The sequence below is a fragment of the Streptomyces ochraceiscleroticus genome (assembly GCF_000720485.1).
Taxonomy (GTDB): domain Bacteria; phylum Actinomycetota; class Actinomycetes; order Streptomycetales; family Streptomycetaceae; genus Streptomyces; species Streptomyces ochraceiscleroticus.
Map to the genome: position 1 here is coordinate 115,344 of NZ_JOAX01000006.1, position 111,651 is coordinate 226,994.

General features: G+C 72.1%; 105 protein-coding genes and 1 pseudogene (2 of these 106 running past the window's edge). 56 read left to right on the forward strand and 50 right to left on the reverse strand.

Annotated features, from left to right (window positions below):
* Positions 1–384: the 3' portion of an L-histidine N(alpha)-methyltransferase gene (gene egtD / locus IG84_RS0110390; RefSeq protein ID WP_031054190.1), read on the forward strand. Its footprint begins 579 nt before the window's first position; the window shows 384 of its 963 coding nt (coding positions 580–963); its start codon lies off the left edge, out of view; it ends in the stop codon at positions 382–384.
* Between the two features lie 47 nt (positions 385–431).
* On the opposite strand, the gene IG84_RS0110395 is transcribed toward egtD, so the two are convergent.
* Positions 432–1,709, reverse strand: coding sequence for a cytochrome P450 (locus IG84_RS0110395; protein ID WP_169749869.1), 1,278 nt, complete (start codon positions 1,707–1,709; stop codon positions 432–434).
* Between the two features lie 188 nt (positions 1,710–1,897).
* On the reverse strand, positions 1,898–2,284 hold the full coding sequence (locus IG84_RS41085; protein WP_157848852.1) for a hypothetical protein: 387 nt from the start codon (positions 2,282–2,284) through the stop codon (positions 1,898–1,900).
* Positions 2,285–2,403: 119 nt separating this feature from the next.
* Between IG84_RS41085 and IG84_RS0110405 the strand changes: the two genes are divergently transcribed.
* Entirely contained in the window at positions 2,404–3,168 is a 765-nt protein-coding gene (locus tag IG84_RS0110405) for a bestrophin-like domain (RefSeq protein ID WP_031054194.1), read from the forward strand.
* Between the two features lie 10 nt (positions 3,169–3,178).
* Here IG84_RS0110405 and IG84_RS0110410 read toward each other — a convergent pair whose 3' ends face one another.
* From IG84_RS0110410 to IG84_RS0110420, 3 genes are all read right to left on the reverse strand, one after another.
* Positions 3,179–3,682 carry a VOC family protein gene (locus tag IG84_RS0110410; RefSeq protein WP_031054197.1) on the reverse strand — a complete coding sequence of 168 codons (504 nt, stop codon included), beginning with the start codon at positions 3,680–3,682 and terminating at the stop codon, positions 3,179–3,181.
* 17 nt (positions 3,683–3,699) lie between these two features.
* A complete protein-coding gene (locus IG84_RS0110415; protein WP_031054200.1) occupies positions 3,700–4,248 on the reverse strand; it encodes a DoxX family protein in 549 nt (182 codons plus the stop codon).
* 116 nt (positions 4,249–4,364) lie between these two features.
* Complete coding sequence (locus tag IG84_RS0110420; RefSeq protein ID WP_031054202.1) at positions 4,365–5,414, reverse strand: phosphatidylinositol-specific phospholipase C domain-containing protein; 1,050 nt, start codon at positions 5,412–5,414, stop codon at positions 4,365–4,367.
* 132 nt (positions 5,415–5,546) lie between these two features.
* Here IG84_RS0110420 and IG84_RS0110425 point away from each other — a divergent pair, with 132 nt between their 5' ends.
* Entirely contained in the window at positions 5,547–6,056 is a 510-nt protein-coding gene (locus tag IG84_RS0110425; RefSeq protein ID WP_031054204.1) for a DUF2165 domain-containing protein, read from the forward strand.
* Between the two features lie 13 nt (positions 6,057–6,069).
* Here IG84_RS0110425 and IG84_RS0110430 read toward each other — a convergent pair whose 3' ends face one another.
* Both IG84_RS0110430 and IG84_RS0110435 read right to left on the reverse strand, forming a co-directional pair.
* Positions 6,070–7,266 (reverse strand): FAD-dependent monooxygenase, encoded by a 1,197-nt coding sequence (locus IG84_RS0110430; protein ID WP_031054206.1) that lies wholly within the window; start codon positions 7,264–7,266, stop codon positions 6,070–6,072.
* 234 nt (positions 7,267–7,500) lie between these two features.
* On the reverse strand, positions 7,501–10,668 hold the full coding sequence (locus IG84_RS0110435; RefSeq protein ID WP_031054209.1) for a cytochrome P450: 3,168 nt from the start codon (positions 10,666–10,668) through the stop codon (positions 7,501–7,503).
* Positions 10,669–10,856: 188 nt separating this feature from the next.
* Here IG84_RS0110435 and IG84_RS0110440 point away from each other — a divergent pair, with 188 nt between their 5' ends.
* The 10 genes from IG84_RS0110440 to IG84_RS0110485 all read left to right on the forward strand — a co-directional run bounded on the left by IG84_RS0110440 (position 10,857) and on the right by IG84_RS0110485 (position 23,479).
* Positions 10,857–11,522 (forward strand): PAS domain-containing protein, encoded by a 666-nt coding sequence (locus tag IG84_RS0110440; protein ID WP_051861586.1) that lies wholly within the window; start codon positions 10,857–10,859, stop codon positions 11,520–11,522.
* Positions 11,523–11,675: 153 nt separating this feature from the next.
* Positions 11,676–14,540 (forward strand): peroxidase family protein, encoded by a 2,865-nt coding sequence (locus IG84_RS0110445; protein WP_031054212.1) that lies wholly within the window; start codon positions 11,676–11,678, stop codon positions 14,538–14,540.
* Between the two features lie 255 nt (positions 14,541–14,795).
* On the forward strand, positions 14,796–15,830 hold the full coding sequence (locus IG84_RS0110450; protein WP_031054214.1) for a catalase family protein: 1,035 nt from the start codon (positions 14,796–14,798) through the stop codon (positions 15,828–15,830).
* Between the two features lie 65 nt (positions 15,831–15,895).
* Positions 15,896–16,285 (forward strand): hypothetical protein, encoded by a 390-nt coding sequence (locus tag IG84_RS0110455; RefSeq protein WP_031054216.1) that lies wholly within the window; start codon positions 15,896–15,898, stop codon positions 16,283–16,285.
* The gene (locus IG84_RS0110460) at positions 16,282–18,201 is read left to right on the forward strand and encodes a GMC family oxidoreductase (protein WP_037799845.1); all 1,920 of its coding nucleotides are present in this window, start codon (positions 16,282–16,284) and stop codon (positions 18,199–18,201) included. Before IG84_RS0110455 ends, IG84_RS0110460 begins: the two co-directional genes overlap by 4 nt.
* Before the next feature lie 21 nt (positions 18,202–18,222).
* Positions 18,223–20,094 (forward strand): peroxidase family protein, encoded by a 1,872-nt coding sequence (locus IG84_RS0110465; protein ID WP_051861587.1) that lies wholly within the window; start codon positions 18,223–18,225, stop codon positions 20,092–20,094.
* A gap of 32 nt (positions 20,095–20,126) precedes the next feature.
* Complete coding sequence (locus IG84_RS0110470) at positions 20,127–21,107, forward strand: patatin-like phospholipase family protein (RefSeq protein WP_037799848.1); 981 nt, start codon at positions 20,127–20,129, stop codon at positions 21,105–21,107.
* Positions 21,108–21,153: 46 nt separating this feature from the next.
* The gene (locus IG84_RS0110475) at positions 21,154–21,615 is read left to right on the forward strand and encodes a universal stress protein (RefSeq protein WP_031054227.1); all 462 of its coding nucleotides are present in this window, start codon (positions 21,154–21,156) and stop codon (positions 21,613–21,615) included.
* Between the two features lie 101 nt (positions 21,616–21,716).
* Positions 21,717–21,932 (forward strand): dodecin, encoded by a 216-nt coding sequence (locus IG84_RS0110480; RefSeq protein WP_031054228.1) that lies wholly within the window; start codon positions 21,717–21,719, stop codon positions 21,930–21,932.
* A gap of 95 nt (positions 21,933–22,027) precedes the next feature.
* Positions 22,028–23,479 (forward strand): amino acid permease, encoded by a 1,452-nt coding sequence (locus IG84_RS0110485; RefSeq protein WP_031054230.1) that lies wholly within the window; start codon positions 22,028–22,030, stop codon positions 23,477–23,479.
* Positions 23,480–23,567: 88 nt separating this feature from the next.
* On the opposite strand, the gene IG84_RS0110490 is transcribed toward IG84_RS0110485, so the two are convergent.
* The 6 genes from IG84_RS0110490 to IG84_RS0110515 form a co-directional block, all read right to left on the reverse strand.
* Positions 23,568–23,783, reverse strand: coding sequence for an EF-hand domain-containing protein (locus IG84_RS0110490; protein WP_031054233.1), 216 nt, complete (start codon positions 23,781–23,783; stop codon positions 23,568–23,570).
* A gap of 84 nt (positions 23,784–23,867) precedes the next feature.
* Entirely contained in the window at positions 23,868–26,351 is a 2,484-nt protein-coding gene (uvrA, locus tag IG84_RS0110495) for an excinuclease ABC subunit UvrA (RefSeq protein WP_107053852.1), read from the reverse strand.
* A gap of 61 nt (positions 26,352–26,412) precedes the next feature.
* Positions 26,413–27,651 (reverse strand): NAD(P)/FAD-dependent oxidoreductase, encoded by a 1,239-nt coding sequence (locus tag IG84_RS0110500; protein ID WP_031054237.1) that lies wholly within the window; start codon positions 27,649–27,651, stop codon positions 26,413–26,415.
* Positions 27,648–27,842, reverse strand: coding sequence for a ferredoxin (locus IG84_RS0110505; RefSeq protein WP_031054240.1), 195 nt, complete (start codon positions 27,840–27,842; stop codon positions 27,648–27,650). Before IG84_RS0110505 ends, IG84_RS0110500 begins: the two co-directional genes overlap by 4 nt.
* A 34-nt stretch (positions 27,843–27,876) precedes the next feature.
* Complete coding sequence (locus tag IG84_RS0110510; RefSeq protein ID WP_031054243.1) at positions 27,877–29,097, reverse strand: cytochrome P450; 1,221 nt, start codon at positions 29,095–29,097, stop codon at positions 27,877–27,879.
* A gap of 200 nt (positions 29,098–29,297) precedes the next feature.
* Positions 29,298–29,918, reverse strand: a complete 621-nt coding sequence (locus IG84_RS0110515) for a TetR/AcrR family transcriptional regulator (RefSeq protein ID WP_031054244.1) — start codon at positions 29,916–29,918, stop codon at positions 29,298–29,300.
* 109 nt (positions 29,919–30,027) lie between these two features.
* Between IG84_RS0110515 and IG84_RS0110520 the strand changes: the two genes are divergently transcribed.
* The gene (locus IG84_RS0110520; RefSeq protein WP_051861588.1) at positions 30,028–31,041 is read left to right on the forward strand and encodes an aminoglycoside phosphotransferase family protein; all 1,014 of its coding nucleotides are present in this window, start codon (positions 30,028–30,030) and stop codon (positions 31,039–31,041) included.
* Positions 31,042–31,078: 37 nt separating this feature from the next.
* On the opposite strand, the gene IG84_RS0110525 is transcribed toward IG84_RS0110520, so the two are convergent.
* The 3 genes from IG84_RS0110525 to IG84_RS0110535 all read right to left on the reverse strand — a co-directional run bounded on the left by IG84_RS0110525 (position 31,079) and on the right by IG84_RS0110535 (position 33,321).
* Positions 31,079–31,417, reverse strand: a complete 339-nt coding sequence (locus tag IG84_RS0110525; RefSeq protein ID WP_031054247.1) for a DUF1330 domain-containing protein — start codon at positions 31,415–31,417, stop codon at positions 31,079–31,081.
* A gap of 162 nt (positions 31,418–31,579) precedes the next feature.
* Positions 31,580–32,224: an FMN reductase gene (locus IG84_RS0110530; protein WP_031054249.1), complete on the reverse strand. Its 645-nt coding sequence runs from the start codon at positions 32,222–32,224 to the stop codon at positions 31,580–31,582.
* Complete coding sequence (locus IG84_RS0110535) at positions 32,221–33,321, reverse strand: LLM class flavin-dependent oxidoreductase (RefSeq protein WP_030253539.1); 1,101 nt, start codon at positions 33,319–33,321, stop codon at positions 32,221–32,223. The genes IG84_RS0110530 and IG84_RS0110535 overlap by 4 nt, the downstream gene beginning before the upstream one ends.
* Positions 33,322–33,550: 229 nt before the next feature.
* On the opposite strand from IG84_RS0110535, the gene IG84_RS0110540 reads away from it, so the two are divergent.
* Genes IG84_RS0110540 through IG84_RS0110550 form a run of 3 tightly spaced genes read left to right on the forward strand, consistent with a single transcriptional unit; the run spans position 33,551 to position 35,871 of the window.
* Complete coding sequence (locus tag IG84_RS0110540) at positions 33,551–34,336, forward strand: triose-phosphate isomerase family protein (RefSeq protein WP_063761777.1); 786 nt, start codon at positions 33,551–33,553, stop codon at positions 34,334–34,336.
* Between the two features lie 21 nt (positions 34,337–34,357).
* Positions 34,358–34,816: an RpiB/LacA/LacB family sugar-phosphate isomerase gene (locus IG84_RS0110545; RefSeq protein ID WP_031054253.1), complete on the forward strand. Its 459-nt coding sequence runs from the start codon at positions 34,358–34,360 to the stop codon at positions 34,814–34,816.
* 47 nt (positions 34,817–34,863) lie between these two features.
* Positions 34,864–35,871, forward strand: coding sequence for a zinc-dependent alcohol dehydrogenase family protein (locus tag IG84_RS0110550; protein WP_031054254.1), 1,008 nt, complete (start codon positions 34,864–34,866; stop codon positions 35,869–35,871).
* A gap of 16 nt (positions 35,872–35,887) precedes the next feature.
* Here IG84_RS0110550 and IG84_RS0110555 read toward each other — a convergent pair whose 3' ends face one another.
* Entirely contained in the window at positions 35,888–37,084 is a 1,197-nt protein-coding gene (locus IG84_RS0110555; RefSeq protein WP_051861589.1) for a glycoside hydrolase family 88 protein, read from the reverse strand.
* A gap of 269 nt (positions 37,085–37,353) precedes the next feature.
* Here IG84_RS0110555 and IG84_RS0110560 point away from each other — a divergent pair, with 269 nt between their 5' ends.
* A complete protein-coding gene (locus tag IG84_RS0110560) occupies positions 37,354–37,929 on the forward strand; it encodes a TIGR03086 family metal-binding protein (protein ID WP_031054258.1) in 576 nt (191 codons plus the stop codon).
* 84 nt (positions 37,930–38,013) lie between these two features.
* On the opposite strand, the gene IG84_RS38825 is transcribed toward IG84_RS0110560, so the two are convergent.
* On the reverse strand, positions 38,014–38,187 hold the full coding sequence (locus IG84_RS38825) for a hypothetical protein (protein ID WP_223735720.1): 174 nt from the start codon (positions 38,185–38,187) through the stop codon (positions 38,014–38,016).
* Positions 38,188–38,530: 343 nt separating this feature from the next.
* Between IG84_RS38825 and IG84_RS0110570 the strand changes: the two genes are divergently transcribed.
* Entirely contained in the window at positions 38,531–39,964 is a 1,434-nt protein-coding gene (locus IG84_RS0110570; RefSeq protein ID WP_031054261.1) for a lipase maturation factor family protein, read from the forward strand.
* Here the strand turns inward: IG84_RS0110570 and IG84_RS0110575 are convergent.
* The 3 genes from IG84_RS0110575 to IG84_RS0110590 all read right to left on the reverse strand — a co-directional run bounded on the left by IG84_RS0110575 (position 39,867) and on the right by IG84_RS0110590 (position 42,233).
* A complete protein-coding gene (locus tag IG84_RS0110575; protein WP_031054264.1) occupies positions 39,867–40,946 on the reverse strand; it encodes a tetratricopeptide repeat protein in 1,080 nt (359 codons plus the stop codon). The two genes, IG84_RS0110570 and IG84_RS0110575, sit on opposite strands and share 98 nt — an antisense overlap.
* Before the next feature lie 213 nt (positions 40,947–41,159).
* Positions 41,160–41,627: a hypothetical protein gene (locus IG84_RS0110580; protein ID WP_157848853.1), complete on the reverse strand. Its 468-nt coding sequence runs from the start codon at positions 41,625–41,627 to the stop codon at positions 41,160–41,162.
* A 201-nt stretch (positions 41,628–41,828) separates the two neighbouring features.
* A complete protein-coding gene (locus IG84_RS0110590; RefSeq protein WP_031054269.1) occupies positions 41,829–42,233 on the reverse strand; it encodes a hypothetical protein in 405 nt (134 codons plus the stop codon).
* Between the two features lie 661 nt (positions 42,234–42,894).
* Here IG84_RS0110590 and IG84_RS0110595 point away from each other — a divergent pair.
* Together IG84_RS0110595 and IG84_RS38830 are read left to right on the forward strand one after the other, a co-directional pair.
* Positions 42,895–43,656 (forward strand): GAF and ANTAR domain-containing protein, encoded by a 762-nt coding sequence (locus tag IG84_RS0110595; protein ID WP_157848854.1) that lies wholly within the window; start codon positions 42,895–42,897, stop codon positions 43,654–43,656.
* Positions 43,653–44,393: a GAF and ANTAR domain-containing protein gene (locus tag IG84_RS38830; RefSeq protein WP_051861591.1), complete on the forward strand. Its 741-nt coding sequence runs from the start codon at positions 43,653–43,655 to the stop codon at positions 44,391–44,393. Before IG84_RS0110595 ends, IG84_RS38830 begins: the two co-directional genes overlap by 4 nt.
* A 217-nt stretch (positions 44,394–44,610) precedes the next feature.
* On the opposite strand, the gene IG84_RS0110605 is transcribed toward IG84_RS38830, so the two are convergent.
* The 3 genes from IG84_RS0110605 to IG84_RS0110615 form a co-directional block, all read right to left on the reverse strand.
* Positions 44,611–46,110, reverse strand: a complete 1,500-nt coding sequence (locus IG84_RS0110605) for a DHA2 family efflux MFS transporter permease subunit (protein ID WP_031054275.1) — start codon at positions 46,108–46,110, stop codon at positions 44,611–44,613.
* 287 nt (positions 46,111–46,397) lie between these two features.
* Positions 46,398–47,183 (reverse strand): SDR family NAD(P)-dependent oxidoreductase, encoded by a 786-nt coding sequence (locus IG84_RS0110610; RefSeq protein WP_031054279.1) that lies wholly within the window; start codon positions 47,181–47,183, stop codon positions 46,398–46,400.
* Positions 47,180–48,637 carry an MFS transporter gene (locus tag IG84_RS0110615; protein ID WP_031054280.1) on the reverse strand — a complete coding sequence of 486 codons (1,458 nt, stop codon included), beginning with the start codon at positions 48,635–48,637 and terminating at the stop codon, positions 47,180–47,182. Before IG84_RS0110615 ends, IG84_RS0110610 begins: the two co-directional genes overlap by 4 nt.
* A 239-nt stretch (positions 48,638–48,876) precedes the next feature.
* On the opposite strand from IG84_RS0110615, the gene IG84_RS0110620 reads away from it, so the two are divergent.
* From IG84_RS0110620 to IG84_RS0110650, 7 genes are all read left to right on the forward strand, one after another.
* Positions 48,877–49,728: a helix-turn-helix domain-containing protein gene (locus IG84_RS0110620; protein ID WP_031054282.1), complete on the forward strand. Its 852-nt coding sequence runs from the start codon at positions 48,877–48,879 to the stop codon at positions 49,726–49,728.
* A gap of 65 nt (positions 49,729–49,793) precedes the next feature.
* Positions 49,794–50,261: a low molecular weight protein-tyrosine-phosphatase gene (locus IG84_RS0110625; RefSeq protein WP_031054285.1), complete on the forward strand. Its 468-nt coding sequence runs from the start codon at positions 49,794–49,796 to the stop codon at positions 50,259–50,261.
* Positions 50,258–51,157 (forward strand): fructosamine kinase family protein, encoded by a 900-nt coding sequence (locus IG84_RS0110630; RefSeq protein WP_031054287.1) that lies wholly within the window; start codon positions 50,258–50,260, stop codon positions 51,155–51,157. Before IG84_RS0110625 ends, IG84_RS0110630 begins: the two co-directional genes overlap by 4 nt.
* Before the next feature lie 303 nt (positions 51,158–51,460).
* Entirely contained in the window at positions 51,461–51,709 is a 249-nt protein-coding gene (locus IG84_RS0110635; RefSeq protein WP_030609187.1) for a hypothetical protein, read from the forward strand.
* 7 nt (positions 51,710–51,716) lie between these two features.
* Entirely contained in the window at positions 51,717–51,992 is a 276-nt protein-coding gene (locus IG84_RS0110640; RefSeq protein WP_031054290.1) for a hypothetical protein, read from the forward strand.
* A gap of 97 nt (positions 51,993–52,089) precedes the next feature.
* Positions 52,090–53,241 carry an ABC transporter substrate-binding protein gene (locus tag IG84_RS0110645; RefSeq protein WP_031054294.1) on the forward strand — a complete coding sequence of 384 codons (1,152 nt, stop codon included), beginning with the start codon at positions 52,090–52,092 and terminating at the stop codon, positions 53,239–53,241.
* A gap of 33 nt (positions 53,242–53,274) precedes the next feature.
* Complete coding sequence (locus tag IG84_RS0110650; RefSeq protein ID WP_031054296.1) at positions 53,275–54,171, forward strand: aminoglycoside phosphotransferase family protein; 897 nt, start codon at positions 53,275–53,277, stop codon at positions 54,169–54,171.
* 95 nt (positions 54,172–54,266) lie between these two features.
* On the opposite strand, the gene IG84_RS0110655 is transcribed toward IG84_RS0110650, so the two are convergent.
* On the reverse strand, positions 54,267–54,827 hold the full coding sequence (locus IG84_RS0110655) for a TetR/AcrR family transcriptional regulator (protein WP_031054300.1): 561 nt from the start codon (positions 54,825–54,827) through the stop codon (positions 54,267–54,269).
* A 114-nt stretch (positions 54,828–54,941) separates the two neighbouring features.
* On the opposite strand from IG84_RS0110655, the gene IG84_RS0110660 reads away from it, so the two are divergent.
* The 3 genes from IG84_RS0110660 (at position 54,942) to IG84_RS0110670 (ending at position 57,655) form a co-directional block, all read left to right on the forward strand.
* Positions 54,942–55,628, forward strand: coding sequence for an SDR family oxidoreductase (locus tag IG84_RS0110660; protein WP_031054302.1), 687 nt, complete (start codon positions 54,942–54,944; stop codon positions 55,626–55,628).
* A gap of 37 nt (positions 55,629–55,665) precedes the next feature.
* On the forward strand, positions 55,666–56,670 hold the full coding sequence (locus tag IG84_RS0110665) for an NADP-dependent oxidoreductase (RefSeq protein ID WP_031054303.1): 1,005 nt from the start codon (positions 55,666–55,668) through the stop codon (positions 56,668–56,670).
* A gap of 94 nt (positions 56,671–56,764) precedes the next feature.
* A complete protein-coding gene (locus IG84_RS0110670) occupies positions 56,765–57,655 on the forward strand; it encodes an alpha/beta fold hydrolase (protein ID WP_037799855.1) in 891 nt (296 codons plus the stop codon).
* 27 nt (positions 57,656–57,682) lie between these two features.
* Here IG84_RS0110670 and IG84_RS0110675 read toward each other — a convergent pair whose 3' ends face one another.
* Positions 57,683–58,501, reverse strand: a complete 819-nt coding sequence (locus IG84_RS0110675; protein WP_037799857.1) for a class I SAM-dependent methyltransferase — start codon at positions 58,499–58,501, stop codon at positions 57,683–57,685.
* 81 nt (positions 58,502–58,582) lie between these two features.
* On the opposite strand from IG84_RS0110675, the gene IG84_RS0110680 reads away from it, so the two are divergent.
* The 3 genes from IG84_RS0110680 to IG84_RS0110690 all read left to right on the forward strand — a co-directional run bounded on the left by IG84_RS0110680 (position 58,583) and on the right by IG84_RS0110690 (position 61,447).
* Positions 58,583–59,041 (forward strand): RrF2 family transcriptional regulator, encoded by a 459-nt coding sequence (locus IG84_RS0110680; protein WP_031054311.1) that lies wholly within the window; start codon positions 58,583–58,585, stop codon positions 59,039–59,041.
* Between the two features lie 139 nt (positions 59,042–59,180).
* Positions 59,181–60,143, forward strand: a complete 963-nt coding sequence (locus IG84_RS0110685; protein WP_031054313.1) for a sulfite exporter TauE/SafE family protein — start codon at positions 59,181–59,183, stop codon at positions 60,141–60,143.
* Entirely contained in the window at positions 60,140–61,447 is a 1,308-nt protein-coding gene (locus IG84_RS0110690) for an acyl-CoA dehydrogenase family protein (protein WP_245659299.1), read from the forward strand. The genes IG84_RS0110685 and IG84_RS0110690 overlap by 4 nt, the downstream gene beginning before the upstream one ends.
* Here the strand turns inward: IG84_RS0110690 and IG84_RS0110695 are convergent.
* From IG84_RS0110695 to IG84_RS0110705, 3 genes are all read right to left on the reverse strand, one after another.
* Complete coding sequence (locus IG84_RS0110695; RefSeq protein WP_031054319.1) at positions 61,419–62,072, reverse strand: phosphoribosyltransferase; 654 nt, start codon at positions 62,070–62,072, stop codon at positions 61,419–61,421. The genes IG84_RS0110690 and IG84_RS0110695 overlap by 29 nt on opposite strands.
* Positions 62,073–62,133: 61 nt before the next feature.
* Positions 62,134–63,486: an erythromycin esterase family protein gene (locus IG84_RS0110700; RefSeq protein ID WP_078648734.1), complete on the reverse strand. Its 1,353-nt coding sequence runs from the start codon at positions 63,484–63,486 to the stop codon at positions 62,134–62,136.
* Positions 63,483–64,157 (reverse strand): dienelactone hydrolase family protein, encoded by a 675-nt coding sequence (locus IG84_RS0110705; RefSeq protein WP_051861592.1) that lies wholly within the window; start codon positions 64,155–64,157, stop codon positions 63,483–63,485. The genes IG84_RS0110700 and IG84_RS0110705 overlap by 4 nt, the downstream gene beginning before the upstream one ends.
* Before the next feature lie 201 nt (positions 64,158–64,358).
* On the opposite strand from IG84_RS0110705, the gene IG84_RS0110710 reads away from it, so the two are divergent.
* Positions 64,359–65,567: a lactonase family protein gene (locus IG84_RS0110710; RefSeq protein WP_245659300.1), complete on the forward strand. Its 1,209-nt coding sequence runs from the start codon at positions 64,359–64,361 to the stop codon at positions 65,565–65,567.
* A gap of 73 nt (positions 65,568–65,640) precedes the next feature.
* Here the strand turns inward: IG84_RS0110710 and IG84_RS0110715 are convergent, their stop codons facing one another.
* The 4 genes from IG84_RS0110715 to IG84_RS0110730 all read right to left on the reverse strand — a co-directional run bounded on the left by IG84_RS0110715 (position 65,641) and on the right by IG84_RS0110730 (position 69,149).
* Positions 65,641–65,874, reverse strand: a complete 234-nt coding sequence (locus IG84_RS0110715; protein ID WP_031054330.1) for a hypothetical protein — start codon at positions 65,872–65,874, stop codon at positions 65,641–65,643.
* 128 nt (positions 65,875–66,002) lie between these two features.
* Positions 66,003–67,952, reverse strand: coding sequence for an ABC transporter permease (locus tag IG84_RS0110720; RefSeq protein ID WP_031054332.1), 1,950 nt, complete (start codon positions 67,950–67,952; stop codon positions 66,003–66,005).
* On the reverse strand, positions 67,949–68,737 hold the full coding sequence (modA, locus tag IG84_RS0110725) for a molybdate ABC transporter substrate-binding protein (RefSeq protein WP_031054334.1): 789 nt from the start codon (positions 68,735–68,737) through the stop codon (positions 67,949–67,951). Before modA ends, IG84_RS0110720 begins: the two co-directional genes overlap by 4 nt.
* A gap of 16 nt (positions 68,738–68,753) precedes the next feature.
* On the reverse strand, positions 68,754–69,149 hold the full coding sequence (locus tag IG84_RS0110730; protein WP_031054337.1) for a TOBE domain-containing protein: 396 nt from the start codon (positions 69,147–69,149) through the stop codon (positions 68,754–68,756).
* A gap of 270 nt (positions 69,150–69,419) precedes the next feature.
* Between IG84_RS0110730 and IG84_RS0110735 the strand changes: the two genes are divergently transcribed.
* Positions 69,420–70,265, forward strand: coding sequence for a triphosphoribosyl-dephospho-CoA synthase (locus IG84_RS0110735; protein ID WP_051861593.1), 846 nt, complete (start codon positions 69,420–69,422; stop codon positions 70,263–70,265).
* A gap of 84 nt (positions 70,266–70,349) precedes the next feature.
* Here IG84_RS0110735 and IG84_RS0110740 read toward each other — a convergent pair whose 3' ends face one another.
* Positions 70,350–71,087: a PaaX family transcriptional regulator C-terminal domain-containing protein gene (locus tag IG84_RS0110740; RefSeq protein WP_245659301.1), complete on the reverse strand. Its 738-nt coding sequence runs from the start codon at positions 71,085–71,087 to the stop codon at positions 70,350–70,352.
* A gap of 67 nt (positions 71,088–71,154) precedes the next feature.
* Here IG84_RS0110740 and IG84_RS0110745 point away from each other — a divergent pair, with 67 nt between their 5' ends.
* Positions 71,155–72,813 carry an acyl-CoA dehydrogenase family protein gene (locus IG84_RS0110745; RefSeq protein WP_031054344.1) on the forward strand — a complete coding sequence of 553 codons (1,659 nt, stop codon included), beginning with the start codon at positions 71,155–71,157 and terminating at the stop codon, positions 72,811–72,813.
* On the forward strand, positions 72,810–73,574 hold the full coding sequence (locus IG84_RS0110750) for a crotonase/enoyl-CoA hydratase family protein (protein WP_031054346.1): 765 nt from the start codon (positions 72,810–72,812) through the stop codon (positions 73,572–73,574). Before IG84_RS0110745 ends, IG84_RS0110750 begins: the two co-directional genes overlap by 4 nt.
* Positions 73,575–73,612: 38 nt before the next feature.
* On the opposite strand, the gene IG84_RS0110755 is transcribed toward IG84_RS0110750, so the two are convergent.
* Positions 73,613–74,092: a DUF3574 domain-containing protein gene (locus IG84_RS0110755; RefSeq protein WP_031054349.1), complete on the reverse strand. Its 480-nt coding sequence runs from the start codon at positions 74,090–74,092 to the stop codon at positions 73,613–73,615.
* Positions 74,093–74,388: 296 nt separating this feature from the next.
* Between IG84_RS0110755 and IG84_RS0110760 the strand changes: the two genes are divergently transcribed.
* Together IG84_RS0110760 and IG84_RS0110765 are read left to right on the forward strand one after the other, a co-directional pair.
* Positions 74,389–74,895, forward strand: coding sequence for a DUF1990 domain-containing protein (locus IG84_RS0110760; protein WP_031054351.1), 507 nt, complete (start codon positions 74,389–74,391; stop codon positions 74,893–74,895).
* 86 nt (positions 74,896–74,981) lie between these two features.
* Positions 74,982–76,220, forward strand: a complete 1,239-nt coding sequence (locus IG84_RS0110765; protein ID WP_031054354.1) for a metallophosphoesterase — start codon at positions 74,982–74,984, stop codon at positions 76,218–76,220.
* An 18-nt stretch (positions 76,221–76,238) separates the two neighbouring features.
* Here the strand turns inward: IG84_RS0110765 and IG84_RS0110770 are convergent, their stop codons facing one another.
* Positions 76,239–77,126 carry a universal stress protein gene (locus tag IG84_RS0110770; protein WP_031054356.1) on the reverse strand — a complete coding sequence of 296 codons (888 nt, stop codon included), beginning with the start codon at positions 77,124–77,126 and terminating at the stop codon, positions 76,239–76,241.
* A 170-nt stretch (positions 77,127–77,296) separates the two neighbouring features.
* Here IG84_RS0110770 and IG84_RS0110775 point away from each other — a divergent pair, with 170 nt between their 5' ends.
* Complete coding sequence (locus IG84_RS0110775; RefSeq protein ID WP_078648736.1) at positions 77,297–79,444, forward strand: SpoIIE family protein phosphatase; 2,148 nt, start codon at positions 77,297–77,299, stop codon at positions 79,442–79,444.
* Between the two features lie 18 nt (positions 79,445–79,462).
* On the opposite strand, the gene IG84_RS0110780 is transcribed toward IG84_RS0110775, so the two are convergent.
* The gene (locus IG84_RS0110780; RefSeq protein ID WP_031054361.1) at positions 79,463–80,860 is read right to left on the reverse strand and encodes an NADP-dependent succinic semialdehyde dehydrogenase; all 1,398 of its coding nucleotides are present in this window, start codon (positions 80,858–80,860) and stop codon (positions 79,463–79,465) included.
* A gap of 396 nt (positions 80,861–81,256) precedes the next feature.
* On the opposite strand from IG84_RS0110780, the gene IG84_RS0110785 reads away from it, so the two are divergent.
* Entirely contained in the window at positions 81,257–82,000 is a 744-nt protein-coding gene (locus IG84_RS0110785) for a L,D-transpeptidase family protein (protein WP_031054364.1), read from the forward strand.
* 56 nt (positions 82,001–82,056) lie between these two features.
* Here IG84_RS0110785 and IG84_RS0110790 read toward each other — a convergent pair whose 3' ends face one another.
* The gene (locus IG84_RS0110790; protein WP_037799916.1) at positions 82,057–83,331 is read right to left on the reverse strand and encodes an MFS transporter; all 1,275 of its coding nucleotides are present in this window, start codon (positions 83,329–83,331) and stop codon (positions 82,057–82,059) included.
* A gap of 91 nt (positions 83,332–83,422) precedes the next feature.
* Positions 83,423–85,117: pseudogene (locus IG84_RS0110795) on the reverse strand (SpoIIE family protein phosphatase); the annotation flags it as partial.
* Between the two features lie 206 nt (positions 85,118–85,323).
* On the opposite strand from IG84_RS0110795, the gene IG84_RS0110800 reads away from it, so the two are divergent.
* The 6 genes from IG84_RS0110800 to IG84_RS0110825 all read left to right on the forward strand — a co-directional run bounded on the left by IG84_RS0110800 (position 85,324) and on the right by IG84_RS0110825 (position 89,743).
* Positions 85,324–86,190: a TetR/AcrR family transcriptional regulator gene (locus IG84_RS0110800; RefSeq protein WP_031054370.1), complete on the forward strand. Its 867-nt coding sequence runs from the start codon at positions 85,324–85,326 to the stop codon at positions 86,188–86,190.
* 140 nt (positions 86,191–86,330) lie between these two features.
* Complete coding sequence (locus IG84_RS0110805) at positions 86,331–87,218, forward strand: beta-keto acid cleavage family enzyme (protein ID WP_031054372.1); 888 nt, start codon at positions 86,331–86,333, stop codon at positions 87,216–87,218.
* Positions 87,219–87,251: 33 nt separating this feature from the next.
* Positions 87,252–88,220, forward strand: a complete 969-nt coding sequence (locus IG84_RS0110810; protein WP_031054375.1) for a 3-hydroxyacyl-CoA dehydrogenase NAD-binding domain-containing protein — start codon at positions 87,252–87,254, stop codon at positions 88,218–88,220.
* Entirely contained in the window at positions 88,217–88,678 is a 462-nt protein-coding gene (locus tag IG84_RS0110815) for a thioesterase family protein (RefSeq protein WP_031054377.1), read from the forward strand. The genes IG84_RS0110810 and IG84_RS0110815 overlap by 4 nt, the downstream gene beginning before the upstream one ends.
* An 88-nt stretch (positions 88,679–88,766) precedes the next feature.
* Positions 88,767–89,099: a DUF427 domain-containing protein gene (locus IG84_RS0110820; RefSeq protein ID WP_031054380.1), complete on the forward strand. Its 333-nt coding sequence runs from the start codon at positions 88,767–88,769 to the stop codon at positions 89,097–89,099.
* Between the two features lie 155 nt (positions 89,100–89,254).
* A complete protein-coding gene (locus tag IG84_RS0110825; RefSeq protein WP_031054382.1) occupies positions 89,255–89,743 on the forward strand; it encodes a DUF309 domain-containing protein in 489 nt (162 codons plus the stop codon).
* On the opposite strand, the gene IG84_RS0110830 is transcribed toward IG84_RS0110825, so the two are convergent.
* The 8 genes from IG84_RS0110830 to IG84_RS0110865 form a co-directional block, all read right to left on the reverse strand.
* Positions 89,730–90,674, reverse strand: a complete 945-nt coding sequence (locus tag IG84_RS0110830; protein ID WP_078648739.1) for a D-alanyl-D-alanine carboxypeptidase family protein — start codon at positions 90,672–90,674, stop codon at positions 89,730–89,732. The genes IG84_RS0110825 and IG84_RS0110830 overlap by 14 nt on opposite strands.
* 172 nt (positions 90,675–90,846) lie before the next feature.
* Positions 90,847–92,091, reverse strand: coding sequence for a cytochrome P450 family protein (locus IG84_RS0110835; RefSeq protein ID WP_031054386.1), 1,245 nt, complete (start codon positions 92,089–92,091; stop codon positions 90,847–90,849).
* A gap of 150 nt (positions 92,092–92,241) precedes the next feature.
* Complete coding sequence (locus tag IG84_RS0110840) at positions 92,242–93,456, reverse strand: MAB_1171c family putative transporter (protein ID WP_031054388.1); 1,215 nt, start codon at positions 93,454–93,456, stop codon at positions 92,242–92,244.
* Positions 93,449–94,159 (reverse strand): hypothetical protein, encoded by a 711-nt coding sequence (locus IG84_RS0110845; RefSeq protein ID WP_051861595.1) that lies wholly within the window; start codon positions 94,157–94,159, stop codon positions 93,449–93,451. The genes IG84_RS0110840 and IG84_RS0110845 overlap by 8 nt, the downstream gene beginning before the upstream one ends.
* On the reverse strand, positions 94,146–94,637 hold the full coding sequence (locus IG84_RS0110850; RefSeq protein ID WP_037799860.1) for a helix-turn-helix domain-containing protein: 492 nt from the start codon (positions 94,635–94,637) through the stop codon (positions 94,146–94,148). The genes IG84_RS0110845 and IG84_RS0110850 overlap by 14 nt, the downstream gene beginning before the upstream one ends.
* A gap of 198 nt (positions 94,638–94,835) precedes the next feature.
* On the reverse strand, positions 94,836–96,185 hold the full coding sequence (locus IG84_RS0110855; protein WP_031054393.1) for an MFS transporter: 1,350 nt from the start codon (positions 96,183–96,185) through the stop codon (positions 94,836–94,838).
* A gap of 157 nt (positions 96,186–96,342) precedes the next feature.
* Entirely contained in the window at positions 96,343–97,563 is a 1,221-nt protein-coding gene (locus tag IG84_RS0110860) for an acetyl-CoA C-acetyltransferase (protein ID WP_031054394.1), read from the reverse strand.
* Positions 97,564–97,684: 121 nt separating this feature from the next.
* Positions 97,685–98,599, reverse strand: a complete 915-nt coding sequence (locus tag IG84_RS0110865) for a LysR family transcriptional regulator (RefSeq protein WP_031054395.1) — start codon at positions 98,597–98,599, stop codon at positions 97,685–97,687.
* A 151-nt stretch (positions 98,600–98,750) separates the two neighbouring features.
* Here IG84_RS0110865 and IG84_RS0110870 point away from each other — a divergent pair, with 151 nt between their 5' ends.
* The 6 genes from IG84_RS0110870 (at position 98,751) to IG84_RS0110895 (ending at position 105,883) form a co-directional block, all read left to right on the forward strand.
* Entirely contained in the window at positions 98,751–99,668 is a 918-nt protein-coding gene (locus tag IG84_RS0110870; protein ID WP_031054397.1) for a CoA transferase subunit A, read from the forward strand.
* 44 nt (positions 99,669–99,712) lie between these two features.
* A complete protein-coding gene (locus IG84_RS0110875; RefSeq protein ID WP_037799927.1) occupies positions 99,713–100,465 on the forward strand; it encodes a CoA-transferase subunit beta in 753 nt (250 codons plus the stop codon).
* A gap of 164 nt (positions 100,466–100,629) precedes the next feature.
* A complete protein-coding gene (locus IG84_RS0110880) occupies positions 100,630–102,174 on the forward strand; it encodes a 3-hydroxyacyl-CoA dehydrogenase (RefSeq protein ID WP_031054401.1) in 1,545 nt (514 codons plus the stop codon).
* Positions 102,175–103,198: 1,024 nt separating this feature from the next.
* A complete protein-coding gene (locus IG84_RS0110885; protein WP_051861606.1) occupies positions 103,199–103,993 on the forward strand; it encodes an ABC transporter ATP-binding protein in 795 nt (264 codons plus the stop codon).
* Positions 103,938–104,822, forward strand: a complete 885-nt coding sequence (locus IG84_RS0110890) for an ABC transporter permease (protein ID WP_078648740.1) — start codon at positions 103,938–103,940, stop codon at positions 104,820–104,822. Before IG84_RS0110885 ends, IG84_RS0110890 begins: the two co-directional genes overlap by 56 nt.
* A 26-nt stretch (positions 104,823–104,848) precedes the next feature.
* The gene (locus IG84_RS0110895; protein ID WP_078648741.1) at positions 104,849–105,883 is read left to right on the forward strand and encodes an ABC transporter substrate-binding protein; all 1,035 of its coding nucleotides are present in this window, start codon (positions 104,849–104,851) and stop codon (positions 105,881–105,883) included.
* Between the two features lie 55 nt (positions 105,884–105,938).
* Here IG84_RS0110895 and IG84_RS0110900 read toward each other — a convergent pair whose 3' ends face one another.
* Positions 105,939–107,894 (reverse strand): glycoside hydrolase family 84 protein, encoded by a 1,956-nt coding sequence (locus IG84_RS0110900; protein WP_031054410.1) that lies wholly within the window; start codon positions 107,892–107,894, stop codon positions 105,939–105,941.
* A gap of 305 nt (positions 107,895–108,199) precedes the next feature.
* Between IG84_RS0110900 and IG84_RS0110905 the strand changes: the two genes are divergently transcribed.
* Together IG84_RS0110905 and larC are read left to right on the forward strand one after the other, a co-directional pair.
* Complete coding sequence (locus IG84_RS0110905) at positions 108,200–108,760, forward strand: hypothetical protein (protein WP_031054412.1); 561 nt, start codon at positions 108,200–108,202, stop codon at positions 108,758–108,760.
* Between the two features lie 183 nt (positions 108,761–108,943).
* Positions 108,944–110,176, forward strand: coding sequence for a nickel pincer cofactor biosynthesis protein LarC (gene larC / locus IG84_RS0110910; RefSeq protein WP_031054414.1), 1,233 nt, complete (start codon positions 108,944–108,946; stop codon positions 110,174–110,176).
* A gap of 6 nt (positions 110,177–110,182) precedes the next feature.
* Here larC and larB read toward each other — a convergent pair whose 3' ends face one another.
* Both larB and larE read right to left on the reverse strand, forming a co-directional pair.
* A complete protein-coding gene (gene larB, locus IG84_RS0110915; protein WP_031054416.1) occupies positions 110,183–110,860 on the reverse strand; it encodes a nickel pincer cofactor biosynthesis protein LarB in 678 nt (225 codons plus the stop codon).
* Positions 110,853–111,651 carry the 3' portion of an ATP-dependent sacrificial sulfur transferase LarE gene (gene larE / locus IG84_RS0110920; protein ID WP_037799864.1) on the reverse strand. 74 nt of this gene lie beyond the right edge of the window, so only the last 799 of its 873 coding nucleotides appear in the window; its start codon lies beyond the right edge, outside the window; its stop codon occupies positions 110,853–110,855. Before larE ends, larB begins: the two co-directional genes overlap by 8 nt.

The window sequence follows — 111,651 nt, forward strand, 5'->3', positions numbered from 1 at the left end:
GTCAAGGACGAGGGGACGCTGCTGGCCGCGTACGACGACAGCCAGGGCGTCACGGCGGAGTTCAACAAGAACGTGCTCACCGTCATCAACCGCGAGCTGGCCGCCGACTTCGACCCGGCGCAGTTCGCGCACCGCGCGGTGTGGGACGCCGAGCGGGAGTGGATCGAGATGCGGCTGCGGTCCTTGAAGGAGCAGACCGTGAAGATCCCGGCGCTGGACCTCGCGGTGCACTTCGCGGCGGGCGAGGAGGTGCGCACGGAGGTCTCCGCGAAGTTCCGCAAGGAGGGCGTGCGCAGGGAACTCGGCGCCGCCGGGCTGGAGTTGCGCGACTGGTGGACGGACGGCACGGCCCGCTTCGCGCTGTCGCTCGCCGTACGGCGCTAGGGCATCCCGCGGGCACCGTGGGGCGCCAGTGCTGCCCGCAGGCGCTCTCAGGCCCGTACAGGCAGGTGCTTGAGCCCGTTCTGGAAGTTGGAGACGAGCCGGACCGGCTCCCCGGCGAGTTCGAGGCCGGGCAGCCGGTCCAGTACGTGCCGCAGCACGGCCCGCATCTGTACGCGGGCGAGGTGCGACCCGAGGCAGAAGTGCGGTCCGAAGCCGAAGCTGACGTGGTCGTTCGGACTGCGGGTGACGTCGAAGCGGTCGGGGTCGGCGAAGACCGTCTCGTCGCGGTTGGCGGAGGCGTGGTAAACCACGACCTTCTCGCCCGCCCGGATGCGCCGGCCGCCCAGCTCCACGTCGCGCACGGCGGTGCGCCGGAAGTCCATCACCGGCGGCCAGTAGCGCAGCATCTCCTCGACGGCCGCGGGAATCAACTCCCGTTCCCTCTGGAGCCGTTCGAACTGCTCCCGATGGCACAGCAGGCTGTGCAGCCCGCCCGGAATGCCGTTGCGCAGCGTTTCGTTCCCGGCCACCGCGAAGAGGAAGAACATGTTCTCGAACTCCTCACGGGTCAGGCCGCCCTCCCGCATGTGGGCCATCACCGTGCCGGGCCGCGGCTGTTCGGCGAGCGCGTGGGCGTACGCGAACATGTCGGCGAGCGCTTCACGGGAGCGCGGGTTCACCGGACGGCCGTCCGGACGGACGAGCGTACGCGGACGGCGGTCCAGCGCGGCCCGCCCCATGGGGCTGAGCGTCGCGGGGTCGGCGGTGCTCAACTCCGCGTACTCGCTGTCCTGGTAGCCGATGACGCGGCTCGACCAGTCGAAGAGCAGCCGCCGGTCCTCGTCCGGCACGCCCATCACGTGCGCCAGCGTCCAGACCGGCAGGTCGGCGGCGACCTCGACGAAGTCCGCCGCGCCCGCCTCGGCGACCTGCCCCACGAGCTCGGCGGCGCGCGCGTCGATGACGGCCTCCAACTCCCGTACGGCACGCGGGGTGAAGGCCGCGGCGACGACCTTGCGGATGCGGGAATGGTCCGGCGGGTCCTGGTTCAGCATCATCGCGCGGACGAACGCGAGGTCCCGAGCGCTGTCGGGGTCCCGGATCTGCGTCGCACCCGCGTACGAAGAGAACACCTCTGGGCTACGCAGGACATGCTTCACATCCGCATGCCGCAGCACCGCCCAGTACCCGGGACCGGCCGGCCAGCCGGCCACCGCCGGCTCCTCGATCCAGCAGACCGGGCTGGTCAGACGCAGTTCACGGAAGAGCGCGTAGGGGACGCCGGTAGCGTAGGTCTGGGGTGTGAACACCTCGGCAGCCGTCACGCACCCGACCGTACGGTAATCCCCACTATCAGGGGAATCACCCGTACGGGATGCTTGATCGCGCGCGGCGCTGCGCAGCCTCTCGGCGTGTATCGATCGCATCGCGCGGGACTGGCCCTGGCGGCCGCCGCGTTCGTGGCAGGGGTGGGCTGGGCGCCGTCGGCGGCCGCGCACGGCGACAACTGTTCCTACGCCGGGACGAAGCCGCCGGTGACGGCCCCGACCGGGGTACCGGGGTTGCCGGACGACTGGCACTGGCCCTGTACGTCGCCGACGCCCCGGCCGCCCACGCCGCCACCGCCCGCGCCGAAGCCGCCGCCTCCGAAGCCCGCACCGCCGCCACCGCCCGAGCCCGCGCCACCGGAGCCCGCGCCGGTCACCACCCCGCCCGCGCCGCCACCGCCCGCGCCGAAGCCGCCGCCCGCGCCGCGCCCGAAGCCGCCCCCGGAACCGCCGCCGACCTCCGAGGCGCCGAAGCCGAAGCCCTCGCCGTCCCTGACGCCCCGGTCGTACGCGGTCACCGGCCAGCAGGCGCGGGGCGGCCGCTCGCTGGTCACGACGATGCTGCTGATCATGGCCCCGGCCGTGCTGGCCGCCGCCGTGCTGCGCCCCCGCTCCTCCTCCGGATCCGGCGGCCGCCGTTCCTGACGCCCACCCCTGTTTCCTTATTTCGTACGTCCTCTTGGAGGTCTCCATGTCGGAATGGCTGGTGCTCGGCATCGCCATGGCCGCGGCCTGCGGTGTCGTGCTGCTCGTCACCGTCCTGAACCAGCGGCGGATCGACGAGGAGGAGGACGATCCGTCCGAGACGCCCGACGTCATCGAGTACATGACGATGATGATCGGGGTGGTCTACGCGATCGTGCTGGGCCTGGCCATCGCGGGCGTGTGGGAGTCCCGCAGCGCGGCGGAGGACACCGTCCGCACGGAGGCGCAGGCGCTGCACGAGGTGAGCGCGCGGGCGCGGGCGTATCCGGAGCCGGTGCGCGACCGTATCCGCACCGACGTCGAAGGCTATGTCTCGCACGTGGTGCACAAGGAGTGGCCGGTGATGACCGAAGAGGGCGAGCTGACGCCCACCGGGACCGCGCTGCTGGAGAAGGTGCGCGCCGACGTGACCGACTACCACCCGCGCAGCGACTACGAGAACCAGTCCTACCAGCCGCTGGTCGACCAGGTCGCGGTGGCGGACGGCGCGCGGGCCGCCCGCGGGCAGAGCGCGGGGGCGACGCTGCCGCCGGTGGTGTGGTTCGGCCTTCTCGCGGGCGCGGTGGTCACGGTCGGCCTGGTCTTCACGCTGCAGATCCGGCGATCAGGACGGGAACTGCTGATGGCGGGAGTCTTCACCGCCCTGATCGCCTTTCTGCTCTTCCTGGTGTGGGACTTCGACGATCCATGGCTGCGCAGTGTCGATGCGATCCAGCCCTTCAAGGATCTGCTGTCCTCGAGCGGGGGCTGAGACCCCGCGCTCAGGTGGCGGAGCCCGCGGCTGCCCCGGTCGCCAGGTCGGGGCCCCAGCGGCGGAGTGCGTCCTCCAGGTCGAGCGGAAGGACCTGGGCGCCGCCGTCCTCGGGGCCCGGCCAGTCCTCGCGCGGCACCCGCCACATCACCTCGAACTCGATGCCGTCCGGGTCCTTGGCGTACAGGGACTTGGAGACGAGGTGGTCGCTGGCGCCGACGAGCGCGCCGGCGGCCCGCAGCCGGGCGGCGGTGTCGGCAAGCTCGCCGAGGGTGCCGACCTCCCAGGCGAGGTGGTACAGGCCCGCCCGCCCGTGCTCGGGGCCCGGGGCTTGGTCGCCGAGGGCGAAAAGGCCGAGGTCGTGGTCGTTCAGGGTGTCCTCGGCGCGGAGGAACGCGGCCCGGCCGGGGATCTCGGTGTCCACGGTGAAGCCGAGGACGTCGGTGTAGAACGCGACGGAGCGCGACAGCTCACGTACGTAGAGGACCGCGTGGTTGAGGCGGCGTACGGACATGGGTACCTCCCTGGGGGTCACTTGCGCAGCAGCAGGACGGCGAAGGCGACGATCACGCCGAGGGCGACGGCAGCGACGCCGTAGGCCCCGCGCTCGCGGCGCAGGCCGGGCAGCAGGCGGTCGGCGGCCCAGCGGCCGGGCCCGGTGAGGGTGAGCGCGGCGGCGGCCACGGTGAGCAGCAGCTCGTACTCGACGCCCTTGGGCGCGAAGAAGCCGCCGCCCCACTTCACGGCCAGCGCGTTCACCATCGTGCCGAGGACGGCCGCGCCGGCGAGCGGGGTGAGCAGGCCGACGGCGAGGCCGAGGCCGCCGAGGGTCTCGGTGAGCCCGGCGACCACGGCCATCGCCTTCCCGGAGGGATAGCCGCTCATGGTGAAGAACTGGCCGGTGCCGTCCAGGCCGGGGCCGCCGAACCAGCCGAAGAGCTTCTGCGAGCCGTGCGCCGCCATGGTGAGGCCGACGGCGAGCCGCAGGAGCAGCAGGCCCAGGTCGTGGGCGGCGGTCGACGCGGTGCGCGCCGGCGCCACATCGCGGGAGGGGGCGATCGTGCCGGTGGGGGTGGTCATGCGACTGCTCTCTCCTGTGTCGGGCGGGACGTATGAGGAGTACTTGAAAGTTCAAGTCTCGACATCTCACCCTACACAGTGCTTGAAACCTGTACAACCACCCCCGGCGCCGCGTGTCAGCCGCGCGGCACCACCTCGCCCAGCACCTGCGGCAGCGGGTACCAGTCGGCGGTGAGCACGCTGGCGTGCGCCTTGGCCAGCAGCGCCACCCGGTCTCTGGCCTGCCGCTCGGTCGGCTCGGTGGCATCGATGGCCGGGGCCACGTTGTGCGCGTCGGTCATGATCACGAGGTAGTGCCGGGTGTCGTACCAGCCGGTGTCGATGCCGCCCGCGTACGCGGTGGCATCGCCGTCGAAGACCACGAACCAGGGGCGCAGCGCGGGGTCGGTGTAGCGGGAGCGGGGGTCGCCGGACTCGGCACCGTGCACGGCGGGGAAGGCGGTGGCGGCGGACAGCCGTCCGTCGCCCGCGAGGGTGCGCAGATGGGTGGCGTACTCGCGGTCGGTCCACAGCCGGTCGGCCGGGTTGCCCTCCTCGACCGTGCCCGGGATCAGCTCGATCAGGAACTTGCCGGCCAGCGCCGACCGCTCCGGCCAGCCGTCGGCGCGTACCGCCTCGTCCAGCGTCGCGTGGTCCCCGATCAGGTCGCCGGGCCCGAAGACCGCATCCCCCAGCCTGTCGCGCACCAGCGCGTCGAACTCGTCCGGGCCGCGGCCCCCTTTGTCGTTGAAGCCGTCCTTCAGCTCCATCTTCAGCAGTACGGGCCGGTGGCCCGGGTGCGCCTCGTGCCAGGCCCGCAGGTCGGCCAGGCACCCGCCGAGGTCCTGGTTGCGGGGCTTGGTGCGCAGCTCGGCGGGGGTGGCGGCGTTCTCGCAGTTGTTGTCGTTGCCGAGCGGATTGCCGTGCGAGACCCGCCAGGACTTGCCCAGCCCGTTGGTCCACACGTCCAGCTCGAGCAGGCCGGCGCCGGAGTCCAACGCGTCGGCGAAGTAGGGGTACTTCGCCTTCTCGTACGCGTTGTGCACGCCCACCGCTGTGGTCGTGTCGTACGTCGTGCCCGCCGCGGCCGGAGTCCCGGCGCCCGCCGGCCAGGCCACCACCCCCACCACCAACGCCGCTCCCGCCACACCCGCTGCCATGGCCCCCGTACGCCGCTGCCTGCCCATGTGCCCCTGCTTTCTCGTTGGTCAGTCGATCAGCGGGCAGCGTACGGGACTTGAGGGGCGGACAGGCCGTCCCGGTACCTCTACGATGTCGTCCTGTACACGACAGCGGCGGACTCTCCGGTGGAGGCTGACATGGCCGGCGGCAGACGAGCAGTGGCGGCATCCTCTCTCGCGGCGGGACTCCTCACGGGCACGGTCGCGCTGTACATGGCGCTCGTCGCCTTCGGCAACATCACCGACTTCGACACCAATCGCGCGTTCGTCCAGCACGTCCTGGCGATGGACACCACCTTCAAGGACCCCGACCTGATGTGGCGGGCCATCACCTCGCACCCGCTCCAGGACGCCGCCTACATCGCGATCATCGCCTGGGAGACGGCCGCCGCTGCCGTACTCGTCGTGGCCACCGCGCTGTGGGCGCTGCGCCGGGACCGGGCCCGGCGGCTCGCCACCCTCGGCCTCCTGATGGTCCTGCTGCTCTTCGGCGCCGGCTTCCTCGCGATCGGCGGCGAGTGGTTCGCGATGTGGCAGTCCAAGGACTGGAACGGCCTGGACGCGGCCACCCGCAACGTCCTGCTCGCGGGGATCGCCCTCCTCGTCGTCCAGCTCTCCCCGGCGGCGGGACGGTCCGCCACCGACTGACCGGCCGGCCGCGTCACCACTCGATCCGGTACGACGTCAGCCAGTTGGCGGCGCCGGCCTCGGTGCGGGCGACGCGGTGCGGGAGGACGGTGTCGCGGAAGACGCGGCGTACGGGACCCAACGCCGTGCGGCGGGCCATGTTGGCGCTGGCCTCCACGACCTTTTCCACGCGCTCGCGGCGGAGTTCCTCGTATGCGCGAAAGGCACGGCGGTTGTCGGACTGGTCGCGCAGCGACTTGGCCAGCACGATGGCGTCCTCGATGGCCATCGAGGCACCCTGTGCGGCGTTCGGTGCCGCGGCGTGCGCGGCGTCCCCGATGATGACCATGGTGTCGGTGTACCAGCGTGGAGTGGCGGCGATGTCATAGGAGTTGGAGCCGACGATGGTCTCGCCGGTGGACCGGATGATGTCGGCGGCCGGGGAGTTGTCCTCCTCGAAGAGCGCGCCGAGCCGGTGCCGCCACTGGTCGGCCGTGGAGGCGGCCAGATCGTCGCGGGAGAGCTCGGGCCCCGGCGCGTTGGCGAACCACCAGGTCTCGCCGTCGGGCGCGCGAGTGCACCCGAAGAACGCCTTCTTGCCGAAGATCATGCTGTACGTGCCGTGTTCGGGCGCGTTCTTCGCGTCCCGGGTGTAGCCGCAGACGGTGTTCTGGCCGGTGTACCGGGGGCGGGCCGCGGCCGGGTCGATGAGCTTGCGGGTGACGGAGTGGATGCCGTCGGCGCCGATCAGCAGGTCGCCCTCGGCGCGGGTGCCGTCGGAGAAGGTGGCGACGATCCGGCCGTTCTCCACGGTCTCAGCGGCCACCAGCCGCTTCCCGTGCTGGACGGCGATGCCGCGGCGGGTCGCCTCGTCGTGCAGGACCCGGTAGAGCGTGGCCCGGCGCAACGTGCGGGGCCCGGCACCGTCCGGCGCGCCGCCCTCGGCGTCCTGGTCCCCCGTCCCGGCCATCGGGCGCTCGCCCAGCCGCTTCCCGGTGCTGCTGAGGAACTCCACCCGACCGGCGGGGAAGGAGTTCTCGATGACGGGCCCGTCGGCGTCGATGACGCGCAGCGCCGACAGACCGTTCTCGAAGACGACGAGGAATGCCCCGACGTCGTCGGCGCCGCTCGCGTACGCCTCGTAGACCTCCGATTCGATGCCGGCTTTCTGCAGGGCCATCGCGGTCACCGCTCCCGCGATGCCACCGCCGATGATCAGGGCGTTGGTCATGACGCTCCAAGGTCGGACGGCCGGTCTCAAGGGGCGCCTGGCTGCGCCCCGGCGGATGCGGCGCCCGCGGGGCCTGTGCCCGAGGCGCCGCATCCGTCGCACGGGTCCACCTTGGCGTGCCGGGAGCCGGGGGGCCAGAGCGGGAACCGGCATGTCGTCCGCACGACCGTACTTGTCGTCGTACGGATGCCGGTCCCCGCCGTCGTCGGCCGCCCGCACGCCCCCGGAGGCCGGTCAACTCGCCGCGTACACATCCTCGATGTAGCGGCCCTCGGTGGTCAGCCCGGTGAGCCATGCCTCGGCCTCCTCGGCCGTGCCGCCGCCGTGGCGTACGTACAGCTCCCGGAAGGCCGCGCGGACGCCCGGTGCCATCCGGCTGCCGTCGCCGCAGACGTACACCCGGGCGCCCGACTCCAGCAGCCGCCAGACCTCCTCACCGTCGGCCTCGATGCGGTGCTGGACGAACCGGCGGCCGTCCTCGGGCCGTTCGCTGAAGGCGGGGCGTACGCCGACGGCGCCGGCCGCCTCCGCCGCGCGCAGCTCGTCGGCGTGCAGGAAGTCCGCGTCGGGCGCGTCGCAGCCGAAGAAGAGCAGGGCGGGGGCGAGCGGTCCGGCGGCCGCCGTGCGGTCGGCGACGGCGCCGCGGAAGGGCGCCAGGCCGGTGCCGGCCGCCACCATGATCACCGGGGTGCCGTCGGCCGGATCGATCCGGAAGGCGTCCCGGCAGGGCTGGACGCGAGCGAGCACCGTGTCACCGGCCTTCAGGGCGTGCAGATGGCTCGAACCGGTGCCGCCGGGCAGTAGCGAGACCATCAGGTCGGCGTGCCGGCCGTCCTTCGCCGGCGAGGACGAGACGGAGTAGTGCCGGGTCCGCATGGGCGGCAGCAGCTCCAGGACGACCGGCCAGGGCAGCGCGCCGCGCAGTGCCGGGTGCGCCTCGATCAGTTCCAGCGTCGTCCGGGTGTCGTCCTCGCCGGGCGCTTCGAGGGCCGCGCGCTCGGGCGGGCAGGGGTTGTGCGCGGCCAGCAGCGCGCGCTGTTCCGCGGTCGGCCGGGCGTTCAGCTCCAGGTGGTGGGTGAGGAGCGCGTGGACGCTCAGCGGGCGGTCGACGGGGAGCGCGTCGCGGCCCGCGCCCGGCTGGCGGATGCTGAGCACCGTCGCCGGGTCCACACCGAGCGCCTGCGCGGCGCGGGTGACCCGCTCGGGGCTGTTGGCGGGCAGCACGCTCAGGTGGTCGGCGGTGCGGTAGGTGACGCCCTCGGGGAGGGCGAGCCGCAGGAACCGCTTCTTGCGGGGGTAGTCCTCGGCGGTGAGGTCGTACGCCTCGGTCACGGTCATCGGGGTGAGGCCGTGGCGGGCGGCGAGCGCGTCCAGGGGGCCGCCGGTGATCTCGGTGACGGTGCACGCGCCCTCATCGGGCGCCGCGGTGGCGCCGATGCTCGCGGGGTCGCCGTACCGGGTCAGCAGCTCCGTACGGAGCGCGGCGGTGAAGTCCTTGACCGTGCCCGCCATGTCGCCGGAGGCGTCGGCCGCGGCGCGCGGCAGGAGCCGGTCGCCGCCGAGCTCCGCCAGCCGGTCGTCGAGGAGGGTGGGGACGCGCTGGTAGGTGGCGGCCCAGTTGCGGTCGCCGACACCGAGGACGGCGTAGGGAACGCCGTCGGCGGCGCCCTCGGGCGCGCCCTCCAGCCAGGCCGTGAAGGCGGCCGCATCGTCGGTCGGGCGGCCGTTGTAGGAGGCCGCCACGAGGATCACCGGGCGGTCCGTGGGCAGCGCGCCCGTGTAGGCGTCCAGCGGCGCGACCTCGGCGGCGCAGCCGAGCCCGGTCGCCTCGTCGGCCAGCCGCTCGGCGAAGTCCTTGCAGGTGCCGTAGTTGGTGCCGTGCAGGAGCAGCAGCCCGGTGCCCTGCCGTACCCGGGTGGGGAGCCCGTCGTCGGCGGCGGGCGCGTCGTCCGCGGTGCCGGTGCCGGGGAGCACGGTGAGCGCCGCTCGGTCGGCCACGCGGTCGGCGGCGGTGCGCTCGGCGAGCCGCACGGTGAAGCCGTCCGGCTTCAGCGTCAGCGTCTCCTTGACGGTCAGCGCGTAGTCGCCGTGGTCCTCGAAGCGGTAACGGTGCACCAGAAGGGCCAGCAGCATGGTCGCCTCGTGCAGCGCGAACTGCCGCCCGATGCAGGCGCGTTCACCGGTACCGAAGGGCTTGTACGCGTGCGGGGAACGGGCCGCCTCCGCCTCGGGTGCGAAGCGCGCCGGGTCGAACAGCTCGGGGTTGTCGCCCCAGACCGGGTCGCGGTGCAGCATCGGGGTGAGGACCGTGAAGATCTGCCCGGCCTCGACCGGGTACCGGCCGGCGAGCGTCGTGTCCTCCTTCGCCTGCCGGCTGAACGCGGCCGCGGTGGGCCACAGTCGCAGCGCCTCGTTCAGCACCTGCCGGGTGAAGGCCAGCTTCCCGATGTCCTCGAAGGACGGGTCGGGGTCGGCCGCGTCACCGAACAGCTCGTCGGCCTCGCGGCGCGCGATCCGCAGCGCGACCGGGTCCTTGAGCAGGTGGTAGAGGGCGAAGGAGAGCGCGCCGGAGGTGGTCTCGTGGCCGGCGATCAGGAAGGTGATGACCTGGTTGCGGATGTTGGCCGGGTCCAGGGTCGTGCCGTCCTCCGGGTGCGGCGCGCCGAGCATCAGGCCGAGCAGGTCGTCGGCGGAAGTGTCGCCGGAGGCGGTACGCGCGCTGATGACGTCGTCCACCACCGAGGCGAGGTAGTCGGCGTCCGCGCGGAACGCCTCGTCGCGCTCGGTGTAGTCGACGCCCGGCTTACGGGCCAGCCGCGTCATGCTCCACTCCAGGCAGCGCACCATCGCGTCCACGAAGGGGTGCGGCGTCTCGCGCCCGAAGGACTCGAAGTCGAAGCCGAATCCGGCGAGTCCGATGGTGTCCAGGGTCATCCGGGTCATGTCGTCCGGCACGTCCACGGACGCGCCCTCGGCGACCCGGTGGTCCCAGCTCGCCATCAGCCGGCGGGCGACCGCGAGCATGGCCGGGTGGTAAGTGCGCATCGAGCCCAGCGCGAAGGCGGGCATGAGGATGTCGTGCGCCTTGGCCCAGTTCGGCTCGTCGTTGTAGGCGGTGAAGAGCCCGTCGGCGGCGAACTCCCGTACGTTCTCCAGGGCCGGCCCGACGGCCTTCTCGAAGCGGGTCTCGTCGGCGAGCTCGGTCACCAGCTCCAGGGAGGTGACGAAGGTGGCGTCCCGGCCGTGCAGCCGTCGCCGGAAGATCGGGCCGTGCTCGCGCGCCAGGCCCATGGCCCGCTGGAGAGGGGTACGGGAGAGGCCGGCGGCCGTGATGTCCACCACGGGGATGCCGTCGTCGTCGAGGGTGACGGTGTCGGCGCTCTGAAGCTGCGTATCGCTCATGACTCCACAGTGACCGGCCCGGTGTGCCGCGCTCCCCGCGGTAACTGCATGATTGTGCAGTGATTTCTTGCGCGCGGGTCTTGCGGACCGGCGGAAGATGATCTTCGCGGTACGGGCGGCCCGCGCGGTCCGCCGGACGGAGCAGGACCGATGGACGTACGAGACGGAAGGACAGGTGTCACCGGCCGATGGGTGACGACCTCTTCGCGCATCCGGGCGTGCCGGGCCCGGCCGCCGCGCCCTGGCACAACTACTTCCTGATCCTGCTGGACCGGATGCCGCTGCCGGTCGCGGTGTGCCGCGCCGACGGCGAGATACTGATCGCCAATCCGGCGATGGCCGCGGTGTGGGGCACCACGCGCGGCCAGCTCCGCGGCCGCAACCTCCTGGACCACTTCAGCCCCCGGGCGATCTCGCAGGTCGGCCGGCTCGTCGAGGCCGTACGGATGGGCCGCCGCTCCCGCTACCCCGTCGAGGTCCGCTGGCGCGAGGGCGCGGACGGACCCGAGTACGAGGGCATGCTCACCCTTGATCCGGTCGGCGACCCCTCGGACGAGCCGCCCGCGCTGCTCGCCATCCTCCGCGTCCACGAGGACCGTCCGGCGCCGCCGCCCGCCGCCGAGGTCAGCCCCGTGGAGTCCCGCATCCTCGCCCTCGCCGCCGCCGGTGCCACCACGGCCGCCATCGGCAAGGACCTCGGCCTCACCGTCGACGGCGTCAACTATCACCTCACCCGCTTGACCCGCCGCTTCCGCGTCCCCAACCGCACCGCTCTGGTCGCCCGCGCCTACACCCTCGGCCTCCTCTCCCCCACGGCCTGGCCCCCGGCTCCGGCCGAGGAACGGGACACCTGAGAGCCCACGGGAAGCGGGTACGACGACCGCGGCGCCGGCCTCCCCTGCGGATGCCGGAGGCCGGGCGGAATCGGCGCGAATCGGACCGTGCCAGGGCGGAGCCCGGGCCGGTAGCGTCGGCCGCTCTTCTTCCCGTACGGAGGGTGCGGACCCATGGCCGACACCGTGAGTTACGTGCAGTACGAGACGTACGAAGGCGGCAGCCCAGAGGCGGAGCGGCTGCTCTTCGAGAAGCTGGCGCGCGAGCTGATGCGCGTGCAGTCGCGGAACAAAACGAGCAGCGGGGCGCCAGGTGTCCAGCGCGCCTTCCATGCGAAGGGCATCCTCGGCGTGGAGAACGCCAGGCTGCGCTTCAACGATGATCTGCCGCCCGCGCTGGCCCAGGGCTATGCCCAGCCGGGGGCCGAGTACCCCGCGCTGGTACGGCTGTCCAACGCCTACGGCATACCGGGCTCCGACGTCTCGCCCGACATCCGCGGCGTCGCCGTGCGGGTGGAGGTGTCGGCGGAGGAGACCCACGATCTGCTGGCGGCCAACTTCCCGGTGAGCCATGCGCGCAACGCCCGCGAGTTCGTGGCGTTCGCCAAGGCGTTGGCGGGCGCCAGGACACCCCTGCAGAAGGCGTTCGGGCTGCTGGTGAAGCTGCCGCTGGCGGTCGGCTGGTCCACCGCGACACGGATGCGGCGCAATGTGCAGGCCGCGACGCGGCACACGGTCGGCTCGCTGGCACGCGAGACGTACTGGAGCCGGGGCGCATGTCTGTGGGGCGACGCCGGGCCGGTGCGTTACCAGCTCCGGCCCACGCCCGGCGGCGCGCCCGCGCCCCGCCCGGACCGGCACGACCCCGACCACCTGCGGCACGAGCTGGCCGAGCGGCTGGCCGCCGCGGACGTCGAATTCGACCTGTGCGTACAGCGGTTCGTGGACGAGAAGCGCACGCCGATCGAGGACGGCGCCTCGGAGTGGCGGGAGTCGGACGCGCCCGTGATTCCGGTGGCGCGGCTGACGATCCCGCGCCAGGACCTCACCACCGCCGAGGCCGGCTCCGCGGCCCGCCGCATCGAAGAGCTGTCGTTCAACCCGTGGTACACCACGGAGGACTTCCGCCCGCTGGGCAATCTGAACCGGGCCAGGAAGGCCGCGTACCAGGCGAGCGCGGCACACCGCCTCGGCACCCGCTTCCGGACCGAGGAACCGCTGCGCAACACGGTGCTCGGGGTGCCGCTGCGGGCGGCGTTCACCAGGCTCAACCGATTCCTCCCCTGGCACCGGCTGCCCTTGGAGGCGGGCCTGCTCAACCTGGTCGTCCTGCGGCAGGTGCTGCGCCGCCGCAACCTCATCGACACCGAGCTGCCCGAGGCGCCGCCGAGGGCGGTACCCGTACCGGAGACGGTGGACGAACGCGCCCGCACGGCCCGCTCGTACGACGGTTCCCACACCGACCTGTCGGCGCCGCGGATGGGCGCGGCCGGCCGGGCGACCTTCGGGCGCAACCTCAAGCCGGTCTACCGCCCGGACCTCTTCGACACCCCGAACGCCGTCACCGTGGCCCGCGAGCTGCTGCACCGCCGCGCCTTCCAGCCCGCGACCTCGCTGAACGTCCTGGCCGCCGCCTGGATCCAGTTCCAGGTCCACGACTGGGTCAACCACCAGCGGTACTCCCTCGCCGAGCGATCGGTCGAGGTACCGCTGCCGCCCGGCAGCACCTGGTACAACACCCCCGGCGGCCCGGCCGAGAACGTCATGCGGATTGCCGACAACCGGGGCCTGGAGCGTTCGGGCAAGCCGCCCATCCTCTTCACCAACACCACCTCGCCCTGGTGGGACGGCTCGGAGGTCTACGGCGGTGACGAGAGCACCGCGCGCAGCCTGCGCGAGCCGGACGGCGCCAAGCTGCGCCTGGAGGACGGCCATCTGCCGATGGGCTCCAACGGCATCCCGCTGACCGGCTTCAACGAGAACTGGTGGCTGGGCCTGTCGGTCATCCACACCCTCTTCGCCCGCGAGCACAACGCGGTCTGCGACGCGCTGCACAGGGAATACCCGAAGATGACCGCGGAGCAGGTCTACCAGACCGCGCGGCTCATCGTCTCCGCGCTGATCGCGAAGATCCACACGGTGGAGTGGACGCCGTCGATCCTGGCGACCAAGGCCATCGACATCAGCCTGCACACCAACTGGGAGGGTCCGCCGAACAACTGGGTGCAGCGGCTGGGTCTGTGGCTGGTCGAGGCGAACTCCCTGCACGGCATCCCGAAGACCCTGCCCGACCACCACAACGTGCCGTTCTCGCTGACCGAGGACTTCGTCACCGTCTACCGGATGCACCCGCTGATCCCGGACGACTACGAGCTGCGCGAGCACCACTTCGGGCAGCGTCTGGAGGCCCTGTCCTTCAACGACCTGCAGGGCGGCGCGGCGGAGGGGCTGGCCCGCAAGACGGGCCTGACGGACTCGCTGTACTCGCTGGGCATCGCGCACCCGGGCGCGATCACCCTGCACAACTACCCGCGCGCGCTGACCCACTTCGAGCGGGACGGCGAGATCATCGACCTGTCGGTGGTGGACCTGGTACGGACGCGGCGGCGCGGCGTGCCGCGGTACAACGACTTCCGGGCCGGGCTGCACAAGCCGCGGCTGACGCGCTTCGAGGAGGTCACCACCGATCCGGACACGGCCGCGCTCCTGAAGGAGGTGTACCGGGACGTCGACGAGATCGACACCATGGTCGGGCTGTTCGCGGAGGCCCCGCCGCAGGGCTTCGGGTTCAGCGACACCGCCTTCCGGATCTTCATCCTGATGGCGAGCCGCCGCATCCAGTCCGACCGGTTCCTGACCGTCGACTTCCGCCCCGAGATCTACACGCCGCTGGGCATGGACTGGGTGGCGCGCAACGGGATGAACTCCGTCATCCTGCGGCACTGCCCGGAGCTGTCGGCGATGCTGCCGCGTGACGCCGGCGCCTTCGCGCCCTGGCGTCCGGTGCTCCCGATGCGCGGCACCGGCCCGGAGTCGTGAGTGTCCGCTCGCTGTGAAGGATCCCGGCCATGGGCGGCACGGCCGGGTGGGGCGGGCGGGAGGGAAGGCACCGTATCGCCCCTCGCCGGGCCGGGTGCACCCGCTCGCTCCCGGCGCTGACCTGCTCCGTTGCCGCCTCCGCCAGTTCGCGCCCGGCCCGTGGGCCGGGCGCGAAACGGGCCCGAAACTCGCGCTGCTGTCGTTCACGGCGCTCGGTAGCGTCGCCTTCCCCAGCAGGTACGGAGGGTGGGTTCGATGGCCGATCCCCTGCAGTACGAGCGCTACGAAGGCGGGAGTGCCGAGGCCGAGCGCCTGCTCTTCGAGCGGCTCCGGGCCGACATCGTGCGGGTGCAGCAGAAGAACCAGCAGGCGGCGGGCGCCGGCAGCCCGGCCCGGGTCTTCCACGCCAGTCCCGTGCTGGGACTGGACAACGCGCGGCTGCGCTTCCTCGACTCCCTGCCGGCCGGGCTGAGCGGCGGCTTCGCGCAGCCCGGTGCCGCTTACCCGGTCACCGTGCGACTGTCGAGTTCCACCGGAATTCCGCGGCCCGACGCGGCCCCCGATCTGCGCGGCGTGGCCCTGCGCATCCAGGCGGCGCAGGACCAGAGCCATGACCTGCTGATGCTCAACACACCGGCCTCGCACGCCGCCGACGCCCGGGAGTTCGTGGCCTTCGCCACGGTCATGGCGGGCGTCACGTCCACCGCGGCGGTGGCATCCCGGTTCCTGTTCGCCCTCCCGCGGGCCGTGGGCTGGTCCACCGCGAACCGGATGCGCCGCGTCCTCCAGGCCGCGACCGGCCGGAAGGTCGGCAGCCTGGCCCGGGAGACCTACTGGAGCCAGAGTCCGATCCTGTGGGCCGACGCCGGACCGGTCCGGTATCTCCTGCGCCCCCGGGACAGCGACACCGGTGTGCCCGCGCCCCGGCGGGACCGCTCCGACCCCCGCTATCTGCGGACCGAGCTGGCCCGGCGGCTGGCACAGGAGGACATCGTCTTCGAGCTGTGCCTCCAGTTGTTCGCGGACGAAGCGCGCACCCCCGTCGAGAACGCCTCGGTGGAGTGGCCAGAAGACATCGCTCCGCCGGTGCCGGTGGCCCTGCTGACCATCGAGCGGCAGGACATCGACAGCGAGGAGGCGCAGGCCGCCTCCCGCCGGATCGAGCAGCTCGCGTTCACGCCGTGGAACACCACGGACATGTTCCGTCCGCTCGGCAATCTCAACCGTTCCCGCAAGACGTTGTACGAGGCCAGCAGCGCGGCCCGGCTCGGCCGGCGCAGCTCCGTATGACGCGCGGCCGTCCATGACCGACCGACGCCACTGAAACCGACACCGCAAGTCGGGGGAAGCACATCATGGGAAAGACCAAGAAACCCGCACTCCGCCCGTACGCCCAGTACGCCCTGGCGTCCATCCGCCTGTTCAACGGTGCCACCGCGCTGGTGGCACCCACCGTGCTCATCCAGCGGCTGGAGGGCACGTCCCCGCCCCCGCCGGCCGCCGTCTACGCCTTCCGGCTCTTCGGGATCCGTACGGTACTGCTGGGCCTGCACATGTTCACCGACGACGGTGACAAACTGCGCGAAGGTCTGCGCGAGGGCCTTCTCATCCACGGCAGCGACACGATGACCGCGGCCCTGCTGGGCATCCGCGGCATGGTGCCGCCCCGTACCGCGGCCCTCATCACGGCGATCTCCGCGACCAACGTGGCCCTGTGCCTCCAGGCGTGGAAGCAGTCAAAATGACCGGCCCGGACGCCGCCCCCGAACCCGAGCGGGGCTTCGACTACATCATCGTCGGCGCCGGGGCCGGCGGTGCGCCGCTGGCGGCCAATCTCGCCCTCGCGGGCATGCGGGTGCTGCTGCTGGACGCGGGCGAGTCGCCGGACAACGACAACTATCAGGTGCCGGCCTTCCACGGGGACGCCTCCGAGGACCCCGCCCAGCGCTGGGACTACTTCGTCCAGCACTACGCCGACGAGGAGCGCCGGCAGCGCGACAGCAAGCTGGTGGCCGACAAGGGCATCCTGTATCCGCGGGCCGGCACGGTCGGCGGCTGCACCGCCCACCACGCGCTGATCACGGTGTACCCGTACAACCGTGACTGGGACGACATCGCCAAGGCCACCGGCGACTCCTCGTGGCGCAGCTCGGCGATGCGCCGCTACTTCGAGCGGCTGGAGCGCTGCGAGTACCGTCCCCGGCCCAAGGAACTGCCGCCGGTTCCGCTGCTCCGCTCGCTGCTGAAGCTGCTGCCGTTCGTCTCGGACCGGTACGTCAACAAGTCCCGGCACGGCTTCGACGGCTGGCTGCCCACCAACCTCGCCGACCCCGGACTGGTCATCCAGGACAAGCAACTGCTCAAGGTGCTGCTCTCCGCCGCCGAGGCGACCCTGGCCGACGCCTTCGGCCGCCCGCTGTCCCCCAAGGAGGGGCTGGGCGGGCTGGTCGACCCCAACGACTGGCGGCTGCAGCCCGATTCCCTCCAAGGGCTGTGGCAGATCCCGCTCTCCACCGCCCGGGGCCACCGCAGTGCCGCCCGTGAGCGCGTGCTGTCGGTGCAGGCGGCCCATCCCGACCGGCTGGTGATCCGCCAGAACGCCCTCGCGACCAGGATCGTCCTGGACGAGCACGGCACGGCCGCCGGCATCGACTACGTCCAGCAGCCGCACGCCTACCGCGCCGACCCGGCGGCCGACTCCGCCGCCGAGCTGCCCGTGACCCGCCGCGCGCTGGCCGGGCGTGAAGTCGTGCTGGCAGCAGGCGCGTTCAACACCCCGCAGCTCCTGATGCTCTCGGGCATCGGGCCGCGCGAGGAACTGGAGCGGCACCGCATCCCGGTGCGGGCCGACCGCCAGGGTGTCGGCGCCAACCTCCAGGACCGGTACGAGGTCGGGGTGGTCTCCCAGATGAACCGAGACTTCCCGGTCATCAAGGACTGCACCTTCCACGCCCCGCAGCCCGGCGTCGCACCGGACGCCTGTTACCGGGCGTGGCAGCGCGGCGAAGGTCTCTACACCACCAATGGCGCGGTGATCGGGATCATCCGCAAGTCGCGCCCCGAACTCGACCTCCCCGATCTCTTCGTCTTCGGCATCCCGGCCGACTTCCGCGGCTACTACCCGGGGTACTCCAAGGAAACGCTGCGCGAGAAGGACCGCTTCACCTGGGCGGTGCTCAAGAGCCGTACGCACAACAGCGGCGGGCGGGTGCGGCTGCGTTCCACCGATCCCCGTGACACGCCGCTGGTGAACTTCCACTACTTCTCGGAGGGGACGGACAAGGCGGGCGACGACCTCGAAGCGATGGTCGACGCCGTGGAGTTCGTCCGCTCCATGAACGGGCGCGCGGACGGCGTCATCCGCAGGGAGCTGTGGCCCGGCACCGACGTCGACTCCCGTGACGAGGTGCGGCGCTGGGTGCAGGACGAGGCATGGGGCCATCACGCCTCGTGCACCTGCAAGATGGGCCCGGCCGGGGACCCGTCGGCCGTCGTGGACAGCCGGTTCCGGGTGCACGGGGTGGACCGGCTGCGCATCGTGGACGCCTCGGTCTTCCCGCGCATCCCCGGATTCTTCGTCGTCACCCCGGTCTACATGATCAGCGAGAAGGCGAGCGAGGTGATCCTCGCCGACGCCGCCGACCTACCACCGATCCACTGAGCAGGCGAACAGGGGACAATCATGGCCACACAGGACGCGGACACCGGATCGTCGGGCTACCGCTCGACCCTGCCCTGGAAGATCATCACCTGGGCGGCGGAGTACATCGACCGCCGCATCGGCTGGGACCGACTGCCGGTCCCGCTCGGCCTGCTCAATGTGCTCGGCCTGCGGGTCTCGCTGCGCCGGCACAATCTGCAGGACACCTCGCAACTGCCGTCCGTGAACCTCCCCGAGGTGGAACCGCCGACGGAGAGCCACCGGATCAACCGCACCGCCGACGGCTCCTACAACGACCTGAAGAACCCGCGGATGGGCATGGCCGGTTCACGCTTCGGCCGCAACATCCCGCTCCACAAGATCGCCCCGAATACGCCCGAGGACGTCCTCGGCACGCCGGACCCCCGCGAGGTCAGCCGCACCCTGCTGACCCGTACCGAGTTCGTGCCCGCCACCGGAGCCAACTCGCTGCTGGCCGCCTGGCTGCAGTTCATGGTCCGCGACTGGCTCAGCCACGGCAAGAGCCCGACGGAGAACCCGTGGGAGGTCCCGCTGCTCGAGGGCGACACATGGCCCGAGCGGCCCATGTACATCATGCGGACGCCCGACGACCCCACCCGGGACCCGGCCGCGCCGCCCGAGACGCCGATGACCCACGTCAATGAGTTCTCCCACTGGTGGGACGGCTCGCAGATCTACGGCGCCAATGCCGAGCAGCAACGGCACCGCCGCACCGGCGAACTGGGCAAGCTGCACGTCGGCGACGACGAACAGCTCCCGTTCCCGGGCGCGCCGGGCGAGGACCCCGCGCGCGTCCCCGGGTTCTGGCTCGGACTGGCCATGATGCAGACGCTGTTCACACGCGAGCACAACGCGATCTGCGACCACCTCCACACCACGTACCCGGCCTGGGGCGACGAGGAGATCTTCCAGCGCGCGCGGCTGGTCAACGCGGCCCTGCTCGCCAAGATCCACACCGTGGAGTGGACCCCCGCCGTCATCAGCCACCCGACCACGGTCACCGCGCTGCACGCCAACTGGTGGGGCATCGCGGGTGAGCGGGTGAGCAACCTCTTCGGCAGGATCAGTGACAGCGAGATCATCAGCGGCATCCCCGGCAGCGAGACCGACCACTACGGCGTGCCGTACTCCCTGACGGAGGAGTTCGCCGCGGTCTACCGCATGCACCCGCTGATCCGCGACGAATGGCACTTCCGCGCGGCCGCCGACGACGGCACGCTGCGCGAGGCCAACTTCCGGGAGATCTCCGGGCCCGAGGCCCTCAAGGTCCTCGACACCATCCCGATGAGCGACCTCTTCTACAGCTTCGGCACGCTCACGCCGGGGCTGGTGACGCTCCACAACTTCCCGAAGTTCCTGCAGGAGTACGAGCGTCCGGACGGCCATCTGCAGGACCTGGCCGCGACCGACATCCTGCGCAACCGCGAGCTGGGCATTCCGCGCTACAACGAGTTCCGCCGACTGCTGCGGCTGAAGCCGGCGGCGAGCTTCGAGGACCTGACCGACAACAAGATGTGGGCCAGGGAGATCCGCAAGATCTACCGCGACGACATCGAGAAGGTCGACCTGATGGTCGGCATGTACGCCGAACGCCGGCCCGCGGGCTTCGCGTTCAGCGACACCGCCTTCCGGATCTTCATCCTCATGGCCTCGCGGCGGCTCAACAGCGACCGGTTCTTCACCGAGTACTACACCCCGGAGGTGTACTCGAAGGCCGGCATGAAGTGGATCGAGGACAACTCCTTCGGCACCGTACTGCTGCGCCACCACCCCGAGCTGCGCTCCTCGCTGTCCTTGGTGAAGAACCCCTTCGCCACGTGGAACATCACCGAGGGCGGCAAGCGGGCCCACAAGGAAGAGCAGACCACCTGACCCGGCGTGACCGAGAGGAGGCGAGGAGGAGCATGCCGAACAGAGCGGACCTGGTGCTGGAAGGCGGTGGAGTACGCGGCTTCGGCGCCGCGGGCGCGGTGATCCGGCTGCTGGAGGAGGGCTACACGTTCCCCCGGGTCGCCGGCACCTCGGTGGGCGCCATCGTGGCCGCCTTCACGGCCGCCGGGATGAGCGCCGGTCACCTCCGGGACCTCATCGAACGGCTCGACCTCCGCCGCATCCCGGACCGGTACCCGCCGCCCGTCCCCTTCCTGAGCGAGGGCCTGGCCCTGTGGACCCGGCGCGGCGCCTACCGGGGCGACTGGATCCACAACTTCATCGGCGAGGAACTGGCGGCCCTCGGCGTCGAGACGTTCGGGGACCTGCGGCGCGAGGACAGCGGGGCCGACCCGGCCACCTACCCGCAGCAGTCCTACAAGCTGGTGGTGATGGCGACCGATATCACCCACGGCCGCCTGCTGCGCCTGCCGTGGGACTACCACCGGTTCCATCTGCCGCCGGACGAACAGCTCGTGGCCGACGCGGTACGGGCGTCGCTGTCGATCCCGTTCTACTTCCGGCCCCGGACGCTCACCGACCGGGAGACCGGGGAGACGTCCGTGCTCGTCGACGGCGGGGTGCTCTCCAACTTCGCCATCGAGTGCTTCGACCGCACCGACGGGAAGGAGGCGCGCTGGCCGACCTTCGGCGTACGCATCATCCCCGACCTCCCCGAGAGCATCGGACAGCTCTTCCCGGTGCTGTCCCTCGTGATGTCGCCCCCGCTGCGGCTGCTCCAAGAAGTGGTGAGCACCGGGCTGGTGGGCCACGACCAGACCCACCTGGACCGGCCCGGTGTGCGGGACCGGTGCATGACCGTCGACTGTTCGGGGGTGTGCATCACCGACTTCACCCTGGGCAAGGAGGGGCGGAGCGCCCTGCTGGACATGGGCCTGCAGGCCGCCGACGACTTCCTGCTGGAGTGGCGCAAGCGCCATCCCGACGGCCCCTGACAGGGCCGAAGGATCGAACTGGGGCGCGGACGGATACCCTCCACCCGTGGAGGAGAAGACGCCCGCGCCCTTCGAGCGCGGTACGGACGGGCCCAAGGTCATCGTCGTCGGCATCGACGGCACGCAGTCGTCGTGGCGGGCCGCCTCGTACGCCGCCGGGCTGGCCCGCCGCCAGGGCTCGAAGCTGGTCCTGGTGTACGTCCAGCCGGTGCTGCCGGCCGGCGCCGCGCTGGGCGCCCCGGTCACGTACACCACGGACGAAATAGCGGAAGAGCTGATGGCGGAGATCCGCTCCGCGACGGAGCGCCTCGAGGGCATCTACAACCTGCGGTGGGAGTTCCACACCGTGCGCGGCGATCCGTACAACGCGATGCTCCAGATGGCGGACGAACTGAAGGCCGACGCGGTGGTGGTCGGCGCGTCGGAGTCCGCCGGGCACCGGATCATGGGCTCGGTCGCGGTACGGCTGGTCAAGGCGGGCCGCTGGCCGGTGACGGTCGTCCCCTGACCGCTCTCGGGAGGCGGGGTGCGGCGGCCCGGTGCACTGTGTGAGAAGGCCCGCCGCGCCAAGCGACACGCCGAACCGACACGCCGACGAGGGAGTCTGCCGTGACCGACCGGACCTACCGTGTGACCGAGATCGTGGGAACGTCCCACGAAAACGTGGACGCCGCCATCCGCAACGGCGTGCGGCGCGCGTCCCAGACGCTGCGCAACCTGGACTGGTTCGAAGTGACGCAGGTGCGCGGCCACATCGTGGACGGCGAGATCGAGCATTACCAGGTCGGCCTGAAGGTCGGCTTCCGGCTGGAGGACTCCGACTGATTCAGCGGAGCCGCCCGCAGTATGGGGAGTCGCCTTCCGTAAGCGTCCGATAAGGACGATGATGATCCGCCGTCGGACCGACGAGAGGACATCCCATGGGGCTGCGTGCGGGACAGGGCGTACTACGCCGCAAACCGATCGAAATGATCCAGGACACCGAGGGCGGCAAGGGCGAACAGCTCACCCGCTCGCTCGGCCTGTGGCAGCTGACCGCCATCGGTGTCGGCGGCATCATCGGCGCGGGCATCTTCACCCTCGCCGGCACCGTGGCGAACGGCAAGGCCGGTCCCGCGGTGCTGGTGTCGTTCCTCATCGCGGGCGTGGCGAGCGCGGCCGCCGCCTTCTCGTACGCGGAGTTCGCCGGGCTGATCCCGAAGGCGGGCTCCGCCTACACGTACGGGTACGCGGTCCTCGGTGAGCTGGTGGGCTGGTTCATCGGCTGGGACCTGCTGCTGGAGTACACCGCGATCGTCGCCGTCGTGGCGATCGGGATCTCCGGTTACTTCAGCTTCCTGCTGGGCGAGATGGGCGTCGATCTGCCCGCCTGGATGCTGGGGGCCCCGGGCACCGGCGACGGCCACCGCGTCGACCTCTTCGCCGCGGCCCTGTGCCTGCTGATCGCCTACCTCCTCACCCTCGGCATCAAGAACGCCGCGCGCTTCGAGACGATCGTCGTCGGCCTGAAGGTCCTGGTCGTCCTGGTCGTCATCGCCGTCGGCTTCTTCCACATCAACACGGGGAACTACTCGCCGTTCTTCCCCTTCGGGGCCAGCGGCGCGTTCACGGGCGCGGCCACGGTCTTCTTCGCGGTCTTCGGCTACGACGCGATGTCGACCGCGGCCGAGGAGTCCAAGGACGCCCAGCGCCACATGCCCAAGGCGATCCTGTACTCACTCCTGATCTCCATGGTCCTCTACGTCCTGGCCTGCCTGGTCCTGACCGGCATGCAGCACTACACGAAGATCGACCCGGAGAGCGGCTTCTCCACGGCGTTCAAGTCGGTCGGCCTCAGCAGCCTGGCGGACGTGATCGCGGTCGGCGCGATCATCGGCATCCTGACCGTCATGTTCACGTTCATGCTCGGCGTGACCCGCGTCTGGTTCTCCATGAGCCGCGACGGCCTCCTCCCCAAGTGGTTCGCCAAGACCCACCCCACCCGCCACGTCCCGACCCGGGTCACCTGGATCGTGGGCGTGGCCTCGGCCCTGATCGCGGGGTTCCTGCCCATCGCGGAGGCCGCCGAACTGACCAACATCGGCATCCTGCTGGCGTTCGTCGTGGTCTGCATCGCCGTCATCGTGCTCCGCTACAAGCGCCCCGACCTGCCCCGCACGTTCAAGTGCCCGGGCGTCCCGGTCGTTCCGGCCATAGGAGTGGTGTTCTCGATCTGGCTGATCACCTTCCTGGAGTGGCAGACCTGGGTCCGCTTCGCCGTGTGGTTCCTGATCGGCCTGGTCATCTACTTCGCGTACTCCTACCGCCGCTCCGACCTCGGCAGGGCGAACCGCGAGATCTCCGACCTGGAGGACCGCGAAGGGCGGCTCTGAGCGGGCGACAGGGCCCGGCCGAAGCAGAAACGTGCCCGCGCGCCGGAGGCTGTCCGGTGCGCGGGCGCGTTCGGGGGCCGTGTGGTGGTCAGGACTTCTGGAGGGCGGTCCAGAACTCGTCGAAGGACATCAGGCCGTCGCTGTCCGTGTCCTTGGCCTTGATGACGGCCTCGGCGACGGGGCCGGTGACGTAGGCGTCGCCCATCTCGGCCATCGCGTGCTTGAACTCCTCGGCCGTGACCTTGCCGTCGCCGTTCGCGTCGAACCGTGCGAATGTGGCCTTGGCCTGCTCGATGTCTGCCACGGGGTGCCCCCTTCATGCGGTGCTGTTGTGGTGTCGTTCGGGTAACCGACCCGGGTACATTAACCGACCGTCACCAAAGGCCGGTCATGGCCTTCCCCCGTCCTCGCCAAAGTCGGCCAGCGCCCGCGCCAGGTACGGCGCCGTGCGGCTGCCCCGCGCCGCCGCCACCTCGGCCGGCGGGCCGGACGCCACGATCCGGCCGCCGTCCGCGCCGCCGCCCGGCCCCAGGTCGATGACGTGGTCGGCGCCCGCGACCACGCCCATGTCGTGCTCCACGACGACCACCGTGTTCCCGGCGTCCACCAGCCCGTGGAGCTGGCGCAGCAGTACCTCGGTGTCGGCCGGGTGCAGCCCGGTGGTGGGCTCGTCCAGGAGGTACAGGGTGTGGCCGCGGCGGGTGCGCTGCAGTTCCGTGGCGAGCTTGATGCGCTGCGCCTCGCCGCCGGAGAGTTCCGTCGCGGGCTGCCCGAGCCGCAGGTACCCCAGGCCGACGTCCTGGAGTGTGCGCAGGCTGCGGGCGGCGGCGGGGACCTCGGCGAGGAAGTCCGCCGCGACGTCCACGGTCATCTCCAGTACCTCGCCGATGTTCCGGTCCCGGTAGGTGATCTCCAGGGTCTCGGAGTTGTAGCGGGCTCCGTGGCAGGCCGTGCAGGGCGCGTACGTACCGGGCAGGAAGAGCAGTTCGACGGCGACGAAGCCCTCGCCCTGGCAGGTCTCGCAGCGCCCGGCGGCGACGTTGAAGGAGAAGCGGCCCGCCTTGTATCCGCGGGCGCGCGCCTCGTCCGTGTCCGCGAAGACCTTCCGTACGGCGTCGAACAGGCCGGTGTAGGTGGCGAGGTTCGAGCGCGGGGTGCGGCCGATGGGCTTCTGGTCGACGCGGACGAGCCGGTCGACGGCGTCCAGGCCCTCGGCGGCCGCCAGTTCGGCCGTCGGGCGGGTCTCGTCGTCGTCCTCGGGGTCCGGGCCGCCCTGCCGCTCCCGTACGGCGTCCGCGAGTACCTGCGTGACCAGGGTGGACTTGCCCGACCCGGAGACGCCGGTGACGGCCGTGAACACGCCGAGCGGGAACTCCGCGTCCAGCCCCCGGAGATTGTGCAGCCGGATGCCCGACAGGCGCACGGTGCCCGAGGGCTTGCGCGGCTCGCGCGCACCGTCGCCGCCGGGCCCGTCGAAGAGGTAGCGGCGGGTGAGGGACTCCGCCACGTCCGCGAGGCCGTCGACCGGTCCGCTGTGCAGTACGCGTCCGCCGTGCTCCCCGGCGTGCGGCCCGACGTCCACGAGCCAGTCGGCCCGGCGGACGACGTCCATGTCGTGCTCGACGACGAAGAGGGAGTTGCCTGCCTCCTTGAGGCGGGCGAGGACGGTCAGCAGGTTTTCGGTGTCGGCCGGGTGCAGGCCCGCCGACGGCTCGTCCAGGACGTACACCACGCCGAAGAGGCCGGAGCGGAGCTGGGTGGCCAGGCGCAGCCGCTGGAGTTCGCCGGCGGAGAGGGTGGGCGAGGGCCGGTCCATGCTGAGGTAGCCGAGGCCCAGTTCGGTCAGCACCTCGATGCGGGCCACGAGGTCGCGCGCGAGAGTGCCCGCCACGCTCTCCTGGGCCGAACCGTCCGTACCGTCGCTACCGTCCGCGCCCTCGGCCGTCGGTCGCAGCAGCGCGGCGAGCGCCGCCAGCGGCATCCCGGCCAGCGCCGCGATGTCGTGTCCCGCGAACGTGACCGCGAGCGCCTCGGGCCGCAGCCGCCGCCCGTCGCACGCCGGGCACGCCTCGGACACCAGGAACTGTGCGACGCGCTTGCGCTGCGTCTCGCTCTGCGAGTCGGCGAAGGTGTGCAGCACGTAGTGACGGGCGCTCTGGTACTGGCCCTTGTACGGCCGCTGGATGCGTCCCGCCTCGCGTACCGGATGCACGGTGACGACCGGCCGTTCCTCGGTGAAGAGGATCCAGTCGCGGTCCTTCGCCGGCAGGTCGCGCCAGGGGCGGTCGATGTCGTGGCCGAGCGTGGCGACGATGTCGCGGAGGTTCTTGCCGAGCCAGGCGCCGGGCCAGGCGGCGATGGCGCCGTCGCGGATGGAGAGCGAGGGATCGGGGACGAGGGAGTCCTCGGTGACCCGGTGGACGCGGCCCAGCCCGTGGCACTCGGGGCACGCGCCCGCCGCCGTATTGGGCGAGAAGGCATCGGAGTCGAGGCGTCCGGTGCTGTCCGCCGGGTAGTCGCCCGCGCGCGAGAAGAGCATCCGCAGGCTGTTGGAGAGGGTGGTGACGGTGCCGACGGAGGAGCGGGAGGTGGGGGCCGAGCGGCGCTGCTCCAGGGCGACGGCCGGCGGCAGCCCGCTGATCTCCTCGACCTTGGGCGCGCCGACCTGGTGGATCAGCCGCCGGGCGTAGGGCGCGACCGATTCGAAGTAGCGGCGCTGCGCCTCGGCGTAGAGGGTGCCGAAGGCGAGCGAGGACTTGCCGCTGCCGGAGACGCCGGTGAAGACGCAGAAGGCGTCCCGCGGGATGGCCACGTCGACGGCGCGGAGGTTGTGCTCACGGGCGCCGCGCACCCGTACGTACGAGTCGGTCATGCCCTCCATGATCGGGGACACCGGCCGGCGGGTCGCTCCACGCCGGCCGGCGTCCCCCGTCTCACTCCGCGCCGACGGCCGCGAGCAGGCGCTGGTGCGCCTCCTCCCAGGGGCCGGGCGTGGCGATCACCGCGCGCAGCCCGCGGATCTGCCGGGGCGGCAGTCCGGCGGCGAGCACGCCGGTGGCCTGCCCGTCGCGGCCGTACAGCGCGGCCACCTGCCGCTGCTCCTTGTCCAGCAGCACCGTCTCGGCCCGGTCGGCGCCCGCGAGCACCCCGTACGCCTGGAGCTTCATGCCGTACTGGTCGGACCAGAAGTACGGGACCGGCGTGAACGGGCGGCGCTCGTCCTGCGAGACGCCCAGCTCCACGAGCAGGTTCTTGGCCGCGGCCATGGCCTGCTCGGTGGCGTTCATCCGGTGCTCGATCCGCAGGTGGCGACCGTGGCCCGGGTGGTACCAGCGGGCGACGTCACCGGCGGCGTAGACACCGGGCGCCGCGGCGCAGTACTCGTCGCAGCGCAGCCCGTCGGCGGTGTCCAGCGCCGCGTCGGCACGCAGCCAGTCCACGGCCGGCTCGGAGCCGATCGCGAGCAGGACGGTGTCGGCCTCGAGCGTGCCGCCGTCCGCCAGCCGTACTCCGGTGACGCGCCCGTTCGCCGTCTCCACGCCGTCCAGGCCGCCGGTGAGCTGCCGTACGCCGTGCCGCTCGTGCTCGGCGGCCAGCAGCGCGCCCACGCCGTCGCCGACGAGGCGGCCCATGGGCAGCGGGTCGCGGCCGACGAGCGTGACCTCGTGGCCGAGCTCGCGGGCCACCGCGGCGGCCTCGCAGCCCAGCACGCCGTTGCCGGCGACGACCAGCCGCCGCGGCGCGCCGGACAGCCAGGTCCGCAGCCCGAGCGCGTCGTCGAGCGTGCGCAGCGTGTGGACGCCGTCCAGGCGGGCCAGTCCCGGCAGGGTGCGGGCCCGGACGCCGGTGGCGACGATCACGCCATCGGTGGCCAGCCGGTCCCCGTCGTCCAGGGTCAGCGTGCGCGTCCCGGCGTCCAGCGCGGTGGCCTTGGTACCGAGCCGGACGTCCATGTTCAGCGCGTCGAGCTGTTCGGCCGTGCGCAGTCCCAGCTTGTCAGTCTCCCAGTCGCCGCTCAGCAGTTGCTTGGAGAGCGGCGGCCGGTCGTACGGCAGGTGCGGCTCGTCGCCGACGAGCGTCAGCTCGCCGCTCCAGCCGCCCCGGCGCAGCGCCTCGACGGCGGCGAGACCGGCCGCCGAGGCGCCGACGACGGCGATGCGTCCGACGGTCATGCGTCGACCTGGATGGCCGCGGCGGGGCAGATGGCGGCGGCCTCGTGGACCGCGGCGTGCTGCTCGGCGGGCGGCTGGGCGTCCAGCAGGACGACGATGCCGTCCTCGTCACGCTGGTCGAAGACCTCGGGCGCTACCAGGACGCACTGGCCGGCGGCGCAGCACTTGTCGACGTCGAGGGTGATGTTCATGGCTTCTTGCTCCTGTGGGGTGGTGGGGAGGTGATTACCAGGTGACCGGCAGCTCGTGGCAGCCGTAGATCGCCATGTCCGTGCGGAAGGGGATGTCCTCGATCGGGACGGCGGGCCGCATCGTCGGGAAGCGGCGCAGCAGGGTCCCGAGGACGACCTGCAGCTCGACGCGGGCCAGCGCCTGCCCGAGGCACTGGTGGATGCCGTAGCCGAACGCGACGTGGTGCTGGGCGTTGGGGCGGCAGACGTCGAGCGTGTCGGGGTCCTCGAAGGTCTCCGGGTCGCGGTTGGCGGACGGCACGGCGACCACGACGCCCTCGCCGGCGCGGATGAGCTGCCCGCCGATCTCGATGTCCTCGGTGGCGGCGCGGCGCGGGCCGTTGCGGATGATGCTGTGGAAGCGCAGCAGCTCCTCGACGGCGCCGCGGATCAGCGACGGGTCCTCACGGAGCTGCTGCGCGGTCCCCGGCTCGCCCATCATGCTCAGCGCGGAGAGGCCGATCATGTTGGCGGTGGTCTCGTGCCCGGCGACCAGCAGCAGCGCCGCGAAGCCGATGACGTCGTCGTGAGTGATCTCCCCGGCCTGCTGCTGCTCGACGATGAGGCGGCTGAGGATGTCGTCGCCCGGGTTCGCCTCCTTGGCGGTGACCAGGCAGTCCAGGTACGCGCGCAGCTCCTCGCGGGCGGCGTCGGCCTCCTCGCGGGGGATGGTGCGGGAGAGCAGCTTGCCGGTCAGGCCCTGGAAGACCGCGTGGTCCTCGTACGGGACGCCGAGCAGGACGCTGATGACGAGGGAGGGCACCGGGAGCGCGAGGGCCTCGACGAGGTCGACGGAGTCCGCGCCGTTCAGCTTGGCGGTCTGCATCGCGTCGCAGAGCTCGTCGGTGATCCGCTGGATCTCCGGGCGCAGCGCCTCGACCTTCTTGACCATGAACTCGCGGGTGACCATCCGGCGCAGCCGGGTGTGGTCCGGCGGGTCCATGCGGATGAAGCCGCGGTTCTGCTGGTTGGCGCCGCCGGTCATGCCGCTGAGCGGGTAGCCCGGGGTGGTGGTGTCGGAGCTGAAGCGGGTGTCGCCGAGGATCGCTCGGATGTCCGCGTACCGGGTGACGAGCCAGGCCCAGCTTCCGTCGGGCAGCGAGATCTTCTTGATCGGCTCCTCGATCCGCATCCGGCCGAGCTCAGCGGGCGGGTCGAACGGGCAGCCGGTGGGGGGTTCCACAGGCAGCGGGGCATGGGGGGAAGTGACGGTCATGTCGCTCCTAGAAGGCACGTACCGCAAGGACGTGCGCCGCGGTGGGGCTTCGCCTAACAACCGTAAACTTACATGTGTAATAGGCAGATAAACGAGCCGGGGGTGCCTGGGGAGCGAGATTAGGTGCTAATTACAACTCAAGGCCCCATTGAACGCCTCCGCACCGGGCGGACGTACAGCGGGGGCCGGACGACGCGGGGTCAGCGCTCCAGCAGCAGCTCGAGGATCTCGTCCACGAAGCGGTGCAGGCGTTCGGGGTTCTTCGCCGCGGGCAGGACCTGCCAGAGCATGACCCGGCCGTGCACCGCCGACCACAGGACGTACGGCGCCTCCTCCCGGGAGCCGCGCACCCGCCAGCCCGCCTCCTCGCACGCCGCCAGCGCGTCGTGCAGGCCGCGCACCAGCAGGCCGGCCGGGTGCTGCGCCAGCCGCTCGGGGCCGACCGGGGACTGCCGTGTCTCGTAGAGCAGGCGGTACTTCGCCGGATGATCGACGGCGTACGTGCAGTAGGCGCGCAGCCGGGCACGCAGCCGGGCCACCGGGTCCCCTTCCGGGACCAGCGCGCCGGCCGCCGCCATGTCCTCGACCAGCCGCTCGTAGCTGACCTGCATCGTCGCCCAGACCAGCTCGGTCTTGTCGGCGAAGTGCCGGTAGATGCTGGGCGCCGCGACGCCCGCCTCGCGGGCCACGGCGCGCAGCGACAGCGCGTCCTCGCTGCCGACCTGCTCCAGCAGCCGTTCCGTGGCGCTCAGCAGCTCCTCGCGCAGCCGGTCACCCTGGCCGCGCGGGTTCCTGGGCCGTGCGGCCGGGCTCTCCGTCATGCGCCGTACGCCTCTTTCTCGTCCTGGCGGGCACTCAACAATTTCATACCTCGCCCCGCACCCCACCGCGCGGCCACCGCACGGGCCCGGCAACCGCTACCGTGCGGCCATGCCCCAGCCCCTGGACACGGACGCCGAGGCCGCCCCCTGGCGGCCCGACCTCTTCCCGCCCGGCCTCCCCGTGGCCGGGACCGTGGCCGCGCACGCCTCCGGCCGGGCCTGGCTGGCCCGGCTGCCGCGGCTGGTCCGCGAGACCGCCGAACGGTGGGAGCTGCGCCTGTCGCCCCCGTTCCACGGCGGCAGCTGCTCCTGGGCGGCCCCGGTGCGGCTGCCCGACGGCGGCCCGGCCGTCCTGAAGGTGACCTGGCCGCACCGGGAGGCCGCGGGTGAGGCCGCCGCACTGCGCGCCTGGGGCGGCCACGGCGCGGTCCGGCTGCTCGCCCATGACCCGGCACGGCACGCGCTGCTCCTCGAACGCTGCGTACCGGGCACCACACTGCTCGACGCGGTACCGGAAGCCGGCCGGCACACCGCTCCCCCGGACACCGCCCTCTCCCCCGAAGAGGGGCTCGGCCGCGCCGCCGACGTACTGGACGCCCTGTGGCGCGCGCCCCGGCCCCCGGACGGCGAGCTGGAGAGCGTGGCGGCGGTCTGTGCCGAATGGTCGGACCAGGTGCGCGAACGCGCGGCCCGGCTCCGGCCGCCCTACGACCCCGGCCTGGTGGAACTCGGCGCGTCCCTGCTGCGCGAGCTGCCCGCGACCGCCCGCCGCGAGGTCGTCGTGCACGGCGACTTCAACCCCGGCAACGTGCTGGCCGCCGACGGCCCGCGCGGCTGGCTCGCCATCGACCCGAAGCCGATGACCGGCGACCCGGGATACGATCCCTGGCCCTTGCTGACCCAGCTCGACGACCCCTTCGAGCACGAGTCGCCGGGCGAGGTGCTCCGCTGCCGTCTGCGACTGCTCGCCGACCGGCTGGACGAGCAGCCTGAGCGCATGGCTGCCTGGGGCGTGGCCCGTTCCGTGGAGAGCGCCCTGTACGCCGCCGCGCACGACGATGTACCGGGCGGCGCCGAGGAATTGGCGGAAGCCAGGGTCCTCGCGGAGGTCGCCGGACTGTGAACCGCGTGCCACGCCGGCCGGCGCGCCGGCGCGGGTTCTAGACCGCCGCGCGTCGGGCGGCCGCCGTGTGGGCCGCCTCGTAGCCCGGCGGGACGCCCGGGACCAGGAGGATGTCCGCGTCGAGGTGGCGGGTGCGCAGCGGTATGAGCTCCTGATAGGCGGGCGAGTCGTACCAGGTGCGGGCGCTGTCCAGGTCCGGGAATTCGATGAGGACCAGGTGACCGGGCCAGGTGCCCTCGCGGACCTCAGCCTTGGCGCCGTGCACCAGGAAGCGGCCCCCGAAGGGGTCGAGCGTCTCCTGGATGCGTTCCATGTAGGACAGCACGTCCTCGTGCCGGCTCTCGCCCTTGATGTGACCCACGGCGTACGCGCTCATGACAGTCCCCTCTCCTTGCCCGAATGACCGGATGCCCGGATGCCCGAACGGGTGCCGGCCGCTCCGTGCGGCCCGCGCTGACCCGTACGTTTCCAGGCCCGGGTCAGCGCGTCGATGACCTCGGAGGTCATGGCGGACCTGCGGTGCGCCGTGCCGCGGCGGTCAGTTGGCCCGCAGCGCGGCCAGTTGTTCGGCGAAGGGCACGACGTCGAAGGCGTCGTCGGCCGGCTCGGCCGCGGGTGCCGTGGCCGCCCGCCCCAGGATCAGGGCGGCCAGCTCCCCCGCCGCCCGGTCGATGCGTTCCGTGAGCGCGCCGCCGGGGCCGCTGCCGCCCGTGCCCCAGTCCTCGGACGCGGCGTACACGGCGGTCGGGACGACCACCGCGCGCAGGTACGCGAAGAGGGGGCGCAGCGCGTGCTCCAGGGCGAGCGAGTGCCGGGCCGTGCCGCCGGTGGCCGCGATCAGCACGGGCTTGCCGGTCAGCGCGGTGTTGTCGATGACGTCGAAGAACGACTTGAACAGCCCGCTGTAGGAGGCGGTGAAGATGGGCGTGACGGCGATCAGGCCGTCCGATTCCGACACCGCCTCGATGGCCTCGGCCAGCGCGGGCGACGGGAAGCCGGTCACCATGTTGTGCGCGACGTCGGTGGCCAGGTCGCGCAGTTCGACGACGCGTACCTCCACCGCACGGCCCGGCTCGTCGGCCACCTGCTGACGGGTGGCCGCCGCCAGCCGGTCGGCCAGCAGGCGGGTGGACGACGGGACGCCCAGCCCCGCCGAGACGGCCACGATCTTCAGCGGCTTCATTCCGCCACCTCCTCCAGGGCCGCGGCGTCGCGCTCGGCGACGCGCGCCGCGTGCGTCGGCCCGTCCGGCACCTCGGCCGGGCGGTTCTTGGCGAACTCCTTGCGGAGCACGGGGACGACCTCTTCACCGAGCATGTCGAGCTGCTCCAGCACGGTCTTCAAGGGCAGGCCCGCGTGGTCCATCAGGAACAGCTGGCGCTGGTAGTCGCCGAAGTACTCGCGGAAGGCGAGGGTCTTCTCGATGACCTGCTGCGGGCTGCCGACGGTCAGCGGGGTCTGCTCGGTGAACTCCTCCAGGGAGGGGCCGTGCCCGTACACGGGCGCATTGTCGAAGTACGGGCGGAACTCGCGGACCGCGTCCTGGGAGTTCTTCCGCATGAACACCTGCCCGCCGAGGCCGACCATGGCCTGCTCGGGGGTGCCGTGCCCGTACTGCGCGTAACGGTGCCGGTAGAGCCGGATGAGCTGCTGGAAGTGGTGCTTGGGCCAGAAGATGTTGTTGGCGAAGAAGCCGTCACCGTAGTACGCGGCCTGTTCGGCGATCTCCGGGCTGCGGATCGAGCCGTGCCACACGAAGGGCGGCACGCCGTCCAGCGGGCGCGGGGTCGAGGTGAAGCCCTGCAGCGGCGTGCGGAACTTGCCCTCCCAGTCGACCACGTCCTCGCGCCACAGCTTGTGCAGCAGGGCGTAGTTCTCGATGGCGAGCGGGATGCCCTGGCGGATGTCCTGGCCGAACCAGGGGTAGACCGGGCCGGTGTTGCCGCGGCCCATCATCACGTCCACCCGGCCGTCGGCGATGTGCTGCAGCATCGCGAAGTCCTCGGCGATCTTCACCGGGTCGTTGGTGGTGATCAGCGTGGTGGACGTGGAGAGGATCAGCTTCTCCGTGCGCGCCGCGATATAGCCGAGCATGGTGGTCGGCGAGGACGGGACGAACGGCGGGTTGTGGTGCTCGCCGGTCGCGAAGACGTCCAGGCCCACTTCCTCGGCCTTGAGCGCGATGGCGAGCATCGCCTTGATCCGCTCGTGCTCGGTCGGCGTCCGGCCCGTCGTCGGGTCGGTGGTGACGTCTCCGACGGTGAAGATCCCGAACTGCATGGTGCCCGCCTCCGTGCGCTGCGTTGGTTGACTGCGCTGCGTTAGTTGAATAGTGAACTACACCGCCCAACCGTAGCGGGCTCGCGGCTATTCCGCACCTTCGCGCATTCTTCGCGCGCCACCCCGGCTATCAGTGGTACGACCCGGCCGAAATAACACCGATCTCGTGAAGTTCACGCCTTGACTTGTGAACTTCACAGGTGCTTTTGTTTTAAGCATCATGAATGACGTGATCCCTGACCGCCGCCCCGTGATCGGCGTCTCGCTGAAGCTGTACTTCGGTCTCGCCGAGACCCGGAAGTGGCTCGCGGACGTCGCCGCGCTGGCCGGTACCGCCGCGCTCGGCGCACGCGCCGTCGACCTGTTCGTCCTCCCCGCCTTCCCCGCCCTGGCCGACTCCCGCGAGCTGCTGGCCGGCACGGGCGTGGCGTTCGGCGCTCAGGACGTGCACTGGGCGGAGTCCGGCCCGTGGACCGGTGAGGTGTCCGCCGGGATGCTCGCCGAGGCCGGCGCCACGTACGTCGAGGTGGGGCACGCCGAGCGGCGCGCGCACTTCGGCGAGACGGACGACACCGTGCGCGCCAAGACCCGCGCCGCCACCGCCGCCGGGCTGGTCCCCGTCGTCTGCGCGGGCGAGCGGGACGGCACCGATCCCGGGGCGGCCGTCGAGGAGACCCTCACGCAGGTACGGGCGGCGCTCGCGGGCGCCGTGCCGGGCAGCGAGGTGATCATCGCGTACGAGCCGGTCTGGGCCATCGGCGCCGCCGATCCCGCCCCCGCCGATCACGTCCTCACGGTGGCCGCCGCGATCCGCGCCTGCCTGGACGAGCACGACGTACGCGGCCGCCTGATCTACGGCGGCACCGCCGGGCCCGGTACGTACGCCCGGCTCTCCACCGGACCCGTCGACGGCCTGTTCCTCGGCCGGCTCGCCCACGACACCGAGGGCCTGCGCCGTGTCCTCGACGAGATCGCCCCCGTCCGAACCGCCCTGAACCGCTCTGAACCGGCCTGACCGCTCCCAGGGAGAACACCCATGACGTACCGCATCGCCATCGGCTGCGACGACGCCGCCTTCGAGATGAAGGACGCGATCATCGCGCACCTCACCGAGCGCGGCTACCCGGTCACCGACCTGAGCGCCACCGCGGACGAGGACTACCCGGACGTGGCCGAGCGCGTCGCGCGCAGCGTCGCCCGCGGCGAGCACGAGCGCGCCGTCCTCGTGTGCGGCACCGGCATCGGCATGGCCATCGCCGCCAACAAGGTGCCCGGCATCCGCGCCGCGCAGATCCCGGACAGCTACAGCGCCGAGCGGGCCCGCAAGTCCAACGACGCGCAGATCGCCTGTTTCGGCAGCCGCACCATGGGCGTGCACGCCGCGCTGGTATGCCTGGACCACTGGCTGGTCTCCGACTTCGCGGGCGGCGGTTCGGCGCCCAAGGTGGAGAAGATCAAGCAAGTCGAGTCCCGCAACCGCGTCATCCCCGCCTGAACCGCCGCTCCCCCGCCCCGTCCCTCCCCCCGAAAGGTGTGAGCACCATGCGCGCAGTCGTCATCGAGGAACCGCACAAGCTCTCCGTGACCACCGTGCCGGACCCGGCGCCGGGCCACGGCGAGGTCGTCGTCAAGGTCACCGCCGCCGGGCTGTGCGGTACCGATGTGCACATGCTGGCGGGCGAGTTCGGGCCCACCCGGTACCCGGTGATCCCGGGGCACGAGTTCTCCGGCGAGATCGTCGCGGTGGGCGAGGGCGTCACCGCCTTCGCCGAGGGCGACAAGATCGCCGCCGACCCGGCGATCTACTGCGGCGCCTGCCACTTCTGTGCCATCGGCCGCGGCAACCTCTGCGAGCAGTGGGGCACGATCGGCATCACCGTGGACGGCGCCGCCGCCGAGTACGTGAAGGTACCGGCCCGCAACTGTTACCGGCTCCCCGAGACCGTGGAGCTGCGGCACGCCCCGCTCATCGAGCCGCTGTCGACGATCGTGCGCGGCTTCGACATCGTCGACCCCAAGCTCGGCGACAACTTCCTGATCTACGGCGCGGGCACCATGGGCCTGCTCTACATGCAGGTCGCCCAGCGCGCCGGGGCGGGCTCCGTCTCCGTCGTGGACATCAACGAGGACCGCCTCACGGTGGCGAAGAAGCTCGGCGCCGACCACGTCGCCACCAGCGCGGACGACCTGGAGCGGCGGCTGGGCTGGGAGGTCGTCACGGACTGCACGGGCAACATCAAGGCCATCGAGGACGGGCTGACCCGGCCGATCCGCGGCGGCACGTTCCAGCAGTTCGGCTGCGCGCCCGACCAGGAGCTGGCGAAGTTCTCGCCGTTCCGGATCTACAACGACGAGATCCGCATCGTCGGCTCGATGGCGATCCTGCACAGTTACGGGCGCGCCGTGGAGCTGCTCGGCAAGGGCGTCATCGACTCCGAGACGATGATCACCCACCAGTTCGCGCTGGACGAGTACGCCGAGGCCCTGGAGACCTTCAAGCGCGGCACGGGCCGCAAGCTGCAGATCGTCCCGGACAAGGCCCCGGCGTAACGGACGGCCGGGCCGCCTATGCGGCCAGTCCGGCCAGCTCGCAGCCCGCGTGCAGGAAGGCCCCCACGCCGAAGTCCGCGGTCGTGCCGGGGCCGACGGGCTGGCTGGACTCGGGGCGGTCGCCGACGCCTTGGACGTAGCCGAGGAAGCCGTCGGCGTGCACGGCCGTCCCGGTGAGGCCCTGCCAGGCGCGCGTCACGACCGGGAGGTACGGCGTGCGCGGCACGAGGCGGGCGCGCAGGGCGTAGGCGGTGGCGTACAGGAAGAAGGACGTGCCGCTGGTCTCCGGGCCCGGGAGGTGCGCGGGGTCGGCCAGGTTCACATTCCAGAACCCGTCGGCGCGCTGGACGGCGCGGAGTGCGGCCAGTTCCCGTACCAGGGTGGCGCGGTATTCGGGTATGTGCCGGGCGCCGGCGGGCAGGGTCTTGAGCGTCTTGACGTGGCCCCCGGCCACCCAGCCGTTGCCGCGCGACCACACGACGGGCTTGCCGTCCGGCGAGAGGATCCCGCCGGGCAGGAAGCGCTTGTCGCGGTACCAGAGGCCGGACTCCGGGTCGTACAGTCCGGGGCCGCCCTCCGCCGACTTCGTGTGCGTGTAGAGCGCGTACAGCTTGTCCCAGTAGGCGGGTTCGGCGCGCAGCCGACCTATTCGAGCGAACGGCGGCATCGCCATGTGCAGCGCGTCGTCCCACCACCAGTCGTCGTTCTTCTCCGGCCGGTCGGTGAAGACCATGCGGTGCAGCGAGTCCTCCAGAGCCGCGATCTTCCCCTGCTCGGGCTCCAGTTCGTACAGGTCGAGGTAGGTCTGCCCGGCGCAGTGGTCGTCGGCGTGCCGGGTGGTGACGCCGTTGTGCAGCGCGTAGCCGTGGCCTTCGGCCCAGCCGCGCGCGTACGCGAGATAGCGGGCGTCGCGGGTCAGCCGGTACAGGGCCATCAGGCCGCTGAAGAACGTGGCGCGGGCCCACTGGTTGTCGCCGGGGTCGGCGTGCGCGCCGATCCAGTGGTCGGCGACTCTGCGCAGTACGGCGGTGATCTCCGCCCGGGAGGGAAGCCCGCCGGCCGTGACACCGGCCGTCGCCGCGCGCGCCGCGGTGGCCGACAGCGCCGGTACGGCGGCGAGCGCGGCGCCGGCGGCGAGCGCGGCGCCGGCGGCGAGGACGCGCCGCCGGCCTACTGATCGTCCTGATCGTCCGAGATGCTCCAGGGGTGCCATGGCGTACGCCCTTTCCGCCGACGGAAGTCACGATGAAAGTCACGTATGTGAACATCGTTCACCGATGCGGCGCAAGAATGGCACGCCAACTCCCGTCTACGGAAGGGGAATTGCACGAAGCACACGGAGGGCCCAGAGGCGACCTCCAGATAGGCCGGTTCATAGCGCCTCACGACCGCGATCCGGTCACTCGGCGCGATTGCCGGGGGCGCGCAGCGGGCGCGCGTCGGAGGGCCGCCGCGGCGGCCCCGCTCCTATGCTGAGGAGGCATGAAGCCCAACGACATTCTGCGCCGGCACGGCGAGGCCATCGAGCTCTTCGGGGACCGCGTCCACGCCGTGGGCGACGACCAGTGGGACGCCGCGACACCGTGCACGAACTGGACGGTGCGCGACCTGGTGAACCACCTCACCGCCGAGCAGCTGTGGGTGCCGCGGCTGGTGCGGGACGGCGCCACCATCGAGGAGGTCGGCGAGGAGTTCAGCGGCGATGTGCTGGGTGAGGACCCGGTCGCGACCTGGGACCGTGCCGCGGTCGCGGCGGTCGCGGCGTTCAGCGAGCCCGGCGCCCTGGACCGGCAAGTCCATCTCTCGTACGGGCTGACCGGCGCGGCCGCGTACTGCAGTCAGATGACGATGGACGCGGTCGTGCACGCCTGGGACCTGTCACGGGCGGTCGGCGCGTCCGAGGAGCTGCCGGGAGAGCTGGTGACCACGGCGCTGCGGGAGGTCGAGCCGTACGCCAAGGAGCTGAGCGAATCGGGGCTCTTCGCCCCGCCGATCGAGCCGCCGCCGGGCGCCGACGACCAGACCCGGCTGCTCTGCCTGCTGGGCCGCCGTCCGTAGGCGACGGCCCGAAGAGATGCCGGCCGTAGGCAGCGGCCGGCAGGCAAAAACGTGCCGGCCGGGTCACCCGGCCGGCCGTACCCGTCAGTCGATGCCGCGGAAGATGTGCTGCTCAGCCGTGGATTCGTCGTCGCAGCCCGCCAGGTGGACCGGGGCGCAGCGGCTCCAGACCTCGAGGTTGCGCACCTCCCGGATACGCCCCTGGCGCTCGCCCTGCTTCGGTCGGGGCTGCTTGCTGATCGTCTGTTCCGGTGCCACCACGCACTCCTTAGCCAAAGGGATGAGGTACATGACGCGGTGGCGCCGTATGTCACAACCGGGAGTTCGGCCATGGTTCGTGGCGCATCCCGCGACGGGCCGAGGATGTCGGCATCTCCCAGACAGGTCGTCCGTCGCCCCCCAGCCTAACGACATGGGTTCCCCGCTGCGCGGTAATTACCGTCGATAGGGTTACAGGACGGAGAAACTGCCCCCGTACGGCCCGTTTCGGCCACTCCGGCGGCGTGTGGTTGCGCCCCGCCCGCACGCGTCCGGGGGCTGGGCGGGGACACGGGCGGCGGGTGCCGGGCGCCGGGCCTTCCGCGGTGCTACGGATAGGCGTGTGGAGTGGTTCCCGGCACCCGAGTACTGGCTGGGCCGGCTGGTCTTCCAGCGGGCCCTGGCCGCGCTGTACGTGATCGCGTTCGTGTCGGCGGCGCTGCAGTTCCGGGCGCTGATCGGGGAGCGCGGCATGACCCCGGTACCGGACTTCGTGCGGCGCGTGCCGTTCCGGGTGGCGCCGTCGGTCTTCCACTGGCGCTTCTCGGACCGCTTCTTCGCGGGCTGGGCGTGGGCGGGGGCGCTGCTGGCGGCGGCCGTCCTGGCGGGCGCCGCCGACGCCGTGCCGCTGTGGGCGTCGATGGTGTGGTGGGCCGCGCTGTGGGCGATGTACCTCTCGATCGTCAACGTCGGGCAGACCTGGTACGGCTTCGGGTGGGAGACGCTGCTCCTCGAAACGGGCGCGCTGGCGGTCTTCCTGGGAAACGCGCGCACCGCGCCGCCCGTCCTCGTCCTGTGGCTGCTGCGCTGGCTGCTGTTCCGGCTGGAGTTCGGCGCGGGGCTGATCAAGATGCGCGGCGACCCGTGCTGGCGCGACCTGACCTGCCTGTACTACCACCACGAGACGCAGCCCATGCCGGGCCCGCTGAGCTGGTTCTTCCACCACCTGCCACGGCCGCTGCACCGTGTCGAGACGGCCGCGAACCACGTGGCGCAGCTCCTCGCGCCCGTCCTCCTCTTCACCCCGCAGCCGATCGCCACCTGGGCGGCGCTGGCGATGATCGCCACCCAGCTCTGGCTGGTGCTCTCGGGCAATTTCGCCTGGCTGAACTGGGCGACGATCGTGATCGCGGTGTCCGTCGTGGACGCCTCGGCGGTCGGCCTCGGCGGCCTCGTCGGCCCGCCGGCGGACCTCGCCCCTCCCCCGCTCTGGTACGAGATCGTGGTCATCGCCGCGACCGCGGGGGTCCTGTACCTGAGCTACCGCCCGGCGCTCAACCTGCTCTCCCGCCGGCAGCGGATGAACACCTCGTTCGAGCCGCTGCACCTGGTCAACGCGTACGGCGCCTTCGGCTCCATCACCCGGATCCGGCACGAGGTGGTCATCGAGGGCACGACGGACGAGGTGATCACCGAGGACACGGAGTGGCGGGAGTACGACTTCAAGGGCAAGCCCGGCGACGTACGCCGCATGCCGCGCCCCTTCGCTCCGTACCACCTCCGCCTCGACTGGCTGATGTGGTTCGCGGCGCTGTCGCCGGGCTACGCGGGCCGCTGGTTCGGCCCGTTCCTGGAACGCCTCCTGGAGAACGACCGCGACACCCTGCGCCTGCTCCGCCGCAACCCCTTCCCCGACGCGCCGCCCCGGCACGTACGGGCCCTGTTCTACCGCTACCGCTTCACGACCTGGCGGGAACTGCGGGAGACCGGCGCGTGGTGGCACCGGGAGCCGGTACGGCAGTTCTTCCCGCCGACAGCTCTGCGCGAAAGGCCCTGACCATGTCGCGGGCGTGCCGCAGCCCGATCCGGGTGACCTCGCGCTCGACGTCGTCCAGCTCGGCGACCACCTCGTCGTACGGCCATCCCGTCCGCGCCCGGGACTTCACCAGCCCCAGCCGCGCGAGCGCGCTGCCGCGCGGCTCGGACATGGCCCGGAACTCCTCCAGCGCACCCCGGTAGACGGCCGCGGCCTCCTCGTACCGCCGCGCTCGGTACAGCACGTTCCCGCGCATCTTGTGGTTGTACGCCAGCGCCCCGGCGAGATCCAGCCCCCGGCACAGCGCCTCCCCCTTGCTGAGCAGCCGCAATGCCTCCGCCGTCTCCCCCAGCACGGACCGCACATCGGCGACGCCCCGCAACGACCACGCGAGCCCCCGCACGTCGTCGGCCCCCTCGGCGATCCGCACCGACTCCTCGAACAGCTCCAGCGCCTTCTCGTACTCCCCCTTGTTGCGGTGCATCTGCGCGATCCCCGACATCGCCCACACCATGTGCCGGGCCTCGCCGTGCGCCCTGGCCTGGGCCAGCAGCTCTTCGTGCAACTCGGCGACGGCCTCGTAGTCGCCCTGTATCCGGCCGGTCTCGGCGAGCCCGGCGAGCGCGTATCCGTGGGCGAGGCGGTCGCCGCCCTGCTCGGCGAACGCTACGGCGGCCGCGAGCAGCCGACGGGCGAGCGCGAGCCGCCCGCACTGGCGGGCGAGAGTACCGCCGCTCCACAGCGCCCACGCCATCCCGGCGGCGTCCTGCGCGGCCCGCGCACTGCGGTAACTGGCCCGCCAGGCGTCCTCCGCCTCTGCCACCCGCCCGAGCCGCCGCCCGGCCTCCGCCTCCGCGAGCGCGGCCCGCGCGGCGTCCCCCGGCGTCCCGGCCGCGCCCCGTGCTCTCCGCGCCGCGGCCAGCACATCCTCGTACGAGGAGTTGACACTCAACTCCGCCCCCAGCTCCCCCTGATACTCCGGAGCGAATGCCTTCCCGTACATCACGAGCCTCCCGGTCATGTCGGTCGTCCGGGCTCGACGCTATGCGGCCCGGACCCCGCCATTCGTCCCTCCACCTGCGGTTATCGAGATCCACCGGGGGATGTACGGGAGGCTGGACGATCACCTTGGAGATGTACGGGGAGTCCCCTAGGGGGCGGAGCCGGGAGGCCCTCCACCGAGCCGTCCGCATGAGCGACGCGGAGCTCGACCGGCTCAGCTGTCCGGTCGGTCAGCCTCGTTCCACCGCGGATACAGGCCGGTGAGACGGGTCGCCTGTACGCAGGCGTCGGCCAGGCCCGGTGCCGCGGTCTGCCAGATCTCGCTGGTGACGCCCTCGGTGGCGCCTGTGCCCCAGATCCCGGCGAGCAGCCGTGCCGCGCTCTGGTGACCTTGCTCGGTGAGCTGGACATCCTCACGTTCCGCGGCGATCCTCACTGCCTCCTGGGCCCGGTGCAGCAGTTCCGGGGTGAGGATGAGCTGGAGGTCCTGGGTCAACCCGGCCAGAACGGCGGTGAACACCAGCAGCATCCGCTGCGACTGCGCAGGATGCTGCTCATAGTTGTCACAGGACTGACAGACGAAGTCCTGAATCATGTTCAGGCGTTGGGCGAGCAGATCAGGAGGGAACAGGCCGCTGTCCTGTTGCTCACGTTCCTCATGAGGTTGGTGCTGGTCTGACATCGGTGGCTCTCACCGCCCCTGTGGTGCGCCGTGGGCCGAACGCGGTCCCAAGCCGACGGCTCGTGCCGTCCTACCCGTCGTGACCGTCCTTGGGGGTGCGAGGCGGACCACCGGCCGATGACAGGCGTCGACGCCGACGAGTAGGTCAACCACCGTTTCCCCGCACTCAGCTTACGGCTCTCCGCCGAGCGACGGCTCCGCTCAGGGCAACTGAACATCGAAGCGGATCAGCACCCCACCGCCCTCGTTGTCCCGGACCTCGACGGCATCGGCACGCGCCGAGAGCTGACGCAGCATCATGGCGCGCTTGGCGGTATCAGCCCCGTCGCTGCCGCCGTGCTCAGGAGGGGCCCGGGAAACGAACTCGCAGTCAGTGACGACCACTTGGCATCGGCTGCCTGCCACCGTGATGACGACGCGAAAGGCGGTGGCCCGGCTGCACGTGACCACATAACCGCCGGCAGCGTGCACATTCTCACGCAGGTCCCCGGATGCCGCGCTCCCCACACCCAGAACCCTCACCGCGGCGCCTGCCAGCCTGCCGGCCAGCAGCACACTGATCTGCGTACAGGGCAGAGTCAATGACCAGGAGAAGTCCACGGTCACTCACCGCGCCTCCCTCCACACCGGCTGTGTGGGCTTCCAGCATGACGCATCCAGCGCGACACCGTCACCCGCGCACGATCCCCGGGCACACCGGGGACGCGGCTGCGCTCACCGAGGCGTGGGCTACACCGTCGTGGTGGGCCGTACGTCCGCCTGGGCGTCAACCACCTGCCCAGCGGTTCACCCCCGAGCCCGTCCGGCTGTGCCGGCCAGGCGTCGACGACACTCGGCCACGGCCGACAACCGGCTATTGGTGGCTGGTGACGTCCCGCACACCGCTTGCACACCCACGTCTCCTTGATACCGATCGAGACGATCCACCCTCGCTCAACAGGGCTTATACCGTGTCCTATGCGGTGCGGCGGTAGCAGCGGAATCGCGATGGCGAGGCTTCCGCGGGCTCGACGCCGCCGGCGTCTGGGGGTGCCGTCGTCGGCCCGGCGGGCGGACGGATGTTACGTACGCCAGGTGGCTTACGGCAATGAGGGGGATGAAGCCGCATTTGGCGCATGATCTGTCCTACGATGAGGGGGTGGGACGGTTGTGCCCCAGTCGGGGCGCTGCCCAAGTCCTGCGGTAGCCCGGGCGGGCGCTTTCGGCTGCACGGCTGGTAGTGGGCGTTCAGGAGATCGGGGCATGGGATGCACCCGGTAAAAGGAACGTGCTTGTACCAGCCGCGTGGGCCGGGTCCCCGATGAGCGGGGTGCCGTCGTCGGATACGGAGCTGGTGGCCGTGCTGGTGGCCATGCTGACAGCAGGGGGAGGGCTGGCCGAGGTATCCGAGCACTGCCAGCGTGTGGTGCCGGATATCGATGCCGTGGGGCTGACCGTGGCGATACATCCCACGGCCGGGTCCCGGCTGACGGTCAGCACGCACGGCTGGCTCGCCGAACCGGGCGAAGCCCTGCAGTTCGACCTGGGCGAGGGTCCTTGTATCGAGACGCATGCGGAGCAGCGGCCGGTACTGGCGGAGGACCTGGAGGCGGATGGGCCCGCGCAGCACTGGCCCATATTCGCCGGGCAGGCGTGGGAGGCAGGCATCCGGGCGGTGTTCACCTTCCCGGTGCTGCTGCACGAACAGGTGGTGGCGGTGCTCTCGCTCTACCGCGCGACCGCAGGGGCGCTGTCGACGACCGGGGAACGGATGGCGGCAGCCTACGCGGCAGCGGCAGCGGTGCTGTTACTGCACGATGCCCACACCCTGATCGCCTCCGACCAGGACGACGAGGAGGAGGTGGCGCTCATCCCGCCGCCGCTCGCGGTGATTTCGCAGGCCGTCGGCTTCCTCGTCTCCCGCCTGGACCTGGATACGGATCAGGCCCTGGCCCGGCTGCGTGCGCACGCCTTCGTCGTACAGCGCCCGCTGGCCGAGGTGGCCGACGACCTCCTCCAACGGCGGCTCCCGGTGGAGGATCTGCCATGACCCCGGGTTCCCCCGCGCCAGGCGAACCACGGCAGCAGGCACTGGTCGACGCTCTGCTGGCGCTGACCAGCTCCAGCGACGTGCCGTTCGACCTGGATTCCCACGCCGCGTTGGTGCTGGAGCACGCCGCCTGCCTGGTGCCCCGCAGCGCTCTGAGTATGGAAATGCCCGATGCCTTCGGGGACCTGGAGACCGTGGCCGCTTCCTCGGCCGCCGCCGCCTCCTTCGCCGCCCATGCCGCTCACGCCAGCGGGCCCAGCACCGCCGCGTACACCAGCGGAGACGCCGTCTCCGTGACCGACCTGTCCGCTGCTGCCTCCGCCTGGCCCCAGCAGCGCTCGCCTGCCACCGATGCCGGCTTTCACGCCCTGTACGCCGCCCCGATGCGCCAGGGCCGCACCATCCGCGGTGTGCTGGTCTTCTACCGCAGCGACGCCAGCCCCTTCACCGCCACCGACTGCACCTACGCCCAGGCATTGGCCGACACCGCCGCCATCGCCCTGACCACCCACCAGACCGTCGCCCACCAGAAAATTCTGGTGGACCAACTGCAACGTGCCTTCGACACCCGCCTGATCATCGAGCAGGCCAAGGGCTTCCTCGCCGGCCACCTGAGCATCGACGCCGACGCCGCCTTCACCATCCTGCGCAACCACGCCCGCTCGCACAGCGCCAGAATCCGCGACCTGGCCCGGGAAGTCATGCAGACCCGCACGTGGCCCCCCAAGGACACATAGGCCGGGAGTTCCTGCAGCTCAGGGGCCTGCAGGAACCCGTGATACTCCGGAGCGAATGCCTTCCCGTACATCACGAGCCTCGTGGTCATGTCGGCCGTCCGGGCTCGACGCTATGCGGCCCGGACCCCGCCATTCGTCCCTCCACCTGCGGTTATCGAGATCCACCGGGGGATGAACGGGCGGTCGGACGATCACCTTGGAAATGTACGGGGAGCGCCTAGGGGGCGGACCCGGCCGTCGGCACCGGGTCGGCGGCCGGGGTGGGGTGCGGCGGGGCGGGGCGTGCCGTGCGGCTGATGAACAGCGAGGTGACGAAGGCGAGCACACCGATGACTCCGGCGACCATGAACGCCGTACGCAGGCCGCCGGCGTCGGGTGCGCCCGACGGGTCGGAGGTGCTCAGGGAGGCGACGGTGACGAAGACGGCCGTGCCGAACGCGCCCGCGACCTGCTGAAGCGTGGCGAGGATCGCGCTGCCGTGGGACTGGAGGTGACCGTCCAGCGCGCCCAGGGACTCGGTCATCAGCGGCGTCATCATCAGCCCGAGCCCGGCCATCAGCAGGATGTGGATGGCGATGACCGCGGCCAGCGGTGAACCGGCGCCGAGGAAGGTGAAGAGCCACAGCGAGACGGCCAGGGCCAGCGCGCCCGGTATCACCAGCGGGCGGGCGCCGAAGCGGTCGAACAGCCGGCCCACCGGACGGCCCAGCAGGCCGAGCAGGAGCCCGCCGGGGAGGACGGCCAGACCGCTGACGAACGTACTGGTACGCAGCACGGTCTGCAGGTACAGCGGCAGCATGATCGACCCGACGCCCAGCAGGCACATGAACAGCAGCGCTGACAGGACCAGCGCAACAGTGAAGGCACGGGTCCTGAACGGGCGCAGGTCGAGCAGGGCGCGGTCCGCGCGCTGCAGGCTGAGCTGGCGTGCGACGAACACGCCCAGCGACGCGAGGCCGACGACGATCGGGACCCACGGCGCGACCGCGTGCTCCGCACCGCCGGACTCGCCGACGGACGCCAGGCCGTAGAGGACGCCGCCGAAGCCGACGGCAGACAGCAGTACCGAGAGCAGGTCCAGCGGCACCTTCCGCGTCTCGCTGTCCAGGCGCATCCAGACCGCGCCCATGACGAGCGCGGCCACGGCGAGCGGCAGGACGATCCAGAACATCCAGCGCCAGCCCAGCGAGGCGAGCACCGCACCGCCCACCGTCGGCCCCACGGCGGGGGCGACCGCGATGACGATGCTGATCGTGCCCATCGTCGCGCCGCGCTTCTCGGGCGGTACGAGGCGCATCACCGAGGTCATGAGCAGCGGCAGCATGACGGCGGTGCCGCACGCCTGCACCACGCGCCCGGCCATCAGCACCCCGAACCCGGGCGCGAGGCCACTGACGAGCGTGCCGAGGGTGAACAGCGTCAGCGAGGCCAGGAAGACCTGGCGCGCGGTGAAGCGTTCGAGCAGGAAGCCGGTGATGGGGATGATCACGGCCATGGTCAGGAGAAAGCCGCTGGTCAGCCACTGCACTGTCGTGGTGGAGATCCCCAGGTCGACGGTGAGGTCGCGCAGGGCGACGCTCAGGATCGTCTCGTTGAGGATCATCACGAAGGCCGAGACGACCAGCACGGCTATGAGCACGGAAGCGCGCACGGGAGCGCGTGCGGGGGAACTGCCGGGCGGAGACTCCACGCCCCCGGCGTTCGCGGGTTCGATCATGGTCGGGCACACCTCACTGGAATTCGTGGCTCAGTCGTCGGGGGCGGGCGCGGGGGCCGGCGTTCAGCACAACCTCCGTCGCGACGGGATACTTCCGCTCACTGCGGTGGACCCGGAATTACGCGATGGCTGTCGCCGCCCTTTGCTTGCGGTCCCCCCTGAGCGTCACCTGCACGGTGTCCACAGCCCTGCCCCCGTTTTCGTCATCGCTCCGCCAGTCTATTGAAGTTCTGCGCCGGGTCGGCGCCGGTTTTCTGTGCCCTCGGGCGGAGCGGTGGTCACGCCGCCTAGACCGCGGTGAAGCCGCCGTCCGCGGCGACCACGGCTCCTGTGATGAAGCCGGCGCGTGGGGAAACGAGGAAGCACAGGACCTCGGCGATCTCCTCGGGCTGCGCCACCCGTCCCAGAGGCTGCGCGTCGGCGAAGGACGCCAGGTACGCACGGCTGTCGGTGCGGAACGTATCGAGGAAATCGGTCTCGATGACGCCCGCGGCAACGATGTTGGCGCGGATGCCCAGCGGTCCGCCCTCGACGGCGAGCACCTTGGTGAGCTGGGCCAGAGCGCCCTTCGACGCGCTGTAGGCGGCGCCTTCGGGCAGGGCGACGGTGCAGGTGTAGGAGCCGGTGCTGACGATGGCTCCGCCGCCCCGGGCCTTCATGGCCCGGAAGGCTTCACGGGCGAAGAAGAAGGAGCCGCGGGCGTTGACCGCCATCACGGCGTCCCAGTCCTCGGCGGTGGTGTCGGTGACGGGCTTGTTCAGGGTGCGTCCGGCGTTGTTCACGAGGATGTCCAGTCCGCCGAAGCTCTCGACGGCCGACCGCACCGCTCGGGCGGCGGTCTCCTCCTGTGCGATGTCGCCGGTCATCGCCAGGACGCCGGGGAACTCGTCCGGCAGGGTCCTGATGCCGGGGCGCAGGTCGACGGCGACGACACGGGCGCCGCGGGCGTGGAGGAGCGCCACGGCCTCCTTGCCCACGCCACGCGCGGCCCCGGTGACGAGGGCCACCTTTCCGGCGAACTCGGTGATCTCGGAGGCTGCGGCGGCCTCGGCGGCCGGAGTTACGGATGTCACGTTGCGTTCCTTTCGTCAGGGCGGCGCTGCCGGATGAGGAGCGTGGCGCTCAGGCCGGCGAGTACGGCGGCGACGATGACGCCGGTACCGGGGGCGTAGCCGGCGAGCGGATCACCGCCGCCGTTCGCCTGCTGCCCGGCTTCGACCACCGCGGTGACGACCGCGAGGACCACAGCGCCGCCGATCTGCATCGAGGTGTTGAGCAGGGCGCCGGCCAGACCTTGGTCCCGGTCGGGCACACCGGCGACCGCGCTCATGTTCAGGGCGGGAAAGGTCGCCGCGGTGCCGAGCCCGTTGAGGACCATGACGGGCAGGACGACGGAGAGGAAGGAGGCGTCGGGGCCGATGCGGAAGAACAACGCGTAGGACAGCGCCAGCAGCAGCATGCCGGCCGCGATCATCCGGTGGGCGCCGAACCGTGCCGCGAGGCGTCCCGCGAACGGTGCCAGCGCGCCGTTGACGAGGCCGAGGGGGACGAAGGCGCCGGCGGTCTGCAGCGGCGTCCAGTGCAGCACGTTCTGGAGGTACAGCGTGGCGAGGAACGCGAAGGACGTGTAGGCGCCCCACATCGCGAAGATGGTCAGATTGGTGCCCGCGGTCCTGCGCCGGGTCAGGAAGGACAGCGGTACCAGAGGGCGTTCGGACCTTGCCTCGATGCCGAGGAACAGGGCGAGGAGCAGAGCTGCCGCGGTGAACAGGATGACGGTACGGACGGATCCCCAGCCGTGTTCCGGCGCCTGCGCGATGGCGTAAACCAAGGTCACGAGGCCACCGGTCGCGGTGAGGGCGCCCGGCACATCGGTCTTCTCCCGCGCGGGGGACGGAGGATCCACGGGCAGGAGACGGCGTCCGGCGATGAGCGCCGCTATGGCGATGGGCACCGGCAGTGCGAAGACCAGCCGCCAGGACACCTCGGTGAGCACACCGCCGAGGACGAGGCCGCTGACGAAGCCACTGGCACCGGCGGTGGCGTACCAGCCCAGGGCGCGGCCACGCCGCGGTCCTTCCGGCCAGCCGGTGGTGATGAGGGAGAGCGCCGCCGGGGCGAGAAAGCCCGCGGCGACACCCTTGACCAGGCGTGCCGCGATCAGCAGGCCGCCGTTCGGGGCGATCGCACCCAGCACGCTCACCGCGGCGAACACGGCGACGGCGGCCATGAAGGTGCGCCGCCGGCCGAGCAGATCGGCTGCCCTGCCGCCCAGCAGCAGGAAGCCTCCGTAGCCGAGCGCGTAGGCGGACACGATCCACTGCAGGGAGGCCGACGTCATGCCCAGGTCGTGCTGGATGGCGGGCAGGGCCACACCCACGTCGGACAGGTCGATGGCGTCCATGAAATGCGCGGCGCACAGGACCAGCAGCGCCAGGGCACCGGGTGCGGTCGGCGCGTTCGGCAATGCGTCGGCGGCGGTGGAGGGATCATGCGTCGGATCAGGTGCATCGGTTCTCGGCGTCATCGTCATCGGGTTGCTTTCTGCTCGTACGTGTTCCGGCTTCCGGCACGTGGTCCGCGGTAGGTGTTCCGGCGGTACGTGTTCGGGCGGAGCTTCTCCGTTGGGCCGGCCCGCCGCCTGATCGGTGCGGTGCCGGCCCGCTCAGCCGAGTCTGCGCAGGTCAGCAGCGGTCAGCCAGGGTCCGCGCTGCCTGGGTGCGGCACACCCGGGCAGCGCGCCGAGCCACCGCCTAGCCTGGCCGCATGGACGACAACCACCTGGGAGACTTCCTGCGCGCACGCCGCGCCGGCCTGCAGCCGGAGGACGTCGGCATGGCGAGTTACGGGGCCCGCAGAGTCGCCGGACTGCGCCGTGAAGAGGTCGCCGTCCTGGCCGGAGTGAACGCCGACTACTACACCCGCCTGGAACAGGGGCGCGAGCGCAACCCCTCATCCCAGGTACTCGACGCGCTGAGCCGCGCGCTGCGCCTCGACGCGGATTCCCGGGCTCACCTGTACCGGCTGGCGGGGGTCGCACCGAGCGAGGGGACCTCCGTACACGCCGTCGAGCAAGTCAGTCCCGCGCTGCGGCAGTTGATGGACGGCTATCCGAACACCCCGGCGTTCGTCATGAACCGGACCCTGGACCTCCTCGCCGTCAACGCTCTTGCCGATGCCCTGTACGCCCCGTTCAGCCCGGCGGACAACCTGGCGCGCATGACCTTCCTCGACCCCGCGGGTCGGCACTTCTACGCGGACTGGGACCGGGCGGCCCAGGCCACCGTCGCCAACCTTCGTGCGGCAGCCGGGTTCGCACCGGACAACCCTCGGCTGCGCGAACTCGTCCGCACGCTCACCGAGCACAGCGCGGACTTCGCCCGCCTCTGGAACGCCCACACCGTGCGCGGCAAGACCCAGGACGCCAAGCACCTCCGCCATCCGGAGGTCGGTCCTCTGACGCTCACCTATCAGGCTTTCGACGTACGCGACGCCCCCGGCCAGCAGCTCGTCATCTACCACGCCGAGCCAGGAACCCCGAGCGCCCAGTCCCTCCATCTGCTCGGCTCCCTGCACGCCACCCAGCGTCGGCACGAAGCCCGTCCCCACACGCCCTAGCCCCCACCATGCCGTTGGTCGGCGGGGTGCGGCGGTGCCGCGGGCAGCGGCCGTACCCTGGTGCCGTGCACATCTGTTTCATCTGCAGCGGGAATATCTGCCGCTCGCCGTCGGCCGCGCTGGTGTTCAACGAGCAGCTGCGCCGGGCCGGACTGGACGGTGCGGTACGGGTCAGCAGCGCCGGCATCGGGCCCTGGCACGTCGGTGAGCCGATCGACGAGCGGGCCGGCGAGGTGCTGGACCGGCACGGCTACCCGACCGAGAACATCGCGGCCCAGGTCGGTGCCGAGCATCTGGACGCCGATCTGTTCGTGGCGATGGACCTCGGCCATGAAAAGGCGTTGCGCCGCCTGGTGACGGATCCGTCGCGTATCCGGCTGCTGCGGTCCTTCGACCCGCGAGCCGCCGGCGAGCGGGAAGTGCCCGACCCGTACTACGGCGGGCCGGAGGGCTTCGACGAGATGCTCGCCATGATCGAAGCCGCGACGCCCGGCCTGCTCGCCTGGGTGCGCGAGCGCCTGGACGAGGCATGACCGCGGGTCCGACGGACGCCGGTCCGACGGCCGGGGGTGACGAGGGCCCGGGGGCCGTGGCTGCCCGGCTCACCGGGCGGCCGGTGACCGGTGAACGGCGGTTGTCCTCCGCGCTTGCCGAGGTCACGCTCGACGGCGGGCGGACGGTGATGGTCAAGCGCGGCGACGACCCCGGCGCGGTACGGGCCGAGGCGGCCGGGCTGCGCTGGCTGGCCGACGCCGGCACGGTCCGTCTCCCGGCGGTGCACGGCCAGGACGGGCGCTGGCTCGTGATGGACCGCGTGGCGTCCGGCCGGCCGGGCGCGGCGGCCGCGGACCGCCTCGGCCGCGACCTGGCCGCCCTGCACACCGCAGGCGCGCCCGCGTTCGGCGCCCCGCCCCCCGGCGGGCCCCAGGACGCCACCATCGGACTGGCCCCGATGCGCAACGTCCCCGGCACCGACTGGCCGCGCTGGTACGGCGAGTACCGGGTACTGCCCTACCTGCGCCGCGCGGTCGACGACGGCACGGTGCGCCCCGCCGAGGCAGCCGTGATCGAGCAAGTGGTGGAGCGGCTGCCCGACCTGGCGGGCCCGGCCGAGCCGCCCGCCCGGCTCCACGGCGACCTGTGGAACGGCAACGTGCTGTGGGGCGCCGACGGCCACGCCTGGCTGATCGATCCGGCCGCGCACGGCGGACACCGCGAGACCGACCTGGCGATGCTCCACCTGTTCGGCTGCCCGCACTTGGACCGAGTACTGGACGGCTACCAGGACGCGGCGCCCCTCGCCGACGGCTGGGCGGACCGCATCGGCTTGCATCAGCTCTTCCCCCTGCTGGTGCACACGGTGCTCTTCGGCCGCGGCTACGCCGAGCAGGCACTCGCGGCATCCCGGGCAGCGCTGGCCACCACCTGACGGTTGAGCGTCCGCAGGAAATAGGACGCGTTCATCGGTCTCCGCAACGGCCTCCGCGGCGTCCCCCGCCCGTCATTCCGCGCCCCCTGGACCCGCGGCGACGAAACGTCCGTAAATCTGTGGACACTTTCCGGTCAACTGCCGGAAACGCCCTGCGATTTCCCGTAACACACTTATTCAGGATCTTCAGGGCGTCCGAATCCACCCGGTCCGACTCGACGCGACCTTGACGGCAAACAGAAAAGACCGGTACCCAGTTGGGCGAGAAGAAGAAAAAACCGAGAATCACGGGAGGCATTACCCATGGCCGGTCCTTTTCGGCTCGCCCCGCAGGAAGTACAGGCACACATCCCCACCTGGGCCTTCGGCAGGCAGACCAAGGTGATCGTCGACTGCAAGGCCGATGGAAACTTCGAGATGACGGCCGGCGGGTCCGCGACCGAGGTCAACGCGCTCAGGGTGGGACGAAATGAGTTCGAGCGCTCCTTCGGCGGCGTCGAATTAGCCGTCAAGAACCTGACCCTCGAAGACATCACGGTGACGACGGAATAGGCGCGCCATGCCTTGGACGTTCGACAAGAGCCGGATGGAAGTCAACGGCCAGCTCACCGCCTCCGAACAAGAGAAGTTCGACATATTCCAGAACGCGATCCAGAGCGAGGGACTCCACCCCGCCCAGGCAGCCGCGAGGGCCGGCGACACGAACTACAAGCGGTTGCAGGGCGATCAGTTCCAGATCCGCCTGAGTCAGGGCTCACGCGCCACATTCCTGGTCCTGGACGCCGGCGGAGGCAATGGAACGGTCGAGATGCTCCAACTCGCCGGCCATACGTAACAGGTAACAAGTAACAGCCAACAGGTCTTGAGAAACAGGACGAGACCTCGGCCCCTGCCCGGGTCCGGGCAGGGGCCCACACGGGGGAAGCCCACGCATGAAGACGCCACCGTCGTCACCCAGAGCCGATCGGACCGACGGACCGTCCGTCCGGATCGGCGCTCTCGTCCCGCTGACTCGGCCCGGCTGGGTCGAAGCGGGCCACCACCTGCTCGCCGGCCTCGAACTGGCTGTTCGCGAAGTCAATGACGCCGGCGGCATCGGCGGAAGACCACTCGAGCTGGTGGTCCGGGACACCGCGGCTGATCCGCAGAAGGCCGCGGCGGCCGTGGAGGAATTGGCTCGCCTGGGCGTGGCCGCCTTGGCGGGCGAGTATCACAGCGTCGTCGCTCGCGCCGCCGCCACCAGGGCCGACGCCCTCGGCCTGCCGTACCTCTGCTCGTCAGCGGTTCTCGACGCGCTCATCGAACAGCCGACGAATGGGGTCTCCCCTGCTCGAGCGGAGCCGAGAGCTCGGGGAAGGGTCGCACGCCTCTCCCCGCCGCAGTCCCGCGGCTGGCAGATTTACGCGGATTTCCTCCTCGGCGCGGGCCACAGCCACATCGCCGTAGCAACCCAGCCGAGTGTCTACTGGGCATCCGGGACCCGCATTCTGCGGGACTACTTCGCTGCACACGGCGGCACGGTCACCGAACTCGACATGAGCGCGCTCGCCCCCACGGCCGTGTGCGACGCACTCGTCGACACTCGCGCGACAGCCCTCCTTCTTCTGGTCGGCCACCCGGAGCCGGCCGTGCCGATCGTCAAAGCCGTCCGCCGCGACCAGCGCCTCGCCGGGATCCTGATGGGTGCTCCGGCCGGACAACCGGAATTCGCCGAATGGGCGGCGTCGCTGGGCGATGACGGCGCCGCGATTCCGTTCTTGCGCTATCTGCCCGAGCGCCTCACCCCACTCGGCGCACGCGTCGAAAAGGCCCTCCGTGAGCGACTGTCCGAGGCGCCCTCCTTCGTCGCCTTCGAGGGCTACGACACGGTCACCGTTCTCGCCGATGTACTGCGTTCGCACGGCGCGGACCGGGCGCGCATTGCTGAATCCTGGCCGCGCCTTTCCGTCGAAGGCACTCGCGGGCAGATCCAGTTCTCCCGCACGCCGGGCAGCAGCGTGTGGCAATGGGCTCGGCCCCCCATCCAAGTAGTTGACCGGGATCCGGCGGAACCCGATCGCTTTCGGATCCTCCACACCGGCTGAGAGAGCGATATCAGTGAATCCCGAGGGGGGCTCATGAGTGGCGGCGGGGTCGATGTCGGGCTCGTGCGTCGGCTGGTCGGCGCGCAGTTCCCGCGGTGGGCGGGGCTTGCCGTCCGGCCGGTGGATTCGGCGGGTACGTCCAATGCCATGTTCCGGCTCGGCGGGGACATGGTCGTGCGTCTGCCGCGCGCCGCGGGTTCCGCCGGCGATGTCGAGAAGGAACACCGGTGGCTGCCGCGGCTCGCCCCGCGACTGCCGGTGGCCGTTCCGGTACCGCTGGGTAAGGGAGTGCCCGGTGAGGGGTACCCCTGGCACTGGTCCGTTTACCGGTGGCTTCCGGGCCGCACCGAGTCCACTCCCGGGCTCGGCCTCGACCCCGGCCTCTTCGCCAAGGATCTGGCCGAGTTCGTCGGCGCATTGCGGCGGATCGATACCGTCGGCGGGCCGCCTTCCTCTCGCAGTGAGCCCTTGGCGGCGCGGGATGCCGCGACGCATGGTGATGTGGAAGGGCTGCGCGGCGTCATCGATACCGAGACGGCGGCCGCCGCATGGGAGGAGGCGCTGCGGGCTCCCGAGCCGACCGGGCTCGCGGTGTGGATCCACGCGGATCTGCAGCCGGGGAACGTCCTGGTCGAGGACGGACGGCTGAGCGCCGTCATCGACTTCGGCTGCCTGGGGCTGGGCGACGCGGCGGTCGACCTGATCGCGGCGTGGTACCTCCTGCCGGCGGACGCGCGGGCCGCCTTCCGTACCGCCGTGGGGGCCGACGACGCGGCGTGGGCGCGGGGGCGCGGCTGGGCGCTGTCGGTCGCCCTTGCCGAGCTGCGGTACTACCGGGGCACGAATCCGGTCATGGCGGCCATCGCCCGGCATGTCATCGAGGAGATCCTGACCGATCACGCGCGCCGACACGGTCACACCCGGCCCTGACCGATCACACACGCCGACACGGTGGCACCAGCGCTTAGCGCTCAGCGTTTCGCGTACACCCTCCCTGCGGCGTGCCGCCCCGCACCGCGTCTCGGTCAGTCGGTGGCCGTCAGTGCCTCGCGTGCGGTGGTGAGGATCTCCTCGGAGAGCGGGGAGCCCTTGGTGGCCCGGGACAGGACGAGTGCGCCGAGCATGGTGCACAGTCGGGTCATGCCGTCCTGGTCCTCGGTGGCGAGCCAGTCGGCGAAGTCGCCTACTCCCTGGGTATAGACGCGGCGGGCCTCATCGCCCGCGCCGGCGCGGGCGATGTCGGCGGCGAGTCCGGCGACGGGGCACCCGTCGGCCGGACTGTCGCGGTGCTCGGTGGAGAGGTAGGCGTCGATCACCGCCCGCTGAGCGGCGTCGCGCTGCCCGGCGTACTGATCGAGCCCGTCCCTGTGGTGCCGGGTGAGTTCGGCGAACGCGTGGGCGGTGGCTTCGTCGACGAGCTCCTCCTTGGAGGCGAACTGTTTGTAGAAGCCGCCGTGGGTCAGACCGGCCGCCTTCATGAGGTCGGCGACGCTGATCTGGGTCCCCTGTTCCCGGAGCAGCCGGGAGGCGGTTTCCACCACCCGCCGGCGGTTCTCCTGTGCCTGTGCCTGCGATACGCGGCCCATCGGTCACCCTCCCATTTGGATGTCGATCGGAATCTATTCTAGGGTAGAGTTTAGATGTTGCTCGACATCTATTGATGAACGGGCGGTCACCCCGCCCCCACATTGGGAGTGCTCATGGAGCTCAAGAACGCGGTCGCAGTGGTCACCGGCGCCAACCGAGGGCTCGGACGGCATCTGGCCGCCCAGCTCCTGGAGCGCGGAGCCAAGGTGTACGCGGCAGCCCGGCGCCCCGAGACGGTAGACCTTCCCGGTGCCATCCCGCTGCAGCTCGACGTGACGGACGCGCAGTCCATCCAGGCCGCGGCCCGCACCGCCTCCGACGCGACACTCCTGGTCAACAACGCGGGCATCTCCACCGGAACGCCGCTGATCGCGGGCAGCCCGGACGCGGTGCGCGGGGAGATGGAGGTGAACTTCTTCGGCCCGCTCGCCGTGACGCGGGCTTTCACCCCGGTCATCGAGTCCAACGGCGGCGGCGCCGTGCTCAACGTGCTGTCGGTCCTGTCCTGGCTGCACCCGGCCGGCCTCGGTTCCTACGCCGCGTCGAAGGCCGCGGCCTGGGCGCTGACCGACGCGGCCCGAGAAGAACTGGCGCCCCGCGGCATCACCGTGACGGCGCTGCACGTCGGATACATGGACACCGACATGGCCGCCGGCGTTCCCGCCGACCAGAAGGCCGACCCCGCCGAGGTCGCCGCCCAGGCCCTGTCCGGCATCGAGACGGGCCTGCCCGAGGTCCTCGCCGACGAGACCACCCGGTACGTGAAGCAGCAGCTCGCCGCCGCGCCGAGCGTGGCATGAAGCACCTGCCGCCCACGGACGAGACACGGAGAGCCCGATGAAGACCTTCCTGATCGAGAAGTACGGTGACCAGTCCGCGGTACGCGCCGCGCAGTCGCCCGATCCGCGACCGGGCCCCGAGGACGTCCTGGTCGAGATCCACGCGGCGAGCGTCAACCCACTGGACTTCAAGATCCGCGACGGCGCCTTCAAGCTGATCCTGCCTTACCGCCTCCCCCTCGTCCTGGGCAACGACCTCGCCGGCGTGGTGGTCCGGGTCGGCTCGGCCGTCACCCGGTTCGCGGTGGGTGACGAGGTCTACGCCCGGCCCGCCAAGGACCGGATCGGCACCTTCGCCGAACTCATCGCCGTCCACCAGCACGACCTGGCTCTCAAGCCGGCCACCCTCACCATGGCTGAGGCCGCCTCCCTCCCCCTGGTCGCCCTCACCTCATGGCAGGCGCTGGTCGAGAGGGCACAGGTCCAGCCGGGCCAGAAGGTCCTGATCCACGCGGGCTCCGGCGGGGTGGGCACCGTCGCCCTCCAGCTCGCCAGGCACCTGGGCGCGCAGGTGGCCACCACCGCGAGCGCGGCCAACGCCGAGCTGGTCAAGGAACTCGGTGCGGACGTCGTCATCGACTACCGCACGCAGGACTTCGAGGAGGTCCTGGACGGCTACGACGTCGTCCTGGACAGCCTCGGCGGCGAGACCCTTGAGAAATCCCTGCCGGTCCTCAAGCCCGGCGGCAAGGTCATCAGCATCGCCGGGCCGCCCGACGCGGACTTCGCCCGCGAGCTGGGCGTCAATCCAATTCTCCGCCAGGCCATGAACGCGCTGAGCTTCAAGACCCGGCGCCACGCCAAGCGCCAGGGCGTCACCTACTCCTTCCTGTTCATGAAGGCCGCAGGCGACCAGCTGCGCGAACTCACCCGGCTCGTCGACGCCGGAGAGATCCGCCCCGTCGTCGACCGCGTCTTCCCCTTCGACCGGACCCGTGAGGCCATGGAGTACGCCGAGAAGGGCCGGGCCAAGGCCGGCAAGGTCGTCATTGCGATGGTGTGAGGGCCGGCCCCCGCCCCACCACCGACAGGCCCCACGCAGCAAGAGGATCCCGCCCCCACCACCGTTGCCGTCGACACCCCCACAGGAACCGGTCATGAGCTCACCGCGCAGTTCCCCCAGCCCCACGCCCGCCCCGTCGTCGTACAAGGACGCGCCGACCCGTTCGGTGTCCGTGCGCGGCGTCGACTTCGTCCACCGGCAGCTCGGCCCGGAAAGCGACGGCGTACCGCTGGTCCTGCTCCACCACCTGGCCGCGGTCCTGGACAACTGGGATCCCCGCGTCGTCGACGGACTCGCCGCCCGGCGCCGGGTGATCGCCTTCGACAACCGCGGAGTGGGCGCGTCGGACGGCGCCACGCCCGACACCATCGAGGCGATGGCGCGCGACGCGGTGCTGTTCATCCGCGCCCTGGGCTTCGAGCGGGTCGACCTGCTCGGCCTGTCGATGGGCGGCTTCATCGCCCAGGTCATCGCGGCACAGGAACCGCAACTGGTGCGCAGGGTCGTCCTGGCGGGCACCGGCCCCGCCGGAGGCCCCGGCATCGACAAGGTCACCGCACTCACCCTTCGCGACATGCTGAAGGGATTCCTGAGCCGTAAGGACCCCAAGGAGTTCCTCTTCTTCACCGACACCGAACACGGCCGACGCGAAGCACGCGCCTTCGTGGAACGGCTGAAGGAGCGCACGGACGACCGCGACAAAGCCATCTCGCTGACGTCGTTCCGCGCCCAGCTCAAGGCCATCAAGCGATGGGGCCTGCAAGCGCCGGCCGACCTGTCCCGCATCCACCAGCCGGTCCTGGTGGCCAACGGCGAGAGCGACCGGATGGTGCCGAGCGAGAACACCCTCGACCTCGCCGCACGGCTGCCCCGGGGCGAGCTCGTCCCCCTCTACCCGGACGCCGGACACGGCGGGATCTTCCAGTACCACGACGCGTTCGTGGCCAGGGCCCTCGCATTCCTCGAAGCACCGCCCGACGCCTGACCGCCGAGGACTTACGACGCAGGCCACTCAGCCGCCGGGCTTCCGCCCCCACGCCGAGATGAGCGGTGCCATCGTCAGGTCGAGTTCGCCGGAGGCGATGTTCGCGAGGTGGGTCTCGATCTCCTCGTCGGTGGCGAGGCCCGCCTCGGTCAGGCGGTCGCGGAGCTGCCGTACGGTCGCGTCCTCCAGGGCGGTGCAGGCCGGCGAGGTGATCGGGAAGTACGCGTCGGCCTCGACCTCGGTGAGGCCCGACTCGCGCAGCAGCCGCGGCAGGGTGCGGCCGAACGCCAGGTCCGCACCGCGCCGGGCGAGCAGTTCGCGGGAGCCGCGCCGCAGGCGGTTGGCCAGCCGCTGCGCGGGCCCGTACTCGTCCAGGCAGCTCAGCGGCTGCAACGCCGGGTCGGCGTCCTCCAGTACGAGCCGGCCGCCCGGCCGCAGCGCGCGCACCATCGCTTCGAGGGCGGCCGCGCGCTCGGGTACGTGCACGAGGACCAGCCGGGCGTGCACCAGGTCGAACGGCCCGGCCGGCGGCTCCTCCGTCCCCACGTCGTGGCGGGCGACCTCGTAGGCGGCGTCCGCCGGCATCCAGGAGGTGTCGATGTCGGTGGCCAGTACGCGGCCGGCCGGCCCGGTCCGCTCGGCCAGCCAGGCCGGGATGCCGGGGCTGCCGGCCCCCACCTCCCAGCAGTGCCAGCCCTCGGCCACGCCCACGGCCGTCAGGTGCCGGAAGGTGACCGGGTCGAAGAGCTCGGACAGCGCGTCGAAGCGCTGCCCTGCCTCGGACTGCTGGTTGTCGAGGAGGTATCCCTCTTGGTGCCCGTCGTTGTGTCCGTCGTTGTGCGCCACTGGGTGATCGTAGGACGCGGGACGTCTGACACGGGGCCCGGGCCGTCCGGCGCGCCCCCGGCCGTGCGGGATAATGCGGGTATGCGCATCTCAGCCAGGGCGGACTACGCGGTACGGGCCGCACTGCAGCTCGCCGCATCCACCGACGACGGACCGCTGAAGGCCGAGGCCATCGCCGCCGCCCAGGAGATTCCGCACAAGTTCCTCGAAGGCATCCTGAACGACATGCGCCGCAGCGGGCTGGTCCGCAGCCAGCGCGGTGGCAACGGCGGTTACCGGCTGGCCAGGCCGGCCGAGGAGATCAGCATCGCGGAGGTGATCCGCGCGGTGGAGGGGCCGCTGGTGTCGGTGCGCGGCGTCCGGCCGCCGGAGCTGTCGTACACCGGGCCCGCCGAGTCGCTGCTGCCGCTCTGGGTCGCGCTGCGCGCCAACGTCCGCCAGATCCTGGACGGGGTCTCGCTGGCCGATGTCGCGTCGGCCCAACTCCCCCCGGAGGTCCTCGGGTTGACCGAGACTCCGGAGGCGTGGACGAATCCCTGAGAGATGCCTTCACACCTGCTTTTTCTCGTATAGCGAGACGCGTTAGTCCGCATCCCGAACAGCCCCTTGCTGTCAAACTCTTTCGCACCCAGTATTCCTATCAATCCAGTGGGAAACATAGGGAATCTGTGAGGTAGCCGTGCGTACGCTGATCCTGTTGGCCTTGGCCGGGCTCGGGGCCCAACTCGTGGACGGCAGCCTGGGCATGGCCTATGGCGTCACCTCCACCACCCTGCTGCTCGCCGTGGGCACCAACCCCGCGGCCGCGTCCGCCACCGTCCATCTCGCCGAGATCGGCACCACCCTCGCCTCGGGTGCGGCGCACTGGCGCTTCGGCAACGTCGACTGGCGGGTGGTGCTGAAGATCGGCATCCCCGGGGCCGTCGGCGCCTTCGCGGGCGCGACCTTCCTCTCCGCGCTCTCCACCGAGGTCGCGGAGCCGGTGATGGCGCTCGTCCTGCTGGGGCTCGGCCTGTACGTGCTGACCAGGTTCACCCTCTCCGGGCTGCCCACCGGCAACCTCGACAAGCCGCTGCGCAAGCGGTTCCTCTCCCCGCTCGGGCTGGTCGCGGGCTTCCTGGACGCCACCGGGGGCGGCGGCTGGGGGCCGGTCGGCACGCCGGCGATCCTGGCCAGCGGCCGCCTGGAACCCCGTAAGGTCATCGGCTCCATCGACACCAGCGAGTTCCTGGTGGCGGTCGCCGCGAGCGTCGGCTTCTTCGTCGGTCTCGGCTCCGAGGGCGTCAACTGGCTCTGGGCGGTGGCCCTGCTGGCCGGCGGGCTCATCGCCGCCCCGATCGCCGCCTGGCTGGTCCGCCACGTACCGCCGCGCATCCTCGGCTCGGCGGTCGGCGGGATCATCGTGCTCACCAACATCCGCACCCTGCTGCGGAGCGACTGGCTCGCCGCCGGGGACGCCGTCCAATGGACGGTCTACGGTCTGATCTACGCGCTGTGGGCGGCCGCCGTCGGGTACTCGTTCAAGGAGCACCGCCGCACCGCCTCGACCGCACCGCGGCCCGCGGCGGACGTGGCCGACGCGGCGGAAGCGGCGGAAGCGGCGGACGTCCGTCCCGCCGAGGCCGGTACGACGGGGCGGTGACCGACTCGATGACTCCGTACCCCGCGGCCCGGTACGCCGCTGGGCCGCCGCCGGTCACCGGGCAGCAGGACGGCGACGGGATCTGGCCGCGCGCCGTCCGGGAACTCGCCGATGACCTCGCCGTCGACGCGAGCGCCCGCGACCGGGCGGGCAAGCCGCCGTTCGAGGAGGTCTCCCGGCTGCGCGAGGCCGGCCTGCCGGGTTTCCTCGCGCCGCCCGGCCCGGAGGGGCGCGGCACCGACTGGGGTACCGCCTGCGCGGCCGTACGGGAGATCGCCGCGGCCGACAGTTCCCTCGCCGAACTCCTCGCCCGCCACTACGTGCTGTCCTGGGGCCCCCGGCTCTTCGGCGCGCCGGAGCACGCGGCCCGCGTCGAGTCCCGGGCGGCGCGCGAGCGCTGGCTCTGGGCCGGCAGCACCGAGGCGCCCGGCACGCCGGTTGGGGCAGGGCTGCTGCTCACGCCCGTCGGGAAGAAGGCGGGACGGAAGTACGTACTGAACGGTCAGCGTGCGCTCGCCGCGGGTGGGGGCGTCGCCGACCGGCTCCTGCTCTCCGCGGCGCATGCCGACAGTGGCGAGTCGGTGATCGTGGTCGTGGATCCGGTGTTCACCACCGTGTGTCCGGAGGCTCCCGAAGGGCGGCTCGGCCAGCGGCTCACCGGGGCGGCCACCGTGGGCCTCGAGGACGTGCCGGTGGCGGCCGCGCAGGTGCTCGGCACCGTCCCGGGGGACGAGTACACCGTCTCCCCCTACACCGCGCTCGCGCCGCTCGCCCTCCGCCTCATCCTGCTCCACGTCGGCCTGGGCAATGCCGAGGGCGCCCTGGCCGAGGCGCGGGACATCAGCCGGGTGGCACCCGGCGTCCATCCGTTCACCGACACCGGCAGCGGCGAGTACGCGACGGCGCCCGGCGAGGACCCCTATCTGCTGCTCGCTTACGGGGAGTTGGCGACCTCTGCGCACAGCGCGTCGTCCGTCGTCGGCCGCGCGACGGACGCGATGGCACAGGGTTTACTGGCGGGCTCCGGGCTCGGCCCCGACGAACGCGCGGAGATCGCCTTCCTCGTGGCCGCCGCCGAGGCCGTCGCCACCGAGTCGGCGCTGCACATCACCACGCGCGTCCTCGAACTCACCGCCGGGACCCAGGCCCCCTCCCCCGCGACCGACCCCGGCTTCGACCGCTTCTGGCGCAACGCCCGCGCCCTCACCACTCGTAGCTCCCCTGCCCACCGCCTCCGCGACATCGGCGCCCACTATCTCAACGGCGCACGCGATCTCATGTGGCCGCCCGCAGCGATTCGATGACATGCTCGTCGGAGACCTGGGTGAAGTCCTCGTACCACTCGCCGACCGCGCGGAAGTCCGGTGGCCTGCTCAGGCAGACGACGTCGTCGGCCTCCTGGCCCAGCGCTGCGGCCGTGGTCGGGGAGGCGACCGGTACGGCGAGGACGACGCGGGCGGGGCCGCGGCGGCGCAAGTTGCGCAGCGCGGCCGTGGCCGTCATGCCGGTGGCCAGGCCGTCGTCGACGAGGATCACCGTGCGGCCGGTGAGGACGAGTTCGGGGCGTTTGCCGCGGTAGAGGTCCTCGCGGCGGTGCAGTTCGGTGCGCTCGCGGGCGACGTCGGCGGCCAGCTCGTCCTCGGCCAGGCCGAGGAACTGCAGGGCACGGCGGTCGAAGACCGGGGGGTCCTCGCCGGCGAGGGCGCCGACGGCCAGTTCGGGCTGGCCCGGGGCGCCGATCTTGCGGGCGATGAAGACGTCCAGCGGCGCGCCCAGTTCGCGGGCGATCTCGGCGGCGACGGGCACCCCGCCGCGCGGCAGGGCCAGTACGAGGGGCCCGTCCGGCGCGTCGGGCCCCGCCGCCGTGAGGTGCTGCCGCAGCCGCTGCGCGAGCTGCCGGCCGGCGTCTCTTCGGTCCGTGAAGCGCATGGCTGTCTCCTTGGCCACGAAGGCGGTCGGGAAGGCGGTCGGAACGATGGATGGCGAGCGGTCATTGGCCGGTGGGCCAGGTTTCCTCCTCGCCCGTGTCGGCCGGGTGCTGCCGGGGCAGCGGCGTGAGCGCCCGGGTGGTGTCCAGGAAGAGGAACGCGTCGTACCGCTCGTCGAGCACGGTCGGGACGTAGTTGCCCCATTTCTCGCGCTCCGGGCGGTAGACGACGCCGATGGCCCGGTGGTCGCGCGGCATCCGCGTCCAGTGGCCGGGGCCCGCGGCCGGCTGTGCGCCGGGGGTGCCGGGCGACGGGGTCAGCAGGAAGAGCGCCGCGCCGCCGGGCAGGGCCCGGTGCAGCAGTTCCTCGGTGCTGCCGGGCCGGGCGGCCGGCACCTGCATGGTCTGCGGCGGGGCGCCCCAGCTCTCGCCCGCCGTCACCGTGCCCTCGTAGGACCCGAATCCGATGAGGACCACTCCGTCGGCCGCGTGCCGTTCGCGGACCAACTGCCCGACATTGACCAGCCCCGCCTCGGCCATGTCGGTGGCGCGGGCGTCCCCGACGTGTGTGTTGTGCTCCCACACCACCGCCTTGGCGTGCGGGCCGTGATGGTCCATCAGGCGGTCGAGGGTGTCCGCCATGTGGTGGTCGCGCACGTTCCAAGAGTCGGGTCCGCCGCGCACCATCGCCCGGTAGTACCGTTCCGCCCCGGCCAGTACCTCGGCGTTCTGCCGGGCCGCGAGGTCGGCCAGGCTCCCGTCGGTGGCCGTCGCCTGCTGCGCCCGTTCGCGGACCGCGACCAGCAGCCGGATCACCTCGGGCTCGCAGCCGCTGGGCACCAGGCGCGTGGCCAGCGCGTAGCTCTGCGGGTCCTCGTCGTACGGCTCGAAGCAGCGGTACGCCTCCAGGGCCTGATCCACCCGACCGGGGTCGTGCTCCCGCAGATGGTCCAGTACGGCCTCCAGGGACTCCCACAGGCTGTAGACGTCCAGTCCGTAAAAGCCGACGCGCCGGTCCGGGGGCAGCTCTTCGTTGTGGGCGTGCAGCCAGCGGGCGAAGCGGGCCACGTCGGTGTTGGCCCACATCCAGGCCGGCCAGCGGCGGAAGTCCGCCAGCGCGTCGGCCGGGTCGGCGGGCGCGCCGGGCGCTCCGGTGACCGAGCAGTGCACGTCCTGGCAGTCCGGCCAGTCGCCCTCCACCGCGACGAAGGAGAACCCCTTCTCGGTGATCAGCCGGCGGGTCAGCTCGGCGCGCCAGTGGTAGAACTCGGCCGTACCGTGCGACGCCTCGCCCACCAGGACGTACCGGGCGTCGCCGATCCGCTCCAGCAGCGGGTCCAGCGACTGCGGGCCGGTCAGCGGCCGGGCGCGGGCGGTGATCTCCGCGAGATCCGCGGAGTCGGCCGCGGCCGTCACTGCGCGCCCTCCTCCCCGTGCGGCGGCTCTCCGGGCGCGAGGAACCAGTCCCGGGCCGCGACGGCGACCTGGTCCAGGGCGCCGGATTCGGGGAAGAGGTGGGTGGCGCCGGGGACCACGTGGGTGTGGCACGGCGCCGTCAGCTCGGCGGCGGCCTGCCGGTTCAGGTCCAGTACGGATTCGTCGTGGCCGCCCACGATCAGCAGGACGGGGGCGCGGACCTGTCGCAGTGCGTCGCCCGCGAGGTCGGGGCGCCCGCCGCGGGAGACGACGGAGGCCACCCGTTCGGGGCGGGCGGCGGCGGCCACCAGGGCTGCGGCCGATCCGGTACTGGCGCCGAAGAGGTGCGGCCGCAGCCGCTCGGTGACCGGCTGGGTGCCGAGCCAGTCGACCACCGCGACCACCCGCTCGCCGAGCAGGGGGATGTCGAAGCGGTGCTCGCGGGTCTCCTCGTCGACCCGGTCCTCCTCTTCCGTCAGCAGGTCCATCAGCAGGGTGCCGAGGCCGGACGCCTCCAGGTAGGCGGCGACGCCACGGTTGCGCGGGCTGTGCCGGGAACTCCCGCTGCCGTGCGCGAAGACGACCACCGCGTGGGCCGGTTCGGGTACCCGCAGGTCGCCCGTCAGGGAGACGCCGCCGGCCGGTACGGACACCGTTTCTTCAAAGGTCATCGGACTGTCTTCCGCTCTCTCGCTTGCGTGCTCTCGCCTGCGGACACGGGTAGCCCTCCACGGAAGATCGTACGCTTCCCGGCGAAGCGGGCAAATGAACCGCCCTGGACCGGGCGGTGCCGGGGGTCTTGTCAGCGCCGGTGGTATGGACCACTCTGGCTGCCGTCCCGCGCCCCGATCATGAGATCCCGAGGTGTTGCCATGAGTGACCGCATGCCGGAGTCGGAGAACGGGTCCGCGGGGCGGCTCCGCCGCCGCGGCTTCCTCGGTGCGCTGGCGGCGGGGGCGGCGGCCGCTGGGCCGGGGGCCGCGAGCGCCGTACGGGCCGTCGGCGCGGCGGGCCCCGGGCGCCCCCGCCCTGTCGCGCTCCGGCCGCTGTTCCTCGGCACGTACACCTCCCAGCCGGGCGGCGGCAGCGGTGTGGGGCTGGCGGCGTACCACCCGGTGACCGGCGAGATCACCGGCACCGGCGTGCTCACCGGCGTCGCCGACCCCTCCTACCTGACCCTCTCCCCCGACCGGCGGACCCTGTACGCGGTCCAGGAGAACGCGGAGGGCGCGGTCACCGCCGTCCGGCTCGCCGCCGACGGCGCGCACCACGTACTGGGCAGCCGCTCCACCGGCGGCGCGGGCCCCTGCCATCTGTCGGTACATCCGAGCGGCCGCTGGCTGCTGAGCGCCAACTACCTCTCCGGCAGCGTCGCCGTGCACCCCGTCGACCCGGCGACGGGCGCGCTCGGCGAGCGCACCGACCTCGTGACGCACTCCGCGCCGCCGCCCGGTCCCGGGCAGGACGGGCCGCACGCGCACCAGATCGTCACCAGCCCCGACGGCGGCCATGTGCTAGCCGTCGACCTGGGCAACGACACCGTCTACAGCTACCGGCTGGACCCGCTCGCGGGCACCCTGCGCCAGGTGTCCGCCGCGGCGCTGCGCCCCGGCGCCGGTCCGCGCCACCTCACCTTCCACCCCGGCGGCCGCTACGCCTACCTCGCGAACGAGCTGGACAACACGGCGGTGGTGTGTGCGTACGATCCCGCCACCGGCCGGCTCACGCCCGGCGCCCCGCAGCCCACTGGCACCGGCCCCGGCCCCGGCACCAGTTACCCGGCCCAGTTCCTGGTCACCCCCGACGGCCGGTTCGCCTGTCTGGCCAACCGCGGTCACAACAGTCTGACCCGGTACGCCGTCGAGGACCGCGGCGCCCGGCTGCGGCTGCTGGACACCGTGCCGGCCGGCGGCGACTTCCCGCGCCACATTGCCTTCTCGCCGGACCACCGGCTGCTGTTCGCGGGGAACCAGCGCTCGAATACGGTCACGGTGTTCCGCGTCGACCCGCGCTCGGGCGAACTACGGCCCACCGGGGAGCCGTTCGAGGCGCCGATGCCGGTGTGCGTACTGCCGCTGTAGGAGCGGTGTCGGGCGGTGCTCCGCAGAGCACCGCCCGACACCCTCGTCGTCAGTCCGGCCGTCAGTCCGGTCGTCAGTCGCCGAGCCGGCTGCGGAGCAGTTGCTTGCCCAGTTCGGCGCCCTTGCGGCTGTCGGCCTGGGCCTTGCGGAACAGTTCCGCGAGCTCGGTGTCCTTCTCCCGGTCCGCGTCCTGGATGTACGTCTCCATCCGCAGGGCGTTGTTCAGGCACGTCTCGGTGAACCAGAGCAGGTTGTAGTTCTTGTCCTTGGTGCCGGTGACGTCGCTGCTTTCCTTGCTGCTGGTCATGTGACCGACCTCCAGCTCGTGGACACTCGTGGACAGGAGCCGCCGCTCGGGCCGGCGGCGCCCGTTGCGGGTTTCCGCTGCCGTCCGGTCCAAACGCCGCATGAAACGCCGCCGGACATGACGGTGCGTCACACCGGTACGAGCGTGACCTCTGTGGCCTTCACGCTGATCCAGACGTCCGTGCCGTCGCGGAGGTCCAGTTCGACGGCGGCCTGGTGGGTGATCTCGGCGACGAGGTCGGGGACTTCCGGCGAACCGATGAGGACGCGCAGCCGGCTGCCGGCGGCGGTGAGTTCGCGGACCCGGCCGGGCCAGACGTTGCGCGGGCTGCCGCCGGGGCGGACGCGGTGCACGGACACCGCCTCAGGGCCGATGATCGCGAGCGCTTCGGTGCCCTTCTCCAGTGGTTCGGCGGCGGTGAGCCGGCCGGGGCGGTCCGCGAGGGCGAGGCCGTCGGCGGTGGCCGTACCGGGCCAGGCGTTGCGCCCGAGCATCCGGGCCACCCAGGGCGAGCGGGGGTGCCGGGAGACCTCGGCGGGCGCGGCGTCCTGGAGGGTGCTGCCGTCCTGGAGTACCAGTACCCGGTCGGCCAGCGAGACCGCCTCGACCGGGTCGTGGGTGACGAGCAGGCAGACGCCGCGGAAGCCGGCGAGATGCTGCCGCAGGGTGTGCCGCACGTGCGCCCGGGTGGTCTGGTCGAGGGCGGCGAGCGGCTCGTCGAGGAGGAGCAGCCGGGGCCCGGCCGCCAGCGCCCTGGCCAGCGCGACCCGGCCGGCCTGCCCCCCGGACAGGCCGGCCGGACGGCGGTGTGCGAGGTGGCCGACGCCGAGCCGGTCCAGCCACTGCTGGGCGGCGCGCCGGGCCTCCGCACGGTGTACACCGCGGGCGCGGAGGCCGTACGCGGTGTTGCCGAGGGCGGTGAGGTGCGGGAAGAGCGCGCCGTCCTGCGGTACCCAGGCGACGCCGCGGCGGTGCGGCGGCCGGGCCGTGACGTCGTAGTCCCCGAGGGTCAGCGCGGCGTGGGCGCGCGGGGTGAGACCGAGGAGCGCGCGCAGCAGGGTGGTCTTGCCCGCGCCGTTGGGGCCGACGACGGCGATGGTGGTGCCGGGGCCGGCGTCGAGGGTGAGGCGGGTGAAGCCGGTGACGTCGGCGTGCAGCGGCCAGGTGGGCGCGTCCGCCGGGAGCTCCTCGGAAGGCGCCGCCGGCAGCGTGTCGGCGGGCGGTGTGTCCGTACCGCCCTCAGCGGCTCCGGCACCCGCCTCGGCGGCTCCGGTACGCGCCTTCGCCGTGGCGCCCACCGACCACCGCCCGCGCAGTGCGACCAGTACGGCCATCGCGACGGCCAGGAGCAGCAGCGAGACCGAGGTCGCGGCCTCGGGGCTGTCCTGGAGCAGCAGGTAGACCTGGAGCGGCAGGGTCTGGGTGACGCCGGGGAGGTTGCCGGCGAAGGTGATCGTGGCGCCGAACTCGCCCAGTGCGCGGGCCCAGGTGAGCGCGGCGCCGGCGGCCAGCCCCGGGGCGACCATGGGCAGCGTGACGGTGCAGAAGACGCGGAAGGGGCCCGCGCCGAGGGAGGCCGCGGTCTCCTCGTACCGGGCGTGCAGTCCGGCCAGCGCGCCCTCCAGGCTGATCACCAGGAAGGGCATCGACACGAACGTCGCGGCGATGACCGCGCCGGAGGTGTGGAACGGCAACTGGACGCCGAACCAGTCCTCCAGCACCCCGCCCAGCAGCCCCCGCCGCCCGAAGCCGAGCAGCAGCGCGACGCCGCCCACGGTCGGCGGCAGCACCATCGGGAGCAGGACCAGCGAGCGGACCAGCGCCTTGCCGGGGAAGTCCACCCGGGCCAGCAGCCAGGCGAGCGGCACGCCGAGCAGCAGCGAGAGCCCCAGTGCCCAGCACGCGACGGTCAGCGAGAGCCACATCGCGTCCGTGACGCCGGGCGCCGTCAGGTGGGTGCCCAGGTCCGACCAGGTCGTACGGGCCAGGACGCCGGCCAGCGGGACGAACAGGAACGCCACGGCCAGTACGGCGGGTACGGCCAGCGCGAGCGGCGCCCGGCGCACGGAGGGTCTCATGGCTTCTGGAACCCTGCGTCGCGCAGGATCTGCTGCGCCTTCGCCGACCGCAGCCACTTCACGAACGAGTCGGCCTGCTTCTTGTGTTCGGAGACCTTGAGGGTGGCGGCCGGGTAGGCGGCGACGGCGTTCTGGTCGTCGGGGACCGGCACCGCGTCGACCTTGTCAGGGGCGGTCTTCGCGTCCGTCGCGTAGACGATGCCCGCGTCGGCCTCGCCGAGCTCCACCTTGCTGAGCACGCCGCGCACGTCCTGCTCCTGCGAAACCGGCTTCACCTTGAGGTGCTGCTTGTCCAGCACCTGCTGGCTGTAGCGGCCGACCGGGACCTCGGGCGCGGCGAGGACGACCTTGAGCTTGCTGTCGGTGAGGTCCTTGAGGTCCATCACCTTCTTGGGGTTGCCCTTGCCGGTGGCGATGACCAGGCGGTTGTGGGCGATGGTGACCGGGGTGCCGGTCCGTCCCTTGAGGCCGTCCATGGTCCTGGTATCGGCGGTGACCAGCGCGTCCGCCGGGAAGTCCTGCTCGACCTGGGCGGCGAGCTGCTGCGAGCCGGCGTAGGAGAACTTCACGACCGTGTCCGGGTGGGCCTTCTCGTACGCGGCGCCGGCCTTCTTGAACACGTCGGTGAGCGAGGCCGCGGCGAGCACCTTGATCGTGGTCTTCTTGCCGCTGCCCGACGCCTCGTCGCCGGACCCGCCGCCGCAGCCGGCGGCGAGGGGCACGATCAGGGCGGCGCAGAGCGCGGTGGCGGCGGCGGTGCGGCGGGCCGTACGGGGGCGGGGCATGCGTACTCCTCGGGGCTCAGACCCGGTCGATGTGGACGTTGGTCGACTTCACGCGGGCCGTGGCCCGCATGCCGACCTCCAGTCCCAGCTCTTCCACCGCTTCCCGGGTCAGCAGCGAGACCAGGCGGTGCGGGCCCGCCTGGATCTCCACCTGCGCGGCGACGTCGCCGAGCTTGATCGCGGTGACGATGCCGGGGAAGGCGTTGCGGACGGAAGTGGCGGCGGGCTCGTCCTCGCCGGCGCCGCTCTTGGCGAGCTCGGTGGAGAACGCGGCCAGGTCACGGCCGTCGATCAGCCGGCGACCGGCCTCGTCCCGGTGGGTGGGGACCTTGCCGGCGTCCGCCCAGCGGCGCGCCGTGTCGGCACTGACACCGAGCAGCCGCGCCGCCTGACCGATCGTGTAGGACTGCATGTGCGGCACGTTATGGCAGATGCCCTCTCACCTGCAAGGAAGACTGTGGATTGGGCTTAGCAGATGCGAGCTGGGTAGTGCGATCGCACAAGATCGCGCGTGAGCGGGCGCCTCGGCGGGTGCCGGCAATCGCCGCGAAAGGGGGACATACGGGCCGCGGATACGGGACGAAAGTCCCGCGTACCGGGTCGTCGCGGGCGGCATCACAGGCTCGGGACGCGCTCACCGTCCCCCTCGACCGACCGACCCGCACGACGGAAGGCACCGACGATGCTCAGGCCAGCGCCGACCTCGCCCGCCCACCTCGCTCCCCCGGTCACCCCGCACCTCCTCGCGGATCTCGCGGTGGCCGCCTGCACGGCACGTGCCCGGCTGCCGCGGATCCCCGACGCGGGCACGCCGCACGACTCGGGCGACCCCGCCGCCGAACTCCGCTCCATACCGGCGCTCCGCCCGGTCTTCACCGCGGTGGCGGAGACCGCCGACGGCCGCCGCCTCGACCGCCACCTGCGTGCCGAGCTCGGCCGGCTCGGCGAGCGGCTCCCGGCGGAGGCCGCGGGGCACCGGGGCGAGCTGTGGGCCGTCGGCCTGCTCGTCGCGGGCGCCGCCGCCACCGGCTGCCGCTCGGGCTACACCGCCTGCGCGGCGGCCGCGACGCTGGCCCGGATGCCGTACGACGGCACGCCCAAGCCCGTCGAGACACCGGGCGGCCGGGCCCGGCTGCACTTCCACGTACCGGGCGCGACCGGCCAGGCCGGGTCCGGATTCCCGCACGTGCGGCGGGTGGCGCTGCCCGCGCTGCGCGAGTCCCGGGCGCACGGCAGGCCCGAGATCGCCGCGCGGATGGACGCGCTGCTCACGCTGATGGCGACGCTCGACGACACCGCCCTGCTGCACGAGGGCGGGCCCGCCGCGCTGCTGTCGGTCCAGATGGACGCCCGGGACGTGGTCCGGGCCGGCGGCTACGGCTGCCCGGCGGGCCGGGAGGCCCTGGACCGCCTGCACCTGCGCATGCGTGACCCGCTGCTGACCCCGCGCGGCAGCCACGCGGTACTGTCCGCCGCCCTGTTCCTGGACTTCACGTTCGGTACGGAGGGTCTGACGCCGGGGCCGTGAGCGGCGCGGCGGCGCGGCGGACCGGCGGTCGAGCCGGCCGGCCGCGCCGCCGCCGGGCCTCTCAGCCCTCGGCGCGCAGCCCCCTCAGCCCTCGATGTGGCGGCGGAGCAGCTCGCTCAGCTCCGCCTCGAACTCGCCGTACCGGACGCGGAGTTCATCCCCCGGCCAGTCCCCGGGCAGCAGCGCGTCCGGGAGGAGGGGATCGGCGAGGAGGTGGCGGAGGATCGCGGCGGAGACGGTGAAACGGTCGGCGGGGGTGGCGGCCCGGCCGAGCGCCGCGAGCAGATCACGGGCCCGCGCCGACCAGCCGGCCAGGTCCCACAGCCGGCCGGCGAGCGCCGCGGGGTCGCCGTCGGGCGTGCCGGTCAGCCAGGTGCACTGCTCGACGGCGACGGCGGGCCGCGGCCGGTCGAGGTTGGCGGGGCGCAGCCAGCTTCCCTCGCGCAGCTCGCCGAGCCGGAGCGCCGCCATGGCCTGGCGCAGCGCGGTGCGGTCCGCGGCGCTGCGCGGCTCGGCGCCGGCGACCAGCGCGATCTCCCACTCCCCCGACCAGTCGCCGGTACGCGGCGCGCGGCTCTCGTCCTGGCGGGCCTGACGCTCCAGGAGGCGCGCGGTCAGCCCGTACGAGCCGTCGCTCTGCCGCAGGTCACCGGCCGCGACCATCCGCGAGAGGGCGACGCGGACGGTGCCCTCGGCGATCCCGAAGAGCTCGCCGACCCTGACCAGTGCGCGCGCGGGCAGCCGGGGCGGGTGATGACCGAGGAGGGTGCTCAGCACGATGGAGCGCGCGGTGAGCGGCCGCAGGGCGAGGCGTGAATCCATGACGGTCATCCTGACAGCCACCCTTACACACTTCCATCGCGTGTTCGACAACTGTAATGTCGGCCGTATGACCGTCACCCATGAAGTCCTGAATCAGGCGCCGCCGCTCACGGGGTTCAGCGCGGCGGACGACCCGGCCCTGCTGGCGGCGCTGCACCGGGAGGGCGCCGGGTGGGGTGAGCGCGAGGTGCAGGTGCTGGGCGCGCTGGCCGGCTCGGCGGAGGTGCAGGAGCTGGCGCGGATGGCGGAGGAACAGCCGCCGAAGCTGCACACGCACGACCGGTACGGCCACCGGGTGGACGAGGTGGAGTTCCACCCGGCGTGGCACGAGCTGATGACCGTGGCGGTGGAGCAGGGCCTGCACGCGGCGCCCTGGGCCGAGAACCGCCCCGGCGGCCATCTCGTGCGGGCCGCGAAGTTCTACGTGTGGTCGCAGGCCGAGCCGGGGCACGGCTGCCCCATCTCGATGACGTACGCGGCGGTTCCGGCGCTGCGGGCCTCGCCCGGGCTGGCCGCTGAGTACGAGCCGCTGCTGGCGGCCCGCACGTACGACTTCGGGCTGCGGCCGCCGCTGGCCAAGGCCGGACTGATCGCCGGCATGTCGATGACCGAGAAGCAGGGCGGCTCGGACGTGCGGGCCAACACCACGCGGGCCGTGCCGACCGGGGACGGGACGTACCGGATCACCGGCCACAAGTGGTTCACCTCCGCGCCGATGAGCGATGTGTTCCTGACGCTGGCGCAGACGGAGGAGGGGCTGACCTGCTTCCTCCTCCCCCGCGTGCTGCCGGACGGCACCCGCAACCGCTTCCACCTGATGCGGCTGAAGGACAAGCTCGGCAACCGCTCCAACGCCTCCTCCGAGGTCGAGTACGACGAGGCGGTGGCCTGGCCGGTGGGTGAGCCGGGGCGCGGGGTGCGGACCATCGTGGAGATGGTCAACATGACCCGGCTGGACTGTGTGCTCGGCTCGGCCGCCGGGATGCGGGCCGGGCTGCGGCAGGCGCTGCATCACACCGCGCACCGGCGGGCGTTCGGGAAGGAGCTGGCCGATCAGCCGCTGATGCGCTCCGTGCTGGCGGACCTGGCGATCGAGTCGGAGGCGGCGACGACGCTGGGGCTGCGGCTGGCGGCGGCGGTGGACCGGGCGCAGGCGGGTGACGACGCCGAGGGCGCGCTGCGCCGCCTCGCGCTGGCGGCCGGCAAGTACTGGGTGTGCAAGCGCGGCGCGACGCACGCGGCGGAGGCCCTGGAGTGCCTCGGCGGCAACGGTTACGTCGAGGAGTCGGGGATGCCCCGGCTGTACCGGGAGGCCCCGCTGCTCTCCATCTGGGAGGGCTCGGGCAATGTCGCGGCGCTGGACGTGCTGCGCGCGCTGGGCAGGGAACCGGCCGCGCTGGAGGCGTACTTCGCCGAGGTGGAGACCGCGGCCGGCGCCGACCCGCGGCTGGACGCGGCGGTGGCGCGACTGAAGGCGATGCTGCCGGAGCTGGCCGATCCGGACCGGGCCCAACTGCTGGCCCGTACGCTCGCGGAGCGGCTGACGCTGGTCCTGCAGGGTGCGCTGCTGGTCCGGCACAGCGACCCGGCGGTCGCGGACGCCTTCTGCGCCTCGCGGCTGGGCGGCGAGTGGGGCCACGCCTTCGGCACTCTGCCGGCCGGCGCGGACCTGGGCGGCGTGCTGGCCCGGGCGCGCGTCAAGTCTCCTGCCGAGGTTGCGGGTTGAGCCCGGTACGGGTCGAGCGGCAGGGTCCGGTGACCACGGTCGTCCTGTCCCGGCCGGCGGCCCGTAACGCCGTGGACGGAGTGACGGCACGTCAGCTCGCGGCTGCTTTCCGGGAGTTCGAGGCGGACGAGGCGGCGTCGGTGGCGGTGCTGTGGGGCGAGGGCGGCACGTTCTGCGCGGGTGCCGATCTCAAGGCGATCGGCACCGAGCGCGGCAATCGCGTGGCACCGGACGGCGACGGGCCGATGGGCCCGACCCGGATGCGGCTGTCCAAGCCGGTGATCGCGGCGGTCAGTGGTTACGCGGTGGCGGGCGGCCTGGAGCTGGCGCTCTGGTGCGATCTGCGGGTGGCCGAGGAGGACGCGGTCTTCGGGGTGTTCTGCCGCCGCTGGGGCGTGCCGCTGATCGACGGCGGCACGGTCCGGCTGCCGCGGCTGATCGGCGAGAGCCGGGCGATGGACCTGATCCTCACCGGGCGCCCGGTGTCGGCCGCCGAGGCGCTGGACATCGGGCTCGCCAACCGGGTGGTGCCGAAGGGACGGGCCCGGGAGGAGGCCGAGCGGCTGGCGGCGGAGCTCGCCCGCTTCCCGCAGGAGTGCCTGCGCGGCGACCGGGCGTCGGTGCGGGAGCAGGCCGGACTGACGGAGGGGGCGGCGATGGATGCCGAACTCCGTTACGGCCAGGCGTCCTTGGCCCACGCCGCCGAGGGCGCCGCACGCTTCGCGTCGGGCGCGGGGCGGCACGGCGCGATGGAGGTATGAGCGCCGGCGACCCGGGCCGTCCCGCGAGGGAGCGGGGATCAGAAGTCGACGCTGGTGCGATCGTCGACGCGCGCCACGGACTCCTGGGCGAACTTCTTCTCATAGGCGGAGCGGATTTCCTCGATCTTGCGGCCACTGGGCCCCGCCTGGCCCGTGGGGTAGAACAGGATCAGCTCGTAGGAGCGCTCACGCTCGATCCTCCCGTTCGCGTCCCGGTACTGGCCTTCCCCCTGCTGGACGGTCAGCCCGTCCGGAAACCGGGGCGTGACGAACTCATTCACAAAGCCCCGGAACTGCCGGTCGGTGACGGGCGGGCTGCCGTCCGGATGGGCGGTGCCGAAGAAGAGGCTGGTCTCGATGTACGGGCGGCCCGCCGCCAGACCGCCCGCCGCCGGCCGGTCCGCCGCGGCGGGCGCGGAAGTGAGGGCGGGCGCTGACGCGGTCGCGGCGGCGCCGAGCAGGGCGGTGGACACCGCCAGGACTGCGAGCCGTACACGGGGCTGGGAGATCGATGCCAACGGTCTGCCTTTCGCTGGGATTCGTCCGGGTAACGACCGCCGGCACCGGGGGATGCGGCCGGCTGCCCACCGAAGATGCCCGACCGCCATGACCGGGCACCAGGGAATGCGGGTACGGCCGGACGCTTCCGGCCAGCCGCCGCAGGACGCGCCGCCACCACCCCTCGCTTGAGCGAGTTCAACTCACGGCGTACGGTCTGCCATGAGCGTCACTTGAACACGTTCAAGGAGGGGGCAGGCATGGACGCGTTGACCCCGCCCCGCCGCCACCGCACCACCGGCTCGAAGGAGCGCGCATGACCGCCGCACTCAGCTACCCCGAACACGGCGCCACCCAGCACGGCCCGCTCCCCGCCGGGTACCACCATCTGCACGTCGAGGTGCCGGTCGGGCGCGGCCGGGCCGTCTTCGAGCGGGCCGGTGAGGCGATCACGGCCTTCCGGATGCACCGGGCGGCCGGCATCCGCATCCGGGCCGGCGCCGAGGCCGCCGAGCCGGGCGTGCCGGTCGAGAGCGGTCTCGGCGTCGGCCCGCTGCGGATCACCGCGCCGTGCCGGGTGGTGTGGAGCACGTACGACAGCGACCGCATCGGTTTCGGTTACGGGACGCTGGAAGGGCATCCCGAATGCGGCGAGGAGTCCTTCGTCGCGGAGCTGCGCGCCGACGGCTCCGTCTGGTTCACCGTCACCGCCTTCAGCAGAGCGGCGAAGTGGTACACGCGGCTGGCCGGGCCGTTGGTCCCGGTGTTCCAACGGGCGTACGCGCGACACTGCGGTCGCACGCTGCGCAGGCTCGTGCGGTAAGGGCCTGTGTGTAAACCCCCGAACGTCTACGTCGCGTTCATGACATCTTCACCAACTGACCAGTAGGTCATGAGACAACTCCTGGCATGTGTGAGCTGATTCCGCCGCAGGCGGACATGACCGAGGACCAGTGGGTGCGGAGCGGCACGGTCCCCGGCGGGGAGCCGACCACCCCCGCCGCCACGCGCACCGCTCCCGTACTGAACCTGAACCGGCGCACGCTCCTGGGCGGCGCCGTCGCGGGCGCCGCGCTCGCCGTGCTGCCGTACGGGGCGGCCGCACCGGCCGCGGCGCGGGACCGGGCGGTGGACGGGAAGTACCCCTTCCCCACCGCGCCCAACGGCAACGGAGAGTTCGCCGTACTGGTCACCGGGGACGCCGGCACCGGCGAGGAGGGCCAGTTCGCGGTGGCGGCGGCCGCCCGGGACCTGATGGCGAGCGAGCAGATCGGGCTGGCCGTCGGGCTGGGCGACAACATCTACGAGAACGGGCCCGAGTCGGCGCACGACTCCGAGTTCCAGGACAAGTTCGAGAAGCCGAACACCGGTATCGACGTGCCGTGGCTGATGGTGCTGGGCAACCACGACTGCTCGGGGCTGATACCGGGCAGCGGCGGCGACCCCGCGCGCGGCGACCGGGAGGTGGCCTACGCGACGACCTCGAAGCGGTGGTACATGCCGAGCCGCTACTACAGCGTGGCGCTGCCCGCCGGCTCGGGCGCGCACGGCAGCGGCGACCCGCTCGTGGAGTTCTTCGCGCTGGACACCACCCCCGTCTCCTCCTACGTCGTACAGACCGATCCCTACTTCCACTGGGACGGGCCGTACATGCGCGAGCAGCGGGCCTGGCTGGACGGCGCGCTGAAGGAGTCACGGGCGCAGTGGAAGATCGTGCTCGGCCACCACCCGTATCTGAACAACGGCGAGCACGGCAGCGCCGGTTCCTACGACGGCTTCACCGTCGGCCACTACACCAGCGGCGTCCACCTCAAGGAGCTGTACGAAGAGGTGGTGTGCGGCCGGGCCGACCTGATCCTCTCGGGCCACGACCACACGCTGCAGGTCCTGGAGCCCTCGGCACGCACCGGCGGCACCCGCCAGGTCGTGTGCGGCGCCGCCTCGAAGACGGGCGACGGCAAGGCCCACTTCGGTCTCCCCGCGGCGTGGCAGGACTTCGCGAGCCACGGCTTCATGGTGCTGAAAGTGTCTCCGAAGGGCCTGACGATCGACGCGTACACGGTCGACGTGGCCACGCGCACGGCGAAGCTCGCGCACCGCACGCGGACCGGTACGCCGGTGACCGCGCCGGCCGCCGTCAGCGGCTGAGCGGGCCGGCGTACGGCGTCACCGTACGGGGATCACCGCCGTCGGGCAGTGCCCGTGCAGCAGTACCGCGTTGGCGACCGAGCCCATCAGGCCGCCGTCGCGCAGCCGGCGGCGGTGCCGGCCGACCACGACCAGGTCGGCGGCGCGGGACGCGGCGACCAGGCGGCCGGCCACGTCACCCTGCACGAGGACCGGGTCGACGGTCACCTTCGGGTAGTGCCGCTCGACGAAGGGGAGCAGCCGCTCCTCCTGCTGGACGCCGGCGTGCGCCTCCAGCTCGCCCGACGTGGGGCTGCCGGGCGGCAGGCTCTCGGCGGCGATGAGCATCGGGTACGGGTTCGGGTACGCGGTGACCACGCGCAGCTCCGCGTCGCGGCGCTCGGCCTCGGCGAAGGCGAAGTCCACCGTCTCGTCGGAGGTCTCCTCCGGGTGCAGCCCGAGCACGATCCGGCCCTGCCTGCCGGCCCCCGGCTCCGCGCGCCGCTCGTCGGGCACGACCACGACCGGGCAGGCGGCCCGCATGGCGGCGGCCCGGCCCGCCGAGCCGAGCAGCAGGCTGGTGAAGCCGCCGCGGCCGCGCGAGCCGAGGACCAGCAGCCGGGCCTGGCCGCTCAGCCGGATCAGCGTCGAGGTGGACGCGCCGTGCGCGGAGAGGTACCGCGTCTCGGGGGCGTCGGCGCGCTCGGCGAGGTGATTTCTGACGTCCTGCAGCACGGGGTCGGCGGGGTCGGGGACCGGGTGCGGGTGGGCATCGCCGAGTGCGCGCGGCATGGGGGTGATCGGCCAGACGTGCACCGCGTGCAGCGTGGCCCCGGCGAGCCGGGCCTCGCCGGCCGCCCAGTCCAGCGCCCGGAGGCTGTTCACCGAGCCATCGACGCCGGCGATGACGGGAAGGGTGCTGTTCACGATCTCCTCGATCCGTCGGTGCGGGCACCGCCTCTCCGGTGCCCTGGTGTCCTGGGGCCCGCGGCGGGCGGTGGTGCCCGTGCGCGCGGGGTGACGGCGCCGCGTACGGTCCGGAACACCCCGCTGTTCTCAGTACCCATACTCGCCCCATATGACCGTAAGATCCTGATATGGAGCGGAGCTGGGACGGCGCGGAACGGGAGAGCGCGGACGACACCGACCCCCGGGACCGGCGCCGGGACCGCCGCGGCCTCCTCGGGCACCCCGAGCACGAGGAGATCCACCGGCCGCGGATCGACCTGCCCGACCTGCTCGCGCTCAACCGGATGGGCTCCTTCGACTGGAACCTGGACAGCGGCGCCTTCGAACTGGACGCGGGCGGGCTCGCGGTCTTCGACCTGCAGGCGCAGGAGTTCGACGGGACGCGTCCGGCGCTGCTCCAGCGGGTTCCGCAGGAGGAGGGCTACCGCCTGGACAGCGCCGTCGTCCAGGCGATCCAGCAGGGCCGGCGCTCCTGCGGCGCCTACTTCCGCATCCGCTGCCGGGACGGCACGCCGCGGTGGACGCACGTCCAGGGCCGCATCCTGCGCAGCGAGGCGGGCCGCCCCTACCGGATGGCCGGGATCGTCCGCGAGGCCACCGCCGAGCTCGCCGATTCGGCGCTGCTGGGCATCCCCGACGAGGAGCGCGAGCGGCAGACCACGCTGGTGCAGTGGACCACCACCGCGCTGTCCCGGGCGCTGTCGGTCCAGGACGTCACCGATGTACTCACGGACCGCGACGGCCCCCTGCGGCTGGGCGCCGACGCGCTGATCCTGGGCCTGGTCGACAACGGCGTCTTCGACGTCATCGCGGCCACGGAGCCGCTGCACATGCCCGAGCTGCTGCACATGCCGCTGGACCGCACGCTGCCGCTCTCCGAGGCGGCGCTCACCCGCGAGCCGGCCTTCGTCACCTCCCGCGAGGAACTGCTGCGGCGCTACCCGCGGCTGGAGCCGTACGTCCAGGGCATCGGCGTCCGCGGCGCGGCGTTCCTGCCGCTGGTTGCGCAGGACAAGGTGATCGGCGCGCTCGGGCTGGTCGACACCGAGCCGAGGAGACACACGGCGGAGGACCGGAACCTGGCGATCGCGCTGGCCGGCGTCATCGCGCAGTCCCTCCAGCGGGCCACCCTCTTCGACCAGGAGCGGGAGTTCGCGACCGGGCTGCAGGCATCGATGCTGCCGCGCCGGATCCCCGCCATCACCGGCGGCGACGTCGCGGTCCGGTACCAGGCGGCGCGGACCGGCCGGGACGTGGGCGGCGACTGGTACGACGTGATCCCGCTGCCGCAGGGCCGTACCGGGGTGGTGATCGGTGACGTGCAGGGGCACGACACCCACGCGGCGGCCGTGATGGGCCAGCTCCGGATCGCGCTGCGCGCCTACGCCGCCGAGGGGCATCCGCCGCAGACGGTGCTGGGGCGGGCCTCCCGGTTCCTGGCCGAGCTGGAGACCGAGCGGTTCGCGACCTGTACGTACATCCAGGCGGACATCTCGTCGGGGGTGCTGCACGTGGCGCGGGCCGGGCATCTGGAGCCGATGATCTCGGACGCGGGACGGCACGTGCACTGGCCGACCGTGCACGGCGGGCTGCCGCTGGGACTGGCCACCGCATTCGGCGAGGACCACTACCCGGAGACGCAGCTCTTCCTGGAGCCCGGCTCCACGCTGCTGCTGTGCACCGACGGCCTGGTCGAGCAGCCGGGGCTGGACATCCTTGCCGGGATCAACGCGCTGACCAGCGCCGTACAGGACGGGCCCGGCGAGCTGGACGCGCTGGCCGACCATCTCTCGGAGCTGCTGTGGGAGCAGCCGGGCTCCCCCGACGACATGGCCCTCTTGCTGCTGCGCCGGCTGGCCGAGCCCGGCGGTCCGGCCACGCCGCGCCTCCGGCTCCATGTCCACCAGGCCGACCCGGTGGGCCCGGCCGAGGTCCGCGCCCAACTCCGGCGGATGCTGGACCAGTGGCGGGCCGGGGAGGTGGCGGGCGACGTCGAGCTGGTGGCCACCGAGCTGATCACCAACGCGCTGCGGCACACCGAGAGCGGGGCGCTGGTCTCGCTGGAGCTGCTGGCCGGTCCGCCGGGCCGGGTCCGGCTGGAGGTCGAGGACCGGTCCAGCCACTGGCCGCGGCGGCGCAGCCCCGGCGAGACCGCCACCTCCGGGCGGGGGCTGCTGCTCGTCGAGGCGCTGTCGGACCGGTGGGGCGCGGAGGCCCGGGGCGCGGGCAAGGCGCTGTGGTGCGAGTTCACCGTGCCCGCGCCCGAGGGCGCGTAAGGCGTCGGTCATGGGCGGTCAGCCCTTGGCGCCGTACCAGACCGTGGTGATGTTGCAGAACTCTCGGATGCCGTGGTCGCCCAGCTCCCGGCCGTACCCGGAGCGCTTGGTGCCACCGAACGGCATGCCCGGGTGCGAGGCGGTCATCCCGTTGAAGAAGACGCCGCCCGCCCGGAGGTCCCGGACCAGCCGCTCCTGTTCGGCCACATCCTCTGTCCAGGCGTTCGAACTGAGGCCGAAGGAGGTGTCGTTGGCGATCTCGATCGCCTCGTCCAGGCCGGCGGCCCGGAAGAGGGTCGCGACCGGCCCGAACGCCTCCTCGTAGTAGATCTTCATCTCCTTGGTGACGTCGGCGAGCACGGTCGGCTCGTAGAACCAGCCGCGGTCCATGCCCTTGGGCCGGCCGCCGCCACACAGCACGGTGGCGCCGTGCATGGTGGCGTCGTCGACCAGCTCCTCCAGGTCGGAGCGGCCCTGCTCGCTGGAGAGCGGGCCCACCTGGGTCTCGTCCGCCATCGGGTCGCCGACCTCGAGCGCGGCCATCTTCTCGGCGAAGCGGGAGGCGAACTCGTCGTAGACGTCGGTGTGGACGATGAAGCGCTTGGCGGCGATGCAGGACTGGCCGTTGTTCTGCACGCGAGCGGTGACGGAGGTGGACACCGCCTTCTCCAGGTCGGCCGAGGGCAGCACCAAGTACGGGTCGCTGCCGCCCAGTTCGAGCACCGTCTTCTTGATCTCGTCACCGGCGATGGACGCGACCGAGCGGCCCGCGGGCTCGCTGCCGGTCAGCGTCGCGGCAGCCACCCGGGGGTCGCGCAGGATCATCTCGACCGAGCCGGAGCCGATCAGCAGCGTCTGGAAGGCGCCGTCGGGGAAGCCCGCGCGGCGGAAGAGGTCCTCGATGTACAGGGCAGTCTGCGGGACGTTCGAGGAGTGCTTGAGCAGGCCGACGTTGCCCGCCATCAGCGCGGGCGCGGCGAAGCGGATCACCTGCCACAGCGGGAAGTTCCACGGCATGACGGCGAGGACCGGGCCCAGCGGACGGTAGCGCACGTAGGCGCGGGCCGCGCCGGAGTCCTTGATGTCGGCGGCCCGGGGGTGCTCGTCGGCGAGCAGCGCCTCGGCGTGGTCGGCGTACCAGCGCATCGTCTTCACGCATTTGGCGGCCTCCGCACGGGCCTGGGCCAGCGGCTTGCCCATCTCGGTGGTCATCGTGCGGGCGATGTCGTCGGCGTCGGCCTCCAGCAGCTCCGCCGCCTTGCGCAGCAGGTTGGCACGCCGGTCGAAGCCGGTGGTGCGGTACTCCTGCCAGGTCTGCTCCGCCCGGACCAGCCGGTCCTCGATCTCGCCTTCGTTGAGCGCGTCGAACGTCTTGAGGGTCTCGCCGGTGGCCGGATTCACCGTGGCGATGGCCATGGGAAGCACCTCTCCTTCTGGTGGTGCGGATACGGGTGCGGTGCGGCGGTCAGCCCAGCGGGCTGGGCTGCGGTGACGGTTCCGGTACCGGGTCGGGGTTCGGCCCTGGCGGACGCGGGACCGGGGACGGTTCGGGGGTGGGCGGTACGGGGTCGGGCGGGCCCGGCACGGGGTCCGGGACCGGCCCCGGGCCGGGGCTGGGCGGTGTCGGGCCGCCGGGGTCGTGAGCGCGCGCGGGGTGCGGCTGCCGTTCCACGGAAGACCTCCTGGATCTCACGGTGTGGTGCATGCCGCGGGCGGTCCGCCCGCGGCGGTGTTTCTCTCCTGGCCCCCGTACCCGAGTCTGGCCCGGCTATCGCTACCGCGCGCGGTGGGATTCCGCCCTACAGTGCCGTCATGAAGCGTTCGTTCCTGGCAATGGCGGCCGGTGCGGCCGCGCTCACGCTGGCCGTCACGGCCGGCTCCGGCCCGGCCGCTGCAGAGCCCGGGCACCCGACGACGGACCGGACGGGCACGCCGCTGCCCGCCCGGATGGCGGACACCGGCGGCGGCCGGCAGCTCATCACGGCCGAGGCGCCGCGGACGGCGTCCACGCACGGGCGGCTGATCTGGTGGGAGAAGCGGCACGGTCAGTGGCGGCAGGCGGGCTCGGCGCCCGCCCGTTTCGGCGCGAAGGGCCTGGCCGAGGGCAGCACGCGCAAGCAGAGCACGAACACCACGCCCACCGGCCTGTACGACCTGCCCTACGGCTTCGGGATCGGCGCGGCCCCAGCCGGTACGGAGGTCTCCTACCGCCGGGTGCACGACAACTCCTGGTGGTGCGAGGACAATGCCTCGGCGTCGTACAACCGCTGGGCCGAGCCGCTGCCCGCCGACTGCGCCGCGAAGGAGTCGGAGCGGCTGGCCGACTACCCGACGCAGTACGACCGGGCGCTGGTCATCGGCTTCAACTACGACAAGCCGGTGCGCGGCCGCGGCGCCGGGATCTTCCTGCACGTCAACGGCAAGGGCGCGACGGCGGGCTGCGTGTCGGTACCGGCGGGCGCGATGGCCCGCATCCTGGCCTGGGCGGACCCCGGGAAGCGGCCGCACATCGCGATCGGGACGCGGTCGGGGGACACTGCGATCACACGGTACTGAGCGGTACTGAGCGGTACTGAGCCGCGCCCGGCCGCGCGTCGGGGCGGCGCCCCGCGTCAGGGCTGCGGGTGCCGCGCGTCGTACCGGGCGAAGGCGGGGCGGCTCAGGCCGAGGAGGGCCACCACGGCGACGCACGCCAGGCCGCCGCCGACCACGGCGACGGCCGGGGTGGCGAGGTCGGCGGCCGAGCCGGCGAGGAAGTCGCCGAGCCGCGGCCCGCCCGCGACCACGACGATGAAGACGCCCTGGAGGCGGCCGCGCATCCGGTCCGGGGTGGCGGCCTGCAGCATCGTGGAGCGGAAGACCATCGAGACGGTGTCGGCGCAGCCCGCGACGGCGAGGAAGACGAGACCCAGCCAGAGGTTGCGGGTCAGGCCGAAGACGGCGATGGCGGCGCCCCACGCCGCGACCGCGAGCAGGATCGCCAGGCCGTGCCGGCGGATCGCGCCAAGCCAGCCGGAGAACAGCCCGCCCAGTACGGCGCCGACGGCGGGCGCGGCGACCAGCAGCCCGACGGTCTTGGCGTCACCGCCGAACCACAGCGCGGCGACGGCCGGGAAGAGCGCGCGCGGCTGGGCGAGCACCATCGCGGCCATGTCGGCGAAGAAGGTCATCCGGAGGTTGGGACGGGTGGCGAGGAAGCGCAGGCCGTCCAGGACGGAGGCGCGCTTGGGGCGGGCGCCGTCCGCGCCCGGCTCGTGGTCGGGGCGCATCGAGGGCAGCCGCCACATCGCGTACAGGGACGCGGAGAAGGCGACGACGTCGATGAGGTACGCGGCCTGGTAGCCCCACAGGCCGACGATAACGCCGCCCAGCATCGGGCCGCCCATCAGGCCGAGGTTGCTGGTGAGGGAGTTCAGGGCGTTGGCCGCGGGGAGCTGCTCGGTGGGGAGCAGGCGCGGGATCATCGACGCGCGGGCCGGGGAGTTCATCGCGAAGCAGACGGCCTGGAGCGCGACGACGACGTACAGCAGCCAGACCTGGCGGACGCCCAGCAGCGCGGCGGAGGCCAGGACGACGGACATCGCGGTGGCACCGAGGGCGCTGGCCAGGCCCAAGGTGCGGCGGTCGACGGTGTCGGCGATGGCGCCGCCGTACAGCCCGAAGACGACCAGCGGAACGAGCGAGCACAGGCCGACCAGCCCGACCGAGAACGTCGAGTGGGTGATGTCGTAGACCTGGAGCGAGACCGCGAGCGCGGTCATCTGCTGGCCCACCCAGGAGACGGTGTTGCCGGTCCACAGGCGGCGGTAGTGGACGGAGGTACGCAGCGGTGTGAGGTCGGCGAATATGCGCGAGCGCAGGCCGGCGGGGGCGGTCTCAGTGGGCACGCGGCAGTAAAGCACGCGGCACGGGGACTGTATGTGGCGGGGGCCACCTTTAGTCCTTACCGGCTGCAGACGGCAGCTACTGGTGCGGCCGGGGCGTACCGCTGCGGCGGAGCAGCAGGAGCGCCATGTCGTCCTCGCCGTCGCCGCTGAGGGACAGCGCGCACAGCCGGTCGGCGAGCTGCTGGACGTCCTGCGGTCCGGCGCGGACCTCCCGGGCCAGTTGGGCCATCCCCTCGTCGAGGTCCGCGCCGGGCCGCTCGACCAGGCCGTCGGTGCACAGCACCAGCGTTTCGCCGGGCGCGACGCGCACCGTGGTGACCGGGTAGTCCAGGTGGCCGAACTGGGCGGACAGGCCGAGCGGCAGCCCGCCGGCCACGCGCAGCCGGCGGCAGATGCCCTCGGCGTGCCGCAGCAGCGGGTCGACGTGCCCGGCGCGGACGATCTGCAGGGCGCCGGTGGTCAGGTCGATGTCGGCGTAGGTGCAGGTGGCGAAGCGCTCGGTGTCCAGTTCGTGCAGGAAGGCGGAGGCGCGGGCCATGACCGTGGCGGGCGCGTGACCTTCGGCGGCGTACGCGCGCAGCACGATGCGCAGTTGTCCCATGACGGTGGCGGCCTGGATGTCGTGGCCCTGGACGTCGCCGATGACGACGGCGAGCCGCCCTCCCCCCGAGGGGGACCCTCCGGGCAGCGGGATCACGTCGTACCAGTCGCCGCCGATGTCCCGGCCCAGCCGCGCCGCGCGGTAGCGCACCGCGACCTGGGCGCCCCGGACGGCGGGGATGCGGCGCGGCAGCATGGCCTGCTGGAGCGCTTCGGCGAGGTCGTGCTCCTGGTCGAAGAGCATGGCCCGGGCGAGGCTCTGCGCGATGCTGCTGCCGAGCGCCACGAGGATGCTGCGCTCCTGCACGCCGAAGTCGCTCTCCTCGCGGTAGAAGAGCCCGAGCACGCCGATCGGGCGGGCCTGCGCGATCAGCGGGAGGTAGGCAGCGGAGCCGATGTCCAGCGGCTGGATGTGCGGCCACAGGCGCGGGTAGCAGGCGGCGAACTCCGCGCGGGACCGGACGAAGCGCGGCGTGAGCGTGCGTACGACCTCGCTCATCGGGAAGTCGTCCGCCACCCGGGTGAACCGGTGCTCCGGTACGAAGCTGCCGGACTGCCCCTCGGAGACGAGCCGGATGCGGCCGGCCTCCACCAGCCCGACGATGACGTTCTCCGCGCCGAGCCGGCTCAGCCCCTGGCTGTCGCCCAGGACGGCGATGACGTCACCGACGGTCCTGGCGTGCGCGAGCGCCGCGGTGGTGCGCTCCACGACGGAGCTGTGCCGGCGGCGGCGCCGGTCCCCCGCCTTCGCCGGGTCTGCGGTGCGGGAGAGCGCCAGCTCCTGACGGGCGTCGCGGACGATGCCGATGATGCGGTACGGCCGCCCGGTGCCGTCCCGGTGGATGGCACCGTGGCTGTGGGTCCAGCGCAGGGTTCCGTCGCGGCAGCGGACGCGGAAGTACGCGCCGTACGTCGCGCTGCCCTCCTTGATGGCCTGGGCGACCAGGGAATCCAGGCGGGCCGCCTCGGCGGGCGGCACGCGGCAGGAGAGCGTCTCGGGGCGGCCGTCGTACTCGCCGGGGCGCAGGTCGAAGACCCGCAGCGCGGCGGCGTCCATGTACATGCGCCCGCGCTTCAGGTCCCAGTCGAAGCCCCCCATTCCGTTGAGCGCCAGGATCAGGTCCGGCGGGGCGGGCCACTGCTCCGGTGCCGACACGGCAGGGGGCTGCGCGCCCCGTTCGGCCATGTTCGTCACTTTGCCACATTTCTGCTCTTACAGGGTTATCCGTGCCCCGGGCATGCGAGCCGGGCAATCGTCCTGACTTTCTCATCAGTCAGTCCTCATCACGTGGCGCCTTCCCGCTGAATATCGCCGTTTTGAGGGTGTTTGGAGGCCCTCTTCCCCGTGCAGGGCGTTGCGCTGATCTCATCACGCTGCTACGGTCCCGAGCCATGCACGAAGACCCCGGCACCCGGCTCGCCGACGAGAACGGCGACCTCACGGACCGCGTCAAGCAGGTGATCGACGGCATCGGCTGCAGCCGCCGTGAGTTCGCCCGGCGGATCGTGATGGACCCGTCCAAGCTGTCCCGGTCCCTCAGCGGGACCCGGCGCTTCACCGTCGCCGAGATCGTCCGCATCGCCGAGATCGGCGGCGTGGACGCGGGCCGGCTGCTGGGCTCCCGGCCCGGGACGCCCGCGCCGCCGGGCGAGGACGCCGGGCCCGCCACGCTCCCCGAGGGCGGCCGGCCGCTGCAGATCGTCCGCGAGACGGTCCGGCTGATCGCCGAGCACGGCTTCCACTCCGTACGCGTCGCCGACATCGCCGCCGCCTGCGGGACGAGCACGGCCGCGATCCACTACCACTTCCCCGGCCGGGACGACCTCCTGGAGGCCGCCGTCCGCTGGTGCATGGACGAGGACACCGAGCGCCGCGCCCAGGGCCTGGCCGGCGCGATCGACGCCCGCGAGGAGCTGCTGCACCTCATCGCACTGCAGACGCCGCGCACGGAGCAGCAGCGCCGGCAGTGGCTGGTCTGGCTGGACATGTGGGCGCAGGCGGCGCGCTCCACCGAGGTCGGACGGCTGCACGACCACTACTACCGGCAGTGGCGGACCACCGTCGCCGACGTCGTGCGGCGCGGCGTCGAGCAGGGCGTCTTCCGCCCCGTCGACGTGGAGTTCACCGCGCTCCGGCTGACCGCGCTGATCGACGGCCTGGCCACGCAGGTACTGGCCACGGCCCCCGGCAGTACGACCCCCGACTCCATGCACGCCGCGCTGATCGCCTTCGTGGAAAGCGAACTGACCGCTCCGTAAGGCGCTCCACCGGACGAGACCGTCCGCCCCGATCGTGTGCGGGCAGGCGTGGCCGACGCCTGCCCGCACACCCCCTCTTCGCACCCTTCGCCGTCACCTGACGGCACGTCACCCCACCACCCGCAGAAGGGACTCCCGTCATGAACGACGAGGTCATCATCACCTGTGCGCTGACCGGCGCGGGCGACACCGTACGCCGCTCCCCGCACGTCCCCGTGACGCCCGAGCAGATCGCCAAGTCCGCCGTGGAGGCGGCGAACGCGGGCGCCGCCGTGGTGCACATCCACGTCCGCGACCCCGAGACCGGCGACCCCTCGCGCGACCCGAAGCTGTACGCGGAGGTCGTGGAGCGCATCAAGGAGACCGGCACCGACGTCGTCATCAACCTCACCGCCGGCATGGGCGGCGACCTGGTGCTCGACGCCGACCAGCCGCTGGAGAAGGGCGCGCAGCCGGGCACCGACCTGGTCGGCGGGCTGGACCGGCTGCCGCACGTGGAGGACCTGCTCCCCGACATCTGCACGCTGGACTGCGGCTCGCTGAACTTCGGCGACAACCTCTACATCTCCACCCCGGAGATGCTCCGCAAGGGCGCCAAGCGCATCCAGGAGCTGGGCGTACGGCCCGAGTTGGAGATCTTCGACACCGGCCAGCTCTGGTTCGCCAAGCAGCTTCTGGCCGAGGGCCTGCTGGACGACCCGACCATCTTCCAGCTCTGCATGGACATCCCGTGGGGCGCGCCGGCCGACCCGGGCGTGCTGCAGGCGATGGTCAACATGCTGCCGGAGAACGCGCAGTGGGCCAGCTTCGCGCTCGGCCGCATGCAGATGCCGTGGGTCGCCCAGTCCATCCTGCTCGGCGGCAACGTACGCGTCGGCCTGGAGGACAACCTGTACCTCTCCAAGGGCGTGAAGGCCACGAACGGGCAGCTCGTCGAGCGCGCCGTGACCATCACCGAGTCCCTCGGCGCCAAGGTGGCCACCCCCGACCAGGCCCGAGCCCGCCTGGGCCTCAAGCCGCGCGCCTGACTCCTCTCCGCCCCGACCACAGGAGCCGTCCCCATGAGCACCACCCCCTCCCCCGTAGCCCCCGAAGACGTGCGCCGCGTAGCCTGCATCGGCGCCGGCGTCATCGGCGGCGGCTGGGTCGCCCACTTCCTCGCCCGCGGTTACGACGTGACCGCCTGGGACCCGGCCGACGACGCCGAGGAGAAGCTGCGCCGCCTCGTCGACGCCGCCTGGCCGGCGCTCGAGCAGATAGGTCTCGCCGACGGCGCCTCCAAGGACCGCCTCACCGTCGCGCCCACCCTCGCCGAGGCCGTCGCCGACGCCGACTTCGTGCAGGAGAGCGCCCCGGAAAAGCTGGACCTGAAGCGCTCGCTGCTGGCCGAGCTGACCGCCGCGACCCGCCCGGGCGTGGTCGTGGCCTCCTCGACCTCCGGCTACCCGATGACCGACATGCACAGCGAGGCCGCCGACAACGGCCGCCTGGTCGTCGGCCACCCGTTCAACCCGCCGTACCTGATCCCGCTCGTCGAGGTCGTCGGCGGCGACAAGACCGACCGTGCGGCCGTCGAGTGGGCCTCCCGCTTCTACGACATCGCGGGCAAGTCCGTGATCACCATGGACCGCGAGCTGCCCGGCTTCATCGCCAACCGCCTGCAGGAGGCCCTGTGGCGCGAGGCGCTGCACATGGTCGCCAACGGCGAGGCGACCGTGAAGGACATCGACGACTCCATCACCGAGGGCCCGGGCCTGCGCTGGGCGTTCATGGGCCCGATGCTCACCTTCGCGCTGGCCGGCGGCGAGGGCGGCATGGCGCACATGCTGGACCACTTCGGCCCGTCCCTGAAGTCCCCGTGGACCCGGCTGGAGGCCCCGGAGCTGGACCGCGCGCTGCGGGACGCGGTGGTCGAGGGCTGCGACGAGGCCGCGGACGGCCGTACGTACGCGGACCTGGTGGCCGAGCGCGACCAGGGCGTCATCGACGTACTGCGGGCGACCGGCCGCCTCGGCAAGGACGCCACGTGACGGCGGCCGCGCTCCCGCTCTTCCGGCAGTCCGTCAAGGACGAGTGGATCGACTACAACGGCCACCTGAGCGAGGCGTACTACGTGCTCGTCTTCGGGTTCGCCACGGACGCGCTGATGGCGGAGACCGGGCTGGGCCCGGAGTACCGCGAGGCGAGCGGCTGCTCGCTGTACACGGTCGAGGCCCATGTCCGGTACCTGAACGAGATCGACCGGGACTCCGAACTCGTCGTCCGTACGACGGTGCTGGGCGCGGACACCAAGAAGGTCCGCTTCCTGCACGAGATGTTCGTGGGTGACACGGAAGGCGACCCGGTCGCCACGGAGGAGCTGTTCGCGCTCCACGTCGACCAGGCCACGGGCCGCTCTGCGCCGCTGCCGGAGGCGGTGCGCGACCGGCTCACCGCGCTGACCGACCCGGCACCCGAATGGGCGGGCCGGGGCATCCGGGAGGTCTGAGACGGTGCGGGCCCGGAGGTCCTCCGGGCCCGCACCGCCCGCGGGTGAGACCCTGGGAGGGACCGTTCCTCGACCGGGAGGACCATCCATGACCACAGGCCACCGCATCACCGTCGAGCGGAGCACCGACCACGTCCGCGTGGCGCACGGCGGGCAGGTGCTCGCCGACAGCACCCGTCCGCTGGTGCTCCGCGAGACCGGGTATCCGGCCCGGTACTACCTGCCGCCGGAGGACGTCCGTACCGACCTGCTCCGCCCCTCCGGCACGCAGACCCACTGCCCCTTCAAGGGGACGGCTTCGTACTGGTCGCTGCCGGACGGGCCCGAGGACGCCGTGTGGGCGTACCCGGAGCCCAAGGAGGACGTGGCGGAGATCAAGGACCACTTCTGCTTCTACGAGACCGAGGTCGTCGACGGCTGATGAGCGCTGCGGAACACCACGAGGGCGGCGACGCGGCCTGCTGGCTGGACCGGGTCTGTGACGAGTGCGGCCGGATCCGGGAGGACCCGGCCGCGGCCTGTCCGCACTGCGCGGCGGACAGCGAGCCTCCGGCCCGCGCCGCAGCGCCCCGGCGCGTGTCGGAGACACCCCTGCGCCGGGACCGGGACGCCGAGGGCCGGGCGCGCAACGCCCGGCCGCGGGACGGTCTCGGCCGCCCGCTGCCGTACGGCGCCGAGGGCGTCGAGCGGCAGCCCGAGGGCGTGGTCCGCACGCCGCAGGAGTCGCTGACGGAGGCGCAGCGACTGCTGGACGAGGGGAAGCCGTTCCACGCGCACGAGGTGCTGGAGGACGCCTGGAAATCCGGGCCGCCGCAGGAGCGTGAGCTGTGGCGCGGCCTCGCCCAGCTCGCCGTCGGCCTCACGCACGCCGCGCGCGGCAACGTCACCGGCGCCACCTCGCTGCTGAACCGCGGCGCCGCCGCCATCGAGCCGTACGCGCACGCGGCGCCGTACGGCATCGACGTCACCGGGCTCAGCCGCTGGGCCGGGGACCTGGCCGACGCGCTGCGCGGCCCGGTCCCCGCGGCCGCGCACGCGCCCCGGTTGCGGGTCAGTTCGCGTTGAAGCCCCAGTTCAGGAGCGTGGCGGCCTCCTTGTAGACCGCGTTCTTCTTCTTGCTGGGGGCGAGCACGGTGGCCACGAGGGTGCGGCCGTCCCGCTTCGCGGCGGCGATCAGGGTGTTGCCGGCCTTGCTCGTGAAGCCGTTCTTCACGCCGATGACGCCGGGATAGCGCGGCACGCCCTTCGTGCCGGACAGCATCCGGTTGGTGTTCACGATGTCGTACGGGCCCCGGGAGCCGCCGGGGAAGGCGGCCCGTACGGTGGCGCAGTAGCGGGCGAAGTCGGCGTTCTCCAGGCCCTTGCGGCCGAAGAGGGCGAGGTCGCTCGCCGAGGAGACCTGGCCGGGGGCGTCGTACCCGTCCGGTGTCTTCACCACCGTGTCCTGCGCGCCCAGTGAACGGGCCTTGGCCTGCATTTCCTGTGCGGTGGCCTGCCAGCCGCCGTTCATGTTGGCGAGGACGTGCACGGCGTCGTTGCCCGAGCGCAGGAAGACGCCGCGCCACAGGTCGGCGACCTTGTACTGCTGTCCCTTCTTGATGCCGACGAGGCTGCTGCCCTCGCCCACGCCCTTGAGGTCCTCCGCGGTGACCGTGCGGACCATGTCGGCGGGGAACTTGGGCAGGACGGTGAGCGCGAAGAGGGTCTTCAGGGTGCTCGCCGGGGCCAGTTGGCGGTGCGGCTCCTTCGCGGCCAGCACGCGACCGGTCTCGGCGTCGGTGACGGTCCAGGCCCGGGCGGTGAGGCCGCCGGGCGGCGCTGCGGCGTGCCGGGCTCCGGGCCCGGCCGCCGTATGGGTCGTGGAGCGTTCCGGTGCGGCCCTGCCCTGGGGCGTCGACGTGGCATGCGCCGGGGCGAGCAGAGCGGCGAGGGCGCCCGCCACGGCTATGGCCGTCAGGGCGCCAATTGTCCTGGTCGAAGCAGCGTCGGTTCCCATGCAACCACGCTAGGGACACGGAGCGGCACGCGCAGTACATGCTGCGCCAGACGGCTCACGGGTCACACGCGAAGACCCGCCCGGTGCGACGGGGGATGCACACCGGGCGGGCTCAGAACCTTTCTACCGCATGCCGGAACGGTTATGCAGGAAAAGCCTGTTCGAGTCGGCGTTACCAGGCGACGGGGAGCGACATCAGGCCACGCGCCCGGATGCTCCGCCGCCACCGCATCTCGTCCCGCTCGACGTCCAGCCGGAGCCCGGGGAACCGCTGAATCACGGCGTCGAGGGCGGTCTGCGTCTCCATCCGGGCGAGCGGGGCGCCGAGGCAGTAGTGGATGCCGTGCCCGAGCGCGAGATGGCCGAAAATATCGCGGTGCGGGTCGAGCTTGTGGGGTTCGGGGAATCGTTCCGGGTCACGGTTGGCGGCCGCGAGCGAGAGCAGCACGCTCTCCCCGGCCGGAATCCGCACGCCGCCGATCTCGATGTCCTCCAGCGGGAAGCGCCGGATGGCCAGCGGCGCCGGGCCGTCGAACCGCGCCAACTCCTCGACTGCGGCGGGGAGTTGATCCGGGTCGGCACGCAACTCGGCCAGCAGCTCCGGGTGGTCGAGCAGCGCGAGGATCGAATTGCCGATGAGGTGAACGGTGTTCTCGTACCCCGCGAGGAGGATCAGGAAGGCCAGCGAGGTCAGTTCGTCCTCGCTGAGCCGGTCCCCCGCCACGCCGCCGGCTCCGTCCTCGCCGTCCGGCTCGTCGCGCACGGCGATCAGATCGGAGAGCAGGTCGTCGCCCGGCTCGGCGCGCTTGGTGGCGATCAGCCCGGTGTAGAAGCGCAGCATGGCGCCGACCGCTTCCTTCGCCGCCTCCGGACGGGCCGGGTCCGGCGTGATCAGCGCGTCGGACCAGGCTCGGAAGTCGAGCCGGTCGCGCTCCGGGATGCCCAGCAGGTCGCAGATGACGATGATCGGCAGTGGCCCGGCGAAGTCGGCGAGGAGGTCGGCGCGGCCCTTGGCCTCGATGGCGTCCAGCAGGTCGTGCGCGACCTTCGCCACGGGGGCGCGCAGCTTGTCGACACGGCCGGGCGTGAACGCCTTGGCCACCAGGCGGCGTACGCGCGTGTGGTCCGGCGGGTCCATGTTGAGCAGGTTGGCGTCGAGGGCAGGCGGCAGGGAGAAGCCGCGGTAGCCGGTCGAGCTGTTGCGCTTGTCGAGGGAGAGCCGGGGGTCGGCGAGCCCGCTGCGGACGTCGGCGTAGCGGGTGACGAGCCAGGCGGGCTGCCCGTCGGGGCCGGTGATCCGGTGGACCGGGCCCGCCTCGCGCAGCCGCTCGTATCCTGCGTAGGGGTCGTCGAGCAGCATCGTCGTGTCGATCGGGTCCGGACGGTCGGGCGAGCCTGTGTGAGCTGCGTTCTGCATGAATCCCGACCTTATGGGGTGCCGGCCCGCCTCCCGTATCCGGGGCATGACAAGGCGCAGGGCGGCTACGGGGCCATTGCCCCGTGCCGCCCTGCGCCGAAGGCGGTTCGGACCCCCGTACCGAGCCACCTGGTCTGTGGTGCGCCGCCGCTAGGTCTCGCGCTCCCTGACGCGGTCGCGCTGCCGGAGCTCGCCGAGCACCGTCTCGGCCAGGGACGAGCGGTACACGTCCGCGACCAGCGCCAGATGTTCGTACTCAGCGGCCGGCGCCATGTCGGTCGTGACGACGACGGATTCGGCGTACGGCTCCGGCAGCCGCCCCGCCTGCCGGTTGTCCAGGCCCCGGCGCAGCGCCACGGCCTCGGCCACGGCGGCCAGTTGCTCCGGTCCGACGCCCACCGCGCGGGCCCGCTCGCGGGCGACGTCGACGGCGTCGGACTCGACGTACCGGCGGATGCCGCGCTGTACGTCGCGGATCTCGGCCATCTGGCGGTTGGCCCGCCACTCCAGGTCGGCGAAGGGCCAGCGGCCGGGCCCGGAACCCTCCATCGTGACCTCCGGGGCCTGCGCGGTGGCCTCGCGCCACAGGGGCGAGAGACGGCGCAGCCGGCGCCAGGCGGAGGCGCGGGGTCCGGCGGCGGGCAGCGCGAAGCCGGTGAGGACGAGGATCGCGGCGACCGAGGCGCTCAGCGGCGCCACGCCGTTGGAGAGCCAGAGCGCCGGATGCCCGGCCCAGGAGAGGACGAAGCCGACGAGCTTGCAGGCGCAGTACAGGAGGCCCAGCCAGCAACCGGCGGCCAGCACGCGCAGTCCGCGGGCGAGCCAGGACGGGCCGACCTTGGTGGCATAGCGCGGGCAGAGCGTGCCGAGCCCGGCAAGACTGGCGCCGAAGATCGCGAGGTACAGCATCAGGAAGACCATGACGCCGGGCGCGTCCGTGTACGCCGTGCTGAAGTCGCGCGGGTGCTCCACGGTGTCCGGGCGGCCGACGGCGAAGCCGGTGACGGCGACCGCCCAGGCCACGACGACGAGCGTGAGGACCGCGCGGGTACGGGAGCGGGCCCGGCGGCGGCCCGCCTCGTCCTCGCCGCCGGTCCAGCGCAGCAGCAGCACCAGCGCGCCGGCCGCGAAGACCACGACGGAGGAGTACAGGAAGACCATGGCGAGGTTGGCGACGCCGGTGAGCCGGTCGAAGGCGCGGTACAGGCTCGGCGCCGAGAACAGGAAGACCGTGGCGACGCCGGCCGTCATCATGCTGGTCAGGCCCAGGTCGGCGTTGCGCCGGTCGCGCAGCCAGGCGCGGAACTTGTACCCGGCGAGCGTCCAGGCGACGGCCGCGAAGCAGAAGTAGACGACGTCAAACACGCGGCGGCTCCCCGTCGTCGGGGCCGGTGTCCCGGGCGCCCGGGGCTTCCGGAGCGGTTCCGGTGGCCTCCGGACCGCCGCCCTGAGCGCCGTCCAGCTCGCGGCGGATGTGCTTGAGCGCCGGGGCCAGCGCGGCCGCGATCTCGGCGGCGTCGCCGCTCAGCGGCGGGTCGTCCTTGGCGGTCGCGGGCACCACATGCGCCATCAGCAGCGTGCCCAGCACCTCGGTCTCGTGCTCGGTGGCGTTGTCGTAGCAGTGGTGGCGAGCGAAGCGGGCGGTCAGGCCCATCCGCCGGGCGGCCGTCGCGACGTCCATGGACGGCGTCCAGACCTTCAGCGCGTCCTCGGTGACCGTGGGGTCCTGCTCGTGCCCGAGGAGGAGATGGCTCAGCTCGTGCAGGACGATGTGGGTCTGGTGCCAGGGCGAGGTCTGCCGCTCGTAGAAGACCCACCAGCCGTCGTCGGTGCCCGCCGTCATGCCGGACACCACGCCGCCCAGGCTCATCGGCGCGAGCCGGACCGGCCGGCCCACGCGCCGCGCCACGACCTCGCACAGGCCCGGCAGATCGGTCGCGGCGGGCAGCGCCAGCTCCTGTACGAGCTGCTTGCACCGCCGGCGTATGCGCCGTACCCGCATGGCCGTACCGTCCTCGATTCCCGTCCGCCGCCAGGTGGCGAAGAGCTGCTCGTCAGTGGCCGGCATGCGGCGCCTCACCGCTGGTCGCCGGCGGATCCGGCGGCAGGTCCATCTGCTGCCGGAACTGGGAGATGATCGTCGTGAGGCTGTCCTGCACCTCGGGCGGCAGGCCGACCGAACGCAGCGCGATGGTCCGTACCCGCTGGTCCCGCATGGCCGCGAGGAAGCGCAGCTCCTCCTCCACCCGGTCGGCCTGCGGCTGGGAGAGGTCCCCCACCAGATAGCCGACCGGCACCGCGAAGAACTTGGCGAGCGCGCGCAGCACTTCGTGACTCGGATTGCTGCGTCTGCCCTTGCGGAGCATGGAGAGGTACTGCTCGGAGAGCGTGACGTCGCCGTACTCGGCGCCCTCGCTGATCTCCTCGGCGACGTAGGCGTTCGTGTACGGCGCGCCGGGCGGGTGCATGTGCGCGAAGAGGTGGTTCAGCCGCTCGGCGAGCGGGCTGTGCTCACTCTTCGGCGCGCCGTCACCCCCTCGTGCCATGATCGGTGTCCCATCCCCATTCGCCCTGGTCCCAGCCACAGCGAAGCAGCGCGCACACCCAACGGACAGTTGAGTCGCGCGCTCTCCGCTTCGCACATCCTTTCACGAGCGGAACGGGACGCACCAGTCCACCTACCCACCGTGACCCTTATCCGGCGTCTCGGGCATCAACTCGTGGTTGAGTCGGACTCTCGCAGCTCAACCGGGCAGCGGAGCGGTGGTCCGGGCGGCGGGGGCGGCCTCGGCGGCCGTCTCGTCGTGGTTCGGGCGGCGCAGGAGCAGCAGCATGCAGCCCATGGTCAGCGCGACCTGGAAGACCGCGTAGACGATGACCGCGGTGATCGAGCCGGTCCAGTTGAGCAGCGACTGGCCGATGATCGGGGTGGTGCCGCCCAGCAGCGTGCCGCAGAGCTGGTAGCAGAGCGAGATGCCGGTGTAGCGCAGATGGGCGGGGAAGCGGCTGGCGAGCATGCCGGCCAGCGCCGCGTAGTACAGGCAGTGCGGGATCGTGGCGACCGCGACACCGAACATCGCCAGGCCGTAGTTCTCCGTGCCGATGAGGACGAACATCACCGGCATCAGGACCAGTTCGGGAATGAGCATCACGCAGACCGCGCGCGACCAGCTCTTCATCTTCGTCGCGAGGACCGCGCCGAAGGGCTGCACGATGATCTGGGTGATGTTGGCGACCAGGATGATGGTGAGGAAGGAGCTGCGGTCGAAGTCCAGGGCGCTGGTGGCCCAGGACAGCGCGAAGGTGGACTTGAAGTACGTCGCGGACAGGCCGATGGTGCAGGCCCCGATGCCGAGGACGATCAGCATCGGATGGCTGCGCAGCACCTCGGTCAGCGGCAGCTTCGCGACCTCCTTCTTCTCGATCAGCTTGGCCATCGCGGGCGATTCGGCGACCTTCAGCCGGACGAAGAGGCCGACCATGACCAGCAGCGCGGAGGCGAGGAACGGCACCCGCCAGCCCCAGGAGGTGAAGGCGTCGTCCGGCAACTGGCTGATGGCCAGGAAGCTCAGCGTGCTGAGGGTGTTGCCGACCGGCGAGCCCTGCTGTGCGAAGGCCCCGTACAGCACGGACTTGCCCTTGGGCGCGGACTCGGAGGCGATGAGTACGGAGCCGCCCCACTCGCCGCCCAGGCCGATGCCCTGGATCATGCGGATCGCCACGAGCAGGATCGGCGCCGCGATGCCGATGGAGGCGTAACCGGGCAGCAGGCCGATGGCCGTGGTGGACACGCCCATCATCAACAGGGTGATGACGAGGGTCTTCTTGCGGCCGAGGCGGTCGCCGTAGTGCCCGAAGACGATGCCACCGAGCGGGCGGGCGAGGAAGCCGACCCAGAAGGTGGCGAAGGCCACCAACGTGCCGAGCGCGCCGTCGAGTTCGGGGAAGAAGACCTTGTCGAAGACGAGGGCTGAGGCGGTGCCGTAGATGTAGAAGTCGAACCACTCGATGGTGGAGCCGATGAACGCGCCGATTCCGGCGCGGTTGGCGGCTCTGGTGCGGTCGCGTGCGGTGGGCGCGGTGGGCGCACTCATACGGACTCCCTGGGCGTCTTTGATCAAGGGAAGGGGAGACCAGGGGCGCCGCGTCGTCCGAGCGGCGCCCCTGGGTGGTACGGGTGGTGCGCGGTTTTACTTGTACGCCGTACTTGTACGTGTATGGAGGATCCCCGTGCGCGGGGTCAGGCAGCGGTCAGGCGACCCGCTCGAAGACGGCCGCGAGGCCCTGGCCGCCGCCGATGCACATGGTCTCCAGGCCGTAGCGGGCCTCGCGGCGCTTCATCTCGCGGGCGAGGGTGGCCAGGATGCGGGCGCCGGTGGCGCCGACCGGGTGGCCCAGCGAGACGCCGGAGCCGTTGACGTTGAGGCGCTCGTGGTCGGCCTCGCCGAGGCCCAGCTCCTTGGCGCAGGCCAGCACCTGCGCGGCGAACGCCTCGTTCAGCTCGATCAGGTCCAGCTCGGCGAGCTTGAGGCCCGCCTTGTCCAGCGCCGAGCGGGTGGCGCCGACCGGGCCGAGGCCCATGGTCTCCGGGGCGCAGCCGGTCCGCGCGAAGGAGACCAGCCGCACCATCGGGGTGAGGCCGAGCCGCTCGGCAGTGGCGGCGCTGGTCACCAGGCAGGCAGCGGCGGCGTCGTTCTGGCCGCTGGCGTTGCCCGCGGTGACGGTGGCCTCGGGGTCCTGCTTGCCCATGATCGGCTTGAGCTTGGCGAGCTGCTCGGCAGTGGTGTCCGGGCGCGGGTGCTCGTCGGCGGCCACGACGGTGTCGCCCTTGCGGCCGCGCACCGTGATCGGCACGATCTCGTCGTCGAAGAAGCCCGCCTCGATGGCGCGGCCCGCCCGCTGCTGCGAGCGGAGCGCCAGCGCGTCCTGCTCCTCGCGGCTGATCCCGTACGCGCGGCGCAGGTTCTCCGCGGTCTCGATCATGCCGCCGGGGATGGGGTGGTTCGCGCCGCCCGCGGTGACCCGGCCGCGGCTGAGCGAGTCGTGGAGCTGGAGGTTCGGGCCCTTGATGCCCCAGCGGCCCTCGTGGGTGTAGTACGGCGCGGCGCTCATGACGTCCACGCCGCCCGCGATCACCACGTCGCTGAACCCGGCCTTGATCTGCATCGCCGCGTCCAGCACCGCCTGCAGCCCGGAGCCGCAGCGGCGGTCGACCTGGACACCGGTGACGGTCTCGGGCAGGCCGGCGTCCAGGGCGGCCACCCGGCCGATGGCCGGTGCGTCGGAGGTGGGCCAGGCGTGCCCGAGGATGACCTCGTCGATCTTCTCCGGCGCGACGCCGGTGCGCTGCACGATCTCGGTGATCAGCCGGGCGGCCAGGGCGGCGGGACGCTGCCCCGCGAGTGCGCCGCCGAACTTGCCGATCGGGGTGCGCAGCGGTTCGCAGAGGACGATTTCGGTGGGGTCGGTCATGCCACGGGCCTTTCCTGGTGGACGCTTCCCGGTGACTTTTCCACCCGAGTACTGAGCCGGTCCAATATCCAATTCGGCGAGGATTCGGACGCAAGACTTATCAATCGGATGTCACCGCAGCTCAGAGGCGTGCCGGAGTCTTGCCTTCCGGTGTCGGCAGGGCCTCCTCGGCCACCGCGAGGACGGTACGCAGAGCAGCCGAGGGGTTGTCCGGACGCCAGGCCAGCGCGGCCTGCAGCCGGATCGGCGGGCCCGCGAGCGGCCGGTAGACCAGCCCCGTCTGCTGGATGTGCTGACAGGAGGTGACCGTGAGGGTGACGCCGACGCCCGCGCCGACCAGCGCCAGGATCGTGTACGAGTCGGGCGCCTCCTGCACCACCCGCGGGTTGAACCCGGCGGCCTCGCACGCGCGGACGGTGGCGTCCCGGACCGTGGACCCGGCGTTGGCGGGGAAGCTGACGAACGGCTCGTCGGCCAGCGCGGCGATCGGGATGCGCCGGCGGCGGGCCAGCGGGTGGTCTGAGGGCAGCGCGCAGATCAGCTCCTCCTCGTCGATCACCCGGGTCGCGACGCCGGGCTGGGTGACCGGGAGCCGGACGAAGCCCAGGTCGAGGGAGCCGTCGGCGACCCCGGCCAGCGCGACATTGGCGTATGTCTGGCCCTTCATCACCAGCTCCAGCGCCGGATGCGCGGCCCGTACGGCACGGGTGAGCAGCGGCAGCGTCTCGTGTGTGGACGCGCCCGCGAAGCCGATGGTGACCCGGCCGTACTCGCCGCGCCCGGCGGCCTTGGCGGCACGGGTGGCGGTGTCCAGGTCGGCGAGGACGGTGCGCACCGGATCGAGGAAGGACTGGCCCGCGCTGGTCAGCCGCACCGAGCGGGTGTTGCGCTCGAAGAGCTGGACGCCCAACTCCTTCTCCAACTGCCGGATCTGCTGGCTCAGCGGCGGCTGCGCCATCTGCAGCCGCTTGGCGGCCCGCCCGAAGTGCAGCTCCTCGGCGACCGCGACAAAGGCGGTCAGATGCCGCAGCTCCATAACCGTCTCCGTCCACCCACGCGCACGACTATTTCTTTCCCGATATCAGTCTGACCTTAATTCGGTATTGGACGGAGATCAATGGCCGGTGAAACGGTATCCGGGACCGGATCCGCTACCCCGCACGCCGAGGAGCACCGTGGACAAGACCATGACGATGCGGGAGGCCATCTCCTCCTTCGTCCATGACGGCGACACCGTCGCGCTCGAAGGCTTCACCCACCTCATCCCCACCGCCGCCGGGCACGAGATCATCCGGCAGGGCCGCCGCGACCTCACCGTGGTCCGGATGACCGCGGACATCGTCGTGGACCAGATGCTCGCCGCCGGCTGCGTCTCCCGCCTCGTCTCCTCCTTCGTCGGCAACTCTTCGGCGGGTTCGCTCGGTGAGCTGCGCCGCCGCGTCGAGAAGGCCGACCCCGAGCCGCTGGTCTTCGAGGAGTACAGCCACTACGGCATGATCTGCCGCTACCTCGCGGGCGCCCAGCGACTGCCGTTCTACCCGCTGCGCTCGTACGGCGGCAGCGACCTGCCCGCGGTCAACGAGGGCCTGCGCAAGGTCACTTCGCCCTACCCGGGCCCGGACGACGAGCCCGAGCAGGTGTACGTCGTCCCGCCCGTCAACCCGGACGTGACGATCATTCACGCACAGCGCGCCGACCGCAGCGGCAACACTCAGATCTGGGGCCTGACGGGCGTTCAGGCCGAGGCGGTCTACGCGGCGGACAAGGCGGTCGTGGTCGTCGAGGAGATCGTCGAGGACGAGGTCGTCCGCTCCGACCCCAACCGTACGGTGATCCCCGCCCACGCCGTGGACGCGGTCGTGGCCTGCCCCCGCGGCGCGCACCCCTCCTTCGCGCAGGGTTACTACGACCGCGACAACGCCTTCTACCGCGCCTGGTCCGGCATCAGCAAGGACCCCGACCGTCTCCAGGCGTGGCTGAAGGAGTGGGTGTACGACACCGCGGACCACGCGGAGTACGTCAGCAAGCTGGGCGAGGAGTTCTGGGACTCCCTCGCGGTCGGCGAGGCACTCAGCCTGCCGGTGAACTACGGGAGGCGACTGTGAGCACCGAGAGCACTGTGACCACCGAGACCACTCACCCCACCGAAATGACCTCCTCCGAGCGGCTTTCCGTGGTCGCCTCGCGGGAACTGGCCGGGCGGCGGACCGTGTTCGCCGGGATCGGGCTGCCCACGCTCGCCGCTTCGCTCGCGCACCTCACGGTCGCGCCGCGGCTGGAGATCGTGTACGAGTCGGGCGTGTGCGGGGCACATCCCTCGCACCTTCCCGAGACCATCGCGGACGCGGTGCTGATCACCGGTGCCGAGGCGGTCCTGTCGATGCCCGCGCTCTTCGGGTACGTCCTGCAGGGCGGCCATATCGACGTCGGGTTCCTCGGCGCCGCGCAGATCGACAAGTGGGGGAATCTCAACACCTCCGTCATCGGCGACTGGGACGCGCCCAAGGTGCGGCTGCCCGGGTCCGGCGGCGCGGTCGAGGTGATGGCCAACTCCCGCGAGGTGTTCGTGGTGATGCGCCGTCACGACCCGCGCTCCTTCACGGAGAAGCTGGACTTCTGCACCACGCCGGGCCCCGACCGCGCCCTGGAAGAGGGCGTGCGGCCGCTCGGCACGGGCGTCACCCGGGTCATCACCGAGCTGGGCATCCTCGCGCGCGAGGGGGTCGGCGAGGAGCTGAAGCTGGTCGCCGTGCACCCGGGCGTGACGGTGGATCAGGTACGCGAGAACACCGGCTGGGACCTCGCGGTCGCCGACACGGTGGAGACCGTACAGCCGCCCAGCGCCGAGGAGCTGCGCCTGCTGCGCGAGGATGTCGACCCGGACCGGGTGTACCTGCGCTGACCGCGGTGGACAGCGCCCGGGGTGTGAGGCGCACGCCGGATTGTCAGTGGGTGGGAGTAGCTTCACGAGGAGTGTGGTGGAGGCGGGGGAGGGGGTCTCGATCACGGGACTCTCCTCATGGGGAGAGGGAGGGGCCCTGCCAAGGAACCAAGGGAGTATCTGACGTGCGTATCAGGATCGTGGGCGCCGGTGTCATGGGCCGCGGCATCGCCCAGTGGGCCGCCACCGCCGGGCACACCGTCGAGCTGGGCGACATCCGTACGGAGGCGGTCGGCACGGCCATGGACTTCGTCCGGGGCATGCTCGACCGGGCCGCCGCCAAGGGCCGGACGACCGAGCAGGAGGCGGCGGACACCCTCGCCCGCATCGTGCCGCTGGACTCCCCCTGGGCGCCCGGCGACGAGGTCGAGCTGGTCATCGAGGCCGCGCGGGAGGACCTGGACACGAAGGCCGAGGTGTTCGGGAAGCTGGCCGAGGCGCTGCCCGCGTCCACGGTCTTCGCGACCAACACCTCCTCCCTGTCGGTCACCGAGATCGCTGCGACGCTGGGTGACCCGTCGCGCCTGGCGGGCCTGCACTTCTTCAACCCCGTACCGCTGATGAAGATCGTGGAGGTGGTGCCGGGGGCGGCGACCCGTGCGGACATCCCGCCGCTCCTCGCCGAGCTGGTACGCGGGACGGGCCACCGCGCTGTGACCGTCGCCGACACCCCCGGCTTCCTCGTCAATCACGCCGGTCGTGGGCTGGTCACCGAGGCGCTGGCGCTGCTGGAGGAGACCGTCGCCGACGCGCCGGGCATCGACCGCATCGCCCGCGACGTACTCGGCCTGAAGATGGGCCCGTTCGAGCTGATGGACCTGACCGGGCTCGATGTGACCGCCGCGGTCATCGACACCATCTGGCACGGCTTCCGCCACTCCGACCGGCTCCGGCCCTCCTTCCTCACCCCGAACCGGGTGACCGCTGGCCTGCACGGCCGCAAGACGGGCCGCGGCTGGTACGCGTACGGTCCCGAGGACCCGGCGCCGGCCGCCACGCCGGAGCCGCCCATCACCGGTGACGGCAAGCGGCCCGTGTGGGTGGCCGACACCGGCCCCGGCACCGAGGCGCTGCGCTCGGCACTCGCCACGGGAGGCGCGGTGCTCGACGACGGCGAACTCCCGGGTGACGGCTCGGTCGCCCTGGTGGCCACCTGGGGCACGACCGTCGCCGAGGCGGTGGCCGGGCTGAACCTGCCGCCGGCCCGCACCCTCGGCGTGGACCCGCTGTCGCTGCCCACCCGGCGCCGGGTGCTGGCGGCCACCCCGGCCACGGACCCGGAGGTCGCGGCGGACGCCCGCGCGGTGCTCGCGGCGCCCGGCGACGAGGCGGACGAGCCGCATGCCGTCAGCATCGTACGGGACACCGCGGGCTCCGTCGCGCAGCGGCTGCTCGCCTCGATCGTCTCGGTCGCGGCGTCCATCGCCGAGCGCGGCCTCGCCACGCCCGCCGACATCGACACCGCCGTCACCACCGGGCTCGGCTATCCGCACGGCCCGCTCGCCTGGGGCGACACCATCGGCACGCCCCGCCTGCTCACCCTCCAGCAGGCACTGCACCGCACGACCGGCGATCCCCGCTACCGCCCCACCCGCTGGCTCACCGAGCGCGCCCAACTGGGCATGACCCTCACCGACCCGGGCAACAGCCCCTTCCCGCAGGCCGGCTGAGCCGGCCACAGGCCCCGCGCCTGCCCGCAGACCGGCCGCGGCGCACCGACAATCACGCCCTGACTACCCGGTGCGCCGCGGCCGTTCGCCTCACGCACTCGCCATGCGGGCGGATACCCGCACAATGCCGGTCAGCAGGCGATGCCTTGTTGCCTCAGGTACTCGCACTGGGTCTCGCCGGAGGTCTTGCCCCCGTTGTAAGCACGCGGGTCCTTGTACCCGGGACCGACCGGCTCGTTCGTCTCGAAGACGCCGTCACCGTCGGCATCGCCACCACCGGGAGCGATCTCCGCCCCTGCGGGCAGCCGGCATGCTGTCCGATCAGCGGGCTCCGTCGTGCACTGCTTCGGACCGTCCGCGCCGCCGGGTGAGGACGGCTGTTGTTGCTGCGGTGCCTCTCCTGGCCGCGAGCCACTGGGCTGCGAGGAGGCCGGTCGCTTGTCGTGGGCAGCGGCTTCGGCCGCGGCAGCCCGCTCCTTCGCAGCAGCTCGGTCCTGTGCCGTGGCTTGGGCAGTGAGATGACGGGCGGCCTGCGCGTTCCAGGAGGCATACGGAGCGGACCAGGCAACACGGGTGTGTTGGTGCTGCGCTTCGTTGGACGTACCGCACGCGACGAGCGGAGCGGCAAGGACCATTCCTGCCAACACGTAGAGAGCAGTGGCAGCCATGGAGTGGGGCGATGAGGGAGACATGATGCGCTCTGTGGGCTCGCAGTTTTGAGTGATGTGCCGCATCCGAAGACCGGACAACAGTGTATGGCGATTTTGTCGGAATAAGCGAGAGTAAGTCGGAATTACTAACGAGCCGGGCGAATCATCGAGGCGCCCCGCTCTCCGCACGAGCCATGACTGCGATCGCTTTCCCGTTACTCGGGACCTGGCCGACTTTCCTTGTGCCACACCGTTGCGCGATCACGGTGTGGTGACCAATCATGCTCAGCGAGTGATCTTCAGATCCCGCTGATCGGAGGGTGCCGGTGGCTGACGGGGACGACAGTGCGGCAGTGGAGCTGCGCGGCGTCACGATGACGTACCACGGCGCGGAGGGCGATTACACGGCCGTGCGGGAGGTGGATCTGACAGTGGCTCCGGGACGGTTCGTCTCGGTCGTCGGGCCCACCGGATGCGGCAAGTCCACGGTGCTCAACGCCGTCGCCGGGCTGCGCGAGCCGTCCGCCGGGCAGGTACTGATCGGCGGCGAACCGCTGCGCGGCCTGAACCGCAGGGCCGGTTACATGTTCCAGCAGGACGCCCTGCTGCCCTGGAAGACCGTCGTGCAGAACGTGGCGTTCGGCCTCGAACTGTCCGGCGTGGAGGCCGAACGGCTGGCGCGGGCCCATGAGTGGGTCGTACGGGTCGGCCTGGCCGGCTTCGAGAACGCCTACCCGCACCAGCTCTCCGGCGGTATGCGCAAGCGCACGGCCGTCGCCCAGACCTGGATCGGCGACCCGGACATCCTGCTGATGGACGAGCCGTTCGGGGCGCTGGACGTGCAGACCCGGCAGATCATGGAGAACGAGCTGCTGACGCTGTGGACCGACAGCGGCAAGACCGTCCTCTTCGTCACCCACGACCTGGAGGAGGCGGTGTCGCTGTCGGACGAGGTGGTGCTGCTGTCAGCGGGCCCCGGCAGCGGCGTCGTCGGCCGCTATCCCGTCGATCTCCCCCGGCCGCGCGACCTGCTCGACATCAGGACCACGCCGCGCTTCACCGAGCTGTACGGCGCGATCTGGGCGGACTTGAGGAACGAGGTGATGAGGACCTATGAGCGCGCTTCCCACGGGACCGCGGGCGCCGGAGCTGTCCAAGACGCCGGCTGACACCGCGCCGTCCCGGTCCGCCGGGCCGCGGCGCCGCCGGACCGGCTGGACCGGCCGGGTGCGGCCCGCCGTGCTCACCGCGCAGCTCGGTCTCGCCGTACTGCTCGTCGCCGGCTGGGAGGTGGGCAGCCGTACGGGCGTCGTCGACCCGTTCTTCTTCAGCTCCCCCACCGCCGTCGCGGGCCGCATCGGGCAGTGGCTGGGCAGTGGCGAGATCGCCGGGCATCTGCTGACCACCCTGCTGGAGGCGGCGCTCGCGCTGGTCATCGGCGGGGTGCTGGGCCTGGGCATCGGCTTCCTGCTGGCCCGCGCCCGGACGCTGGCCGCCGTGCTCGATCCGTACATCAAGGTCCTCAACGCGCTGCCGCGGGTCGTGCTGGCGCCGATCTTCCTGCTCTGGTTCGGGCTCGGCATCTGGTCGAAGGTCGCCTTCGGCGTGACGCTGGTGTTCTTCATCGTCTTCTTCAACACCTACCAGGGCGTACGGGAAGTGGACCGGGTGCTGGTCGACAACGCCCGGATGCTGGGTGCGAAGGAGAGCCAGCTCATCCGGCACGTACTGCTGCCCAGCGCGATGTCGTGGATCTTCTCCAGCCTGCACACCAGCGTCGGCTTCGCGATCGTCGGCGCGGTGGTCGGCGAGTACCTCGGCGCCTCCGAAGGCATGGGCTATCTGATCGCGCAGGCGGAGGGGACGTTCGACACGACGGGCGTGTTCGCCGGGATGGTCGTGCTCTCCGTCGTGGTCGTGGCCATCGATCTGCTCGTCAACCGCGTCGAACGCCGGCTGCTGCGCTGGCAGCCCGCCCGCGAGCGCACCCACGGCTGACCCGTCCCCGTCCTTCAGGAGAGTTCATGGCGCACCATCTTGTCCGTCGCCCGCTGCGCAGGGCCGTGGCCGCGGCGGCCTGCCTCGCCACGCTCGCCGCCGCCTCCGGCTGTTCGTCCGCCGGCGGGGGCGACGCCGTACGCATCGGTGTCGGCGGCCAGCCGCTGCTGGTCTACCTGCCCACCACGCTCGCCCAGCAGCTCGGTTACTACAAGAAGGAGGGTGTGCAGGTCAGGCTGGCGGACCTGCAGGGCGGGTCCAAGGCGCTGCAGGCGATGCAGGGCGGCAGCGTCGACGTGGTGAGCGGCTACTACGACCACACGATCCAGATGCAGGCCAAGCACAAGGACGTGGTGTCGTTCGTGAACATGCTGCGGTACCCGTCGCTGGTGCTGGCGGTCTCGCCCAAGGCGAGCAAGAAGATCGACTCGGTCGACGACCTCAAGGGCGCCAAGGTCGGCGTGACAGCGCCCGGTTCCTCCACGGACTTCTTCCTCAAGAAGCTGCTGGCCGACCACGGCATGAAGGCCGACGCGGCGAGCGTCCAGGGCATCGGGGGCGACTCGACCGCGGTCGCGGCGATGGAGCAGGGCCGGGTGGACGCGGCCGTCATGCTCGACCCGGCCGTCTCCCAGCTCCAGAAGCGGGCCGGGGCGAAGCGGGTGAAGATCCTCACCGACACCCGCACCGAGCGGGGCGTCAAGGAGGACTTCGGCGTGTCCACCTACCCCGCCGCCGTCCTGTACTCGGACCGCGACTGGCTGGAGGACCACCCCGACCAGGCGCGCAAGCTCGCGAAGGCGATCGTCCGGGCGCTGAAGTACATCGACACCCACTCCGCCAAGGAGATCGCGGCCAAGATGCCCCGCAAGTACGCCGGTGACGACCCGGCGGTCTACGAGAAGGCCATCGCGCAGGCCAAGGACGCCTATGCCAAGGACGGGCTGATCCGGCCCGACGGCGCGGCGGCGGTGCACAAGGTGCTGTCCGCCTTCACGCCGGAGATCGCGAAGGCCGATGTGGACCTGAAGAAGACTTACACCAATGAGTATCTGAAGTAGGGCAGTCCGGATGCTCGGGGGTGCTCTCGTACGAGGGCACCCCCCGGGCCTCCGGTCAGTCCTTCGCCGCCGCGTCCTGCAGCTCGCGCACCTTCGCGAGGAAGTCACCGATGAACGGGTCGGCGATCTTGACGGGGCCGTGCGGGCGGGTCTCCTCCGGGTCGGAGGTGATCTTCCCGGCGGAGGTGGCGTCGGCGTCCATGGCGGCACGTTCCTTCGCGGCCCGCGCCGTGTCCCCGTCCTGAACCGCCGTCAGCGTGGCCAGGCCGTGCCGCATTGCCGAGCCCCACAGCTCCGTGGCGTCCAGCCAGCGGTCGGCGTCGTGCAGGAAGAGCTTGTCGGGCACCCCGGCGCGCAGCACGCCCGGCGTCCGCACGATGTCCTCGACGGTCGGGCTCAGCTTCTTCACCGCGGCCCGCGGGTCGGTGTCGTACGCCTTCCAGAACTCCGCCAGCCGGGCGCTGAGCACCGGGGCCTGCGGCTGCCACGGCGTCTCACCGAAGGTGGGCGCCATGTGGTTGAGGTCCACGAAGGTCTGCACGGCGTCGGCGACCCGCGGGTCGCCGCCCGCGAGGTGCAGCGCGGACTGCCGGGCCGAGCGGGTCACGTCGTAACCGCGGTCGTTCCAGGCGAAGTCGGCGATGGTGAAGACGGCGAGCTTGCTGGCCGCTTCCTGGTTCATCGGGTTGGAGACGACGCCGCTGAGGTGGTCGGAGAGGCTCGCCTCGCGCTTGTCGTACGGGGCGAGCAGCAGCCGCCCTGCGGTCTGGCCGTAGTCGTTGACGGGGTAGTTGTCCCAGACGAAGACCTTGCGGCCGAACAGCTCGGCGGCCTTGGCGGCCTGGTCGTTGGTGATCTCCGACGGCACGACCTCGGTGCCGGTCCACATCACCTCGACGTCCTTGTCCAGCGCCGAGCGCAGCTTCTGCTTGTACGCGGTGTCGGTGAGGTCGCCGTACTCGGTGGGGACCATCTGGAGCGGGTTGGTGCCCTCATGGGTGGCGACGAAGTCGTGCTGGACGGTGTTGAGCAGGCCCACCTGTGCCTCGGCGGCGGGGCCGCGGCCCGGCGCGCCGAATTTCTGCTCGTCCCCCGCGCAGTTCCACTTGGTGTAGCTGATGTCGTCCAGCGGGACGGAGAAGGAGCGTACGCCCAGGTCGTACAGCGACTGCAGCTTGGCGGTGAGCGCCTTGACGTCGGCCGGGTCGGAATAGCAGATGGAGTTGCCGGGCGAGACGGCGAACGTGAAGCGGACATGGTTCCCGGTCGCGCGCTTCACCAGTGCGCCCAGCTCGGCGAGCTTTTCGGCGGGATAGGGGTCGCGCCACTTCTCGCGGTGGTACGGGTCGTCCTTCGGCGCGTAGACGTAGGTGTTGGACTTCACCTCGCCGAGGAAGTCCATCTGGTCCAGGCGCTCTTCGTTCGTCCACGGGGAGCCGTAGAAGCCCTCGATGGAGCCGCGCAGCGGCATGGACGGGAAGTCGGAGACGGCGGCCCCGGCGATCCGGCCCTTGGTGATCAGGCCGCGCAGGGTCTGCACGGCGTAGTACTGGCCTGCGGCGTCGGTGCCACCGAGCGCGACGGTGGCGCGCTGCTGCCGGCCGGTCGCGACCCGCAGCGCGTATCCCTCGTCGTGCGTCGGTACGTCGGTGCCGCGCAGGGCCGCCGCCACGTCCGGGCGGCCGGCCGGGCCGAGCAGCACGGTGAGCGGGGCGTGACCCGTGGCACGGGCGGTGACATCGATGTCATGGATGCCGTGCGCGCGCAGCGTCTCGGTGAGCAGCCGCCGGGCTGCCGCGTCGGTGTCCTTGCCGGCGACGATCTCGGCGCGGCCGCCGAGCGGGACGTCGGCCGAGGCCCGGGACAGGTGCTGGGGCGTCGGCGAGATCACGGGGAGCGGCTGTGCGGGCGCGGGCTCCGGGGCCGCGCCCGCCGAGGGCGCCGTGCCGAGCGTGGCGGCGGCGAGCAGGACGGCGAGCGAGCCGGTGCGGGATCTGGAGAGGACGGTCACGTGGCCTCCGGGGTGCGGTCGGACGGCGGGAACGCGGACGGCCCATGGGGGGTGAGCGGAACGGGGGCCTGAACCGTCCGCAAGCCTCCGACATGCGGGAACGTACGTCAATGCCGTCGAGTCCAGCAGGACTTGGAGTTTTGTCCGCGTGTTTCGCCCTGGTGCCCTGCGGGCACATCCGCCCGCGCCTCGCAGTGGCGACCGCGCTAACGGCCCAACCCCGGGTGCGGTCCCGCGGCGGCGCGTGCAGGCTCCTGTCTGACGTCACATCTGACGTAATCCCACCCACGGACAGGAGCCGCCCCATGCGCGCACGCCGACTGGCTGCCACGCTCGCCCTCACGACGCTCAGCCTCACCACGCTCACCTCGCTGGCCGCCGCCCCCGGCCCGGCCGCCGCCCACGAACGGCTGGACTCCGGCCACCCGGACCACGTCCGGCACGACCTGGCGAAGGCCCGGCATGCCACCTCCCGGTTCACCGACGAGCGGGAGGCCGTCAAGGCGGGCTACAAGCGCACCGACGAGTGCGTCAGCTCGACGGAGGGCGGCATGGGGTACCACTACGTCAAGGGCGAGTACATCGGCTCCACCGACCCGGCGAAGCCCGCGGTGCTCGTCTACGTCCCGGGCCATGACGGCAAGCGCCGGCTGGGCGCCCTGGAGTACGTCGTCCTCGACCGCGACAAGAACGTGAACACCGACGACGACCGGCCGAGGATGTTCGGCCGCGGATTCGACGGCCCGATGCCCGGTCACGCGCCGGAGATGCCGATCCACTACGACCTGCACGTCTGGCTGTACAAGCACAATCCCGACGGGCTGCTGGCGATGTTCAACCCGCACGTGCACTGCCCCGCCTCCTGACCACGCGGCCGCGGCGCGGCGCCCCTCCCCCGTCAGCGGTGGAGGGGCGCCGCCGCGTCGGTCACCGGGACGGGACGTTCGTCACCAAGATCTTCGCTGACGAGACGCCGCCCGACTCCTGATCCTAGGATCGGGACCGTGTCCGTACGGCGAACGTCCCGCAGCACCGCAGGAGAGCACCGCATGACCGACCCGCACCGGCTGGCCTGGCTCGATGTCACCTCCGGCGTCGCGGGGGACATGCTGCTCGGCGCGCTGGTCGACGCCGGTGCCGCGCCGGAGGCCGTGCAGCAGGCGATCGACGCGGTGGTACCGGGCGCGGTGCGGCTGACGCAGGCGGCCGTCACCCGCGCCGGGCTGCGCGCCACGAAGGTCGGCGTCGAGCCGCTGGCCGAGGACCATCCGCACCGCACCTGGCGCTCCATCAGGGTCCGGATCGAGGAAGCCGGGCTGCCGGCGCCCGTGGCCGACCGGGCCCTGGCGGCCTTCGGCCGGCTCGCGGCGGCGGAGGCGCGGGTGCATGGCGTGCCGGTCGAGGAGGTGCACTTCCACGAGGTCGGCGCGTGGGACTCGATAGCGGACGTGGTCGGGGTCTGCGCCGCGCTGCACGACCTCGGGATCGCGCGGATCACCGCGAGCGCGGCCGCGCTGGGCTCCGGGCGGGTGCGCACGGCGCACGGCGAGCTCCCGGTGCCGGTGCCCGCCGTGCTCGAACTGGCCGCGGGCTGGGAGGTGGTGGGCGGCGGCACGGGCGAGCTGGCCACCCCGACCGGCATGGCGCTGGTGACCGCACTGGCTGCGGAGTGCGGCGATCTGCCGCGGCTGCGGGCCGAGGCGACCGGGGTGGGCGCCGGTACGAAGGACACACCGGGGCGGCCGAACGTCGTACGGGTGGTGATCGGCACCCCGGCGGATGCCGCGTCCGGGACCGACGAGGAGATCTCCGCCGTCGTCCTGGAGGCCAACGTCGACGATCTGGACCCGCGGCTGTGGCCCGGTGTGCTCGCCTCGCTCCTGACGGCCGGCGCCTCGGACGCCTGGCTGGTCCCGATCCTGATGAAGAAGGGCCGCCCGGCGCACACCCTCCGCGTGCTGGCGCCGCGGCAGCGCGCCGACGCGCTGCGCGACCTGGTCTTCCGGGAGACCAGCACGATCGGGGTCCGCGAGTCGGCCGTACGGAAGACCGCACTGGAGCGGACGTGGATACGCGTCCCCATGGCGGGCGACGACGAGGTGCCGGTCAAGGTCGCCCACCGCGGTGGCGTGATCGTACGGGCCACCCCCGAATTCGAGGACGTGGCGGCCCTCGCCGCGGATCGGGGGCAGCCGGTCGTCACGCTGCTGGACGCCGCGGCCGCGGCGGCAGTGGCATCCGGGCTGGTCCCGGGCGCCGAACTGCCGACCGGCCGGAGGTAGCCGTACTCAGCAGGGCGCCGCGATCTGGGCCGCCATGTGGCCCGCCCCGTAGCCGTTGTCGATGTTGACCACCGCGACGCCCGGGGCGCAGGCGTTGAGCATGGTCAGCAGGGGGGCGAGGCCGCCGAAGGCGGCGCCGTAGCCGACCGAGGTCGGGACGGCGACGACCGGCGCCGCGATCAGGCCGGCCACGACGCCGGGGAGGGCGCCGTCCATGCCGGCGACGACCACGACGGCCCGTGCGGCGCGCAGCCGGTCGAGTTTGCCGAGGACGCGGTGCAGCCCGGCCACGCCCACGTCCGCCACGAAGTCGGTCTCCCGGCCGAGGTAGGCGGCGGTGAGCAGGGCTTCCCGCGCCACGGGGAGGTCGGAGGTACCCGCGCAGACCACGACCACCTTGCCACCGGCCGGCGGGGGCGGCTCCGGTGGCCAGGCGAGCAGCCGGGCCTCCGCGTCATGGCGCGCTTCGGGGAGTTCGGCGAGTACCGCCTTGGCGTGGCCGTCGTCCGCGCGGGTGAAGAGGGTGACCGGGTCGGCGCCCTTCTCCCGTACGGCGGCGGCGATGGCGGCGACCTGGGCGGCCGTCTTCCCCTCGCAGTAGACGGCCTCCGGGTAGCCCCGCCGGGCGGCCCGGTCGTGATCCAGCTCCGCGAGGCCCGTGAGGTCCGGCGTGCTCTCAGCCATGGCGGCCGCCCCCCGTCGCGCTGACCAGCGGCAGTGTGAAGGCACCCGACTGGATGCCCGCCAGGTCGACCGCGACCATGCGGAAGCCGGCCGCGCGCACCGCGCTCAGTACCGCCTCGCGCAGCTCCCCGGAGGCGGCCCGCGCGATGTCCTCGACCGGCAGCTCGACGCGTGCCACGTCCCCGTGGTGCCGGACCCGGCAGTCGCCGAACCCCAGCCCCCGCAGCGCCTTCTCGGCCTGCTCGATCTGGCCGAGCTTGGCGGGCGAGACCTCTTCGAAGTGCGGGATGCGGGAGGCCAGGCAGGGCGCGGCCGGCTTGTCGGCGCTGGGGAGTCCGAGGGCGCGGGCGAGGCGGCGCACGGCTGCCTTGTCCAGACCGGCGTCGGCGAGCGGCCGCAGCACGCGGTGCTCCGTGGCGGCGCGGCTGCCGGGGCGGTCCGGCCGGCGGGCGTCGTCCGCGTTCTCCCCGTACGCGACCGCCGCGAGGCCGTGTGCCTCGACGACCTCGTCCGAGATCCTGGTGAACAGCTCGTCCTTGCAGTGGAAGCAGCGGTCCGGTCCGTTGGCACGGTACGCCGCCGACTCCCCTTCGTACGTGGTGACTTCGATGACCCGGGCGCCGATGGAGGCGGCCACCTCGTGGGCCCCGGCGCGTTCGTCGGCGGCGAGGCTGGGCGAGACGCCGAGGACCGCGACGACCTGCTCGGCACCGAGCGCCCGTACGGCCAGCGCCAGCAGCAGCGAGGAGTCCACGCCGCCGGAGAAGGCGACGCCCAGGGGCGCGGCGCCG

Excerpts from the sequence above, each read along its gene's own strand:
- IG84_RS0110420 (WP_031054202.1), bottom strand. The coding sequence starts at position 5,414 with ATGGGCAGGCAGCGGCGTACGGGGGCCATGGCAGCGGGTGTGGCGGGA.
- IG84_RS0110555 (WP_051861589.1), bottom strand. The coding sequence starts at position 37,084 with ATGGCACCCCTGGAGCATCTCGGACGATCAGGACGATCAGTAGGCCGG.
- IG84_RS0110535 (WP_030253539.1), bottom strand. The coding sequence starts at position 33,321 with ATGCAGTTCGGGATCTTCACCGTCGGAGACGTCACCACCGACCCGACG.
- IG84_RS0110485 (WP_031054230.1), top strand. The coding sequence starts at position 22,028 with ATGGGGCTGCGTGCGGGACAGGGCGTACTACGCCGCAAACCGATCGAA.
- IG84_RS0110450 (WP_031054214.1), top strand. The coding sequence starts at position 14,796 with ATGGCCGATCCCCTGCAGTACGAGCGCTACGAAGGCGGGAGTGCCGAG.
- IG84_RS0110645 (WP_031054294.1), top strand. The coding sequence starts at position 52,090 with ATGAAGACGCCACCGTCGTCACCCAGAGCCGATCGGACCGACGGACCG.
- IG84_RS0110470 (WP_037799848.1), top strand. The coding sequence starts at position 20,127 with ATGCCGAACAGAGCGGACCTGGTGCTGGAAGGCGGTGGAGTACGCGGC.
- IG84_RS0110455 (WP_031054216.1), top strand. The coding sequence starts at position 15,896 with ATGGGAAAGACCAAGAAACCCGCACTCCGCCCGTACGCCCAGTACGCC.
- IG84_RS0110695 (WP_031054319.1), bottom strand. The coding sequence starts at position 62,072 with ATGCGCTTCACGGACCGAAGAGACGCCGGCCGGCAGCTCGCGCAGCGG.
- IG84_RS0110905 (WP_031054412.1), top strand. The coding sequence starts at position 108,200 with ATGCGCGCACGCCGACTGGCTGCCACGCTCGCCCTCACGACGCTCAGC.
- IG84_RS0110445 (WP_031054212.1), top strand. The coding sequence starts at position 11,676 with ATGGCCGACACCGTGAGTTACGTGCAGTACGAGACGTACGAAGGCGGC.
- IG84_RS0110620 (WP_031054282.1), top strand. The coding sequence starts at position 48,877 with ATGGACGACAACCACCTGGGAGACTTCCTGCGCGCACGCCGCGCCGGC.
- IG84_RS0110640 (WP_031054290.1), top strand. The coding sequence starts at position 51,717 with ATGCCTTGGACGTTCGACAAGAGCCGGATGGAAGTCAACGGCCAGCTC.
- IG84_RS0110830 (WP_078648739.1), bottom strand. The coding sequence starts at position 90,674 with ATGGGAACCGACGCTGCTTCGACCAGGACAATTGGCGCCCTGACGGCC.
- IG84_RS0110745 (WP_031054344.1), top strand. The coding sequence starts at position 71,155 with ATGACCGTCACCCATGAAGTCCTGAATCAGGCGCCGCCGCTCACGGGG.
- IG84_RS0110850 (WP_037799860.1), bottom strand. The coding sequence starts at position 94,637 with ATGGCACGAGGGGGTGACGGCGCGCCGAAGAGTGAGCACAGCCCGCTC.
- larB (WP_031054416.1), bottom strand. The coding sequence starts at position 110,860 with ATGGCTGAGAGCACGCCGGACCTCACGGGCCTCGCGGAGCTGGATCAC.
- IG84_RS38830 (WP_051861591.1), top strand. The coding sequence starts at position 43,653 with ATGACCCCGGGTTCCCCCGCGCCAGGCGAACCACGGCAGCAGGCACTG.
- IG84_RS0110530 (WP_031054249.1), bottom strand. The coding sequence starts at position 32,224 with ATGAAGCCGCTGAAGATCGTGGCCGTCTCGGCGGGGCTGGGCGTCCCG.
- IG84_RS0110505 (WP_031054240.1), bottom strand. The coding sequence starts at position 27,842 with ATGAACATCACCCTCGACGTCGACAAGTGCTGCGCCGCCGGCCAGTGC.
- IG84_RS0110760 (WP_031054351.1), top strand. The coding sequence starts at position 74,389 with ATGACCGCCGCACTCAGCTACCCCGAACACGGCGCCACCCAGCACGGC.
- IG84_RS0110525 (WP_031054247.1), bottom strand. The coding sequence starts at position 31,417 with ATGAGCGCGTACGCCGTGGGTCACATCAAGGGCGAGAGCCGGCACGAG.
- IG84_RS0110430 (WP_031054206.1), bottom strand. The coding sequence starts at position 7,266 with ATGACCAACGCCCTGATCATCGGCGGTGGCATCGCGGGAGCGGTGACC.
- IG84_RS0110785 (WP_031054364.1), top strand. The coding sequence starts at position 81,257 with ATGAAGCGTTCGTTCCTGGCAATGGCGGCCGGTGCGGCCGCGCTCACG.
- IG84_RS0110405 (WP_031054194.1), top strand. The coding sequence starts at position 2,404 with ATGTCGGAATGGCTGGTGCTCGGCATCGCCATGGCCGCGGCCTGCGGT.
- IG84_RS0110515 (WP_031054244.1), bottom strand. The coding sequence starts at position 29,918 with ATGACGGAGAGCCCGGCCGCACGGCCCAGGAACCCGCGCGGCCAGGGT.
- modA (WP_031054334.1), bottom strand. The coding sequence starts at position 68,737 with ATGCCCCGCCCCCGTACGGCCCGCCGCACCGCCGCCGCCACCGCGCTC.
- IG84_RS0110465 (WP_051861587.1), top strand. The coding sequence starts at position 18,223 with ATGGCCACACAGGACGCGGACACCGGATCGTCGGGCTACCGCTCGACC.
- IG84_RS0110605 (WP_031054275.1), bottom strand. The coding sequence starts at position 46,110 with ATGATCGAACCCGCGAACGCCGGGGGCGTGGAGTCTCCGCCCGGCAGT.
- IG84_RS0110415 (WP_031054200.1), bottom strand. The coding sequence starts at position 4,248 with ATGACCACCCCCACCGGCACGATCGCCCCCTCCCGCGATGTGGCGCCG.
- IG84_RS0110715 (WP_031054330.1), bottom strand. The coding sequence starts at position 65,874 with ATGACCAGCAGCAAGGAAAGCAGCGACGTCACCGGCACCAAGGACAAG.
- IG84_RS0110650 (WP_031054296.1), top strand. The coding sequence starts at position 53,275 with ATGAGTGGCGGCGGGGTCGATGTCGGGCTCGTGCGTCGGCTGGTCGGC.
- IG84_RS0110865 (WP_031054395.1), bottom strand. The coding sequence starts at position 98,599 with ATGGAGCTGCGGCATCTGACCGCCTTTGTCGCGGTCGCCGAGGAGCTG.
- IG84_RS0110615 (WP_031054280.1), bottom strand. The coding sequence starts at position 48,637 with ATGACGCCGAGAACCGATGCACCTGATCCGACGCATGATCCCTCCACC.
- IG84_RS0110560 (WP_031054258.1), top strand. The coding sequence starts at position 37,354 with ATGAAGCCCAACGACATTCTGCGCCGGCACGGCGAGGCCATCGAGCTC.
- IG84_RS0110550 (WP_031054254.1), top strand. The coding sequence starts at position 34,864 with ATGCGCGCAGTCGTCATCGAGGAACCGCACAAGCTCTCCGTGACCACC.
- IG84_RS0110730 (WP_031054337.1), bottom strand. The coding sequence starts at position 69,149 with ATGCAGTCCTACACGATCGGTCAGGCGGCGCGGCTGCTCGGTGTCAGT.
- IG84_RS0110870 (WP_031054397.1), top strand. The coding sequence starts at position 98,751 with ATGACGATGCGGGAGGCCATCTCCTCCTTCGTCCATGACGGCGACACC.
- IG84_RS0110890 (WP_078648740.1), top strand. The coding sequence starts at position 103,938 with ATGAGCGCGCTTCCCACGGGACCGCGGGCGCCGGAGCTGTCCAAGACG.
- IG84_RS0110885 (WP_051861606.1), top strand. The coding sequence starts at position 103,199 with ATGACGTACCACGGCGCGGAGGGCGATTACACGGCCGTGCGGGAGGTG.
- IG84_RS0110775 (WP_078648736.1), top strand. The coding sequence starts at position 77,297 with ATGGAGCGGAGCTGGGACGGCGCGGAACGGGAGAGCGCGGACGACACC.
- IG84_RS0110710 (WP_245659300.1), top strand. The coding sequence starts at position 64,359 with ATGAGTGACCGCATGCCGGAGTCGGAGAACGGGTCCGCGGGGCGGCTC.
- IG84_RS0110810 (WP_031054375.1), top strand. The coding sequence starts at position 87,252 with ATGAGCACCACCCCCTCCCCCGTAGCCCCCGAAGACGTGCGCCGCGTA.
- IG84_RS0110820 (WP_031054380.1), top strand. The coding sequence starts at position 88,767 with ATGACCACAGGCCACCGCATCACCGTCGAGCGGAGCACCGACCACGTC.
- IG84_RS0110440 (WP_051861586.1), top strand. The coding sequence starts at position 10,857 with ATGGGTGACGACCTCTTCGCGCATCCGGGCGTGCCGGGCCCGGCCGCC.
- IG84_RS0110435 (WP_031054209.1), bottom strand. The coding sequence starts at position 10,668 with ATGAGCGATACGCAGCTTCAGAGCGCCGACACCGTCACCCTCGACGAC.
- IG84_RS0110460 (WP_037799845.1), top strand. The coding sequence starts at position 16,282 with ATGACCGGCCCGGACGCCGCCCCCGAACCCGAGCGGGGCTTCGACTAC.
- IG84_RS0110875 (WP_037799927.1), top strand. The coding sequence starts at position 99,713 with ATGACCTCCTCCGAGCGGCTTTCCGTGGTCGCCTCGCGGGAACTGGCC.
- IG84_RS0110740 (WP_245659301.1), bottom strand. The coding sequence starts at position 71,087 with ATGGATTCACGCCTCGCCCTGCGGCCGCTCACCGCGCGCTCCATCGTG.
- IG84_RS0110510 (WP_031054243.1), bottom strand. The coding sequence starts at position 29,097 with ATGACCGTCACTTCCCCCCATGCCCCGCTGCCTGTGGAACCCCCCACC.
- IG84_RS0110800 (WP_031054370.1), top strand. The coding sequence starts at position 85,324 with ATGCACGAAGACCCCGGCACCCGGCTCGCCGACGAGAACGGCGACCTC.
- IG84_RS0110680 (WP_031054311.1), top strand. The coding sequence starts at position 58,583 with ATGCGCATCTCAGCCAGGGCGGACTACGCGGTACGGGCCGCACTGCAG.
- IG84_RS41085 (WP_157848852.1), bottom strand. The coding sequence starts at position 2,284 with ATGATCAGCAGCATCGTCGTGACCAGCGAGCGGCCGCCCCGCGCCTGC.
- IG84_RS0110580 (WP_157848853.1), bottom strand. The coding sequence starts at position 41,627 with ATGTCAGACCAGCACCAACCTCATGAGGAACGTGAGCAACAGGACAGC.
- IG84_RS0110720 (WP_031054332.1), bottom strand. The coding sequence starts at position 67,952 with ATGAGACCCTCCGTGCGCCGGGCGCCGCTCGCGCTGGCCGTACCCGCC.
- IG84_RS0110670 (WP_037799855.1), top strand. The coding sequence starts at position 56,765 with ATGAGCTCACCGCGCAGTTCCCCCAGCCCCACGCCCGCCCCGTCGTCG.
- IG84_RS0110500 (WP_031054237.1), bottom strand. The coding sequence starts at position 27,651 with ATGACCGTCGGACGCATCGCCGTCGTCGGCGCCTCGGCGGCCGGTCTC.
- IG84_RS0110765 (WP_031054354.1), top strand. The coding sequence starts at position 74,982 with ATGTGTGAGCTGATTCCGCCGCAGGCGGACATGACCGAGGACCAGTGG.
- IG84_RS0110635 (WP_030609187.1), top strand. The coding sequence starts at position 51,461 with ATGGCCGGTCCTTTTCGGCTCGCCCCGCAGGAAGTACAGGCACACATC.
- IG84_RS0110545 (WP_031054253.1), top strand. The coding sequence starts at position 34,358 with ATGACGTACCGCATCGCCATCGGCTGCGACGACGCCGCCTTCGAGATG.
- IG84_RS0110805 (WP_031054372.1), top strand. The coding sequence starts at position 86,331 with ATGAACGACGAGGTCATCATCACCTGTGCGCTGACCGGCGCGGGCGAC.
- IG84_RS0110705 (WP_051861592.1), bottom strand. The coding sequence starts at position 64,157 with ATGACCTTTGAAGAAACGGTGTCCGTACCGGCCGGCGGCGTCTCCCTG.
- larC (WP_031054414.1), top strand. The coding sequence starts at position 108,944 with ATGACCGACCCGCACCGGCTGGCCTGGCTCGATGTCACCTCCGGCGTC.
- IG84_RS0110630 (WP_031054287.1), top strand. The coding sequence starts at position 50,258 with ATGACCGCGGGTCCGACGGACGCCGGTCCGACGGCCGGGGGTGACGAG.
- IG84_RS0110860 (WP_031054394.1), bottom strand. The coding sequence starts at position 97,563 with ATGACCGACCCCACCGAAATCGTCCTCTGCGAACCGCTGCGCACCCCG.
- IG84_RS0110520 (WP_051861588.1), top strand. The coding sequence starts at position 30,028 with ATGCCCCAGCCCCTGGACACGGACGCCGAGGCCGCCCCCTGGCGGCCC.
- IG84_RS0110660 (WP_031054302.1), top strand. The coding sequence starts at position 54,942 with ATGGAGCTCAAGAACGCGGTCGCAGTGGTCACCGGCGCCAACCGAGGG.
- IG84_RS0110780 (WP_031054361.1), bottom strand. The coding sequence starts at position 80,860 with ATGGCCATCGCCACGGTGAATCCGGCCACCGGCGAGACCCTCAAGACG.
- IG84_RS0110575 (WP_031054264.1), bottom strand. The coding sequence starts at position 40,946 with ATGTACGGGAAGGCATTCGCTCCGGAGTATCAGGGGGAGCTGGGGGCG.
- IG84_RS0110655 (WP_031054300.1), bottom strand. The coding sequence starts at position 54,827 with ATGGGCCGCGTATCGCAGGCACAGGCACAGGAGAACCGCCGGCGGGTG.
- IG84_RS0110895 (WP_078648741.1), top strand. The coding sequence starts at position 104,849 with ATGGCGCACCATCTTGTCCGTCGCCCGCTGCGCAGGGCCGTGGCCGCG.
- IG84_RS0110425 (WP_031054204.1), top strand. The coding sequence starts at position 5,547 with ATGGCCGGCGGCAGACGAGCAGTGGCGGCATCCTCTCTCGCGGCGGGA.
- IG84_RS0110855 (WP_031054393.1), bottom strand. The coding sequence starts at position 96,185 with ATGAGTGCGCCCACCGCGCCCACCGCACGCGACCGCACCAGAGCCGCC.
- IG84_RS0110845 (WP_051861595.1), bottom strand. The coding sequence starts at position 94,159 with ATGCCGGCCACTGACGAGCAGCTCTTCGCCACCTGGCGGCGGACGGGA.
- uvrA (WP_107053852.1), bottom strand. The coding sequence starts at position 26,351 with ATGACCGACTCGTACGTACGGGTGCGCGGCGCCCGTGAGCACAACCTC.
- IG84_RS0110410 (WP_031054197.1), bottom strand. The coding sequence starts at position 3,682 with ATGTCCGTACGCCGCCTCAACCACGCGGTCCTCTACGTACGTGAGCTG.
- IG84_RS0110665 (WP_031054303.1), top strand. The coding sequence starts at position 55,666 with ATGAAGACCTTCCTGATCGAGAAGTACGGTGACCAGTCCGCGGTACGC.
- IG84_RS0110735 (WP_051861593.1), top strand. The coding sequence starts at position 69,420 with ATGCTCAGGCCAGCGCCGACCTCGCCCGCCCACCTCGCTCCCCCGGTC.
- IG84_RS0110835 (WP_031054386.1), bottom strand. The coding sequence starts at position 92,091 with ATGCAGAACGCAGCTCACACAGGCTCGCCCGACCGTCCGGACCCGATC.